Origin of the sequence: Stenotrophomonas sp. ZAC14A_NAIMI4_1, from assembly GCF_003086915.1 — a bacterium.
Taxonomy (GTDB): domain Bacteria; phylum Pseudomonadota; class Gammaproteobacteria; order Xanthomonadales; family Xanthomonadaceae; genus Stenotrophomonas.
Genome location: NZ_CP026002.1, coordinates 1,719,309 through 1,813,650, shown reverse-complemented (window position 1 = coordinate 1,813,650; position 94,342 = coordinate 1,719,309). Strand labels below are relative to the sequence as shown.

At 68.0% G+C, this 94,342-nt stretch carries 91 protein-coding genes, 4 tRNA genes and 1 pseudogene (1 of these 96 running past the window's edge); 52 read left to right on the top strand and 44 right to left on the bottom strand.

What is annotated here, in order from left to right:
• Window positions 1-625: 625 nt before the first annotated feature.
• From C1926_RS08370 to C1926_RS08350, 5 genes are all read right to left on the bottom strand, one after another.
• A complete protein-coding gene (locus C1926_RS08370; protein ID WP_108758864.1) occupies window positions 626-1,078 on the bottom strand; it encodes a transposase in 453 nt (150 codons plus the stop codon).
• Between the two features lie 176 nt (window positions 1,079-1,254).
• Window positions 1,255-1,677 carry a low affinity iron permease family protein gene (locus C1926_RS08365; RefSeq protein WP_108758863.1) on the bottom strand — a complete coding sequence of 141 codons (423 nt, stop codon included), beginning with the start codon at window positions 1,675-1,677 and terminating at the stop codon, window positions 1,255-1,257.
• Window positions 1,678-1,750: 73 nt separating this feature from the next.
• A complete protein-coding gene (locus C1926_RS08360; protein WP_108758862.1) occupies window positions 1,751-2,077 on the bottom strand; it encodes a hypothetical protein in 327 nt (108 codons plus the stop codon).
• A 75-nt stretch (window positions 2,078-2,152) separates the two neighbouring features.
• Window positions 2,153-2,410: a hypothetical protein gene (locus C1926_RS08355; protein WP_108758861.1), complete on the bottom strand. Its 258-nt coding sequence runs from the start codon at window positions 2,408-2,410 to the stop codon at window positions 2,153-2,155.
• Window positions 2,411-2,608: 198 nt separating this feature from the next.
• A complete protein-coding gene (locus C1926_RS08350) occupies window positions 2,609-3,061 on the bottom strand; it encodes a nucleoside deaminase (protein ID WP_094002387.1) in 453 nt (150 codons plus the stop codon).
• Between the two features lie 80 nt (window positions 3,062-3,141).
• On the opposite strand from C1926_RS08350, the gene ubiE reads away from it, so the two are divergent.
• From ubiE to C1926_RS08330, 4 genes are all read left to right on the top strand, one after another.
• Entirely contained in the window at window positions 3,142-3,903 is a 762-nt protein-coding gene (ubiE, locus tag C1926_RS08345; RefSeq protein ID WP_079223406.1) for a bifunctional demethylmenaquinone methyltransferase/2-methoxy-6-polyprenyl-1,4-benzoquinol methylase UbiE, read from the top strand.
• Window positions 3,904-4,110: 207 nt separating this feature from the next.
• A complete protein-coding gene (locus C1926_RS08340; protein WP_108758860.1) occupies window positions 4,111-6,039 on the top strand; it encodes a M1 family metallopeptidase in 1,929 nt (642 codons plus the stop codon).
• Between the two features lie 122 nt (window positions 6,040-6,161).
• The gene (locus C1926_RS08335; protein WP_079223404.1) at window positions 6,162-6,893 is read left to right on the top strand and encodes a hypothetical protein; all 732 of its coding nucleotides are present in this window, start codon (window positions 6,162-6,164) and stop codon (window positions 6,891-6,893) included.
• Window positions 6,890-7,513, top strand: coding sequence for an HAD family hydrolase (locus C1926_RS08330; protein WP_301554041.1), 624 nt, complete (start codon window positions 6,890-6,892; stop codon window positions 7,511-7,513). Before C1926_RS08335 ends, C1926_RS08330 begins: the two co-directional genes overlap by 4 nt.
• Before the next feature lie 158 nt (window positions 7,514-7,671).
• On the opposite strand, the gene C1926_RS08325 is transcribed toward C1926_RS08330, so the two are convergent.
• Window positions 7,672-8,610 carry a carbohydrate kinase family protein gene (locus C1926_RS08325; RefSeq protein WP_079223403.1) on the bottom strand — a complete coding sequence of 313 codons (939 nt, stop codon included), beginning with the start codon at window positions 8,608-8,610 and terminating at the stop codon, window positions 7,672-7,674.
• A gap of 282 nt (window positions 8,611-8,892) precedes the next feature.
• On the opposite strand from C1926_RS08325, the gene C1926_RS08320 reads away from it, so the two are divergent.
• From C1926_RS08320 to C1926_RS08275, 10 genes are all read left to right on the top strand, one after another.
• Window positions 8,893-9,939, top strand: coding sequence for a rod shape-determining protein (locus tag C1926_RS08320; RefSeq protein WP_079223402.1), 1,047 nt, complete (start codon window positions 8,893-8,895; stop codon window positions 9,937-9,939).
• 118 nt (window positions 9,940-10,057) lie between these two features.
• Window positions 10,058-11,080 carry a rod shape-determining protein MreC gene (gene mreC / locus C1926_RS08315; RefSeq protein ID WP_108758859.1) on the top strand — a complete coding sequence of 341 codons (1,023 nt, stop codon included), beginning with the start codon at window positions 10,058-10,060 and terminating at the stop codon, window positions 11,078-11,080.
• Window positions 11,077-11,562: a rod shape-determining protein MreD gene (mreD, locus tag C1926_RS08310; RefSeq protein WP_079223400.1), complete on the top strand. Its 486-nt coding sequence runs from the start codon at window positions 11,077-11,079 to the stop codon at window positions 11,560-11,562. Before mreC ends, mreD begins: the two co-directional genes overlap by 4 nt.
• A 3-nt stretch (window positions 11,563-11,565) precedes the next feature.
• The gene (gene mrdA, locus C1926_RS08305; protein WP_108758858.1) at window positions 11,566-13,647 is read left to right on the top strand and encodes a penicillin-binding protein 2; all 2,082 of its coding nucleotides are present in this window, start codon (window positions 11,566-11,568) and stop codon (window positions 13,645-13,647) included.
• A complete protein-coding gene (gene rodA / locus C1926_RS08300; RefSeq protein WP_079223398.1) occupies window positions 13,644-14,756 on the top strand; it encodes a rod shape-determining protein RodA in 1,113 nt (370 codons plus the stop codon). Before mrdA ends, rodA (C1926_RS08300) begins: the two co-directional genes overlap by 4 nt.
• A 110-nt stretch (window positions 14,757-14,866) precedes the next feature.
• On the top strand, window positions 14,867-15,967 hold the full coding sequence (rodA, locus tag C1926_RS08295) for a rod shape-determining protein RodA (protein WP_108758857.1): 1,101 nt from the start codon (window positions 14,867-14,869) through the stop codon (window positions 15,965-15,967).
• Window positions 15,968-16,446: 479 nt separating this feature from the next.
• On the top strand, window positions 16,447-17,595 hold the full coding sequence (gene mltB / locus C1926_RS08290; RefSeq protein ID WP_108758856.1) for a lytic murein transglycosylase B: 1,149 nt from the start codon (window positions 16,447-16,449) through the stop codon (window positions 17,593-17,595).
• A complete protein-coding gene (locus tag C1926_RS08285; RefSeq protein WP_108758855.1) occupies window positions 17,592-18,872 on the top strand; it encodes a septal ring lytic transglycosylase RlpA family protein in 1,281 nt (426 codons plus the stop codon). The genes mltB and C1926_RS08285 overlap by 4 nt, the downstream gene beginning before the upstream one ends.
• Before the next feature lie 98 nt (window positions 18,873-18,970).
• The gene (locus C1926_RS08280; RefSeq protein ID WP_079223392.1) at window positions 18,971-20,188 is read left to right on the top strand and encodes a D-alanyl-D-alanine carboxypeptidase family protein; all 1,218 of its coding nucleotides are present in this window, start codon (window positions 18,971-18,973) and stop codon (window positions 20,186-20,188) included.
• A 112-nt stretch (window positions 20,189-20,300) separates the two neighbouring features.
• Window positions 20,301-21,535, top strand: a protein-coding gene (locus C1926_RS08275) for an IS3 family transposase (RefSeq protein ID WP_254057384.1) whose coding sequence is annotated in 2 segments (ribosomal slippage) — window positions 20,301-20,652 and window positions 20,652-21,535 — 1,236 coding nt in all. Because the reading frame shifts where the segments join, the coding sequence is not laid out codon by codon here.
• 6 nt (window positions 21,536-21,541) lie between these two features.
• Here C1926_RS08275 and tuf read toward each other — a convergent pair.
• The 6 genes and pseudogenes from tuf to C1926_RS08245 form a co-directional block, all read right to left on the bottom strand.
• Window positions 21,542-22,693 (bottom strand): annotated as a pseudogene (gene tuf, locus C1926_RS08270) (elongation factor Tu); the annotation flags it as partial.
• 39 nt (window positions 22,694-22,732) lie between these two features.
• Window positions 22,733-22,808: transfer RNA gene (locus C1926_RS08265), tRNA-Thr, on the bottom strand.
• Window positions 22,809-22,856: 48 nt separating this feature from the next.
• Window positions 22,857-22,930, bottom strand: a tRNA-Gly gene (locus C1926_RS08260).
• Window positions 22,931-22,956: 26 nt separating this feature from the next.
• Window positions 22,957-23,042, bottom strand: a tRNA-Tyr gene (locus C1926_RS08255).
• A 137-nt stretch (window positions 23,043-23,179) separates the two neighbouring features.
• On the bottom strand, window positions 23,180-24,196 hold the full coding sequence (locus tag C1926_RS08250) for an isoaspartyl peptidase/L-asparaginase (RefSeq protein ID WP_108758854.1): 1,017 nt from the start codon (window positions 24,194-24,196) through the stop codon (window positions 23,180-23,182).
• A 90-nt stretch (window positions 24,197-24,286) separates the two neighbouring features.
• A complete protein-coding gene (locus C1926_RS08245) occupies window positions 24,287-25,267 on the bottom strand; it encodes a cyanophycinase (protein ID WP_254057409.1) in 981 nt (326 codons plus the stop codon).
• 216 nt (window positions 25,268-25,483) lie between these two features.
• Between C1926_RS08245 and C1926_RS08240 the strand changes: the two genes are divergently transcribed.
• The gene (locus C1926_RS08240) at window positions 25,484-28,222 is read left to right on the top strand and encodes a TonB-dependent receptor (protein WP_108758852.1); all 2,739 of its coding nucleotides are present in this window, start codon (window positions 25,484-25,486) and stop codon (window positions 28,220-28,222) included.
• Between the two features lie 630 nt (window positions 28,223-28,852).
• Here C1926_RS08240 and ychF read toward each other — a convergent pair.
• The 8 genes from ychF to C1926_RS08200 all read right to left on the bottom strand — a co-directional run bounded on the left by ychF (window position 28,853) and on the right by C1926_RS08200 (window position 35,786).
• A complete protein-coding gene (gene ychF, locus C1926_RS08235; RefSeq protein WP_079220741.1) occupies window positions 28,853-29,944 on the bottom strand; it encodes a redox-regulated ATPase YchF in 1,092 nt (363 codons plus the stop codon).
• Window positions 29,945-30,043: 99 nt separating this feature from the next.
• Window positions 30,044-30,622, bottom strand: coding sequence for an aminoacyl-tRNA hydrolase (pth, locus tag C1926_RS08230; protein ID WP_079220740.1), 579 nt, complete (start codon window positions 30,620-30,622; stop codon window positions 30,044-30,046).
• 48 nt (window positions 30,623-30,670) lie between these two features.
• Window positions 30,671-31,288, bottom strand: coding sequence for a 50S ribosomal protein L25/general stress protein Ctc (locus tag C1926_RS08225; RefSeq protein WP_079220739.1), 618 nt, complete (start codon window positions 31,286-31,288; stop codon window positions 30,671-30,673).
• 108 nt (window positions 31,289-31,396) lie between these two features.
• Window positions 31,397-32,356 (bottom strand): ribose-phosphate diphosphokinase, encoded by a 960-nt coding sequence (locus tag C1926_RS08220; RefSeq protein WP_025879147.1) that lies wholly within the window; start codon window positions 32,354-32,356, stop codon window positions 31,397-31,399.
• A 137-nt stretch (window positions 32,357-32,493) separates the two neighbouring features.
• Window positions 32,494-32,570: transfer RNA gene (locus tag C1926_RS08215), tRNA-Gln, on the bottom strand.
• A gap of 11 nt (window positions 32,571-32,581) precedes the next feature.
• A complete protein-coding gene (gene ispE, locus C1926_RS08210) occupies window positions 32,582-33,451 on the bottom strand; it encodes a 4-(cytidine 5'-diphospho)-2-C-methyl-D-erythritol kinase (protein WP_108758851.1) in 870 nt (289 codons plus the stop codon).
• The gene (lolB, locus tag C1926_RS08205) at window positions 33,448-34,104 is read right to left on the bottom strand and encodes a lipoprotein insertase outer membrane protein LolB (RefSeq protein ID WP_079220737.1); all 657 of its coding nucleotides are present in this window, start codon (window positions 34,102-34,104) and stop codon (window positions 33,448-33,450) included. Before lolB ends, ispE begins: the two co-directional genes overlap by 4 nt.
• Window positions 34,101-35,786 (bottom strand): tetratricopeptide repeat protein, encoded by a 1,686-nt coding sequence (locus tag C1926_RS08200; RefSeq protein WP_174214086.1) that lies wholly within the window; start codon window positions 35,784-35,786, stop codon window positions 34,101-34,103. Before C1926_RS08200 ends, lolB begins: the two co-directional genes overlap by 4 nt.
• A 63-nt stretch (window positions 35,787-35,849) precedes the next feature.
• On the opposite strand from C1926_RS08200, the gene hemA reads away from it, so the two are divergent.
• The 4 genes from hemA (at window position 35,850) to ppk2 (ending at window position 40,855) form a co-directional block, all read left to right on the top strand.
• The gene (gene hemA / locus C1926_RS08195; RefSeq protein ID WP_108746014.1) at window positions 35,850-37,133 is read left to right on the top strand and encodes a glutamyl-tRNA reductase; all 1,284 of its coding nucleotides are present in this window, start codon (window positions 35,850-35,852) and stop codon (window positions 37,131-37,133) included.
• Entirely contained in the window at window positions 37,111-38,193 is a 1,083-nt protein-coding gene (prfA, locus tag C1926_RS08190; RefSeq protein ID WP_108758849.1) for a peptide chain release factor 1, read from the top strand. The genes hemA and prfA overlap by 23 nt, the downstream gene beginning before the upstream one ends.
• A gap of 4 nt (window positions 38,194-38,197) precedes the next feature.
• Window positions 38,198-39,901 (top strand): tetratricopeptide repeat protein, encoded by a 1,704-nt coding sequence (locus tag C1926_RS08185; RefSeq protein WP_108758848.1) that lies wholly within the window; start codon window positions 38,198-38,200, stop codon window positions 39,899-39,901.
• A 171-nt stretch (window positions 39,902-40,072) separates the two neighbouring features.
• The gene (ppk2, locus tag C1926_RS08180) at window positions 40,073-40,855 is read left to right on the top strand and encodes a polyphosphate kinase 2 (protein WP_108758847.1); all 783 of its coding nucleotides are present in this window, start codon (window positions 40,073-40,075) and stop codon (window positions 40,853-40,855) included.
• A gap of 559 nt (window positions 40,856-41,414) precedes the next feature.
• Here ppk2 and C1926_RS08175 read toward each other — a convergent pair.
• Both C1926_RS08175 and C1926_RS08170 read right to left on the bottom strand, forming a co-directional pair.
• Window positions 41,415-41,996: a TlpA disulfide reductase family protein gene (locus tag C1926_RS08175; RefSeq protein WP_108758846.1), complete on the bottom strand. Its 582-nt coding sequence runs from the start codon at window positions 41,994-41,996 to the stop codon at window positions 41,415-41,417.
• A complete protein-coding gene (locus tag C1926_RS08170; protein WP_079220729.1) occupies window positions 41,993-43,267 on the bottom strand; it encodes a YihY family inner membrane protein in 1,275 nt (424 codons plus the stop codon). The genes C1926_RS08175 and C1926_RS08170 overlap by 4 nt, the downstream gene beginning before the upstream one ends.
• A 77-nt stretch (window positions 43,268-43,344) precedes the next feature.
• Here C1926_RS08170 and wrbA point away from each other — a divergent pair, with 77 nt between their 5' ends.
• The 3 genes from wrbA (at window position 43,345) to C1926_RS08155 (ending at window position 44,835) form a co-directional block, all read left to right on the top strand.
• On the top strand, window positions 43,345-43,938 hold the full coding sequence (gene wrbA, locus C1926_RS08165) for an NAD(P)H:quinone oxidoreductase (RefSeq protein WP_079220728.1): 594 nt from the start codon (window positions 43,345-43,347) through the stop codon (window positions 43,936-43,938).
• On the top strand, window positions 43,935-44,270 hold the full coding sequence (locus C1926_RS08160; protein ID WP_079220727.1) for a DUF2069 domain-containing protein: 336 nt from the start codon (window positions 43,935-43,937) through the stop codon (window positions 44,268-44,270). Before wrbA ends, C1926_RS08160 begins: the two co-directional genes overlap by 4 nt.
• 79 nt (window positions 44,271-44,349) lie before the next feature.
• The gene (locus C1926_RS08155; protein ID WP_079220726.1) at window positions 44,350-44,835 is read left to right on the top strand and encodes an asparaginase domain-containing protein; all 486 of its coding nucleotides are present in this window, start codon (window positions 44,350-44,352) and stop codon (window positions 44,833-44,835) included.
• A 116-nt stretch (window positions 44,836-44,951) separates the two neighbouring features.
• Here the strand turns inward: C1926_RS08155 and C1926_RS08150 are convergent, their stop codons facing one another.
• The 3 genes from C1926_RS08150 to sufT form a co-directional block, all read right to left on the bottom strand.
• Window positions 44,952-46,700 (bottom strand): S8 family peptidase, encoded by a 1,749-nt coding sequence (locus C1926_RS08150; protein WP_108746009.1) that lies wholly within the window; start codon window positions 46,698-46,700, stop codon window positions 44,952-44,954.
• Window positions 46,701-47,151: 451 nt separating this feature from the next.
• Window positions 47,152-48,246, bottom strand: coding sequence for a branched-chain amino acid aminotransferase (locus C1926_RS08145; protein ID WP_108758845.1), 1,095 nt, complete (start codon window positions 48,244-48,246; stop codon window positions 47,152-47,154).
• A 59-nt stretch (window positions 48,247-48,305) separates the two neighbouring features.
• Window positions 48,306-48,857 carry a putative Fe-S cluster assembly protein SufT gene (gene sufT, locus C1926_RS08140; protein ID WP_079220723.1) on the bottom strand — a complete coding sequence of 184 codons (552 nt, stop codon included), beginning with the start codon at window positions 48,855-48,857 and terminating at the stop codon, window positions 48,306-48,308.
• 122 nt (window positions 48,858-48,979) lie between these two features.
• On the opposite strand from sufT, the gene C1926_RS08135 reads away from it, so the two are divergent.
• A complete protein-coding gene (locus C1926_RS08135) occupies window positions 48,980-49,399 on the top strand; it encodes a hypothetical protein (protein WP_079220722.1) in 420 nt (139 codons plus the stop codon).
• A gap of 103 nt (window positions 49,400-49,502) precedes the next feature.
• On the opposite strand, the gene C1926_RS08130 is transcribed toward C1926_RS08135, so the two are convergent.
• Window positions 49,503-50,963, bottom strand: coding sequence for an NAD(P)(+) transhydrogenase (Re/Si-specific) subunit beta (locus C1926_RS08130; protein ID WP_108758844.1), 1,461 nt, complete (start codon window positions 50,961-50,963; stop codon window positions 49,503-49,505).
• A complete protein-coding gene (locus tag C1926_RS08125; RefSeq protein WP_005408173.1) occupies window positions 50,960-51,280 on the bottom strand; it encodes an NAD(P) transhydrogenase subunit alpha in 321 nt (106 codons plus the stop codon). The genes C1926_RS08130 and C1926_RS08125 overlap by 4 nt, the downstream gene beginning before the upstream one ends.
• A 98-nt stretch (window positions 51,281-51,378) precedes the next feature.
• Here C1926_RS08125 and C1926_RS08120 point away from each other — a divergent pair, with 98 nt between their 5' ends.
• From C1926_RS08120 to C1926_RS08110, 3 genes are read left to right on the top strand one after another with little or no spacing between them, the layout of a single operon-like run.
• A complete protein-coding gene (locus tag C1926_RS08120) occupies window positions 51,379-51,963 on the top strand; it encodes an RNA polymerase sigma factor (RefSeq protein ID WP_079220720.1) in 585 nt (194 codons plus the stop codon).
• Window positions 51,960-52,286, top strand: a complete 327-nt coding sequence (locus C1926_RS08115; protein ID WP_108758843.1) for a hypothetical protein — start codon at window positions 51,960-51,962, stop codon at window positions 52,284-52,286. The genes C1926_RS08120 and C1926_RS08115 overlap by 4 nt, the downstream gene beginning before the upstream one ends.
• 5 nt (window positions 52,287-52,291) lie before the next feature.
• On the top strand, window positions 52,292-52,741 hold the full coding sequence (locus C1926_RS08110; protein WP_108758842.1) for a DUF3106 domain-containing protein: 450 nt from the start codon (window positions 52,292-52,294) through the stop codon (window positions 52,739-52,741).
• A 116-nt stretch (window positions 52,742-52,857) separates the two neighbouring features.
• On the opposite strand, the gene C1926_RS08105 is transcribed toward C1926_RS08110, so the two are convergent.
• Complete coding sequence (locus C1926_RS08105; RefSeq protein ID WP_108758841.1) at window positions 52,858-53,937, bottom strand: NAD(P) transhydrogenase subunit alpha; 1,080 nt, start codon at window positions 53,935-53,937, stop codon at window positions 52,858-52,860.
• Window positions 53,938-53,989: 52 nt separating this feature from the next.
• Window positions 53,990-56,332 carry a DUF1631 domain-containing protein gene (locus C1926_RS08100; protein ID WP_108758840.1) on the bottom strand — a complete coding sequence of 781 codons (2,343 nt, stop codon included), beginning with the start codon at window positions 56,330-56,332 and terminating at the stop codon, window positions 53,990-53,992.
• 331 nt (window positions 56,333-56,663) lie between these two features.
• Between C1926_RS08100 and C1926_RS08095 the strand changes: the two genes are divergently transcribed.
• From C1926_RS08095 to C1926_RS08080, 4 genes are read left to right on the top strand one after another with little or no spacing between them, the layout of a single operon-like run.
• Window positions 56,664-57,242: a nitroreductase gene (locus tag C1926_RS08095; RefSeq protein ID WP_108760653.1), complete on the top strand. Its 579-nt coding sequence runs from the start codon at window positions 56,664-56,666 to the stop codon at window positions 57,240-57,242.
• Entirely contained in the window at window positions 57,227-58,216 is a 990-nt protein-coding gene (locus C1926_RS08090; RefSeq protein ID WP_174214122.1) for a 5'-3' exonuclease H3TH domain-containing protein, read from the top strand. Before C1926_RS08095 ends, C1926_RS08090 begins: the two co-directional genes overlap by 16 nt.
• Window positions 58,213-58,767: an NUDIX hydrolase gene (locus C1926_RS08085; RefSeq protein ID WP_079220713.1), complete on the top strand. Its 555-nt coding sequence runs from the start codon at window positions 58,213-58,215 to the stop codon at window positions 58,765-58,767. The genes C1926_RS08090 and C1926_RS08085 overlap by 4 nt, the downstream gene beginning before the upstream one ends.
• Window positions 58,760-59,557, top strand: coding sequence for an N-formylglutamate amidohydrolase (locus tag C1926_RS08080; protein ID WP_108760651.1), 798 nt, complete (start codon window positions 58,760-58,762; stop codon window positions 59,555-59,557). The genes C1926_RS08085 and C1926_RS08080 overlap by 8 nt, the downstream gene beginning before the upstream one ends.
• A gap of 83 nt (window positions 59,558-59,640) precedes the next feature.
• On the opposite strand, the gene C1926_RS08075 is transcribed toward C1926_RS08080, so the two are convergent.
• Both C1926_RS08075 and C1926_RS08070 read right to left on the bottom strand, forming a co-directional pair.
• Complete coding sequence (locus tag C1926_RS08075; RefSeq protein ID WP_108758839.1) at window positions 59,641-60,312, bottom strand: hypothetical protein; 672 nt, start codon at window positions 60,310-60,312, stop codon at window positions 59,641-59,643.
• Complete coding sequence (locus C1926_RS08070) at window positions 60,309-61,721, bottom strand: MFS transporter (RefSeq protein WP_108758838.1); 1,413 nt, start codon at window positions 61,719-61,721, stop codon at window positions 60,309-60,311. Before C1926_RS08070 ends, C1926_RS08075 begins: the two co-directional genes overlap by 4 nt.
• 91 nt (window positions 61,722-61,812) lie before the next feature.
• On the opposite strand from C1926_RS08070, the gene C1926_RS08065 reads away from it, so the two are divergent.
• The gene (locus C1926_RS08065) at window positions 61,813-62,712 is read left to right on the top strand and encodes a LysR family transcriptional regulator (protein ID WP_254057383.1); all 900 of its coding nucleotides are present in this window, start codon (window positions 61,813-61,815) and stop codon (window positions 62,710-62,712) included.
• 563 nt (window positions 62,713-63,275) lie between these two features.
• Here the strand turns inward: C1926_RS08065 and pip are convergent.
• Together pip and prmC are read right to left on the bottom strand one after the other, a co-directional pair.
• Window positions 63,276-64,217, bottom strand: a complete 942-nt coding sequence (pip, locus tag C1926_RS08060; protein WP_108758836.1) for a prolyl aminopeptidase — start codon at window positions 64,215-64,217, stop codon at window positions 63,276-63,278.
• Between the two features lie 48 nt (window positions 64,218-64,265).
• A complete protein-coding gene (gene prmC, locus C1926_RS08055) occupies window positions 64,266-65,123 on the bottom strand; it encodes a peptide chain release factor N(5)-glutamine methyltransferase (RefSeq protein WP_108758835.1) in 858 nt (285 codons plus the stop codon).
• Window positions 65,124-65,445: 322 nt separating this feature from the next.
• Here prmC and ahpC point away from each other — a divergent pair, with 322 nt between their 5' ends.
• From ahpC to C1926_RS08030, 5 genes are all read left to right on the top strand, one after another.
• The gene (gene ahpC, locus C1926_RS08050) at window positions 65,446-66,009 is read left to right on the top strand and encodes an alkyl hydroperoxide reductase subunit C (protein WP_079220707.1); all 564 of its coding nucleotides are present in this window, start codon (window positions 65,446-65,448) and stop codon (window positions 66,007-66,009) included.
• A 217-nt stretch (window positions 66,010-66,226) separates the two neighbouring features.
• Window positions 66,227-67,819 (top strand): alkyl hydroperoxide reductase subunit F, encoded by a 1,593-nt coding sequence (gene ahpF, locus C1926_RS08045; RefSeq protein ID WP_108758834.1) that lies wholly within the window; start codon window positions 66,227-66,229, stop codon window positions 67,817-67,819.
• A gap of 73 nt (window positions 67,820-67,892) precedes the next feature.
• Window positions 67,893-68,858 (top strand): LysR substrate-binding domain-containing protein, encoded by a 966-nt coding sequence (locus C1926_RS08040; RefSeq protein WP_079220705.1) that lies wholly within the window; start codon window positions 67,893-67,895, stop codon window positions 68,856-68,858.
• Window positions 68,859-68,981: 123 nt separating this feature from the next.
• Complete coding sequence (gene rnk / locus C1926_RS08035; protein ID WP_079220704.1) at window positions 68,982-69,386, top strand: nucleoside diphosphate kinase regulator; 405 nt, start codon at window positions 68,982-68,984, stop codon at window positions 69,384-69,386.
• Between the two features lie 50 nt (window positions 69,387-69,436).
• On the top strand, window positions 69,437-70,393 hold the full coding sequence (locus C1926_RS08030) for a transaldolase (protein ID WP_108758833.1): 957 nt from the start codon (window positions 69,437-69,439) through the stop codon (window positions 70,391-70,393).
• A gap of 584 nt (window positions 70,394-70,977) precedes the next feature.
• On the opposite strand, the gene msrA is transcribed toward C1926_RS08030, so the two are convergent.
• The gene (gene msrA, locus C1926_RS08025) at window positions 70,978-71,643 is read right to left on the bottom strand and encodes a peptide-methionine (S)-S-oxide reductase MsrA (RefSeq protein WP_108747765.1); all 666 of its coding nucleotides are present in this window, start codon (window positions 71,641-71,643) and stop codon (window positions 70,978-70,980) included.
• Between the two features lie 30 nt (window positions 71,644-71,673).
• Complete coding sequence (locus C1926_RS08020) at window positions 71,674-71,937, bottom strand: DUF2007 domain-containing protein (protein WP_079220701.1); 264 nt, start codon at window positions 71,935-71,937, stop codon at window positions 71,674-71,676.
• Window positions 71,938-72,118: 181 nt separating this feature from the next.
• On the opposite strand from C1926_RS08020, the gene C1926_RS08015 reads away from it, so the two are divergent.
• From C1926_RS08015 to C1926_RS07990, 6 genes are all read left to right on the top strand, one after another.
• Window positions 72,119-73,867 carry a glutamine--tRNA ligase/YqeY domain fusion protein gene (locus C1926_RS08015; protein ID WP_108758832.1) on the top strand — a complete coding sequence of 583 codons (1,749 nt, stop codon included), beginning with the start codon at window positions 72,119-72,121 and terminating at the stop codon, window positions 73,865-73,867.
• Between the two features lie 43 nt (window positions 73,868-73,910).
• The gene (locus C1926_RS08010; protein ID WP_108758831.1) at window positions 73,911-74,558 is read left to right on the top strand and encodes a hypothetical protein; all 648 of its coding nucleotides are present in this window, start codon (window positions 73,911-73,913) and stop codon (window positions 74,556-74,558) included.
• Window positions 74,559-74,608: 50 nt separating this feature from the next.
• Window positions 74,609-75,334, top strand: a complete 726-nt coding sequence (locus tag C1926_RS08005) for a DUF6348 family protein (protein WP_108758830.1) — start codon at window positions 74,609-74,611, stop codon at window positions 75,332-75,334.
• Between the two features lie 93 nt (window positions 75,335-75,427).
• Window positions 75,428-75,988, top strand: a complete 561-nt coding sequence (locus C1926_RS08000) for a nucleoside deaminase (protein WP_108758829.1) — start codon at window positions 75,428-75,430, stop codon at window positions 75,986-75,988.
• A complete protein-coding gene (rlmM, locus tag C1926_RS07995) occupies window positions 75,972-77,039 on the top strand; it encodes a 23S rRNA (cytidine(2498)-2'-O)-methyltransferase RlmM (RefSeq protein WP_079220696.1) in 1,068 nt (355 codons plus the stop codon). The genes C1926_RS08000 and rlmM overlap by 17 nt, the downstream gene beginning before the upstream one ends.
• Window positions 77,040-77,088: 49 nt before the next feature.
• On the top strand, window positions 77,089-77,481 hold the full coding sequence (locus C1926_RS07990; protein WP_108760650.1) for a hypothetical protein: 393 nt from the start codon (window positions 77,089-77,091) through the stop codon (window positions 77,479-77,481).
• Between the two features lie 153 nt (window positions 77,482-77,634).
• On the opposite strand, the gene C1926_RS07985 is transcribed toward C1926_RS07990, so the two are convergent.
• Window positions 77,635-78,816, bottom strand: a complete 1,182-nt coding sequence (locus tag C1926_RS07985; protein WP_079220694.1) for a UbiH/UbiF family hydroxylase — start codon at window positions 78,814-78,816, stop codon at window positions 77,635-77,637.
• Window positions 78,813-80,021: a 2-octaprenyl-6-methoxyphenyl hydroxylase gene (gene ubiH, locus C1926_RS07980; protein WP_108758828.1), complete on the bottom strand. Its 1,209-nt coding sequence runs from the start codon at window positions 80,019-80,021 to the stop codon at window positions 78,813-78,815. The genes C1926_RS07985 and ubiH overlap by 4 nt, the downstream gene beginning before the upstream one ends.
• 89 nt (window positions 80,022-80,110) lie before the next feature.
• On the opposite strand from ubiH, the gene C1926_RS07975 reads away from it, so the two are divergent.
• The 10 genes from C1926_RS07975 (at window position 80,111) to C1926_RS07930 (ending at window position 89,982) form a co-directional block, all read left to right on the top strand.
• Window positions 80,111-80,695, top strand: a complete 585-nt coding sequence (locus tag C1926_RS07975) for a hypothetical protein (RefSeq protein ID WP_108758827.1) — start codon at window positions 80,111-80,113, stop codon at window positions 80,693-80,695.
• A gap of 8 nt (window positions 80,696-80,703) precedes the next feature.
• Complete coding sequence (locus C1926_RS07970; RefSeq protein WP_108758826.1) at window positions 80,704-81,258, top strand: cob(I)yrinic acid a,c-diamide adenosyltransferase; 555 nt, start codon at window positions 80,704-80,706, stop codon at window positions 81,256-81,258.
• Between the two features lie 6 nt (window positions 81,259-81,264).
• Window positions 81,265-82,203 carry a histone deacetylase family protein gene (locus C1926_RS07965; RefSeq protein WP_108758825.1) on the top strand — a complete coding sequence of 313 codons (939 nt, stop codon included), beginning with the start codon at window positions 81,265-81,267 and terminating at the stop codon, window positions 82,201-82,203.
• 89 nt (window positions 82,204-82,292) lie between these two features.
• On the top strand, window positions 82,293-84,773 hold the full coding sequence (gene lptD, locus C1926_RS07960; protein ID WP_108758824.1) for an LPS-assembly protein LptD: 2,481 nt from the start codon (window positions 82,293-82,295) through the stop codon (window positions 84,771-84,773).
• Window positions 84,770-86,113: a peptidylprolyl isomerase gene (locus tag C1926_RS07955; RefSeq protein ID WP_108745994.1), complete on the top strand. Its 1,344-nt coding sequence runs from the start codon at window positions 84,770-84,772 to the stop codon at window positions 86,111-86,113. The genes lptD and C1926_RS07955 overlap by 4 nt, the downstream gene beginning before the upstream one ends.
• Window positions 86,114-86,116: 3 nt before the next feature.
• A complete protein-coding gene (pdxA, locus tag C1926_RS07950; protein WP_108758823.1) occupies window positions 86,117-87,097 on the top strand; it encodes a 4-hydroxythreonine-4-phosphate dehydrogenase PdxA in 981 nt (326 codons plus the stop codon).
• Complete coding sequence (gene rsmA / locus C1926_RS07945) at window positions 87,094-87,897, top strand: 16S rRNA (adenine(1518)-N(6)/adenine(1519)-N(6))-dimethyltransferase RsmA (protein WP_079220686.1); 804 nt, start codon at window positions 87,094-87,096, stop codon at window positions 87,895-87,897. The genes pdxA and rsmA overlap by 4 nt, the downstream gene beginning before the upstream one ends.
• A gap of 13 nt (window positions 87,898-87,910) precedes the next feature.
• On the top strand, window positions 87,911-88,294 hold the full coding sequence (apaG, locus tag C1926_RS07940; protein WP_079220685.1) for a Co2+/Mg2+ efflux protein ApaG: 384 nt from the start codon (window positions 87,911-87,913) through the stop codon (window positions 88,292-88,294).
• Between the two features lie 15 nt (window positions 88,295-88,309).
• Window positions 88,310-89,329: a symmetrical bis(5'-nucleosyl)-tetraphosphatase gene (locus C1926_RS07935; RefSeq protein WP_108758822.1), complete on the top strand. Its 1,020-nt coding sequence runs from the start codon at window positions 88,310-88,312 to the stop codon at window positions 89,327-89,329.
• On the top strand, window positions 89,326-89,982 hold the full coding sequence (locus C1926_RS07930) for a DUF1287 domain-containing protein (RefSeq protein WP_108758821.1): 657 nt from the start codon (window positions 89,326-89,328) through the stop codon (window positions 89,980-89,982). Before C1926_RS07935 ends, C1926_RS07930 begins: the two co-directional genes overlap by 4 nt.
• A gap of 71 nt (window positions 89,983-90,053) precedes the next feature.
• Here C1926_RS07930 and C1926_RS07925 read toward each other — a convergent pair whose 3' ends face one another.
• The 7 genes in view from C1926_RS07925 to C1926_RS07895 are tightly spaced (at most 36 nt apart) and all read right to left on the bottom strand, a layout consistent with a single transcriptional unit that may run on beyond the window.
• The gene (locus C1926_RS07925; RefSeq protein WP_108758820.1) at window positions 90,054-90,545 is read right to left on the bottom strand and encodes a dihydrofolate reductase; all 492 of its coding nucleotides are present in this window, start codon (window positions 90,543-90,545) and stop codon (window positions 90,054-90,056) included.
• Between the two features lie 14 nt (window positions 90,546-90,559).
• Window positions 90,560-91,126, bottom strand: coding sequence for a hypothetical protein (locus C1926_RS07920; protein WP_254057382.1), 567 nt, complete (start codon window positions 91,124-91,126; stop codon window positions 90,560-90,562).
• Complete coding sequence (locus C1926_RS07915) at window positions 91,123-91,917, bottom strand: thymidylate synthase (protein WP_108758819.1); 795 nt, start codon at window positions 91,915-91,917, stop codon at window positions 91,123-91,125. Before C1926_RS07915 ends, C1926_RS07920 begins: the two co-directional genes overlap by 4 nt.
• On the bottom strand, window positions 91,914-92,801 hold the full coding sequence (lgt, locus tag C1926_RS07910) for a prolipoprotein diacylglyceryl transferase (protein WP_108758818.1): 888 nt from the start codon (window positions 92,799-92,801) through the stop codon (window positions 91,914-91,916). Before lgt ends, C1926_RS07915 begins: the two co-directional genes overlap by 4 nt.
• A 36-nt stretch (window positions 92,802-92,837) precedes the next feature.
• On the bottom strand, window positions 92,838-93,332 hold the full coding sequence (locus C1926_RS07905) for a TPM domain-containing protein (protein WP_108758817.1): 495 nt from the start codon (window positions 93,330-93,332) through the stop codon (window positions 92,838-92,840).
• Window positions 93,332-94,222, bottom strand: coding sequence for a TPM domain-containing protein (locus C1926_RS07900; RefSeq protein ID WP_108758816.1), 891 nt, complete (start codon window positions 94,220-94,222; stop codon window positions 93,332-93,334). The genes C1926_RS07905 and C1926_RS07900 overlap by 1 nt, the downstream gene beginning before the upstream one ends.
• A 3-nt stretch (window positions 94,223-94,225) precedes the next feature.
• On the bottom strand, window positions 94,226-94,342 hold the end of the coding sequence (locus tag C1926_RS07895) for a LemA family protein (protein WP_079220675.1). The gene runs 501 nt beyond the window's last position; only the last 117 of its 618 coding nucleotides appear in the window; its start codon lies off the right edge, out of view; the stop codon is at window positions 94,226-94,228.

The following is a 94,342-nucleotide window of genomic DNA, read 5'->3' as shown; positions in this document are numbered from 1 at the left end:
AGGCGGGGTGATCCCGGTAGCGCCGGGCCGTGCCCGGCGGCTTTGCTTTTGGCGTTCATTGCATCGCATGCGGGACCGCGCTTCGCACTCGCCGGGCATGGCCCGGCGCTACCAGGCGGGGTGATCCCGGTAGCGCCGGGCCGTGCCCGGCGGCTTTGCTTTTGGCATTCATTGCATCGCATGCGGGACCGCGCTTCGCGCTCGCCGGGCATGGCCCGGCGCTACCAGGCGGGGTGGTCCCGGTAGCGCCGGGCCGTGCCCGGCGGCTTTGCTTTTGGCGTTCATTGCATCGCATGCGGGACCGCGCTTCGCGCTCGCCGGGCATGGCCCGGCGCTACCAGGCGGGGTGGTCCCGGTAGCGCCGGGCCACACCCGGCGGCTTTGCTTTTGGCGCTCATTGCATCGCATGCGGGACCGCGCTTCGCACTCGCCGGGCATGGCCCGGCGCTACCAGGCGGGGTGGTCCCGGTAGCGCCGGGCCGTGCCCGGCGGCTTTGCTTTTGGCATTCATTGCATCGCATGCGGGACCGCGCTTCGCGCTCGCCGGGCATGGCCCGGCGCTACCAGGCGGGGTGGTCCCGGTAGCGCCGGGCCGTGCCCGGCGGCTTCTTGTGCATGCCGCGTGCTACCGCATGGGCCACCGACACCAGGCAAACGGGTATTCATCCAATTCGGCAGCGAGTCCGGCGCGTATCGGATTTCCCAGAATGTAGAGCGCATGACGCCTCAAAGCATCTTCATTGCGAACGGCGTGGTCGAAGTAGCTCGGTTGCCACAGGGGCGTTTCCACACCGAACTGCTGCCCCAGTAGGCGGCTGCTGCGTGATTTCAGCGTTCCCATCAATCGGGCGAGTGTGCCGGCGCGCAACTGCATCAACCAATGAACATGGTCGGGCATGACGACCCAGGCGAATGATCGACTGAACCCCTCGCGCTCCACGAAGCGCAGCGTATCCACCAGGCATTCCGCGCAGCGAGGGTCTGCAAATACCGGACGTCGCTTCAGCACCACCGTGGTGAGCACGTAGTATCCATCGATGCGGGAATCGCGACCACGCTGTAGATGACGACTGGACATTGGACCAGTCTCGGGGTGCGGTCTCGATGCACCTATCAGCAAGTCCCATGGCTGCTTGTGAGGTTCTACCGCGCCTCATGCTCGCCGGGCATGGCCCGGCGCTACCAGATGCTCGCCGGGCATGGCCCGGCGCTACCAGATGCTCGCCGGGCATGGCCCGGCGCTACCGGATCTGATCAAACCGCTTCGTCATCGCGCGGGGGCGCGCGGCAGGAGCGTACCCGGGCCAGCGCGTCGCCGGCCTCGCGGGCCATGCGCTCGTACTCGGCGCGGATCTCCTCCAGCCGTTCTTCGTCCATTTCCTCAAGGTCCAGCAGCTCGTTGTTGGCGTCGGCCGTGGCGCGGATCAGCTCGTCCAGCTTGATCTGCATCGCCGCGGTGTCCGAGTTCTGCGTGTGCTGGATCAGGAACACCATCAGGAAGGTGATGATGGTGGTGCCGGTGTTGATCACCAGCTGCCAGGTATCGTTGAAGCCGAACACGGGGCCGCTGATGCCCCACACCACCACGATCGCCACCGCTGCCAGGAAGGTCCACGGCGAGCCGGTGGCGGCCGCGGCCTTCTTGGCGATCGTATTGAACAGGTTTCTTGCTTTCATCGTCGTCGTTCCACCCAGGTGACGAGGATGATCGGCAGCGGCCCGTGCATGGGCCGTGCAGCCGCGATGGGACTCAGGCGCGCAGGCGCGGGGCCTCCTGCAGGCGCACGCGGCTGGTCTGGTAGACGTGCTGCCAGCAGCGGTCGACGAACTCGCGGGCCTGCGCCTCGCTCAGGCGCGGCATGATCTGCAGGGCGTACTGGGTCTGGAACGTCTCGTCGCGCTCGGCGTTGCTGGCGCGCGGCTGGGTGATCAGCGAATCGCAGGCGAACTTGATCCACGGCACGTAGGAGCCGAACGAGTTGTGCGGCAGGGCACCGTCGGCATGCTGCCGGCGCCAGTGATCGAGTTCAGCATCAACGTCGATGACCGGTGGGATGGCGGGGACTTCAGCGTGCATGGCATTCCAATTCGGTTGGGGTGGCAGGGAGTGGGGGTTCATCGCAGTGTGGCGCAGGTGCCGGTGCATGCAGTGTCAGCGCGGCGTGCAGCCGGTGTTGCCATCGATCAGCTGCGCGTGTTCGACGGCACCGAGGTCTTCGGCCATGTCGGCCATCGCATTGCACAGGCGCACGCGGTCGCGCGGATGATCGCGGGTGATTTCCTGCTGCATGTCCTGGAATGCGGCCCAGAACGGCGCACCACGCCGATGCAGCGCGAACTGATGCGTCAATCGGTCGCGGATGCCGGTGAGGGCGGGATCGGGCAAGGGGCGTACGGCGTGCGCGCTCATGGGCTTGCTCCCCGGGACAGGAAGGCCCCGGTGATTCCACCGTAGGCGCGCCATGCGAAGGCGGTGTTAGCAGCGCGTGTGGGGTTTACCCAGCTGACTGTGCGCCAGCGCACATCGGCCTGTGCAGAGGCAGCCGGCACAAGGCTGTGCCGGCTCTGAAGCGTTCATGTAGCTGTGCGTGGAACGGAAATGCGGCGCTTATTCGCCGATGTCTTCGTTCCAGATTTCCGGATACTGCGCAATGAAGCCGCCCAGCAGGTCGACGCATTCCTGGCTGTCCAGGTCGATCACGTTGACGCCGTTTTCGCGCAGCCAGTCGATGCCGCCCTGGAAGGTCCGCGATTCACCCACCACCACGGTGCCGATGTTGAACTGGCGTACCAGGCCCGAGCAGTACCAGCACGGGGCCAGGGTGGTGACCATGATGGTGTCCTGGTAACGGCGCTGGCGGCCGGCCTTGCGGAAGGCATCGGTTTCGCCGTGCACGGACGGATCGCCTTCCTGCACGCGGCGGTTGTGGCCGCAGCCGAGCAGGCGGCCATCGTTGTGGTACAGCGCCGCGCCGATCGGCACGCCGCCCTCGGCCAGGCCCTGTCGGGCTTCGGCGATGGCGGTCTGCAGCAGGGCCTGGTAGTCGGGCGTGGTGATCATGCGGGGCTCCGGTGGGTCATGGGCCGCCATGATAAGGCCCGGTTACCCCGCAGCGGCCCCGGCGGTGCGATAATCAGCGCATGAGCGAATCCCCCTACAAATCCGGTACCACCCATTTCGGGTTCCGCGACGTGGCCGCCAAGGACAAGCAGAAGCTTGTCGGCGAGGTGTTCACCTCGGTCGCGCGCAGCTACGACCTGATGAACGACCTGATGAGCCTCGGCGTGCACCGGGCCTGGAAGCGCTATTACGTGGCCACCGCACAGGTGAAGCCGGGTGACCGCGTGCTCGACCTGGCCGGCGGCACCGGCGATATCGCCGCCCTGCTGAAGGAGCGCGTGGGCGCCGAGGGGTCGGTGGTGCTGGGCGACATCAATGCCGGCATGCTGTCGGTCGGCCGTGACCGCCTGACCAACCGCGGCCTGGTGCTCGGCCTGGACTACGTGCAGTGCAATGCCGAAGCCCTGCCGTTCCCGGACAACAGTTTCGACCTGGTGACCATCGCTTTCGGCCTGCGCAACGTGACCGACAAGGACGCCGGCCTGCGCGAGATGTACCGCGTGCTGAAGGTGGGCGGCCAGGCCCGCGTGCTGGAGTTCTCCGAAGTCACCGCCGACTGGTTCAAGCCGATCTACGACTTCCACTCGTTCAGGATCCTGCCGAAGCTGGGCAAGCTGTTCGCCAACGATTCGGACAGCTACCAGTACCTGGCCGAGAGCATCCGCAAGCACCCGCCGCAGGAAGAACTGAAGGCGATGATGGGGCAGGCCGGTTTCGAGCGCTGCCACTACAAGAACCTGACCGGCGGCATCGTCTCGATCCACTCCGGCTACAAGCTGTAATTCCTGCTTTGGTAGGTGCCAACCTTGGTTGGCACGCGCCCTCACCGGGCGCTGACACATCCGTGCCAACCAAGGTTGGCACCTACCAGAAACCGGGCGCCCCAGGCGCAGGGCCGGCCCCCGGCCGGCCTTACCCCGCATCGCGCAACGCGTCCGGGGCGGGGGCGAGGTACCATTGGGGTTTGATCCCCGTAACGGTCCCGATTCATGCGTAATCCGCTGATGCTCCTTCCGCTGGCCGTGGCCCTGGCCGTCGGCTGCTCCCAGGAGGCGGCCGCGCCCGCCGCCGCCCCGACTGCCGAAAAGGCTCCCGCCGCCCCCGTGAACGCCGAGAACCGCAGCCACGACGAAAGCTCGTACGCCGAGCCGGACAAGGTCGTCATCAAGGACATCGCGCTGGATCTGAAGCTGGACTTCGACCAGAAGCAGATCGGCGGCACCGCCACCTACACCCTGGAATGGAAGCAGAAGGACGCCCAGCAGCTGGTGCTCGACACCCGCGAGCTGAACGTGTCCAAGGTCGAGGCCATCGCCGCCGACGGCGCGCGCAGCCCGCTGAAGTTCGAACTGGCGCCGGTCGACAAGGTCTTCGGCAGCAAGCTGACCATCGAAGCGCCGGAACAGCCGGCCAAGGTGGAAGTGAGCTACCACACCGCACCGACCGCCTCGGGCCTGCAGTGGCTGGAGCCGTCGATGACCGAGGGCAAGAAGCTGCCCTTCATGTTCAGCCAGTCGCAGGCCATCCACGCCCGTTCGTGGGTGCCGCTGCAGGACACCCCGAGCGTGCGCTTCACCTACAGCGCGCACGTGACCTCGCGCCCGGACGTGATGGTGCTGATGAGCGCCGACAACGACCCGAAGGCCGCGCGTGATGGTGATTACACCTTCAAGATGCCGCAGCCGATCCCGTCCTACCTGCTGGCCATCGCCGCCGGTGACCTGGTGTTCGAGCCGATTTCCGGCCGCTCCGGCGTCTGGGCCGAGCCGACCATGGTCAACAAGGCCGCCAAGGAATTCGAAGACACCGAGAAGATGATCGGTGCCGCCGAGAAGCTGTACGGCGAATACCGCTGGGGCCGCTACGACATGCTGGTGCTGCCGCCGTCGTTCCCGTTCGGTGGCATGGAAAACCCGCGCCTGACCTTCGCCACCCCGACCGTGATCGTCGGCGACAAGTCGCTGGTCTCGCTGGTCGCCCACGAACTGGCGCACAGCTGGTCGGGCAACCTGGTGACCAACGCCAGCTGGAAGGACATCTGGCTCAATGAAGGCTTCACCACCTACGTCCAGGGCCGCATCACCGAAGCCCTGTACGGCAAGGAGATGGCCGAGATGGAGAAGCAGATCGACCAGACCGACCTGCTGGCCGAAGTGAAGGACATGAGCCCGGCCGACCAGGCCCTGGCCCTGCCGCCGCTGAACGAGCGTGACCCCGACGAAGCCCTGAGCCAGGTCGCCTACGTCAAGGGTTCGTGGTTCCTGGAGTTCCTGGAGCAGCGCTTCGGTCGCGAAACGTTCGACCCGTTCCTGCGTGGCTGGTTCGATGACCATGCCTTCCAGAGCGCCAACACCGACCAGTTCGTCGAGTACCTGAAGAAGAACCTGCTGCCGAAGAACCCCTCGGCGGTCAGCGAGGCCGAGCTGAAGGCATGGCTGGACGAGCCGGGCATCCCCTCGTTCGCCACCAAGGCACAGTCGCGCAACTTCAGCAGCGTCGATGCCGCGCGCATCGCGTTCTCCGGCGCCGGCAGCCTGCCGGGCAGCCAGGTCACCGCCGAGTGGGGCACCCAGGAATGGGTCCGCTTCATCGACGGCCTGGGCGCCACCCTGCCGCTGGACAAGCTGGCCACGCTGGACAAGGCCTACCACTTCACCGGCACCGCCAATGGCGAAATCGCCATGCGCTGGTACCCGCTGGCGATCCGCAGCGGCTACGAGCAGGCCAATGACGCCGCTGCGGCGTTCATCGAGCGCGTCGGCCGCCGCAAGCTGATCATGCCGATCTACGCCGAACTGGTGAAGACCCCGAAGGGTCTGGAGCTGGCCAAGCAGGCCTTCGAGAAGGCCAAGCCGGGCTACCACCCGATCACCACCGCCTCGGTCCAGGATCTGCTGGCCAAGGCTGAAGCCAAGTAAGAAAAAACGCCGGGCATCCCCCGGCGTTTTTTTTGTAGAGTCGAGCCATGCTCGACTGGCGTTTCAACAGCAGTCGAGCAGGGCTCGACTCTACAGAAAGCGTTTATACGAAGGACTTCCGCATGAAACGACTGATCCTGATCACCGCCTGTGCCCTGGCCCTGGCCGCCTGCAGCAACCCCGAGGAGGAGCGCAAGGCGCAGGAAGCCGCCGCTGCCGCCGCCCAGGCGCAGAAGGAAGCCAAGGCCGAGGACGTGGCCAAGCAGTACGACACGGCCGTGGCCGCGCAGGACTGGGAGCGTGCGCGCATCCACGGCGGCTCGCTGTTGGACCAGTACAAGGACACCGACGCGGCCGAGCGCATCGCCGCCGGCTTCGACGAAGTGAAGGCAAAGGCTGATGCCGCGCGCGACCTGCGCCGGCTGCAGGCGCTGTGGCAGTACAACGAGATTCCGGTCGGCACGAAGGGCAAGCAGGTCTCGGCCACCATCTACAGCAAGGAACGGGTGGACGTGGATGGCAGCGGCGCCAAGCCGGTGCAGCTGGTGTTCCGCGACCATCCCGAGTGGAAGCGGCATGCCTACCTGGTGCTGCAGGCCGGTGATTTCCGCTGCCCGCAGTGCACGGTGAAAGTGACCGTGGACGATGGCAAGCCGATCTCGATGGCCGCCTGGCGGCCGAAGACCGACGAGGCCATCGCCATGTTCATCACCGACCAGAAGGCGCTGTGGAAGCTGGCCCAGAAGGGCAAGTCGATCAGCATCGAGTTCCCGGTGAAGGCCGGCGGTACCCGCACTGCGGTGTTCGAGACCGGCGGCGTGGATACCAGCCGCATGCCGCAGTGGTGGAAGTGACGGCCACGGCGGTGGTAGCGCCGGCACTGTCGGCCGTGCGCCACTGGGTGTTCGACATGGATGGCACGCTGACCGTGGCCATGCATGATTTCGAGCGCATCAAGCGCGAACTGGGCATTCCGCCCAGTGCGGACATCCTCGTGCATCTGGCGGGCCTGCCGGGTGCGGAGGCGGCGCAGAAGCACGCCTGGCTGCTGGCCCACGAGCGTGGGCTGGCCGAGGACGCGCTGCCGGCCCCGGGCGCGGTCGAGCTGCTGCGCGCGCTGGCCGCAGCCGGTTGCCAGCTGGGCATCCTGACCCGCAACGATCATGCGCTGGCCAAGCTCACGCTGGAGGCGATCGGGGTAGGGGATCTGTTTGACGATGGCGGCATCATCGGCCGCGATGAGGCTGTGCCCAAGCCGTCGCCCGACGGCGTGCAGCAGCACCTGCGGCGCTGGGGTATCGGCGCCGACGCAGCGGTGATGGTGGGCGACCACGCCTACGACCTGGACTGCGGCCGCGCCGCCGGTGCGCGGACCGTGCTGGTCAACCTGCCTGAAAACCCCTGGCCGGGCCTCGCGGACTGGCATTTCGCCGATTGCCGCGCGCTATTGGCGGCCTGGCAACAGAAGGGGTAGTGCCGGCCGCTGGCCGGCAACGTCGGCCGGAGGTTCCGGTAGCGCCGGGCCATGCCCGGCGGTGTGGGTAGTGCCGGCCGTTGGCCGGCAGTGTCGACCAAGGTCGACACCTACCAGAGCAGTTCCCGATCGCGCATCGAGATGCGCGGGCAATTTGGTTACGCGCCCAGCGCGTACCCGAACTGCTGCTTGAACTGGTCGTGGAACTCTTCAAACGTGAAGCGCTGGTTCTGCGTGCCCGGGTGCTCGACCTTCAGCGCGCCCATCAGGTTGGCCATGCGGCCGATGGTCAGCCAGTCGTAGCCCTTCTCGATGCCGTAGATCAGGCCGGCGCGGAAGGCGTCGCCACAGCCGGTCGGGTCGACCACGCGGCGCTCGTGCGCCGGCGGGATGTCGTAGCTCTTTTCCGGGGTGTGGATGACCGCGCCCTTCGGGCCACGGGTGGTGATGTAGGCCTTCACCCGGCTCACGATCTGCTTCTCGTCCCAGCCGGTGCGTTCCTGCAGCAGGTTGGACTCGTAGTCGTTGACCACCACGTAATCGGCCTGCTCGATGAAATCGCGCAGCTCCGGGCCGTTGAACAGCGGCAGCGCCTGGCCCGGGTCGAAGATGAAGGGGATGCCGCATTCCAGGAACTCGGCCGCATTCTGGATCATGCCGTCACGGCCGTCCGGCGCAACGATGCCGAAAGTGACGCCCGGCACGTCCTTCACGTGGTTCTCGTGCGAACGCATCATCGCGCCCGGATGGAACGCGGTGATCTGGTTGTTGTCGTGGTCGGTGGTGATGAAGCACTGCGGGGTGAACATGTCTTCCAGCACGCGGACCTGGCTCAGGTCGATGTCCATGCGCTCGAAGTGCTCGCGGTACGGTGCGAAATCCTGGCCGACGGTGCCCATCGGGATCGGGCTGCCGCCCAGCAGCTTCAGGTTGTAGGCGATGTTGCCGGCGCAGCCGCCCAGTTCGCGGCGCATGCGCGGGACCAGGAAGGACACGTTCAGGATGTGCACCTTGTCCGGCAGGATGTGATTCTTGAACTGGTCCGGGAACACCATGATGGTGTCGAAGGCAAGAGAACCACAGATCAGAGCGGACATCGATGTAAGCCTATGCGGTGAATTTGGGGGTGGCCAGCCGGCATCGGCCAGCAAGCAAATGGCGCCCTTGGGCGCCCGACGGCGCAAAGGTTACCTGCTGGTGCCGCTCAGGGCCAGAACCGGGTGATGCCCAATTGGGCGCAAACCCAGCCAAGTCGCGGGTTCAGCTAGTTTTTTCCTTGCTCGCCGGGAAGCGGGTTGCTAGGCTTGTCGGCCTCGAATTCTGCCCATTTTTTCGCCATCCCGCGGCGGGCACGACACCCCTCAGGACTCCTTCCTCAGATGTTCAAGAAACTCCGTGGCATGTTCTCCAACGACCTGTCCATCGACCTGGGCACGGCCAACACCCTTATTTACGTGCGTGGGCAGGGGATCGTGCTGAACGAGCCGTCGGTCGTGGCCGTGCGCCAGGACCGTGCCATCGGTGGCACCCGCTCGGTGGCAGCCGTAGGCGCCGAAGCCAAGCAGATGCTGGGCCGTACCCCGGGCCACATCACCACCATCCGCCCGATGAAGGACGGCGTCATCGCCGACTTCACCTACACCGAGGCGATGCTCAAGCACTTCATCAAGAAGGTGCACAAGTCCCGCGTGCTGCGCCCGAGCCCGCGCGTGCTGGTCTGCGTGCCGGCCGGTTCGACCCAGGTCGAGCGCCGCGCCATCCGTGAATCGGCCGAGGAAGCCGGTGCCCGCGACGTGTTCCTGATCGAAGAGCCCATGGCCGCCGCGATCGGCGCCGGCATGCCGGTCACCGAGGCGCGCGGTTCGATGGTCATCGACATCGGCGGCGGCACCACCGAAGTGGCGGTGATCTCGCTGAACGGCATCGTCTATTCGGCATCGGTGCGCATCGGTGGCGACCGCTTCGACGAGTCGATCACCAACTACGTCCGCCGCAACCACGGCATGCTGATCGGTGAAGCCACCGCCGAGCGCATCAAGGTCGAGCTGGGCTGCGCCTACCCGCAGGCCGAGGTCATCGAGATGGAAATCTCCGGCCGCAACCTCGCCGAGGGCGTGCCGAAGATGATCAAGATCAGCTCCAACGAAGTGCTCGAGGCCCTGCACGAGCCGCTGTCGGGCATCGTCAGCGCGGTCAAGCTGGCCCTGGAACAGACCCCGCCGGAACTGTGCGCCGACGTCGCCGAGCGCGGCATCGTGCTGACCGGTGGTGGCGCCCTGCTGCGCGACCTGGACCGCCTGATCTCCGAGGAAACCGGCCTGCACGTGCAGGTGGCCGACGACCCGCTCACCTGCGTGGCCCGCGGTGGCGGTCGTGCGCTGGAACTGGTCGACATGCACGGCAACGAGTTCTTTGCGCCGGACTGAGGCCTGCCGCTTGGTCTTCCCTGCAGCGCCCTTCCGGGGTGTGGCCCGCTGCTGCGGGCCGGCACCGGCGGGGCGCCGCCGTGTTTCCCCTTCGCCCTCAGCTGATTGAACTGTTGCCGTGCCGCCTTACGCCGGTCCTCCCGTAGCCTCCCGATCCGGTGACGCCGCCAGTCCGTTGCGACTGCTCGCCTACCTGGCCATGGCCATCATCCTGATCGTGCTGGACGACCAGGCCGGTTGGCTGGCGCGCGTGCGCGCCCAGGCCGATGCGCTGGTGCAGCCGGTGTGGGCGCTGGCCGGCCTGCCCGGCAAGCTCAGCAACCAGGTGCGCGACAACGCGGCCAGCCATGGCCAGCTGGTGGCCGAGACCCGTGAACTGCGCAACCAGCTGCTGCTGGCCAACGCGCGCCTGACCCGCCTGCAGACCGCCGCGCTGGACAACGCCCAGCTGCGCGAACTGCTGAACGTGGCCGAGCGCAGTGGCCTGGACGTGCAGCTGGCGCCGATCCTCGATATCGACCTGGACCCGGTGAAGCAGCGCCTGGTGCTCGATGCGGGCAGCCGCGACGGCGTGCACGTGGGGCAGGCAGTGATCGACGCCGGCGGCCTGATGGGGCAGGTGATCAGCACCACCGGTGGCACGTCCACCGTACTGCTGTTGACCGACCCGGACCATGCCGTGCCGGTGACCGTGGCCCGCAACGGCGTGCGCCTGATCGTCTACGGGCGCGGCGACACCCTGCAGCTGCGCGACATTCCGCTGAGCGCGGGCGTGGAAGTGGGCGATGAGATCGTCACCTCCGGCCTGGGCGGGCGCTTCCCGCCGGGCTTCCCGGTCGGCACGATCACCGCGCTGCGCCCCGATGACACCCATGCCTTCCTGGTGGGCGAACTGAAGCCTGCGGCCCAGCTGGACCGCGGCCGCGACGTGCTGCTGCTGCGCCCGGGCGCAGCCATCCGGATCCCGCCGGAGCTGCGCCAGAGCCTCGAAGCCAGTGCAGCCGGTGGCCCCGCCGAGGGTGATGCGCTGCCCGCCGGCACCGCGCCGGCCACCCCAGCCGCCTCCCCGGTAGTGCCGGCCGCTGGCCGGCAACCGCAACCGCAACCCACCCAGCCCACGCCGCAGGAGCCCGCACGATGAGCCGCCTGCGCGACAACCCCTGGGTGCTGCCGGCCAGCCTGGTCGTGGCCCTGCTGCTGGGCCTGCTGCCGCTGCCCGCGCTGCTGCAGCCGCTGCGCCCGTACTGGCTGGCCCTGGTGCTGGCTTACTGGGTCATCGAGGCGCCTGAGCGCGTCGGCCTGGGCATCGCCTTCACCAGCGGCGTCATCGCCGATCTGCTGTATGGCGGCGTGCTCGGCGAGCAGGCCATGCGGCTGGTGATGCTGGCCTTCATCCTGCAGCGCTTCCGCGCCCGCATCCGCTTCTTCCCGATGTCGCAGCAGATGCTGGCCATCGGTGGCCTGCTGTTCAACGACCGCATCGTCAGCGCGCTGGTGCACATCCTGGTGGGCGAACCGACCCTGCCTTGGTCGTACTGGTGGGCGCCGCTGCTGGGCATGGGCCTGTGGCCGCTGGTGTTCGTGCTGCTCGATGCAGTGCGCTTCGGCAAGCGCGGGCGCTGAGCCATGATCCCGCGTCGCCAGGTCAAGAACCCGCACGCCGAAGCCGAACAGTTCCGCCGCCGCGCGACGCTGGGCTTCCTCGGCGTGCTGGTCTGCCTACTGGGCCTGGGCGGCTGGTACTTCAAGCTGCAGGTGCTGGACCACGACATCTACGCCACGCGCTCGGAAGCCAACCGCATCAAGCCGCGGCCGGTGGTGCCGGGGCGCGGCATGATCTACGACCGCAACGGCCGCCTGCTGGCCGAGAACGTGCCGGCCTTCCGCCTGGACGTGACCCCGGACAAGGTCACGGACATGGACGCCACCCTGGAAGGGCTGGCCAAGATCATCAGCATCAGCCCCGAAGAGCTGGAAGCGTTCAACAAGTCGCGCAAGGCGCGCCGCAAATTCCTGCCGGTCACCCTCAAGCTGCGCATGACCGATGAGGAAATGGCGCGCTTCGCGGTGGACCGCTGGCGCTTCCCGGGCGTGGAGCTGGAACCCTACCTGACCCGCCGCTACCCCTATGGCGACCTGTTCGCGCACATCATCGGCTACGTCGGGCGCGTGGACGACAAGGATCTGGAGATCCTCGGTGAAGGCAACGCGGCACTGACCCACATCGGCAAGTCCGGCCTGGAGCGCTATTACGAGCAGCAGCTGCGCGGCAAGGTCGGCTACGAGCAGGTCGAGACCAACGTGCAGGGCCGCGCCATCCGCACCGTCGGCCGGGTGGCCGCGCAGTCCGGCGCCGACCTGCGCCTGTCCATCGATGCCGACCTGCAGCGCGCGCTGGTGGCTGCCTTCGGTGAGCAGGAAGGTTCGGCCGTGGCGATGGACCCGCGCACCGGCGAAGTGCTGGCGATGGTCAGCCTGCCGTCGTACGACCCCAACCTGTTCGTCAACGGCATCTCGCATGCCGATTTCAAGGCACTGAACGACAACCCGTCGCGCCCGCAGTTCAACCGCCTGGTGCTGGGCGGCGTCGCCCCCGGTTCCACGCTGAAGCCGCTGATCGGCCTGGCCGGCCTGGATTCGGGCGTGCGCCGCCCGGAAGACAAGGTGCTGTCCACGGGCATGTTCTACCTGCCGGGCACCTCGCGCGGCTGGGGCGATTCGCACCGTGGCGGCCATGGCTGGACCGACCTGCGCAAATCCATCGCCCAGTCGGTCAACACCTATTACTACCGGCTGGCGCTGGACCTGGGCATCGAGCGTTTCGACCATTACATGGAGTACTACGGCTTCGGCCAGCCGACCGGCATCGACCTGACCGGCGAGATCGGCGGCATCCTGCCGTCGCCGGCGTACAAGCGCAAAAGCCGCAAGGAAGCCTGGTACCCCGGCGACACCGTCAACATCAGCATCGGCCAGGGCGACTGGAAGGTCACGCCGCTGCAGCTGGCACGCGGCGTCAGCGCGCTGGCCGATGGCCAGCTGCGCACGCCGCACCTGGTCATCCAGCAGCGCGAGGGGTTCGACAGCGACTGGGTGGCCTCTGCACCGGGCCCCAGCAAGCCGGTCAGCCCCAACCCGAACAACCTGCAGGCCGTGCGCGAAGGCATGATGGCCACCATGCTGCCCGGCGGCAGCGCCGCGCGCATGGCCGTGGGCGCGCCGTACACCATGGCCGGCAAGACCGGTACCGCGCAGGTGGTCAGCCGCAAGGGCACCGCCGCGGTGAACCCGAAGAGCCTGCCGATGCACCTGCGCCACCGCGCGCTGTTCGTGGGTTTCGCGCCGGTTGAACAGCCGGTCATTGCCCTGGCCATCGCCGTGGAAGGCGGTGGCTACGGTGGTTCGGCCGCCGCGCCCATCGCGCGCAAGGTGTTCGATGCCTACCTGCTGGGCAAGATGCCCGAAGGCATGCAGCCGCTGGATGCCGAGCGCGGCACCACCGTCATCGGCGTGACTGCGTTCGACAACGAAGACGCCAGCGCGCGCCCGGCCGGTGATGCGGCCGCCGCGCAGCTGGGCGAGCATCCGGTCGCGGTGGGAGTGCCCGCGCCCGCACCGGCGCCTGCCCCGGCACCCGGTGCGCCGCCGGCAGCGGCCGCCGCCTTGCCCGCCAGCCCCCGTTCGCCCCCTGCGGAGCCCGCACGATGAGTGACTTCCTGCGCTGGGCCGGCGATATGCTGCGGCGCTTCTTCAGCTCCCTGGACTGGGTGCTGTGCCTGGCCCTGGGCATGCTGATGGTGATCGGCCTGGCCACGCTGAAGAGCGCGGGCGGCGACAGCCTGGTGATGGCCCAGGGCGCGCGTTTCATTGTCGGCCTGGCGGCGCTGTGGGCCATCTCACGCGTGCCGATCCTGCGCATCCGCTCGGCGACCCCGCTCATCTACGCGATCTCGATGATCCCGCTGCTGGCCGTGTTCGTGCTGGGCACCGGCAAGTACGGCCGGCAGTGGCTGGACCTGAAGTTCTTCTACCTGCAGCCGGCCGAACTGCTGAAAGTCAGCCTGCCGATGATGGTGGCCTGGTACCTGCACCGCATGCCGCTGCCGCCGCGCTTCAACACAGTGCTGGTGGCGATGGTCATCATCGGTGTGCCGACCGGCCTGGTGATGCTGCAGCCGGACTTCGGTACCGGCGTGCTGATCGCCGCCAGTGGCGTGTTCGTGCTGCTGCTGGCCGGCCTGCCGTGGTGGTGGGTGGGGCTGGGCGTGGGCGGCGTGGCCGCGGTCGCGCCGGTGGCCTGGTTCTGGCTGCTGCGGCCGTACCAGAAGGACCGCATCATGATGTTCCTCGACCCGGAGATGGACGCGCTGGGTGCCGGTTGGAACATCATCCAGTCGAAGATCGCGATCGGGTCCGGTGGCTTCGATGGCAAGGGCTGGGGCGAAGGCTCGCAGTCGCACCTGAACTTCATTCCCGAGCAGACCACCGACTTCGCGTTCTCGGTGCTGAGCGAGGAGTTCGGCTGGATGGGCGTGGCCCTGGTGCTGACCCTGTACCTGGTGGTGATCGGGCGCTGCCTCTGGATCGCCAGCCAGTCGCGCGATTCGTATTCCCGGTTGCTGGCAGGCGCCACGGGCCTGGCGTTCTTCGTCTACGTGCTGGTGAACGGCGGGATGATTTCCGGCCTGCTGCCGGTGGTGGGCGTGCCGATGCCGCTGATCAGTTACGGCGGTACCTCGGCGGTGTCCCTGCTGGCCGGCTTCGGCCTGGTGATGGCCGTGCGCAGCCACAACCCGGTGCACGGCGGCTACGGCTGAAACCGGCATCGGGGTCGGACCCCTCCTCGCAGAGGAGGGCTCTGACCCCAACGGCCATCCCCGGCGGCAGCGGAAAGCTTCACGCAAGCGCCGCCCGCTACCGTGCCTGCGTGGAATGGAAACGTGTGTTTGGCATCTGCCGCGAGGCGGTGCGTACGATCGATCTGCCATTGCTGCTTGCGTTGCTGCTGCTGATGGCGGCCGGATTGGCCGTGCTGCACAGCGTCTCGGGCCCGGTGGCCGGGCAGGCCGCGCGGTTTGCCGGTGGCCTGGGAGCCATGTGGCTGCTGTCGCGGGTATCGCTGCTGCGCCTGCGCGCGTGGACCCCGGCGTTGTACGCGTTGTCGATGCTGCCCTTGATGGCGGTCTATGTGGTCGGCACCGGCAAGTACGGCCAGCGCTGGCTCAACCTGGGCGTGTTCTACCTGCAGCCCTCCGAGCTGCTCAAGCTCAGCCTGCCGCTGATGATGGCCTGGTACCTGCATCGCCAGCCGCTGCCACCATCGCCGCGCACGGTGCTGACCGCCGCAGCGCTGATCGGCGTGCCTGCGGTGCTCATCCTGCTGCAGCCCAACCTGGGCACGGCCACTCTGGTAACCGCCAGCGGCGTGTTCGCGCTGCTGCTGGCCGGCCTGCACTGGGGCTGGGTGGTGGCCGGCCTGGCCAGCGTTTCGATGGCCGCGCCGCTGGCCTGGTTCGGCCTGCTGCGGCAGTACCAGAAGGACCGCGTGCTGACCTTCCTCGACCCGGCAGCCGATCCGCTGGGTACCGGCTGGAACATCCTGCAGTCGCGCATCGCCATCGGTTCGGGCGGTTGGGAAGGCCGTGGCTGGGGGCAGGGCACGCAGGCCACGCTGGATTTCCTGCCCGAGTACACCACTGACTTCGCGTTCTCGGTGCTGGGCGAAGAATTCGGCTGGATCGGCGTGGCGACGATGTTCGCGCTGTACCTGTTCGTGGTGGGGCGCTGCCTGTGGATCGCCGTGCAGGCGCGCGACACGCATGCGCGGTTGCTGGCGGGCAGCCTGGGGCTGGCGTTCTTCGTGTACGTGCTGGTGAACGGCGGGATGATTTCCGGCCTGCTGCCGGTGGTGGGCATCCCGATGCCGCTGGTCAGCTATGGCGGCACCTCGGCGGTATCGCTGCTGGCAGGCATCGGGCTGGTGATGGCGGTGCGCAACCACAATCCGGTGCACGGCGGCTACGGCTGACCACGGAATCGGGGTCGGATCCCTCCTCGCAGAGGAGGGCTCTGACCCCATTGCTCGACATCACCGACACAGCTTCCCCGCCGACGAAGTTCCATAAAAAGTGCGGACCAATTCACACTTTGACGTAGCGTTGATCCGGATCAATGGACTTGTCGTAATCGGCCTGCACAATGGCGGCCCGTTCGGCACGGCGCGCCGTCTGTAGATGCAGCGCGAGGGGGCGCCGGGCGGGAAAGCAGTACTGGTCCAACGGATACAGGGAGCGCGGGGCACTGTCACTGGGGAGCGACAGCCGCGCAGGTATCGACAGGATCCGGTCGCCGGTTGCGCCTGCGGGGATGGGGGCGCAACCGGCAACCTCTGCCTGAATGGGGCGGGGTGATCACGGCGCCTTCACATTTCCCGCTGAACGCGCGCAAATCGTTGTGATTCATGGTGTTAGGGGTTTTAATTCATCCATGACCTGCTAACCTGCGACGATGATTCGACGCTCCCTGGCCTGCTTGCTCACCCTCGGTCTGGTCGCCTGCGCGACCCAGCCGACGTCCCCGCCGACTTCACCCCAGGCCAGCAGCACGCCGCGCCACCCGGCCGGCAAGCCCGCGCAGGGCCCGGCCGAAGCCGCCCCGGAAGCCACCGCCGCCACTGCGCCGCCGGTCGACCTCACCCCGGTGCCGTTCGAAACCGCCCGCGCCAATTTCATTGCCGATACCGCCAAGCGCTATGGCCTGGCACCGGCCGAGATCGCCCGCGTGCTCGACCAGGCGCAGGTGCGCCAGCCGATCATCGCCGCCATGTCGCGGCCCGCCGAGCGGGTCAAGCCGTGGAATGAATATCGTCCGATGTTCATCAGCAAGGCACGCATCGATGGCGGCCGCGCGTTCCTGGCCGAGCACCGCGCCGAGCTGGACCGCGTGCAGCAGCGCACCGGCGTGCCGGCCGAAGTGATCGTGGCCATCATCGGCGTGGAAACCAGCTACGGAAAGAACGCCGGCAGCCACCGCGTGCTCGATGCGCTGTACACGCTGGCCTTCTATTACCCGCGCAGCGGCGACCCGGCCAAGCTGGAACGCGAAGTGCGCCGCGAACTGTTCTTCCGCGACGAGCTGGCCAAGCTGTTTGAGCTGGGCCGCGAAGAGAAGCTGGACATCACCACGCTCAAGGGCAGTTATGCCGGTGCGATGGGCATGGGCCAGTTCATGCCGTCCAGCTACCTGGATTACGCCGTGGATGGCAACGGCGATGGCCGCCGCGACCTGTTCACCAGCTACGACGACGTGTTCTCGTCCATCGCCAACTACTTCGTGAAGAAGGGCGGCTGGGTGCGCGGCGGCCAGGTGGCGGTGCCGGCCACGCTGGCCCCGGGCCGCGAGGAATTCAACCCGACCGAGTGGATGCCCACCTGGACCCTGGCCGACCTGGCCCAGCGCGGCTACCAGCCCAGCGCGCCGGTACAGCCGGGTGCCACCGCCACCCCGATCACCCTGGAAGCCAGCAACGGCAAGCAGTACTGGCTGGGCTTCCAGAACTACTACGCGATCACCCGCTACAACCTCTCGAAGATGTACGCGATGGCCGTGTTCCAGTTGTCGCAGGCCATTGCCGGACAGGAGCTGCCCCCGGCATGAACATCAGATGGCTGGTCCCCGGAATGGTCGTGCTGGCGCTGGCGGCCTGCAGCAGCGCACCGGACAAATCCAGTGCCGGCCATGGCGGCAAGGTGCCCAGCACGGTGGTGCAGGGCAAGGGCAAGGGCGGGCGCCCGCCGCACTGCCCGGACGGTTCGCCGTACGCGGCCGCCACCGAGGATCTCAGCACCCGCGGCAACTACACCGCCGGCGGCCTGTACAAGCCGGGGGTGAAGGACACCACGCCCAGCTACGTGCCCAACGTGGCCTGCATTCCCGAGCCGGAAGTGACCGCCATCGAGCGCTCGGTGATCGGCAACAAATCGCCGTACGTGGTGCTGGGCAAGTCGTACAAGGTGCTTGATGACACCCATGACTACGTCGAGCGCGGCACCGCGTCGTATTACGGCGCCAAGTTCCACGGCCGCCTGACCTCCAACCGCGAGGTCTATGACATGTACCAGTTCACCGCCGCCCACAAGACGCTGCCGCTGCCCAGCTTCGCCCGCGTGACCAACCTGGACAACGGTGAATCGGTGATCGTGCGCGTCAACGATCGTGGCCCGTTCCATGATGGCCGCGTGGTCGACCTCAGCTACGCCGCCGCCGTGCGCCTGGGCATCACCCAGCGCGGCACCGGCAACGTGGAAGTGCGCGCGCTGCAGCCGGGCGAAAGCAACCTGCTGGCTCAGAAACCCTCGCGCCGCGAGCGCCGTGCGGCCGAAGCCGCGGCGGCTGCCACGACCGTCGCCGCCGCACGCCCGGCACCCGCCCCGCGTGCCGCCGCGCCCAGCGACATCGACCGCCTGGTGCAGCGCCTGCCCGCCGATGGCGCGCCGGCCCGTGGCCAGCCGGCCACCACCCAGGCCGCCAACAGTGCCCTGCCTGAGGTTGCGGTGAGCAGCCTGCCGCCGGCCGCGCCGCCGGTGCGCAGCGTCGCCGCCGCACCCGTGGCCGTCGCCGCCGCCACCCCGCGTGCCAGCACGACGCCGGTGCGCAGCGCGCCGCCCGCCGCCCCGGCCCCGACGCTGTCGCAGCAGGTGGTAGGCGCGGTGATGGTGCAGGTCGCCAGCTTCTCCAGCCGCGACAACGCGACCCGCGCGATGGGCCAGCTCAACGCCGCCGGCATTGTCGGCGCGACCATCAGCGACATCGCCGCTGGCGGCCGTACCCTGTTCCGCCTGCGCGTACCCGCCAGCGACCATGCCAGTGCCGCGGAACTTGTCGGCCGCATCGCAGGTCTTGGCCTGGGTTCGCCGCAGATCGTCAAGGATTGATCCGCCCGGGCCGGTGCTGCCGGCCCCTGCCACACCGGCCTTACAATGGCCCTTCGTACCATCCTCCATTCTGGCCGTCCCCTGGAGCCTGCAGTCCAATGAATTTCCGTTCCGCCGCCACCGCCCTGGCCGCCACCCTGGTGGTTGGCCTGGCTTCCGCCCAGACGCCGCTGCCGACCCCGGCCACCCCGGCGCCCGCTGCTGCTGCCGCCCCGGCGGTCGTCGCCACCCCGCCGGCCCCGGTGCCCAGCACGTCCAAGGCCTGGATCCTGATGGACTACGCCACCGGCCAGATGCTGGCGGGCGAGAACGTGCATGAACAGCTGGCCCCGGCCAGCATCACCAAGGTGATGACCTCGTATGTCGTGGCCGCCGAAGTCAAGAACGGCAAGGTCCGCGCCGACGACCAGGTGATGATGAGCGAGCGCGCCTGGCGCGAAGGCGGCGCCGGCACCGACGGCAGCTACAGCGGCTTCCCGGTCAACCAGACCGCGCGCCTGGAAGACATGGAAAAGGGCATGGCGATCCAGTCCGGCAACGACGCCGCGATCGCCCTGGCCGAGCACGTGGCCGGCAGCGAGGAAGCCTTTGCTTCGCTGATGAACAGCTACGCCGCCAAGATCGGCATGAAGGATTCGCACTTCGTCAACGCCCACGGCCTGAGCGCCGAAGGCCACCACAGCACCGCCTACGACCTGGCGCTGCTGGGCCGCGCGATGGTGCGTGACTACCCGGAAACCTACGCCTACAACAAGGTGAAGGAATTCCAGGTGGGCAACATCAAGCAGCCCAACCGCAACCTGCTGCTGTGGCGCGATGGCAGCGTGGACGGCATCAAGACCGGCCACACTTCCGAAGCCGGCTACTGCCTGATGAGCTCGGCCCAGCGCGGCGACCAGCGCCTGATCGCCGTGGTGCTGGGTGGTTCGTCGGAAAAGCAGCGCGCCGATGACAGCCTGGCCCTGCTCAACTGGGGCTTCCGCTTCTTCGAAACCCACCGCCTGTATGAGCCGGGCAAGGCCGTGGCCGAGCACAAGGTGTGGAAGGGTGCCACCGACAAGGTGCAGCTGGGCGTGGCCCAGCCGATGCTGGTGAGCGTGCCGCGCGGTCGCTACAACGACCTGAAGCCGAGCATCGACGTGCCCAAGACCCTGGAAGCCCCGTTCACCGCCGGCCAGCAGATCGGCACCGTCAAGGTGACCCTGGATGGCAAGGTCGTGGCCGAAGCCCCGCTGGTGGCCGTGGCCGCCGTCGAACAGGCCGGCTTCTTCAAGCGCCTGTGGGACAGCTTCTGGATGTGGTGGGAATCGGAATGATCCACGCCCTGGCGTGGTGAATGAAAAGGCCGGCGAAAGCCGGCCTTTTCTGTTCTGTATGACCCGTCCTGAATTGGGTTGACACCTTTTCCCTCTGGAAAAGGAATGTTCAATGAAATCAACAATCAGGCGCAGCCAGCGGGATTACTCGCTGGCCTTCAAGTTGTCGGTGGTCGACCAGGTCGAGCGCGGGGAACTGACCTACAAAAAAGCCCAGGAGCGCTACGGGATTCAGGGACGCAGCACGGTCCTTTCCTGGCTTCGGCGGCATGGTCGGCAAGATTGGTCAGGTGGGGCATCATTCCCTTCCATGAGCACTGTCCCCAAAGCCGGAGCGGCCAAGCCGCTTACGCCGGAACAACAGATCAAGGCCCTGCAGGTCCAGTTGCGGGAGGCAAACGAGAAGGCGCAGCTCTTCGAGGCCATCGTGGATGTTCTCAAAGAGGATTACGGGGTAAAAATCGTAAAAAAGCCTTCCGGCAAGTCCTCACGCAAAGGCGCCTCAAAGGCGTAAGCGTTGCAAGGGCTTGCCGCCACTTTGGCATCAGTCGGCAGGCGTTCTATCAGGCTGGGCACCGTCATCAGCGGCGAGGCGCTGCCAATGCCACGGCACTGGCGCTTGTGAACGATTGCCGCGCGCGCCAGCCTCGAATAGGCACGCGCAAGCTGCACCATCTGATTGAACCGAAACTGCAGGCGGCGGGGATCGATCTGGGGCGTGACCGTCTATTTGACGTGCTGCGAGAGGCACGGCTGCTGGTGCCGCAACGTCGCGCGTATCACAAGACCACCGATAGCCATCATCGCTTCCGCAAACATCCCAACCTGCTCAAACCCGGGGAAAATTGCGTAGTTCCCAATGGTTGCGAACAGGTGTGGGTGGCTGACATCACCTATCTGCCCACGGATGGAAAATTCGTTTATCTGAGCCTGGTTACCGATGCCTGGTCACGCAAGATTGTGGGCTGGAGCGTGAATGAGACGCTGCAGACCGAACATACCGCGCAAGCACTGGAAATGGCCCTGAAAGCCCGGAAAACGAGGCAGCGACTGATCCACCATTCGGATCGAGGCATTCAATACTGCTCGGACAACTACCAGCATATCCACGCCAAGCATGGCTTGGTCTGCTCGATGACCGACGGCTATGACTGCTATCAGAATGCTCTGGCAGAACGAGTCAACGGGATCCTGAAATGCGAGTTTCTGCTCCATCGCCCGCGGGACCTTGGGCAGGCCCGCCAGATGGTGGCTGAGGCAGTAGAAATCTACAACGCCGAGCGACCCCACCTGTCCCTTAAAATGCAGACGCCCGATGCGATGCATCGGGCGTCCTTGGCCGCCTGAAGGCGGCCGGCCACCTTCGCGGATTGCGAAGCGCAGGCCGGCGTCCATGGCGACCGGGTTGATCAGGGTGACAACCATCTTGATGTTGTCGCCCGGCATCACCATCTCGACGCCTTCCGGCAGCTCAACCGCACCGGTGATGTCGGTGGTACGGAAGTAGAACTGCGGACGGTAGCCCTTGAAGAACGGGGTGTGGCGGCCGCCCTCGTCCTTCGACAGCACGTAGACTTCGGCGTCGAACTTGGTGTGCGGCTTGATCGAACCCGGCTTGGCCAGAACCTGGCCACGCTCGACGTCGTCACGCTTGGTGCCGCGCAGCAGCAGACCGGCGTTGTCGCCTGCCTGGCCCTGGTCCAGCAGCTTGCGGAACATTTCGACGCCGGTCACGGTGGTCTTCTGCACCGGACGGATGCCGACGATTTCGATTTCTTCGCCGACCTTGATCACGCCGCGCTCGATACGACCGGTCACCACGGTGCCGCGGCCCGAGATCGAGAACACGTCTTCCACCGGCATCAGGAACGGCTTGTCGACGTCACGCTCCGGGGTCGGGATCCAGCTGTCGAGAGCTTCGACCAGCTTGATCACGGCCGGCACGCCGATGTCGCTCTGGTCGCCTTCCAGCGCCAGGCGGGCCGAACCCGAGATGATCGGGGTGTCGTCGCCCGGGAAGTCGTACTTGCTCAGCAGCTCGCGGACTTCCATTTCGACCAGTTCCAGCAGCTCGGCATCGTCAACCATGTCGGCCTTGTTCAGGAACACGACGATGTACGGCACGCCGACCTGACGCGACAGCAGGATGTGCTCGCGGGTCTGCGGCATCGGGCCGTCAGCGGCCGAGCACACCAGGATCGCGCCGTCCATCTGGGCGGCACCGGTGATCATGTTCTTGACGTAGTCAGCATGGCCCGGGCAATCCACGTGCGCGTAGTGGCGCTCGGTGGATTCGTATTCGACGTGTGCGGTCGAGATCGTGATACCACGAGCCTTCTCTTCCGGAGCGGCGTCAATGGCCGAGTAGTCCTTGAACTCGCCGCCGAAACGCTCGGCACCGATCTTGGTCAGTGCGGCGGTCAGCGTGGTCTTGCCGTGGTCGACGTGACCGATGGTGCCGACGTTGACGTGCGGCTTGGTGCGCTCGAACTTACCCTTGGCCATGGCTGCTTATCTCGAATTCGTCTGGTGTGGTGCTTAAGATGGTGCTCACAAAAGGAATCGAACCTTCGACCTCTTCCTTACCAAGGAAGTGCTCTACCGACTGAGCTATGTGAGCGAGTTTTGCATTATGGCATGAACTCGATAATATTCAAAGTTCATTCAATGGAGCGGGAGACGGGAATCGAACCCGCACCATCAGCTTGGAAGGCTGAGGTTCTACCATTGAACTACTCCCGCACCGGGAATGTGCCACAACGTGAATCTGGTGGAGGGAGGTGGATTCGAACCACCGAAGGCGTAAGCCAGCAGATTTACAGTCTGCCCCCGTTGGCCGCTTGGGTATCCCTCCTTACCACCCCATCCCGTTGCCGCCGAAGCGTTGCGGTGTGTGGTGGTGAGCCGCTTATTCTGCTGATGGGACGGGGGGCTGTCAACGCTTTTTTCCATTTTTTTCACACGCTGTCGCAAACCCATTGATACGCAACGTTATTGCCCTGGCAGCACCAGGGTCTCGTTGGCGAAAATCGCGACATGGGGTACGCCGTCGGCGCCGATCCAGCCCCGATACATGCCCTGGGTGTTGAACGGCGTGGCTGCTTTTCCATCGGCCGACAGCACGATCGCCCCACCGTCGCCCCCCATCTTCGGGATGGTGTCGTTGATGACGCCCTTGCCGGCCTGCTCCGGCGTCTGTCCCTGGTAGCGCATGCGCGCGCAGATCTCGTGCGCGGCCGCGGTGCGGATGTAGTACTCGCCCCAACCGGTGCCCGACACCGCGCAACGCGCATCGGCCCAGGTACCGGCACCAATGATCGGCGAATCACCCACGCGCCCGTAGCGCTTGTTGGTCATGCCGCCGGTGGACGTGCCCGCCGCAAGATGGCCCTGCGGATCCAGTGCGACCGCACCGACGGTACCGAAGTGCTTTGCTGTCTCCAGATCGGCATGGGACTGGCCGCTGGCCTCTTCCTTGAGCGCGCGCTGCAGCTGCTGCCAGCGCTTGTCGGTGCGGAAGTACGAGGGATCGACCAGGCTGACGCCCTGCTCCACCGCGAATGCCTCGGCGCCCTGCCCGACCATCATCACGTGCGCCGATTTCTGCATGACCAGCTGCGCCAGCTGGATCGGGTTGCGCACGCGCTGCACGCCGGCCACCGCGCCGGCCGCCTGGGTGGCGCCATCCATCAGCGCGGCATCCAGTTCGTTGCGGCCGTCATGGGTGAATACCGCACCCTTGCCGGCATTGAAGGTCGGATCGTCCTCGAGCACGCTGATCGCGGCGGTCACTGCGGCCAGCGCGGGACGCCCGGCAGCCAGCTCAGCGTGGCCCTTCAACAGTGCAGCCTGAAGCGCGGCGCGCGCAGCCTTCTCTTCGGCCGGCGACAGATCCTTGCGCTCGACCCCTGCCCCGCCATGGATGACCAGCAGCGGTGAAGTGGACGGCGCTGCCTGCGCGAGCAGGGGCAGGGACAGCAGGGCGGACAGCGCCAGGCGCAGTTTCATCAGGTACGTCTCCAGGGAAATGGTTCGGTAGCGCCGGGCCATGCCCGGCGGAAGGTGCTGCGCGGCAAGGCCGCCGGCCCGCGGCCGGCACTACCGGCGGATGACTTCGATCTCGCCGTCGGTGATGTCGGCCATGGCCTGGAAGTCGACGTCGGCCTGGAAGTCATCCAGGCGCAGGCGGCCACCACTGGCAACCACGGTTACCGGCACCGCGTGGAACTGCAGGGGCTCGCCCTCCACCAGGCGGTCGGCGTCGCGGCCGGGACTGACCACCCAGACCTTGCCTTCGCCATCTGCGCTGTAGACCTGCGCCTGGCCGTCGGGCTCCACGCAGAGGGCCGTGTCCTCGTCCACGCCGATGCCGACCATGTCCGGATCACCACTCTCGCGGGCGGCGCGGGCAACGAACACGATCAGGCGGCCGAGGCGGTCGCGCTTGTCGAAGTGGGTGTCGGTGACCACGCGCTGCAGATAGGGCATGTGCAGGAAACCGCTGTCGAGGGTCACCGCACTGCCCATCGGGTCGGCCAGCGCGCCGGCCGAGGTGATGCTGCCGCCGTCCAGCGCGCCATAGGCATAGCCGCCGAGGATCGCCAGCCCGGCACTGGTGCCGGCAATCGGCTTGCCGGCCCGCACGTGTGCATTGAGGGCGCGATTGAGCGCGGTGCCCTTCCAGAAGCGGATGTAGCGCGACTGGTCGCCGCCGGCGATGAAGATGGCATCGGCGGCGGCCACCACGCGCAGCACCGCCGGATCGTCGGCACCGCGGCGGTTGTCGAACACCAGGGTCTGCACGGCGGTGGTACCGCCGATGTCGCGGTACAGGCGCTCCTGCAGTTCGTCGCGGCCCGATGCGCGCAGGATCAGCACGCGGCCGTTGCCGGCCTGGCGCAGCCACCACTGGAAGGCTTCGGGTACCCACTCGCCGCCCCCCATCAGCATCATCGCCGGCGCGCGCGGGCCGGGCCGGGGTGCATCCAGGTCGCCAATCTCGTAATAATCGAAGCCGGGGGACTGCAGGTCGCGGGGGTCCTGCGCTGATGCCAGCGGGGCCATCAGGGCCAGCACCATCCCCAGCAAGAGGCTTGAGCAGACGCGGCGGACAAGGGCGCTCATGGTTGATCTCCCTGAACAGAATCGGCTTGCAATCGTTTTCACTCTTTGCCAGATGAAAGACCTGTAGTCAAGAGCGTAAAAAAGGCGTTAAATGCGCGCGCCCATTCCGGATTGTGAATGGGGGACAGGGCCCCTCCTCTGCGGGCCGGCTTCATTCCCGAGATATTTCTCATGCGTAGACAGGCGATGGCGTGGTCGATCCAGCTGGCGTTGATGGGTGTTGCTGCCTCGGCAGCGGCCCAGAGCCCCGGCTCCTCTTCGGTGCAGCAACTTGATGCAGTCCAGGTAACCGGTTCGCGCATCCCGCGCGCGCAGGTGGAAGGCCCGGCACCGATCACGGTGATCAATGCCGAGGAGATCCGCTCCAGCGGCTTCACCACGGTGCCTGACGTGCTGCGTGCGATGACCCAGAACGGCGGCGAGACCCAGAGCCAGCAGTCCTCCAGCGGCGCCGACTTCTCGCCGGGCGCACAGCAGGTCGACCTGCGCGGGCTGGGCCCGAACCACACCCTGGTGCTGGTCAACGGCCGCCGCATCGCCGATTTCCCGATGCCCTTCCAGGGCCGCAGCAACTTCACCGACGTGTCCAACATCCCGCTGGGCATGATCGACCGCATCGAAGTGCTGACCGGCAGCGCGTCGGCCATCTACGGCTCGGACGCGATCGCCGGCGTGGTCAACTTCATCCTGAAAAAGAAGGCCGACGGCACCACGGTCGACGTGCGCATGGGCACCACCAGCGAGGGCGGCGGCGAGTCGTTCGACATGAGCCTGTCCAGCGGCTTCAGCAAGGGCAACTTCAATGCGGTCTACAGCGTGGAGCTGCATTCGCAGACGCCGCTGTGGGCCTATGAGCGCGACATCCAGGATTCGACCCAGGACGGGCCGACCGAAGGCTCGCGCATCGCGCGCCGCGCCTACCTGCGCACCGACTACAACGATGACTACCTGGACCCCGGCGCGGCCACCTGCGAAGCACTGGCCGGGCAGAACCAGGGCAGCACCTACCATGCCTTCCGCCCGCGCTATGGCTACTACTGCGGCAGTGATGCGTCGATCGGCTACGGCACCATCCTCAGCAAGCGCCGCGGTGCCAACGGCTATGCCGCGCTGAGCTATGACTTCGACAACGGCCAGCAGTGGTTTGCCGACGTGCAGATGGGCTATCACACGCTGGCGCTGATGCGCGACGTCACTTCGTGGGGACGCATGGCGGCCGACGGCGACGAGTCGGGCTACTTCAACAACGAGGCCACCGGCGAGATCGAATTCTGGCAGCGCCAGTTCTCGCCCGAGGAAATGGGTGGCCTGCGCAACGCCATGGTGCGCAGCACGCAGAAGACCTTCAGCGTGACCACCGGCTTCAAGGGCAACCTGGCGGGCAACTGGGACTACGAAGCGGCGCTGAGCCATTCGCAGTACCAGTCGCGGATCAGCTGGCCGCAGATCATTGCCGCCAAGGCCAACGACCTGTTCCTGGGCCCGCAGCTGGGCGAGGACGATGATGGCTTCCCGATCTACAACGCCGACCCGTCGCGCCTGTACCGGCCGCTGACCCGCGCCGAATACGAATCGATCGCCGCGCGCACGACCTACACGCCGAAGTCGCGCACCGAGACGGCGGCGCTCACCCTGACCAATGGCTCGCTGTTCGCGCTGCCCGGCGGCGACGCCGGTTTCGCCGCGACGGTGGAAGTGGGCCAGCAGGCCTATGCACTGAATCCCGACCCGCTGGCGACTGAGTATTACTACTACAGCTGGAAGGATTCGGACGGCAAGGGTTCGCGCAACCGCTGGGCGACCGCCGCCGAGCTGCGCCTGCCGCTGCACGACACGCTGAACCTGAGCGTGGCCGGCCGCTACGACCAGTACCGCTACTCGGGCCACACCATCGGCAAGGCGACCTGGAGCGGCGGCCTGGAATGGCGCCCCGTGGACAGCCTGCTGGTGCGCGGTTCCTACGGCACCGCCTTCCGCGCGCCGGACCTGCACTACGTGTTCGCCGGCCCGGGCAACGACGAGACCACGGCGGAAGACCTGTACAGCTGCCGTGCCGACGACGCCGATGACTGCTCCGACTACGAGCGCAACGTGATCCGCAGTCGCAGCGGCAACCGCGAACTCGACCCGGAGACCAGTACCTCGTGGAGCGCAGGCTTTGTCTGGTCGCCGGCCGCCGGCCTGGACCTGTCGGTGGACTGGTTCGACATCGACATGCGCAAGCAGGTGCAGGACATGGACGTGCGCACGATCCTGGCCAGCGAAGCGAACTGCCGCCTGGGCGACGCCGACATCACCTCGCCCACCTGCGTGGACGCACTGGCGCGGGTGACCCGCACCGCCGACGGCCGCCTGTACGGCGTGTACGTGAACCCGATCAACGTGGCACGCGAGTCAACCTCGGGCATCGACGTGGGCCTGCGTTACCGCCTGCAGACCGGCGCCGGCGACTTCATCTTCAACGGCACCCATACCTGGGTGAAGAAGCATGATTTCCAGCGCTACCCGGGTGATCCCATCGAAGACCAGTTCGCGGTGAACAGCGCCTTCGACATCCCGCGCACCAAGACCAGCGTCAGCGTGACCTGGGAGAAGGACGCGTGGTCGGCGACCGTGTACGGCTCGCGCCTGGGCAAGCTGCCGAACTCGGACAGCTACGACCAGGTGTTCGACGAGGACAGCGGCGACAGCCCGTACATCAAGGCCACCTACCGCTACAACGCCTCGGTGCAGTACCGCTTCGACGACCACTCGCGCCTGTCGCTGTCGGTGGTCAACGTGTTCAACAAGATGCCGCCGAAGGACGCCACGTATACGGCCTACCCGTACTACGACGTGTCCTGGTTCGACAGCGTGGGCCGTACGATCAACCTGCAGTACACCCACAAGTTCGGCGGCAGCGCGCTGTAAGCGCAGGCGGTTCCGCAGGACGTGGACGACAGGGCCCGCCATTGGCGGGCCTTGTTGTTTGGGAACCTGGCTTTGGTGGATGCCCACCTTGGTGGGCACTGCTTTGCCGCGCGCCCACCAAGGTGGGCGACTACCAGAGCATAAGAAGCGATGGGAACCTGGCTCTGCGCGCCCGCCGGGTTTTCCACACGACGCGTGGAAAGCGATGGGAACTTGGTGTGGACAAGTGGCCGCGAGCATTGCACCGCAGGCGTTTCCAGGCGTGGTGATTTTTTATCCACGCCTCCGGTTGTTTTCCACACCGTGCGTGGAAAGCGATGGGAACTTGATGTGGACAAGTGGGTGCGAGCGTTATGCCGCAGGCGTTTCCCAGCGTGGTGAAATTTTGTCCACGGCCCGACTGCACTGATCGGGGGTCGGAGCCCTTTCCCGTGGAAAGGGATCCGACCCCTCGGTTTTCCACACCACGCGTGGAAAGCGGTGGGGGTTTGGTGTGGACAAGTACGTGCGAACGTTGCACCGCAGGCGTTTCGAAGCGTGGTCATTTTTTGTCCAGCGCAGAAACCGATGCCGGAAACGCGAACGCCCCGCTCGAGGCGGGGCGTCCGGGGTCGATCCGTTGCCGCTGGATCAGACGTTGAAGCGGAAGTGCAGCACGTCGCCTTCCTGCACGCGGTATTCCTTGCCTTCCAGGCGCAGGCGACCGGCTTCCTTGGCACCCGCTTCGCCCTTGTACTTGATGAAGTCGTCATACGCGATGGTTTCGGCGCGGATGAAGCCCTTCTCGAAGTCGGTGTGGATGACCGCGGCGGCCTGCGGGGCGGTGGCGCCCTTGCGCACGGTCCACGCGCGGACTTCCTTCACGCCAGCGGTGAAGTAGGTCTGCAGGCCCAGCAGGCTGTAGGCCGCATTGATCACGCGGTTCAGGCCCGGCTCGCTCAGGCCCAGGTCGGCCAGGAAGGTGTCGCGGTCTTCGTCGTCAAGCTGGGACAGCTCTTCTTCGATCGCGGCCGACACCGGCACCACCTGCGCGCCTTCGGCGGCGGCGTGGGCGCGCACGGCGTCCAGGTGCGGGTTGTTCTCGAAGCCGTCTTCCAGCACGTTGGCGATGTACATCACCGGCTTCAGGGTCAGCAGGAACAGGTCACGGACCAGGGCCTTTTCTTCCTCGTCCAGGCCAACCGAACGACCGGACTTGCCGTCGGCCAGGGCAGCCTGCAGCTTGGCCAGCACCGGCTTGCGCGCGGCCGCTTCCTTGTCGCCACCCTTGGCGGCGCGCTCGGCGCGGTTCAGGGCCTTCTCGACGCTGTCCAGGTCGGCCAGGGCCAGCTCGGTATCGATGGTTTCGATGTCCGAGATCGGGTCGACCTTGTTGTTGACGTGGATGACGTCGGCGTTCTCGAAGCAGCGCACCACGTGGGTGATCGCATCGACTTCGCGGATGTGCGCCAGGAACTTGTTGCCCAGGCCTTCGCCGCTGGCTGCACCGGCCACCAGGCCGGCGATGTCGACGAACTCCACCGCGGTCGGGATGACCTTCTGCGGGTTGATGATCGCCGCCAGCTCACCCAGGCGCGGGTCCGGCACCGGCACGATGCCGACGTTCGGTTCGATGGTGCAGAACGGGAAGTTCGCCGCGGCGATGCCCGCCTTGGTCAGCGCGTTGAACAGGGTCGACTTGCCGACGTTGGGCAGGCCGACGATGCCGCATTTGATACCCATGGTGACAGCTCTCTGGGGTGAAAGTGATTGGGGAAACAGCGGCGTGGTCGCCGTTTTTCCAATCATTCTCCGTACCGACCAACGGTCGGTACCTACCGGTTATTTCGGGGTGTGCAGCCGCTTCATTGCTTCGTTGAAATCGCCCTGCACCGCCAGCGGCAGCACGTCGATGGCATCGTCGATGGCGCGTGCGATGAGCACGTCATCGTCCTTGGAGGGACGACCGAGCACCCAGCCCACTACGCGGTCCTTGTGGCCGGGATGGCCGATGCCCACGCGCAGGCGATGGAACTTGCCGTGCCCCAGCAGGCGCATGGTGTCGCGCAGGCCATTCTGGCCGCCATGGCCACCGTCGAACTTCAGCCGTACCGCACCGGGCGGCAGGTCCAGTTCGTCGTGTGCCAGCAGCGTTTCCTCCGGCTCGATCTTCCAGAACCGCTGCGCGGCGGTGACCGACTTGCCACTGAGGTTCATGAAGGTGGCCGGCTTCAGCAGCCAGACGGTCTGCCCGGCGATCTCGACCTTGGCGGTCTCGCCGAACAGCTTGCTGTCCACGTTCCAGCGTGCACCGGCTTTTTCAGCCAGGGCCTCAACGAAATGAAACCCGGCATTGTGCCGGGTCCGGGCGTGTTCCGATCCGGGATTGCCCAGACCGACGATCAGTCGCAGTCCTGCCATGGTTCCTTCCAGAACGGTGCCTGCCCGGAGGCAGGCACCGCCACTGTATTACTCGGCAGCCGGTGCTTCAGCGTCGGCAGCGTCTTCCTTGCCGTGCTTGGCGGTGACGATGGCGTCGTCGTGGTCCTTGCCCAGCGCCAGGGCCGGGATTTCCACGCCCTTCGGCAGCTTGATGTTGGACAGGTACACCACGTCGCCAGCGTTCAGGCCGCCCAGGTCGACTTCGATCGACTCCGGCAGGTCCTTCGGCAGGCAGCTGATGGTGACTTCCTTCAGTTCGTGGGTGACCACGACGTCGGCAGCCTTGCCAGCCGGCGAGGTGTCTTCGTTGATGAAGTGCAGCGGGACCGAAGCGGTCAGGGCTTCGTTCTCGTTCACGCGCAGGAAGTCCAGGTGCATGATCAGCTGCTTGAACGGGTGGCGCTGCATGTCACGCAGCAGCACGCGCTCGACCTTGCCATCCAGGTTCAGGTCCAGGATGGAGGCGTAGAACCACTCGTTCTGCTGGGCCAGCCAGATTTCGTTGTGGTCCAGGCTGATGGCGACCGGCTCGGCGGTGCCGCCGTACACGATGGCCGGGATCACACCAGCGTGACGCAGGCGGCGGCTCGCACCCTTACGCTGCAGTTCACGCTTGGTGACCTTGATTTCATGGGTCTTCGACATTTTCGACTACTCAGGTTGTTGCCTTGCCTTGCGGCGTGGCGATTGAAGATGCTTCCGCGACCAGAAGCACCCGGGGTGTGTCCCCACCGTTGCCGGCGGGGACGAAAATCAATCGACGTACAGCGAGCTGACCGACTCGCCGAAGGCGATGCGGCGCATCGTTTCGGCCAGCATTTCCGCCACGCTCAGCTGGCGGATCTTGCTGCACACCCGCGCTGCGTCCTTCAGCGGGATGGTATCGGTCACCACCAGTTCGTCGAGCTGGGAATTGGTGATGTTGTCCACCGCCGGGCCCGACAGCACCGCGTGGGTGCAGTAGGCGGCGACCTTGAGCGCACCGCGCGCCTTGAGGGCAGCGGCAGCGGCGCACAGGGTGCCGGCGGTATCGACGATGTCATCGACCATGACGCAGGTCTTGCCTTCGACGTCACCGATGATGTTCATCACGGTGGAGACGTTGGCGCGCGGGCGGCGCTTGTCGATGATCGCCAGGTCGGCGTCGTCCAGGCGCTTGGCCACCGCACGGGCGCGGACCACGCCGCCCACGTCCGGCGAAACGACGATCAGGTTCTCGGTGCCGTAGGCACGCCAGATGTCGGCCAGCAGCAGCGGGGACGCATACACGTTGTCCACCGGGATATCGAAGAAGCCCTGGATCTGGTCGGCGTGCAGGTCGACGGTCAGCACGCGATCAGCGCCAGCGGTGCTGAACATCTTGGCCGCCAGCTTGGCGGTGATCGGCACGCGCGAGGAACGCATGCGGCGATCCTGGCGCGAGTAGCCGAAGTACGGCACCACGGCGGTCACGCTGGCCACCGATGCGCGCTTGAGCGCGTCGATCAGCACCAGCAGTTCCATCAGGTTCTCCGCGCTCGGCGCCGAGGTCGGCTGGATCACGAAGACGTCCTGCTTGCGGACGTTCTCTTCGATCTCGACCTGCACTTCACCGTCGGAGAAGTGCGAGACCAGCGCCTTGCCCGGGCGGACTCCCAGTTCCTTGCAGATGTTCTGCGCCAGACGTTTGTTGGCGTTGCCGGAAAAGACCAGCAGGTTCGGGGACTCTTGCATCATGATTGTCTCGGGCGGGGACGAGTGGCGGGGATCCGGTAGCGGCAAGGACCGCTGCGGCCCCTGCTGCTTACAACACCGCGACTGTTTCCACGTCCCGCGCAGTGATGCGCTGGATGGCGCGGACGCAGCCGCATTGGCAGGGGCGGGAGGATTCGAACCTCCGAATGCCAGGATCAAAACCTGGTGCCTTGGGCCTCTTGGCGACGCCCCTGCATTGATGAATCAGTGTTGCTCGAGTGCATCCAGCAGTGGCGAACGTGCAACGCCCGCGGCCACCCTTGCCCGCAACTCCTTCGGCAATTCCGCTCGCCCCTGCTCTGCGGCAGCCTGCGAATCGAACTCGACGAAACAACCACTTCCGGACCCGGTCAAACGTGCCTGGCCTATGCTGCTCAACGCGGCAAGCACCGCCTCTACGGCAGGCTCGCGACGGCGCAGCACCGGCTCGAACACGTTTCCGACCAGAGCGCCGGAAGCGAAGTCGCCTATTTTCGCCTTTGGGCAGTCGCGCGTCAAATCCGGGTCAGCGAACAGGGCCGGGGTCGGCACATGAACGCCCGGCTCGACGATGACGTACCAGGCCGGCGCCAGCGTGACCGGCTGCAGCCGCTCGCCCACGCCCTCGGCCCAGGCGTTGTGGCCGCGCACGAAGACCGGCACATCGGCGCCCAGGCGCAGGCCCAGCGCCGCCAGCGCGTCCTCGTCCAGGCCGGCCTGCCAGAGCCGGTTCAGGGCCACCAGCACGGTGGCAGCGTCGGACGAGCCGCCACCGAAGCCGCCGCCCGCCGGAACGCGTTTTTCAACGATGATGTCGGCACCTTGGCCGACATTGGTAACGCTTTTAAGAAGCGCAGCCGCACGCACGGCGAGGTCGTCGGCTTCGGCAACGCCGGCCAGGCCGTCGCCCTGCCGCCGCACCTGGCCATCGGCGCGCAGGCGCAGGCCGATCCGGTCGCCCCAGTCCAGCAGGCGGAACACGGTCTGCAGCTCGTGGTAGCCATCGGCGCGACGGCCGGTGATGTGCAGGAACAGGTTCAGCTTGGCCGGGGCCGGCCACCAGGACCAGCCATCGGCGTCAATCTGCGCGGTCATGGCGCGTCGGTGCCCCACTGGTCGACCAGCAGGCGCACCTTGGCGTCCTCGCGGCTGGCCTCGATCCGCCGCGGCAGCGCCGGGCTTCCTTCCTGGGCCGGGTACCAGTCCAGGTACTGGATCAGCCAGCCGGCCTGCTGCATGCGCCGCGGACGGCCCTCGGCATCCCGCTCCACGCTGCTTTCGCCGGACCCGCGCAGCACCAGGCCACGGGTCCAGTCGGACAGTTCATTGACCGGGATATCCCAGCCGGTGGCATCGAGCAGCAGCTGGCGCGCGTCATCGCCGGCGCGGGGGCCATCGCCCAGCCCGTCCAGGCGCGCCCCGCCCTGCACCGAATCACCCTGCAGGGTCCAGCTCTGCCGGGTGACCGGCGCACTCAGCTGGATGCGGTACTCGCTGCCCTGCTGGACCCAGTCGATGCGGCCGCTACCCCCGTTCTTCCCTTTGCTGACCGCGACGCGGCCCTGGAAGCTGTAATCGGGCTGGGCACGCAGGGCCTGCACGCGGGCTTCCTCGGCGCGCTCGGCAGCCGGCGACACGGTGTAGACCACGTCCGGGGCCGGCGTCTTCTGCGTGCCCACGCTGGTACAGGCGCTCACCGCCAGGGTCACGGCCACCAGCAGCAGCGGCCGGATCATGGAAACACTCATGGATTGAATTTCTCGCGGGCGCGCAGCAGCGCGCGGTTTTCAGGGTCGAGCTTGGCCGCCTCCTCGAAGAAGTGGCGGGCCTCGTCGTGCTTGCCGAGCACCCACAGCACCTCGCCCACGTGGGCGGCGATCTCCGGGTCGCGGGACAGGGTCCAGGCCCGGCGCAGCTGCACCAGGGCTTCCTCGTTGCGGCCCAGGCGATACAGCACCCAGCCGTAGCTGTCGACGATGGCCGGGTTGTCCGGCTCGGCCACCCGCGCGCGGTCGATCAGTTCCAGGGCTTCCTGGTAGCGCTTGGTGCGGTCGGCCAGGGTGTAGCCCAGGGCGTTCAGCGCCGGCACGTTCTCCGGGTCGGTCACCAGCACCTTGCGCAGGTCGGCCTCGGCGCGGGCGATGTCGTCCCGGCGTTCCCAGGCCAGTGCACGGGCGTACAGCAGGGCGTTCTCGTCCGGGTAGGCGGCCAGGCCCCGGGCCAGCGCGTCCAGTTCGCCGGGCAGGTCATTGGCACGCTGGCGCAGCTCGGCTTCCAGCAGGTAGGCGTCGCGGCGCACGTCGTCATCCACGCTGGCATCGGACTGGATGGCGTGCACCTCGTCCAGCGCCAGCGACTGGCGGCCGGCCAGGCCCTGCGCATTGGCCGCGCGCAGGCGCGCCTCGCTCAGTTCGTCGCCGCCGGGCACGCTGTGGTACCAGTTGACCGCCTCGGGGTAGCGCTTGAGGTACTCGGCGATCTTGCCCAGCAGCAGGCGCTGCGCCGGATCAGGCTTGGCGGCCTGGCGCGACAGCTCGTTGTAGAGGCCCGACAGCGCTGCCGTGTCACCCTGCTTGGCCAGCAGCGAGGCACGCATGCCCCAGGTCTGCACGTTCTGCGGGCCCACGGCCAGCACCCGCTCGGCGGCGGCCGGCTGGCCCAGGCTGTCATAGGCGATGGCCACGGCGTTGCGCAGCTCGGGGTCCTGCCGGGTCTTCGGCTCAACCCCCTGCAACAGGGCCAGCGCCTGCGCGGTCTGCCCAGCCTGCTGCAACTGGCTGGCGCGCAGCAGGGCCACCCGCGGCTCGTCCGGGAAGCGCTTGACCACTTCATCGATCATGCGCCGGGCCAGCTCGGGCTTTTCCATGCGCAGGGCCAGCCGGCCGAATTCCTGCCAGGCCTCGATCTTCGGCGGAATGGCGTTGGCATCGACCAGTTCGCCCAGCACCTGCGCCGGCACGGCAGGGTCGCGGCCACCGCCGATCAGGGCGGCCAGCGCGAACTTCCAGGCCGTTTCGTCGGGGTCGGCCAGCAGCGCCTGCAGTTCGGTACGCGCGGCCTTCACGTTGCCCTGGCGCATCGCCAGTGCACCGGCAGCGCTGCGCATGGACAGCGTGCTGGGGGCACGCTTCTCCCACAGGGCCAGGCCCTTGGCGGCGCTGGCGTCATCGTTGGCCAGCATGGAGATGCGGGTGGCCCGTTCGGCCAGCCCGGCATCGCCGGCGGTCTGCTCGGCCGCCTGCAGGTACCAGTGCGCGGCATCGGCCAGCTTGCCGGCCTGCAGGGCGAATTCACCGGCCATCACCGGTTCCAGGGCCAGTTCTTCGCTGGCCGGGACCCGCGCGGGGGCCTTGGCCGGCGCCGCCGCCAGCACCTGGCTGCAGGCCAGGGACAGCAGCAGAACACTGGGGATGCGAATCAATGCGGGCATCGTCGGCATCGGGGCCTTAAAATGTCGTCCAATGGCCAGCAGCTTATCGCAAGCAACTGAACAATGACCCTGTGGGTGCTCGGACTGAATCACCAGACCGCACCGGTGGAGCTGCGCGAACGCGCGGCCTTCGCCGGTGACGCGCTGCCGCGCGCGCTCGGTTCGCTGCGCGATACCCCGCAGATCGCCGAGGCGGTCCTGCTTTCCACCTGCAACCGCACCGAGCTGTACGCGGTGGCCGATTCGCCGCAGGCGCTGGACCAGTGGCTGCACAGCCAGGCCGGCGACCTGCAGGGCTACCTGTACAAGCATGCCGATGCCGATGCGGTGCGCCACCTGTTCCGGGTCGCCACCGGGCTCGATTCGATGGTGCTGGGCGAGCCGCAGATCCTGGGCCAGGTGAAGGACGCCTGGTCCACCGCGCGCGATCATGGCCTGCTCGGCCAGCGCCTGGACCGGCTGTTCCAGCAGACCTTCTCGGTGGCCAAGCGCGCACGCACCGATACCCAGGTGGGCGCCAACCCGGTGTCGGTGGCCTCTGCGGCCGTGCGCCTGGCGCAGAACGCGTTCGCCCGCCTGGATGATTCGACGGTGCTGCTGGTCGGCGCCGGCGAGACCATCGAGCTGGCTGCACGGCACCTGAGCGAAGGCAAGGTGCGCCGCCTGCTGATCGCCAACCGCACCCTGGCCCATGCGCAGGAACTGGCCACCCGCCATGGCGGCGTCGCCCTGCCGCTGACCGAACTGGAACGCCACCTGGCCGAAGCCGACGTGGTGTTCTCGGCCACTGCCGCACGCGAACCGGTCATCCACCGCGAGATGGTGGCCAAGGCCCTGCGCGCGCGCCGGCACAAGCCGATGCTGCTGTTCGACCTGGCCGTGCCGCGCGACATCGAGGCCGAGGTCGGCACGCTCAACGATGCGTTCCTGTACACCGTGGACGACCTTGAGCGCGCAGTGGAAGACAACCGCCGCGGCCGCCGCGAAGCTGCCGCCGAGGCCGAAGCGATCATCGACCTGCAGGTGTCGCGCTTCGTCGAAACCCTGCAGGCCAGCGCCCACCAGGCCCCGCTGCGGCAGCTGCGCGCCTTCGGCGAGGCCACCCGCGCCGAACTGCTGGAACGTGCGCGGCAGCAGCTGGCCAATGGCAAGCCAGCCGACGAAGTGCTGGAACTGCTGGCCCATGGCCTGACCAACCGCCTGCTGCACCCGCCGACCGCCGCCCTGCGCGCGGCCGCGCTCAGTGGCGATGCCGACCTGACCCGCGCCGCCGAGCGCCTGTTCCCGGCCACGCCGGGCTACCGCCACCCACCCGTGAGACCCGATGACGCCGACCCTGCGCCGTAAGCTGGAAGCGCTGGCCGAGCGCCGCGAAGAACTGGAACGCCTGCTCGCCGAACCTGACGTGGTCGCCGACAACACCCGTTTCCGCGATCTTTCGCGCGAATTCGCCCAACTTGAACCGGTCGCCACCGCACTGGCCGACGAAGCCCGCGCCAAGGCCGACCTGGCCGCCGCCGAAGGCATGCGTGCCGACCCCGACCTGCGCGAGCTGGCCGACGAGGAAATCGCCGCTGCCCAGGCCCGGCTGCAGGAACTGGAAGAGGAGCTGGCCCTGCTGCTGGTGCCGCGCGACCCGCGCGACGAGGGCAACCTGTTCCTGGAAGTGCGCGCCGGCACCGGCGGCGACGAAGCCGCGATCTTCGCCGGCGACCTGTTCCGCATGTACGCCCGCTATGCCGAGCGCCAGGGCTGGAAGGTGGAGATCGAATCGGACAACCCCGGCGAACATGGCGGCTACAAGGAAGTGGTGGCACGCGTGGTCGGCCGCGGCGCGTTCTCGCGCCTGAAGTTCGAATCGGGCACGCACCGCGTGCAGCGCGTGCCGGCCACCGAATCGCAGGGCCGCATCCACACCTCGGCCGCTACCGTGGCGATCATTCCCGAGGCCGACGAGGTGGATGACATCGTCATCAATCCGGCCGACCTGCGTGTGGATACGTTCCGTTCGTCCGGCGCCGGCGGCCAGCACGTCAACAAGACCGAATCGGCCATCCGCATCACCCACGTGCCGACCGGCGTGGTGGTGGAATGCCAGACCGAGCGCAGCCAGCACGCCAACCGCGACAAGGCGATGAAGCGCCTGAAGGCGCAGCTGCTGGATGCCGAGCGCCAGCGCCAGGACGCGGCGCAGGCCGAATCGCGGCGCCTGCAGGTGGGCAGCGGCGACCGCAGCCAGCGCATCCGCACCTACAACTTCCCGCAGGGACGGATCACCGACCACCGCGTGGAAGGCCTGACCCTGTACGACCTTCCCAACATCCTGTCCGGCGATCTCGACGCCCTGCTGCAGCGCCTGAGCCACGAGCACCAGGTGGATGCGCTGGCGCAGCTGTCGGCGGGCTGAGCCGATGTCGGCCTGGCAGCAACGGCAGCAACTGCAGGAGGCGCTGGCACGCCAGCCCGGTGACTTCATCGCCTGGGTGATGCTGGCCGACCTGGAACTGGAAGCCGGCGACATCGGCGCCGGCGAACGCGCCGCGCGCCGCGCCCTGCAGCTGCGGCCGAACCATCCCGAGGCACTGGCCCGGCTGGGCCGGGTGGCCTGGATGGCCGGTGCCCACGCCGACGCGGCGACGCTGCTCGGCCAGGCCTCCGCGCTGGCACCGGAGCATCCGGGCATCGCCCTGTGGCTGGGCCATGCACTGGAAGATGCCGACGACGCCGAGGGCGCAGCGGCCGCCTACCGCCGCGCGCACGCGCTGCTGCCGGGCGAGCCGTACATCGCCGCGCAGCGCCTCGCCTGGCAGCGCCGCCTGTGTGACTGGCAGGACGTGGACGCGCTGGCCGCACAGGTACGCGCCGCGGTTGCCAGCGGCCAGGGCGTGGTCGAGCCCTTCGCTTTCCTCAGCGAGGATGCCAGCGCCGCCGAGCAGCTGGCCTGCGCGCGTGCGCGTGCCGCAGCGGTGGCCGCCGCCGTGCGCCCGCTGCCGGCCGTGCCCGTGCGTGCGCGGGGTCCGCTGCGCATCGGCTTCCTCTCCAATGGATTCGGCGCGCACCCCACCGGCCTGCTGACCGTGGCACTGCTGGAACACCTGCAGGCGGACCCGGCGCTGCAGCTGCACCTGTTCGCGCTGAACCGCAATGACGGCAGCCGCATCCGCCAGCGGCTGCAGTCCGCGGCGCGGCTGCACGAGGTGGCCGGCCAGCGCCATGCCGAGACCGCTGCGCAGATCCGTGCGCAGGGCATCGACGTCCTGTTCGACCTGCGTGGCTGGGGCGGTGGCGGCACGCCGGAAGTGCTGGCCATGCGCCCTGCCCCGCTGCAGTTGAACTGGCTGGCCTACCCCGGCACGTCCGGCGCGCCGTGGCTGGATGCGGTGGTCGGCGATGCCTTTGCCCTGCCGCCGGCGCTGGAACCGCACTACAGCGAGCGCGTGCTGCGCCTGCCGCGCGCGTTCCAGCCGTCGGACAACACCCGCGTGCCGCAGCCGGCGCCGACCCGGGCCGAGTGCGGCCTGCCCGAGCAGGGCGTGGTGTTCTGCTGCTTCAACAACAGCTACAAGTTGAACCCGCGCAGCGCCGGTCGTGCCTTCGCGGTGCTGCATGCGGTGCCCGGGAGCGTGCTGTGGCTGCTGTCCGGCCCGGGCCAGGCCGATGCGCGCCTGCGTGCGGCCGCGCAGGCCGCCGGCGTGGATCCGGCACGGCTGGTGTTCATGGCGAAGCTGCCCCACCCGCAGTACCTGGCCCGCTACGCGCTGGCCGACCTGTTCCTGGACACGCATCCGTACAACGCCCACACCACCGCGTCGGATGCGCTGTGGGCCGGCTGCCCGGTACTGACCTGCCCCGGCGACACCTTCGCCGCACGCGTGGCCGGCAGCCTCAACCATCATCTCGGCCTGGCGCACATGAACGTGGCCGATGATGCCGCCTTCATCGCCACCGCCAGCGCGCTGGGCAACGACCCGGCCGCGTTGACCGCGCTGCGCGCCGAGCTGGCGCAGGCACGCGGGCGCAGCGGCGTGTTCGACATGGACGGCTTCGCCGCGGACCTGTCGGCGCTGCTGCAGGCGTTGGCGCGCGAGCACGGCTGGGTAGACGCGGCCGGGTAGAGTCGACCGTTGGTCGACTGCTCCGGGCGGGCCGCGAAAACCCACGCTGCGCGCGATGGTCGACCAACGGTCGACCCTACCCCTGTCGCGTCCATTGCCGTTCTCCGGGCATCGACACCGCCTCGGCAACCACTGCGCTACGCTCGGGCTTCCTTCCAGCGTGGTGCAACGATGGGCAAGCTCAAGCGCAAGGAGTACGACGAACTGCTGCAGCCGCTGCAGCTGGAACTGACCGCGATGGCGCGCTGGGTGCAGCACAGCGGGCAACGCCTGCTGGTGCTGTTCGAGGGCCGCGATACCGCCGGCAAAGGCGGCGCGATCCAGGCGATCAGCCAACACCTCAACCCGCGCCAATGCCGGGTGGTGGCGCTGCCGAAGCCGACCGACCGCGAATCGACGCAGTGGTATTTCCAGCGCTACGCCAGCCACCTGCCGGCGGCGGGCGAGATCGTGCTGATGGACCGCAGCTGGTACAACCGCGCTGGCGTGGAACGGGTGATGGGCTACTGCAGCGAGGCCGAGTACCAGCAGTTCCTGCACCAGGCGCCGGTGTTCGAGCAGTTGCTGGTGGACGACGGCATCCTGCTGTTCAAGTACTGGCTGTGCGTGGACCAGGCGCAGCAGGAAAAGCGTTTCGCAGAACGCCACTGCGATCCGCTGAAGGGCTGGAAACTGTCGCCGGTGGACCTGAAATCACGCAGCAAGTACAGCGCCTACACCGAAGCCCGCGAGGCGATGCTGCGGGCAACGCATCGCGACGCGGCGCCATGGACGCTGGTGGATTTCAACGACCAGCGGCTGGGGCGGTTGTCGCTGGTGCGCAACCTGTTGGACCGGTTGCCGGATACGCGGGTGGATGAGCCGGTGCTGGATCTGCCGAAGTTGAAAGGCAAGCTGCATGTGGAGCACTACGACGTGCTGCGGCCGATCGAGGATTTCCCGGTCAAGGATTAAGGGTGGTTCGGCAGGGCTGCGCCCTGCACCTGCAGAAGCATTCAAGCCAAAGCTGAAGCAAGAACAAGAGCTGCATTCCGTGGGATGGCGGGGCGGTGTGGGTGGTCAGGACACGCCGTAAACCCGTCCATGGGGGCTCGATGGCGCCATCCATGGCGCCAACGGTCCTGCCCACCCACACCGCCCCACCTCTGACAGATCCCTGCGATCTGTTGGTGGGTGCCGACCGTTGGTCGGCACATCTGTCAGATAACGAATTCCAGATTGGGGGTCAGAGCCCGTTGCGCAGCAACGGGATCCGACCCCGTGCCGACCAACGGTCGGCACCCACCAAAGCAGAACGCCGTTCCGACAGCTCGCGGAGAACTGTCGAAGGCGGGGTGGGTCCGGTTGAGGGGGTGTGAGCGGCATGGATGCCGCGACCAAGCCCCCATGGATGGGTTTACGGCGTCCCCCTCAACCGGACCCACCCCGCCATCCCACGGAATGCAGGCCTTTGACGTTGACGTTGACGTTGATTCTGCAGGTGCAGGGCTGCAAGCCCTGCAAACAAAAAAACCTACTTCGCAGCAGCGATCTGCTGTTCGATGTCAGCAGCGGTCACCGGCCCCAGGAACGTGTGCGCGACCTTGCCCTTCGGGTCGATCAGGTGGGTCAACGGCAGGCCGCGCGGGATCGCGAAGTCGGCCGGCGGGTCGAACGGGTCGACCACCACGATCGGATAGGTCACCGGATGCTTGGCCAGGAACGCCTGCATCTCCGGCGTCTCGATGTCCTCGTAGGCCAGGCCCACCACCTCGACGTTGCTGCGCATCGCGTGCAACGCCGACAGCTCCGGCATCTCCTTGCGGCACGGTGCACACCACGTCGCCCAGAAATTCACCACCACCCACTTGCCCCGGTGCGCGGCCAGGTCGTACTCGCTGCCGTCGATGGCCTTCATCTTCAACGCCGGGAACTCGGCCGTGGTGCGTTCGGCCGGGTTCTCATCGCTGCCTTCCGCAGCCGCCGGGGGCGCGGGCGCCGGCGCCTGGGCCGGCGGCGTGCTGCTGGCCGGGGTCGGTTCCTGCGCGGGCTTGCAGGCAGCCAGGGCCAGCAGCAGGGCAAGCGGCAGGGCCTTCAACAAGGGCGTGCGGATCATGGTGTGTCTCCGGAATCAGGGTAGATGTCGCTGACACGGCGCTTGAGGCGCTCGCGCAGCGGCAGGCGAAGTTCGTCCAGGGCGGCCAGCGCAGCCTGGCCCAGGCTGTCATCGCGGTACGGCAGGTGCTGCTCGGACACCGGGATGCGCAGCTGGGTGCATTCATAGAGGTCGGCCAGGCTGACCTGGTCCAGGTCGCGCGCCAGCAACCACTCGCCACGCTCGTCGCGGCGCAGCAGGCCGATGTCCTGCAGGTTGCAGGCCAGGTCCTGCAGCAGCGAATCGGTCAACATCGGCTCCAGCCGCAGGATCTCATCGTCGGCCAGGCCGCGCCCCTTGCCGCGCGCGTAGTGGAAGCGCCCGAGCAGGCGCAGCAGGCCGTAGAACTCGAAGCCCTGCGGCAGGCGCAGCTCCACCGGCTGGTAGCGGAAGGCGGCCATCGACGAGGCCAGCGACGCGCCCAGCAGCACCGCCACCCAGCACAGGTAGATCCACAGCAGCAGGATCGGCACGAAGGCAACCGTGCCGTAGAGCTTCTGGTAGGACTGGAAGCTGCCCAGGTAGGCACCGATGCCCCACTTGATCAGCTCCAGCAACACCGCCGCCAGCACCGCGCCGGGAATCGCATGCCGCCACTTCACCGTGTGGTGCGGTACCACGCGGAACATCAGCATGATGCAGACGAACTCGATCAGCACCGGCGCCAGCCGCAGCGACAGGTCGGCCAGCCAGCGCCCTTCCTGGGTGCCGAACAGCGGCATCGCGAACACCCGCGCCGACACTGCCAGCGAAGCGGCCGCGAGCATGGCGCCCAGGGTCAGCACGGTCCAGTAGACCAGGAAGCGGGTCAGCTTGGGCCGCGTGCTGCCCACCCGCCAGATCTGGTTGAAGGTTTCCTCGACGCTGTTGAGGGTGATCAGCAGCGAAACCACCAGGGCGATGAAGCCGGCGGCGGTGAGCTGGCCGGCACTGGCCGAGAACTGCCGCAGGTAGCCCTCCGCCGCGCGCGCGGCGCTGGGCACGAAGTTGGAGAACACGTAGTCGCTGAGCTGGTCGCTCCAGCGGTCGAACACCGGGAATGCCGACAGCACCCCGAAGACCACGATCGCCAGCGGCACCAGCGCGAACACGGTGGTGTACGCCAGCGCCGCGGCCGCCTGGAACAGGCGGTCGTCGAGGAAGCGGCGCCAGAGGAAGCGACCGAAGCTGGCGGCCCGTGCGCGATCCCGCGCGCGCTCCATCCACAGGTTGAGCGTATCCAGAGGTTCCATCGGCGAAAGGGTACCCGATGCGGAATCGATGCAGGATAGCCATACTGGCATCCACACGATGAGGAGACCTGGGCGCGATGGGCGAGATTCTGGTGCTTTACTACAGCCGGGGCGGTTCGGTGGCACGGCTGGCGCGCCAGATCGCGCGGGGCATCGGCGAAGTGCCGGGCATGACCGCGCGCCTGCGCACGGTGCCGCCGGTGGCCGCAGTGACCCAGACCGCGCAGCCGCCGGTACCCGATGACGGCGCGCCCTACGTGAGCGTGCAGGACCTGGCCGACTGCCAGGGCGTGCTGCTCGGCAGCCCGACGCGCTTCGGCAACATGGCCGCACCGGTCAAGCATTTCCTCGATGGCCTGGGCGCGGAGTGGGTCAACGGCACCCTGGCCGGCAAGCCTGCCGGTGTGTTCACCTCCACCGCCTCGATGCACGGCGGCCAGGAATCGACCCTGCTGTCGATGCAGGTGCCGCTGCTGCACCACGGCTGCCTGATCGTCGGCATTCCCTTCACCGAACCGGCGCTGAGCCATACCACCAGTGGCGGTACGCCTTATGGCGCCAGCCATGTGGCCGGTGCAGCGGACGACCCGCAGCCGACCGACGACGAGGCCGTCCTGGCCCGCGCGCTGGGCCGCCGGGTGGCCGACATCGCACAGCGGCTGGCCCGATGAATACCGCGCCGCGCACGGTCCTGCTGCTGGCCCTGCTGGGCCTGGCGGCGCTGTACGTGGGCTGGTTCATCAATGACAAGCACTGGCTGGCCACCCAGCTGGTGTTTACCGCACCGCCACTGGCGCTGGCCATCGCCCTGCGCCTGGGCTGGCGCAAGGCCGGTTTCTGGGCCTCGGTGCTGGCCCTGGGCTGGTTCAGCCATGGCGTGATGAGTGCCTGGAGCCACCCGGAGACCCGCTGGCTGGCGCTGATCGAGACGGCCCTGGCCCTGCTGGTCATCTTCGCCGCCAGCCTGCCGGGGTTGCGCGCCCGCTTCAGCAAGCGACGCTGACGCTGCGGCCGCCGGGCCTTATCATCTGTGTTCCCGGCCCCGCGCCGCTGTACCTGTCCTGGTTTCGCGCATGCACATGATGGAAGAGCTCCTGGTCGTCACCACCGGTGGCACGATCGACAAGATCTACTTCGACGACAAGTCGGACTACCAGATCGGTGATCCGCAGATCGGCATGATCCTGCGGGAGCTCGGGGTGACCTTCCGCTTCAACGTGATTCCGATCCTGCGCAAGGATTCGCTGCACATCAACGACGACGACCGCGAGCTGATCCGCGCGACCATCGCCGCGCAGGCGACCCGGCACGTGCTGGTCACCCATGGCACTGATTCGATGGTGCAGACCGGCCAGGTGCTGGCGACGATTCCGGACAAGACCATCGTGATGACCGGTGCGCTGAGCCCGGCACGCTTCCGTGGCTCGGATGCGGAGTTCAACATCGGCTGCGCGATCGGTGCGGTGCAGTCGCTGCCGACCGGCGTGTACATCGCGATGAACGGCCGCATCTTCGATCCGCAGCATGTGCGGAAGAACGTGGCGGCGAACCGGTTCGAGTCGGTCTGACGAACCTGTAGTGCCGAGCCCATGCTCGGCAGCTCCCTGACAGCCGAGCGTGGGTTCGGCCCCAAAAAAAACACCCCGGCCGAAGCCGGGGCGTGCCCTTGGAGAGGGACTTGGGCTCAGTACTGGGCGTTGAGGCTGACGCCCGAGAAGGTGCTGTAACCCTTCACCCGGACATGCCAGGTGCCGGCGGCGGGGCTGTTGATGGTGCAGGTTTCGTTGTTGCCGCTCAGGTACGGGCGGCAGGTGTAGGTCGTGTCGGTCGGGGCGCTGCCCTGGCGCACGTACAGGTCGGCATCACCGCTGCCGCCGCTGATCGCCACGCGCAGCTGCGAGCGGCCGGCCGGCACCTGCACCGTGTAGCTGAGCGAAGCACCGCTGGAGGCCCCCAGGCCGGTCACCGGCACGTTGTTCTGCAGCACGCTGCCGCCCGGGTTCGGGTTGCCGCCGCCGGTACCGTTGATGGCCGCGGTGACCGCTGCATCGGCATCGATGATGCCTGCGCCGCAGCCGCCCGAGCAGGCGCCCGGCAAGGGACGTGCGGTGCTCTTGATGATGCTTTCCACCTGCGCCGGGCTCAGCGGCGAGGGTGCCACCGACTGCATCAGCGCGACCACGCCGGCCACGTGCGGCGCCGCCATCGAGGTGCCGTTGTAGGAGGCGTAGGTTGCGCTGGCCGGTACCGTGGTGCCGGTGTTGAGGGTGGAGAGGATGTTCGCGCCCGGTGCGGAGATGTCGATGCCGGTGCCGTAGTTGGAGAAGCTGGCCTTGGCGCCGGTCGAGGTGGTCGCAGCGACAGCCACGACGTTGGCGCAGTTGGCCGGTACCGAGGTGGAGACGTTGGCCGACTCGTTGCCGGCGGCCACCACCACGGTGGTGCCACGGCCGACCGCGCCGTTGATGGCGTTCTGGTAGGTGGTCGAGCAGCTGCCGCCGCCACCCAGCGACATGTTGATGACCTCCGCCGGGTTGGCGTTGGCCGGCACGCCGCTGACCGTGCCACCGGAGGCCCAGGTGATGGCGTCGACGATGTCCGAGGTGTAGCCGCCGCACTTGCCGAGCACGCGCACCGGCACGACCTTGGCGTTGTAGGCGGTACCGGCCACGCCGGTGCTGTTGTTGGTCACCGCGGCGATGGTGCCGGCCACATGGGTGCCGTGCCAGCTGGAGCTGGAGGCCGGATAGCCGGCGCCGCACTCGTTGGCGGCGTACCAGTCACCCTCGTCGTTCGGGTTGTTGTCGCGGCCGCCACCATCGCGCGCCATCGCGGCATCGCTGATGAAGTCGTAGCCGGGCAGGATGTTGGCGTTCAGATCCGGGTGGCTGGTGATGCCGGTATCGATGACGGCCACGACCACGCCGGTGCCGGTGGCCTTGTCCCAGGCCGGGCGCACGTTGATCGAGGCGTTGGACGTGCCGAAGCCCCACTGCTCGCTCAGGCGGGCATCGTTCGGGGTCAGCGTGGCACGCATGATCTGGTCGACTTCCACGTACTCGACGTTCGGGTCGGCGGCGAGCTTGCGCATCAGCAGCTCGGATTCGGCCTGGTCCAGCGCGCGGTCGGAGCGCACCACGCTCGGACCGGTGGCCAGGCGGCGGATCTGCTGCAGGCCGAGGGCGCGCCCCTGGGCGCTGGGCAGGCCGGCGGCGGCCGTCTTCAGCGAGGAGGCCAGTGCGGTGGTGTTGGCCACCAGCTGGCTGCCGTCCTTGTACTTGACGATGAATTGCTGGTGCACCGGCGCGGACTTCAACCCGCTGAGCTGGACATCGCCAGCGAAGGCCGGGGCGGCCAGCAGCAGGGAGGTGACGACGGACGCACTGAGAACCACCCACGACCTGCGCAGACGCAGTTGCGAAACCTGGGACATCGGAATTTCCCTTTCTAGTGGTGTGAATGCCGGAATCGGCAGAAGCACCGGCCCGAGCGCGCGATGGAGGTGTGCACGCATGGCTCGAAGTCCGGTCAGTCAGCGGATTCCCCTGCGACCCGCCGTGCTGTTGACGCTAATGGCCCGAAACGGACTCCACAAGATTTTCAGCGTCTTTTCAGGAACATGAAATGTCTGATCTGAGACGTGATGGGTGTAGGGTTTGTGAAGGTGAAGGAACTTTCACCCGCCCTATACGGACATGAACGGGACTTTGGCTGTCCCGCCATGTCTTTGCCGACATCGGCAGGCTGGCTGCCGGGGATGGTTCCTGAAACGCAGAAAGCCCGTCGCGGGGACGGGCTTTCCGGTAAAGCAGTCGAGCATGGCTCGACGCTACAGGGAGCGTAGCCGAGCGTGGGTTCGGCTCTACAGACCTAGTGCGGGCGGATCAGCCCAGCTTGACCAGCCAGTTGTGGCGGTCCGGCTGGCGGCCGTACTGGATGTCGGTCAGTTCCTTGCGCAGCGACATGGTCACTTCGCCGGCCGGAGCGTTGATGTCGCCCACCGAGAAGCCCTCGCCCTTGAGCTGGCCGATCGGGGTAACCACCGCGGCGGTACCGCAGGCGAACACTTCAGCGATGTCGCCCGAGGCCACGCCGTTCTTCCACTCGTCGATGGTGATCTTGCGCTCTTCGACCTTCATGCCGCGGTCGCGGGCCAGCTGCAGGATGCTCTCGCGGGTGATGCCCTCGAGGATGCTGCCGGACAGTTCCGGGGTGACCAGGGTGCCGTCCTTGTAGACCAGGAAGACGTTCATGCCGCCCAGTTCTTCCAGGTACTTGCCTTCGACCGGATCGAGGAACAGCACCTGCGAGCAGCCCTGTGCCTGTGCCTTCTGCTGCGGCAGCAGCGAGGCGGCGTAGTTGCCACCGCACTTGGCCGCGCCGGTGCCGCCCTTGGCCGCACGCGCGTATTCGGTGGACAGCCAGATCGACACCGGGGCGACGCCCTTGGCGAAGTACGGGCCGGCCGGGCTGGCGATGACGTAGTAGCCGGCCTTGTGCGCACCGCGCACGCCGAGGAAGGCTTCGTCGCCGATCATGAACGGACGGAAGTACAGGCTGGATTCGTCGGCCGACGGCACCCAGGCGCTGTCCAGCGCGATGAGCTGCTTCAGCGATTCGACGAAGATCTCCACCGGCAGTTCCGGCAGCGCCAGGCGCTGCGCCGAACGCTGCAGGCGGCGGCCATTGGCATCGGGGCGGAAGGTCCAGATCGAACCGTCGGCGTGGCGGTAGGCCTTGATGCCTTCGAAGATTTCCTGGCCGTAATGCAGGACGGCGGCGGCCGGGTCCAGCTGCAGCGGACCGTAGGCACGCACGTTGGCGTTGTGCCAGCCGGTGTCCTTGTCCCAGCGCACTTCCACCATGTGATCGGTGAAGTGCAGGCCGAAGCCCGGCTTCTCCAGGATCTGGGCGCGCTCTTCAGCGCTGCGCGGGTGGTCCGAACGGGTGACGGCGAAGCTGGGAATGGACTGGGACACCGGAGGATTCCTGTTCTGGTTGCGGGTAGTGCCGGGCCCGCCGGACAGCGGGCCGTGGGTCAAAGCATGCCGGTTTCGAGCCGGGCGGCCTCGGACATCATGTGCTGGTTCCACGGCGGGTCGAACACCAGGTCGACGTCGGCCTGGGCCACGGTGGGGATCATCTCGAGCTTGCTGCGCACGTCGTCGACGAGGATGTCGCCCATGCCGCAGCCGGGTGCGGTCAGGGTCATCTTCACATCGATCTCGCGCTGGCCTTCGTCCAGGTGCTTGATCTCGACTTCGTAGACCAGGCCCAGTTCGACGATGTTGACCGGAATTTCCGGGTCGAAGCAGGTGCGCAGCTGCTGCCATACCAGCTGTTCCACCTGTTCATCGGTGGCATCGGCGGGCAGCTCCAGCGGGGCCGGCGCCTCCTTGCCGATGGCGTCGCCGTCCTTGCCGGCGATGCGGAACAGGTTGCCTTCGACGAACACCGAATAGCTGCCGCCCAGTGCCTGGGTGATATAGCCATAGCTGCCGGCGGGCAGGGTCACGGTGTCGCCCTGCGGGACCATCACGGCCTCGCAATCGCGTTCGAAGTGGACAGGTTCGCTGCTACGGGAATACATGGGGACCGATATGGGGCCGCGGCCGAAGCCACGCAAGACGGCATTCTAGCCCAGCCGCCCTGCCCCCGCCGGTGCACTGCGGCAAACCACAGTATCCTGTGGGTGTCCTTCAGGGAGCTTCGATGTCCTCCAATGCCGCGCGTGCCAGGACCGTCACCTGGCTTTGGCCCTTCATGTTGCTGCTGGGCCTGGTTGTCGCCCCGATGGTCTGGGTGCTGGTGGCCCTGATGACCGGCCGCCAGGTCGGCTGGATGGCGGTGGTGACCGCCCTGGAACTCACGTTCATGCTGCGCCTGGGCACGCTGGGCCCGGGCCGGCTGCGCGTCGCGCTGGTGGTGCTGGGCACGGCGCTGGTGAGCGCGGTGGCCTACTGGTGCATCGCCAGCGTCTGGATGGGTGGCTCGATGGGGCTGAACCCGATGGATGCCGTGTTGCGGATGGGCCCGCACCTGGCCTGGACCCTGACCAGCCTGGCCAACGGCGCCATGGAATGGATCTGGCTGGCGGTGGGCGTGGTCGTCGGCGCCTGGCTGGCGCGCTGATCACCTACATGGGTCGGATCCCTTTCCGCAGGAAAGGGCTCTGACCCCACATCCCGAACGGGGTGCAGAGCCCTTTCCTGCGGAAAGGGATCCGACCCCCGCCTCAATGCCCGCCGTCGAGCGCCTTCAGTTCGCTCACCAGCGAGGCCGCGGCTTCGGCACCATCGCCGTACAGCATGCGCGTGTTGTCTGCGTAGAACAGCGCATTCTCGATGCCGGCAAAGCCGGTGCCCTTGCCGCGCTTGATCACCACCACGTTGCGGGCGTTGACCACGTCCAGCACCGGCATGCCGTAGATCGGGCTGGCCGGATCGGTGCGCGCCACCGGGTTGACCACATCATTGGCGCCGATCACCAGCACCACGTCGGTGTTGGCGAACTCGGGGTTGATGTCGTCCATGTCGGCGATCAGGTCGTAGGGCACGCCGGCTTCGGCCAGCAGCACGTTCATGTGCCCGGGCATGCGCCCGGCCACCGGGTGGATGGCGAACTTCACCTTCACCCCGCGCTGGCCCAGCCGCTGCGCCAGTTCCCAGATCTTGTGCTGTGCCTGGGCGACGGCCATGCCGTAGCCGGGCACGATCACCACGCGCTCGGCGAAGGCCATCATCGCCGCCACGTCGGCTGCTTCGATCGGCTTCTGCGAACCGGTGATCGCCTGCGCTTCACCGCCGGCGCCGCCGCCGAAGTTGGAGAACAGCACGTTGCTGATCGGCCGGTTCATCGCCTTGGCCATCAGCCGGGTCAGCAGGATGCCGGCCGCGCCGACCATCATGCCGGCGATGATCAGTGCCTCGTTGCCCAGCACGTAGCCTTCGAAGGACACCGCCAGGCCGGTGAACGCGTTGTACAGCGAGATCACCACCGGCATGTCGGCACCGCCGATGGGCAGGGTCATCAGCACGCCCAGGGCCAGCGCCAGCACGAAGAAGGCGACGATGGACCAGGTGCTGAGCGTGCTGGCGGCGATGATCGCCAGGACCACCACGGCCAGCCCCACCAGCAGGTTCAGCGCCTGCTGGCCGGGCCAGGTCACGCGCTTGTCCAGGCGCCCGTCCAGCTTGGCCCAGGCGATGACCGAGCCGGACAGCGACACCGCACCGATGGCCGCGCCGACCACCGCCAGCAGCAGCACGGTGGCCGAAGGCTGGCGCGCGGCCAGGTCGGCCAGCGCCTGCGCACTCCAGTGGCTGGTATCGCGGTTGGCCAGGAAGGCATAACGCAGCAGCTCCACTGCGCCGATGGCCGCAGCCGAGCCACCGCCCATGCCGTTGTAGAGGGCCACCATCTGCGGCATGTCGGTGATGGCGACCTTGCCGGCCGACCACCAGGCCAGGCCGGCACCGAGCAGCAGCGCCACCAGGATCAGCGGCACGTTGTGCAGTTCGGGCAGGAAGAAGGTGGCCACCGTGGCCAGCAGCATGCCCAGCCCGGCCCAGCGGATGCCGCTGCGCGCGGTCAGCGGCGAGGCCATGCGCTGCAGGCCAAGCAGGAACAGGGTGGCGGCCACCAGGTAGCTGGCCTTGACCAGCCAATCGAGCAGTTCGACGGTGCTGATGTTCAAGCCTGCGGCTCCTTCGGTTCGTCCTTGCCGCCCTTGGGCGCGCTCGGCTTGAACATTTCCAGCATGCGCGCGGTGACCACGTAGCCACCGGCGGCGTTGCCGGCACCCAGCACCACGGCCAGGAACCCCAGCGCCTTCTCCAGCGGTGTCTGTGCGTGGCCCAGCACCACCATGGCGCCGATCAGCACGATGCCGTGGATGAAGTTGGAACCCGACATCAGCGGGGTATGCAGGATGACCGGCACCCGCGAAATGATCACGTGACCGGCGATTGCGGCCAGCATGAAGATGTACAGCGCCACGAACCCGTCACTCATCGGCAACGCCTCCCGCTCTGTCTTCGTCGCCCCATCATAACCACGGGCTGAACCCCGCGCGCACTCCGGTCAACCAAAGCCGCGCTCACGCGTTGTCGATGGTGACCCCGAGCGAGGAACCGTACCCTGTGCTGGTGAGCAGCCCCCTCCCCCAGACCGCCGATGCCGATGCCCTGCCGGCGTCGCTGGAAGCGTTCCTGGCCAGCGTCGGCCCGCGCGCCTTCCGTTTTGCCGAGGCCGGCCTGCGCCAGCGCGAGGATGCCCTGGACGCGGTGCAGGACGCCCTGCTGCGCATGCTGGACTACGCCGACAAGCCGGCCGCCGAATGGGCGCCGCTGTTCTGGAGCATCCTGCGCCGGCGGGTGATCGACCTGCAGCGCCGGCGCCGCTTCCGCCTGCCGTTCTGGCGCGACAACCACGATGCCGACGGCGCCGACATCGATTGGGCCGACCCCGGCCCGGACCCGGCGCAGGCACACGAGCAGCACCAGCAGTACCAGCAACTGGTGCAGGCGCTGCGCACGCTGCCCGCCCGCCAGCGCGAAGCCTTCACCCTGCGCGTGCTGCAGGACCTGGACGGGGCCACCACCGCCCGCGCCATGGGCTGCAGCGAAGGCGCGGTAAAGACCCATCTGGCACGCGCCCGACAGGCGCTGCAGGATTACCTGGAGAACCATCCGTGAACCGCTCCCTGCCTTCCGATGACGCCCTGCGCAGCCTGCATGCGCAGTCGCTGCAGTCGCTGTCGCCGGCCACCCTGGCGCGGCTGCGCCAGGCCCGCCATGGCGCCCATGCGGCGCACCGGGGCCGCTGGCGCTGGTGGCTGGCCAGCGCGTGTTCGCTGGTGATGGCGCTGGGCATCGGCGTGCAGTTCACCGGCCCGGGCACGCACACAGGCCCGGCACCGGCACCGACGCTTGCCGCGGTGGAAGACAACAGCGCGCTGTACGACGAGAATCCCGACATGTACCTGTGGCTGGGCGACACCGACCTGGCGATGGAGTGAGAACCATGCTGCGACGCCCCACCCTGCCCCTGCTGTTCGCCCTGGTCCTGCTGCCGGCTGCGCCGCTGCTGGCACAGACCACTGCGCCCGCCGCCGCACCGGGCCCCGTGCTGCCCAACTGGGAACAGTTGAGCCCGGCCCAGCGCGAGGCGCTGCTGGCGCCACTGCGCGACCGCTGGAACGGCGCCGATGCCGGACAACGCCAGCGCATGCTGTCGCACGGCCAGCGCTGGCAGTCGATGAGCCCGGAAGAACGCGACAAGGCCCGCCGTGGCCTGCGCCGTTTCGAGCACATGAGCCCGGAACAGCGCGAGCAGGCGCGCGCGCTGTTCGGCCAGATGCGCACGCTGAGCCCGGCCCAGCGCGATGCACTGCGCGAGCGCTGGTCGCAGATGACGCCGGAAGAACGCAAGGACTGGGTGCGCGAGAATCCGCCGCCGGCAAAGCCGCGGTAAACCTTCCCGATATCGGGGTCAGAGCCCTTTGCTGGCGCAAAGGGATCCGCCCCCTGGCTGCCGGGATCGGGGTCAGATCCCTTTGCCGCAGCAAAGGGCTCTGACCCCCACGCGGTTCACGCCTGCCAGCGGGTCTTTGCCAGCAGTTCGTCTTCCCAATCAAACCCGAGCTGGCCACCCTGCACGAACAGGGTGACGAAGTTGAGCAGGTTGCGCGCGTACATCTCGCTGGCCTGGGTGGCACCGCGGCTGGCCAGATTCAAAGGGCCATCAATGGCCACGCCCTGGTGTTCGATGCACTGGCCCGGCTGGGTCAGGGCGCAGTTGCCGCCGCTCTCGGCGGCCAGGTCGACGATCACACTGCCCACCGCCATGCCCTCGACCATTGCCGCGGTGACGATGGTGGGCGCCGGCCGGCCCGGCACCGCCGCGGTGCAGATCACCACGTCCACGCTGCGCAGGTGGTCGGCCAGGCGGCGCTGCTGCTCGGCGCGTTCCTCGTCGGTCAATGCACGCGCATAGCCGCCCTCGCCCGCCGCGCTGACCCCCAGGTCGAGGAAGCGCGCGCCCAGCGACTGGATCTGTTCGCGGGTTTCAGGCCGCACGTCGAAGCCTTCCACCTGCGCGCCCAGGCGGCGCACGGTGGCGATGGCCTGCAGGCCGGCCACGCCGGCGCCGATCACCAGCACCTTGGCCGGGCGCACGGTACCGGCCGCCGTCGTCAGCATCGGGAAGAAGCGCGGCGCACGCTCGGCGGCGATCAGCGCGGCCTTGTAGCCGGCCATGCCGGCCTGCGAACTGAGCACGTCCATGGCCTGCGCACGCGTGGTACGCGGCAGCTGCTGCAACGGGAACAACAGCAGGCGGTCATCGCCGGCCAGCGCCGCCAGCGACGGGTCGCTGGCCGGAGTGAGCAGGCCGACCACGCTGGCACCGGGCTTGAGCTGGGCCAGCACCGCAGCCGGTGGCGCCTGCACGCACAGCAGGATGTCGATCTCGTTCCAGCGCCCGGCGTCGAAGGCACGCGCGCCCGCATCGTCGTAGGCGGCATCGGGGAAGCCTGCGGCCCGTCCGGCGCCGGCTTCGTACCAGACGGTGATGCCCAAGGCCCCGAGCTTGCGCGCCGTTTCCGGCGTCAGTGCCACGCGCCGTTCGCCCGGCGCGGTCTCCTTCATCCCCAGCAACGCCACGGCCATGCAGGTCCCCGCTGATCGGTGAGTTTTCCCGATCCTAGCAGGCAGCCACCCCTCAGTGCAGGGTGGCGTTACCCGGGTCCAGGCGGTCGATCACGCCCTGCATGGCGCTGTCGAAGGCGCCATCGTCGACGTGGGCGCGCAGGCGGCCCAGCCGCACCATCACCGCCAGTTCTTCCGGCGACGCCACGCAGAAGCGCACGCCACGACGGTTGACGAACAGCAGACGCGAGGAGATCGGGCTGATCCAGGACAGCTTGCCGGCCTGGACCTTGCCGTCCTTGTCGACGAAGTCCAGCCAGTTGCCGATTTCCATGCGGCGGAAACGGTCGGCGTCGGCATTGTCGAAATCATCGGTCTCGACCTGCCCGGCCAGTTCCACCGCGCTGGCTTCGGGCACCGGTGCGGTCGGCAGCGCGACCTGCGGCAGTTCCGGCAGCGCGCGCTGCAGTTCCGGGCGCGATTCGGCGATGCCCTGCAGGGTGCCGTGCAGCGCATCGATGGCGGCCGAGGCCGCATCACCGTGCACGCCGACACTGGCAAACACCTTGGCCAGCACCGGCTGCCAGGCCTGCAGCCACGGCTTGCCGACGATGTGCCGGCGCGCCTCGGCCACTTCCTCCAGCAGGCCGTCGCCCAGGCTCAGCGCCTCGGCCACGGATGCCCCGTCCTCGCCCTCGCGCAGCAGCGCCAGGGTCAGGTGGTGCTGCCACGGCTGCCGCAGGAACTCGGCGATGGCCGGCGGCAGGGTGGCATCGCCGATGCGGCGGTCCAGTTCGGCGCCGGCACGGTTGCGGGCCATTTCCAGTTTTTCCTGGCCGCGCTGCGTTTCGGCGGCGCGGCGCTCGGCGATTTCCACGCGGCGGCGATGCTGCAGCAGGAAATCGCGGAATTCTTCTTCCAGGGTCAGGAAGATCGCCAGGTTCTCGTTGAACTCGGCGACCAGGCGCTCGATGATCTCCTCGACCTTGGCCATCAGCATGCGCTCGGCCTGGCTTTCGCCGGTATTGCCTTCGCAGGCCTCGGCCAACGAATTGAGCAGCTTGCGGGCCGGATGGGTCTTCTGCACGAACATGCGGCGGTCGAGCATGGCGACCTTGACGAAGGGCACCACCAGGCGGCCGATCAGCTCGCGCGAGCGGCCTTCCAGTTCGCGTTCGTCCAGCATCACGTCGAACAGCATGCCGACCAGGTCGATCGCATCCTCGTCCTGCGGGTCCAGCCGGGTCTGGCCGGGGTCCACGCCGAGGCGGGTGGCGTTGGACAGCACTTCGCTCTTCAGCCGCTGCGCCAGCGATTCACCGTCCTCGCCGATGGCCGCGCGCAGGGTCGCGCTGGGCGTGGCCTGCAGCAGCGACAGCACCGACATCATCTCGCGCTGGCTGAGCGGGCGGTGCTGGCCCACGGCCACCTGCGCGGCCGACGTCGCATCCTCGCGGACATGCCGGGTCTGCTGCAGCAGTTCGTGCAGTGCTTCCAGCAGCATGCCCTGCTGGCCGGAATAGGCTTCGCCGGAACCGCCGGGCGCACCGCCAGGCATTCCGTCTTCGCCGGCCAGGTGCTGCTGCATGTGGCCACGGCGCTCGGACCAGCGCGCGGCGAACCGCTGCGCCCAGGCCGGTGCGGCCTGCTCCTCATCGCTGAAATCGGTGTCGAAGCCCGGCGCCTGGCGCTGTTCGACCAGATCGTCCATCCCGTGCGGGGCCTGCTGCGCCGGGGCCGCCGACAGCGGCCGCCGCGGGGCGCCCATCTGCGGCATCACACCGGCTGCGGCCAACTGCTCGTCCAGCTTCTCGTAGATGCGACCCACCGGCGCGCGCATGTCGCGCTCGCACAGCTTGATCAGCACCAGGTGTACTTCCGGCGCCAGCTCGCACCCGGCGAACGCCTGGTGGATGGCCACGCCCAGATGCTCGGGGCTGACCGGATCGAGATCGGCGTCCAGCTCGATGCCGCCGGCCAGCCAGCCCAGGCGGCGCTCCAGGCGGGCCAGCACCGGCTTGAAATCGCGCAGCAGCACGGTGGCGAAGTTGCGCACCGCCAGCCGCGACTCCAGCACATGTTCAGGAATCAGGCTCAGGCTTTCCTCGGCCGGGCCGGACAGGGTGGCTTCGGCGGACAGCGGATCGCCGGCGGCCAACGCGGCCCAGGCCTGGTCCAGGTGGGCGGCAAAGGCCGCCGTGATCTCGTCCCGGCGCCGACGCAGTTCACGCATGGCGTCCAGGAACAGCAACTGCGACGCGCCGGCATTGCCGGCACGGTCGAACAGGGCGTCGTCAAACCGCGCCAGCGCCGCGCCGAAGGCCTGGCACAGTGCGGGCAGGACAGCGTCCCGCGCAAGCTGGAGCTGGGCCGGGTCACGACCCGGCGATCCCATCCGAGTGGGCGCGCTCATCATTCGGGAAGGCTCCCCACCTTCTCTGGTACGACAGACATCATGGACATCGCGACGGCCGGTACACCCCATGTACCGGTACGTCGATGGTAGGCCGGCCAGCCCGTCACGGACAGTGAAACAGTCCTCACTTCAAACCTCACGACCGGCGGCCCGGCAAGACGGATATCCTAAGCCGTGCGGGGCCTGCGAGGCGAGGGGAAGCGCTCGCCGGTTGCCCGGCAGTGGCATGACGTTCATCACAGTTTGATATTCAGAGGGCAAACACGACGCAGACAGCGTCACCAACCGCCCCGACTATAATCTTCAACCCGTGATGACCGGTTCAGACTCCATGCCCGACCCCGCAGCCCTGCTCGCCCTCGACGCCCGCCGTTCGGTGCCCTCGCGGCAGCTGGGCGAGCCCGGCCCGGACCCGGCCACCCTGCTGCGCATGCTGCAGTCGGCCGTCCGCGTGCCCGACCACGGCAAACGCGTCCCGTTCCGCTTCCTGAAGATCGCCGGCGATGCCCGCCACGCGCTGGGTGACTTCCTGGTCGAACGCAGCCGCCAGCGCGATCCGCAGGCCGGTGAGGCGGTGTTCGAGAAGGATCGCCAGCGCTTCAGCCACGCCCCCGTGGTGATCGTGGTCGTGGCCAGCCCGCGCCCGGACGCCAAGGTGCCCGAGCAGGAGCAGCTGATGACCGCCGGCTGCGTCTGCTTCGCACTGCTGCAGGCCGCCCAGGCGCTGGGCTTCGGCGCGCAGTGGCTGACCGCGTGGATGGCCTTCGACCCCGCCGTGCATGCCCACCTGGGCCTGGCCGAGGGTGAAGGCATCGCCGGCTTCATCCATATCGGTACGCCGAAGGCCGAGGTACCCGAGCGCGAGCGCCCCGATGCCGCGGCCCTGCTGCAGGACTGGACCGGCCAGTGAGCGCCGTGAATGCCGTACCGCTGCCGCCGCCGCTGTACCTGGTGGATGCCAGCATCTATGTGTTCCGCGCCTGGCATTCGCTGCCGGACGAGTTCCAGGACAGCCAGGGCTGGCCGACCAATGCCGTGCACGGGTTCGCCCGCTTCCTGCTCGACCTGCTCGAGCGCGAGCGCCCCCGGCACATCGCCATCGCCTTCGACGAGGCGCTGGACAGCGGTTTCCGCCACCGCCTGTACACGGCCTACAAGGCCAACCGCGACCCGGCGCCGGAGGCGCTGAAGCGCCAGTTCGTGCACTGCAAGGCGCTGTGCGCGGCGCTGGGCCTGGTGGTGCTGGCGCACCATGACTACGAGGCCGACGACCTGATCGGCAGTGCCCTGCACCAGCACCGGCACAGCCATCGCGGGCTGATCATTTCCGCCGACAAGGACCTGTCGCAGCTGCTGCTGGACCACGACGAACAGTGGGACTACGCACGCAACCAGCGCTGGGACGTGGCCGGGGTGAAGGCGCGGCACGGCGTGCATGCGCACCAGATCGCCGATTACCTGGCGCTGTGTGGCGATGCGGTGGACAACATTCCCGGCGTCAGCGGCGTCGGCGCCAAATCGGCCGCGGTACTGCTGGCCCATTTCGGCAGCATGGACGCGCTGTACGAACGCCTGGACGAAGTGCCCTTCCTGCGCCTGCGCGGAGCCGCACAGATGGCCGTGCGCCTGCGCGAGCAGCGCGATCACGCCCAGCTCTGGCGGCAGCTGACCACCATTGCGCTGGATGCGCCGCTGGAAGGCAGCCAGCCCGGCCTGCTGCGCCAGCCGGCCGATCCCGAACTGCTGGGCGGCCTGTGCCAGGCGCTGCGTTTCGGCCCGCTGACCCGCCGCCGCCTGTTCAGCGCCGCCGGCGTGAACGATCCCGGTTCGGCCACTGCGGCCGGCCCAGACAATCCCCTTCCCTCCTCCAGCGAGCCCGCATGAGCCAGAGAAACACCGAAGCCCCGCGCGTCGTCTACGAAGGCAAGTACCAGCGCATGGTCGTGCGCGGCAGCTGGGAATACAGCGAACGCACCCATGCCGGCGGCCTGGCGGCGATCATCATCGCCGTCACCCCCGAGGACAACGTGCTGTTCGTCGAGCAGTTCCGCGTGCCGCTGCAGTCGGCGACCATCGAGATGCCGGCCGGCCTGGTCGGTGACATCAACGCGGGCGAGTCCATCGAGGTCTCGGCCGTGCGCGAGCTGGAAGAAGAAACCGGCTGGACCGCCGAGCACGCCGAAGTGCTGATGATCGGCCCGACATCTTCCGGCGCCAGCAGCGAGCAGATCGCCTTCGTCCGCGCCACCGGCCTGCGCCGCATCGGCGAAGGCGGCGGCGATGACAGCGAAGACATCACCGTGCATGAGATTCCGCGTGCACAGGCTGCCGCCTGGCTGGTGCAGAAGATGGGCGAAGGCTACGCACTGGACGCCAAGCTCTGGGCCGGCCTGTGGATGATCGAGCACCACCTGGATGGACGCCCGCGTGGCTGACGCCGGCCTGCATGCAGTGCCGGCCCTGCTGGGCGCCGACGATCCTGCGATCTACACGATCCACCGCGCGCAGGGCGCATCACCGTTCCTGCTGCTGGCCGACCATGCCGGCCAGCAGGTGCCGCGCGCATTGAACGGCCTGGGCCTGCCGCAGGCGGAACTGGACCGCCACATCGGCTGGGACATCGGCATCGCCGGCACCACCCGCGCGCTGGCTGGGCTGCTGGATGCCTGGGCGATCGAACAGACCTATTCGCGGCTGCTGATCGACTGCAACCGGCCGCTGGCCTCGCCCACGCTGATCCCGGAAGTGAGTGACCACACCGTGGTGCCGGGCAACGCCGGACTGTCGGCGGCACAGCGGCAGCAGCGCATCGACGCCATCCATGCGCCCTACCACGCGCGCATCGATGCCGAACTGGACGCGCGCCGCGATGGCGGCCGCCCCACCCTGCTGGTGATGATGCACAGTTTCACCCCGGCGATGAACGGCACGCCGCGGCCGTGGCACGCCGGCGTGCTGTACCACCAGGACACCCGCTTCGCCCAGGCGCTGCTGCAGGCGCTGCGCGATGAGGGCGATCTGGTGGTGGGCGACAACGAGCCGTATTCGGTCAGCAGCACCAGCGACTACGCGGTGCCGGTGCATGGCGAAGGCCGTGGCCTGGTGCATGTGGAACTGGAGATCCGCCAGGACCTGATTGCCGATGTGGCCGGGCAGCAGGCCTGGGCGGAACGTCTGGCGCGGATTTTCAGCGCGTTGCAGCCGGGGTTGCTGGCGGCCGGGTGACCTGCACAGGTTTGGTAGTGCCGGCCGCTGGCCGGCAACGGCACTGATCCAACGAACCTGGGGTTGCCGGCCAGCGGCCGGCACTACCGCAAAACGGGTGCGTCCATCCACGCGAACGCCTTGAAGCCCTGCACCTGCACGGTCGCGCCGATGGCTTCGAATTCACCCTTGATGGCCTGCGCACGGTTGCGATCCAGGGCCTGCCCCAGCAGCAGGGGCAACGCACGGCAGCGTGCCAGCGCTTCACCCACCGGTACCTCGTGCAGGTGGGCCACACGCTGTGCGGTCGCCTTCAACTGATCGTCCGCGCAGGCCAGCAGCTGTAGATCGAACGAAGCAAAGATGCCTGCGCCAACACCGGCATCACGCGCCGCCGCCCGATCTGCGGCAGTCGCCTCGCCCAGCGCCTCGTCGATGCCTTCGACTTCCTGGAACGCGTCGTACTCGTGGTAGTGCACCAGTGCCTGCGCGTACTCGGCCAGGGTGGACAGGGGACGCTGCCGCTTCTGCACCTCGAGCACGTCGGCGAAGGTCGCCGGTTCGAGGTAGGTAGACAGCCCCAGCGCGCGCGCATCGGCCGGCACGTCACTGTCATCGTCGAAGGCGGTTTCCTCGTCGGGTGGCAACCAGAAGCGTGCTTGCAGCAGGTCACCGTCGGTGGCATGCACCCAGCCGAAGGATTGATACACCGCATCGTCGTCGTTGCAGGCAGCGAACGCGTGCAGGGTCTGTTGCAGGTCGAGCAGTTCGATCATGCGTTGTTGGCCTGTCCATCGAGGGAACTGCAGTCTACCGGTGCCGGGCGCAGGCCCAGCGCGATGACCACGCCGAACAGGGCGAACAGCGCGGCGCCGTACTCGGCACGCACCAGCCCGGCCAGCGCGCTGGGCGAACCTGCAACGCCAGCGCCGGCATTGGCCACCATCACCAATACCGCCAGGCCCAGCGCACCCCCGATCTGCTGCGCGGTGGCGGCCATGCCCGAGGCCACGCCCTGCTGCGCGGCCGGCACGCCCTGCCCGGCCACGATCCACATCGACGTCCAGGTCATGCCCTGGCCGATGCTCAGCACCACGACGCCCGGCAACAGCGGCCAGAAGTTCGAGGCGTACGGCAGGGTTGCCGCCACCCAGGCGATGCCGACGGCACCGGCCAGCTGGCCGAGCACCAGCACCTTGCGTGCGCTCCAGCGCTTCAGCGCCCACTCGGCCAGCTGGATGCCCACGGTGCACACCGCGGTGGCCGGCAGGAACGCCAGGCCGGCCTGCAGCGGGCTCCAGCCGTAGCCGTCCTGGAAATACAGCGCCATGAAGTAGTACTGCACGCCATAGCTGCTCATGAAGGCGAAGGTGAGGCCCAGCGCGGCACGCAGGCCGGGCAGGCGCAGCAGCGCGAACTGCATCAGCGGGTCGCGGCTGCGCTGCTCGATCTGCACGAAAGCAACGAGCAGCAGCGCCGAGAGCAGCAGGCACCCCAGCGTGGCCGGCGCGGTCCAGCCCCACTCCGGTCCCTGCACGAGGGTAGTCACCAGCAGGCTGCCGCCGAGGGTGACGGTGATGCAGCCGGCCAGGTCGAACGAGCGACCCTGCGCGCGCGGGCCATCGGCAGGCAGCCATGCACCGGCGGCAACGGCGCAGGCGGTGGCCAGCGGCACGATCACCGCCAGCACGGCCGGCCAGCCGAACGCCTGGGTCAGCACGCCACCGAGCAGGGTGCCCAGCGCCAGGCCGACCGCGCTGGCCATGCTCCAGATCGCCAGCGCGCGGTTGCGTACGGGGCCTTCGGCATACAGCGTGTTGATCAGCGCCAGCGTGGCCGGGAACAGCAGCGCGGCACCGATGCCCTGCGCCGCGCGCGCGATGATCAGCAGGGTGGCGTTCGGCGCCAGCGCGCCCAGCAGCGAGGCCAGTGCGAACAGCAGCATGCCCAGCCGGTAGAAGCGGCGGCGCCCGATCAGGTCGGCGGCGCGGCCGCCCAGCAGCAGGCTGCCGCCGAAGGCCACGGTGTAGGCGCTGACCACCCACTGCAGCTGCTGCGCATTGATCTGCAGCGCGCGGCCCATGTCATGCAGGGCGACGAAGATGATGGTGGCGTCCAGGGCGATGATCAGCTGGGCGGTGGCCAGCAGGGTCAGCGCCCAGCGCGGGTACTTGAGTGGGGGCATGGGCGGCGGTGGATCGTTGGGGGAGCGCAGTCTCATTGATGCGGCGCCATCAATAAACCCCCACGCACCTATATCTGTCATGATTTTCGGCATGAATGGATCGTCATTGGACCTCAATGCCGTGCGCATGCTGGTGCAGGTGGCCGAGGCACGCAGCTTCACCGTGGCCGCCGGGCAGCTGGGGCTGAGCCAGTCCGGGCTGTCGCGCGCGATCAGCCGGCTGGAAGCCACACTGGGGGTGAAGCTGCTGCAGCGGAACACCCGCAACGTGGCGCTGACCCCGGATGGGCGCCAGTTCGTCGACCAGGTGGCGCCGCTGCTGTGCGGCTTCGAGGATGCCGAGCGCCAGCTGGCCGATCGCCCGTGCACGCCTTCGGGCACGCTGAAGATCAGTGCGCCGTCGATGTTCGGGCGCAAGGTGCTGGTGCCGCTGCTGGGGCCGTTGCTGCAGCAGCACCCGCAGCTGCAGGTGGAGGCCGTGCTCAGTGACCGCCTGGTCGACCTGGTCGAGGAAGGCTTCGATGCAGCGCTGCGCACCGGCGTCATCGCCGACCAGCGCATCGTGGCGCGGCCGCTGCGGCCGCTGCGCTGGGTGACCGTGGCCAGCCCGGCCTATCTGGCCCGCTGTGGCACGCCGGCCGACATCGCCGCGCTGCATGACCATGCCTGCCTGGCGGTGCGCAACCTGCGCAGTGGGCGCGTGGTTGACTGGCAGTTCCTGCAGGAAGGCCACCTGCGGGATTTCACGCCGATCACCCGGATGGTGTTCGACAGCGGCGACCCGCTGGTGGAAGCGGCCATCGCCGGCATCGGCATCGTGCAGGTGATGGATTTCGCCGTGGCCGATGCGTTGGCCGACGGCCGCCTGCAGCACGTGCTGCAGCCGTATGAGGGCCGCAGCCGCGCCTTGTCGCTGATCTATCCGCCGTCGCGGCAGCATTCGCCGAAGCTGCAGGTGCTGGCCGACGCGCTGCTGGCCGGAGACTGGTAGATCCACGCCATGCGTGGATGGGGTTCGGATACGCGGTCGGACCGGGGTCAGAGCCCTTTCCGCGGGAAAGGGATCCGACCCCTTGCCGGCCAGCGGCCGGCACTACCAGGCTGCAGTAGATCCACGCCGTGCGTGGATGGGGTTCGGATACGCGGTCGGACCGGGGTCAGAGCCCTTTCCGTGGGAAAGGGATCCGACCCCTTGCCGGCCAGCGGCCGGCACTACCAGGCTGCAGTAGATCCACGCCATGCGTGGATGGGATTCCGGACCGGGGTCAGAGCCCTTTCCGCGGGAAAGGGATCCGAACCCTTGCCGGCCAGCGGCCGTCACTACCAGGCTGCAGTAGATCCACGCCATGCGTGGATGGGGTTCGGATACGCGGTCGGACCGGGGTCAGAGCCCTTTCCGCGGGAAAGGGATCCGACCCCTTGCCGGCCAGCGGCCGGCACTACCAGGCTGCAGTAGATCCACGCCATGCGTGGATGGGGTTCCGGACCGGGGTCAGAGCCCTTTCCGTGGGAAAGGGATCCGACCCCTTGCCGGCCAGCGGCCGGCACTACCGATCAGGCAAAACCATCGGTGGCGCGCACCAGCGCGTCCACGTTCTCCGCTTCAAACGCCGAGTGGCCCGAGGCCGGGGTGATTTCCAGCTTCGCCTTCGGCCAGGCCTTGGTCAGGTCCCAGGCGTTGGCCAGCGGGCAGACCACGTCGTAGCGGCCATGCACGATCACGCCGGGGATGTCGGCAATGCGGTGCGCGTCGCGCAGCAGCTGGTCTTCCACTTCGAAGAAGCCACCGTTGACGAAGTAGTGGTTCTCGATGCGGGCGAAGGCCAGCGCGAAGTGCGGGTCTTCGTGGCTGTTGATGAAGTCGTCATCCACGTGCAGGAAGCTGGTCGCGCCTTCCCACACCGCCCACGCCTTGGCCGCGTCCAGGCGGGTGGTTTCGTCCTCGCTGGTCAGGCGGCGGTGGAAGGCCGAGATCAGGTCGTGGCGCTCCACGGCCGGGATCGGCTTCAGGTAATGCTCCCACGCATCCGGGAACAGGCGGTTGGCGCCTTCCTGGTAGAACCATTCCAGTTCCCAGCGGCGCAGCATGAAGATGCCGCGCAGGACCAGCTCGGTCACGCGCTGCGGATGCGTTTCGGCATAGGCCAGGGCCAGGGTCGAACCCCAGCTGCCACCGAACACCTGCCAGCGGTCCACCTTCAGGTGCTCGCGCAGCTTCTCGATATCGGCAACGAGATCCCAGGTGGTGTTGTCCACCAGGTCGGCGTGCGGGGTGGAACGGCCCGCGCCGCGCTGGTCGAACAGGATGATGCGGTACTTGGACGGGTCGTGGAACTGGCGCATCTTGTCGCTGCAGCCGCCGCCCGGGCCACCGTGCAGCATCACCACCGGCTTGCCGTCCGGGTTGCCGCACTGTTCGAAGTACAGCGTGTGGCGGTCGTCCACCTGCAGGGTGCCGACGTCGTAGGGGGTGATGGCGGGATACAGCGTACGCATGCTTGCAGCTCCAGGGTGATGCCCTGCCGAGGCAGGAGAACCTCCATTCTAGGCCGGGCGCTGGCCCAGGGTGATGCGGTCGCGCTGCTCCAGGTCCCGTGCGGTCTGCACCTGCACGTAGCCGGCCTGTTCGAACAGCGCGCGGATCGCTTCGCCCTGGTCCCAGCCGTGCTCGATCAGCAACCAGCCACTGGGCAACAGGTGGGCCTGCCCCCCGGCGACGATGCGGCGGATGTCATCCAGCCCATCGGCGCCCGAAGCCAGCGCGGTGGCCGGCTCGAAGCGCAGGTCGCCCTGCTGCAGGTGCGGGTCATCGCTGGCGATGTACGGCGGATTGCTGGCAATCAGGTCGAAGCGCTGGCCGTGCAGCGGCGCGTACCAGTCGTGCCCGCCCTCGGCGAAGCGGACGTTGCGCAGTTCATGGCGGTCGGCATTGCGCGCGGCCATTGCCAAGGCGCCCGCACTGGCATCGGTGGCCAAGACCTGGGCCTGCGGGCGTTCGCTGGCCAGGGCCAGGGCGATCGCGCCGCTGCCGGTGCCGAGATCGGCCACCTGCAGGTCACGCTCCCGCGGCAGGCGCTCCAGCGCCAGTTCCACCAGCAGCTCGGTTTCCGGGCGTGGAATCAGGGTGGAGGGGTCGACGTCCAGGTCCAGCGTCCAGAAGCCGCGGCGGCCGGTCAGGTAGGCCACCGGTTCGCCGGCCACGCGGCGCGCCAGCAGGGTTTCGAAGGCAGCCAGATCGCTGGCGGGCAGCGGATCGGTGGCGTGCGCGAACAGCCAGCTGCGCGGTCGCTGCAGCACGTGCAGCAGCAGCAGTTCGGCCTCGTGACGGGCGTCGAGGCCGCCCAGGCGGGCGCTGGCCCCGGCCACGGCCTGGCGCAGGGAGGGTTCGGGTTGAATGGACATCCGGCAATTGTAGAGCCGAGCCCATGCCCGGCTGTTCCAGAGGCAGTCGAGCATGGCTCGACTCTACAAAAGCGGGAATCCGTTCAGCTTCGGTGGGGCGGGATAAGAAGGGGCTATCGACCCACCTTCACGGCCCGCAGCGATTTTTCTTGTCATACAACGACTTGCAGGATGGGGGCGGCCAGATTCATGGCAGGCTCATTGCGCTTCAATAGACTCCATCTATCGAATAGATGAAATCAATGCATTGTTCTTATCGACAATGAATCGGTAACCTAGCTCCTGTCGATTCACCCACTCCCCTTCACCCAGAGGAAAAACGATGTCCCTCATCAATACCCAGATCCAGCCGTTCGAAGCCAACGCCTACCACAACGGCGAGTTCATCAAGGTTTCCGATGCCAGCCTGAAGGGCCAGTGGTCCGTCCTGATCTTCATGCCGGCCGCCTTCACCTTCAACTGCCCGACCGAGATCGAAGACGCCGCCGAGCACTACGCCGAGTTCAAGAAGGCCGGTGCCGAGGTCTACATCGTCACCACCGACACGCACTTCTCGCACAAGGTGTGGCACGAAACCTCGCCGGCCGTCGGCAAGGCCCAGTTCCCGCTGGTCGGCGACCCGACCCACAAGCTGACCCGCGCCTTCGGCGTGCACATTGAAGAAGAAGGCCTGGCCCTGCGCGGCACCTTCATCATCAACCCGGAAGGCGTGATCAAGACCCTGGAGATCCACTCCAACGAGATCGCCCGTGACGTGTCCGAGACCCTGCGCAAGCTGAAGGCTGCCCAGTTCACCGCCGCCAACCCGAACCAGGTCTGCCCGGCCAAGTGGAAGGAAGGCGAGAAGACCCTGACCCCGTCGCTGGACCTGGTCGGCAAGATCTAAAGCGGTACCGGCCTGCCGCGGCCCCACGCCGCGGCGCGCCCCTCATCCCCGTGCCGGTCCCCCCGCCGGCGTGGGGGTGAACCCAAGACGGCTGCGCCCGCATCGCCCCTTCCACAGGTCCGCGCTGCCCTCTTGGGTTCACCCCTACCCCCTCGCTGGTCCGCTACCTTTTGCAGCGGTGCCACGCCCCGTGTTTGCCTGAAGCCAGGAGAAGACCATGTTGGACGCCAACCTGCAGTCGCAGCTGAAGACCTATCTGGAGCGCGTGACCCGCCCGATCCAGATCACCGCGCACGCCGATGACGGTGCCAAGTCGCAGGAAATGCTGGAACTGCTGCAGACCCTGGAAAGCCTGTCGGACAAGATCTCGCTGCAGGTCCTGCGCGACGGCCAGGGCCGCGTGCCGTCCTTCGACCTGGGCACCCCGGGCCAGGACATCCACCTGACCTTCGCCGGCCTGCCGATGGGCCACGAATTCACCTCGCTGGTGCTGGCCCTGCTGCAGGTGGGCGGCCACCCCTCCAAGGCCACCGCCGAGCTGATCGAGCAGGTGCAGAACCTGGAAGGCGACTACCGCTTCGAAACCTACTTCTCGCTGTCGTGCCAGAACTGCCCGGACGTGGTGCAGGCGCTGAACCTGGCCGCCGTGCTCAACCCGCGCATCCAGCACGTGGCCATCGACGGCGCGCTGTTCCAGGACGAAGTGGAGAAGCGCGAGATCATGTCCGTGCCCACCGTGTACCTCAACGGTGAAGTGTTCGACCAGGGCCGCATGACCCTCGAGCAGATCGTGGCCAAGCTGGACACCAACGCCGGCAAGCGCGAAGCGGAGAAGATCGCCGCCAAGGACACCTTCGACGTGCTGGTGGTCGGCGGTGGCCCGGCCGGCGCTGCGGCGGCAATCTACGCCGCGCGCAAGGGCATCCGCACCGGCATCGCCGCCGAGCGTTTCGGTGGCCAGGTGCTGGACACCATGGCCATCGAGAACTTCATCTCGGTGAAGGAAACCGAGGGCCCGAAGCTGGCCACCGCGCTGGAGCAGCACGTGCGCGAGTACGAGGTGGACATCATGGACCTGCAGCGCGCCAGCGCACTGGTGCCGGCCGGCGAAGACGGGCTGGTGCAGGTGCAGCTGGAAAACGGTGCGGTGCTGAAGTCGCGCTCGGTCATCCTGTCCACCGGCGCACGCTGGCGGCAGATGAACGTGCCGGGCGAAGACCAGTACCGCAACAAGGGCGTGGCCTACTGCCCGCACTGCGATGGCCCGCTGTTCAAGGGCAAGCGCGTGGCGGTGATCGGCGGCGGCAACTCCGGCGTGGAAGCGGCCATCGACCTTGCCGGCATCGTGTCGCATGTCACCTTGCTGGAGTTCGATTCCAGCCTGCGCGCCGATGAAGTGCTGCAGAAGAAGCTGCGCAGCCTGGGCAACGTGACCGTGCTGACCAGCGCGCAGACCACCGAAGTGCTCGGCGATGGCAGCCGCGTCACCGGCCTGGTCTACAAGGATCGCGTCGGTGGCGACGCGCACCGGGTGGAACTGGAAGGCATCTTCGTGCAGATCGGCCTGCTGCCCAACACCGAGTGGCTGAAGGACACCGTGGCACTGTCGCCGCGTGGCGAGATCGTCATTGATGACCGCGGGCAGACCAACCTGCCGGGCGTGTTCGCCGCAGGCGATTGCACCACGGTACCCTACAAGCAGATCATCATCGCCATGGGCGCCGGCTCCACCGCGGCACTGAGCGCCTTCGACCACCTGATCCGTTCGTCCGTGACCAAGGGCAGCGGCGCAGTGGCCGAGGCGGCCTGATCACGCGTTCCCAGGTCATCGGGGGCACCATTGCCTGCTGGGTAAGCCGGTCCGTTACCCCTGGGGTCTGAGGATGAACCTTCGCGATCTGAAATACCTGGTGGCCCTGGCCGATCACAAGCACTTCGGCCGGGCCGCCGCATCCTGTTTCGTCAGCCAGCCCACGCTGTCCACCCAGATCCGCAAGCTGGAAGAAGAGCTGGGCGTGCCGCTGGTGGAACGCGCACCACGCAAGGTGATGCTGACCCCCGCCGGGCAGGAAGCGGCGATGCGTGCACGGGTGATCGTGTCCGAAGTGGAACAACTGAAGGAAGCGGCGCGACGCAGCCGCGATCCGGAAGCCGGCACGGTGCGCCTGGGGATCTTCCCGACCCTGGGCCCGTACCTGCTGCCGCATGTGATCCCGCGCATCCGCGACCGCTTCCCCGAGCTGGAGCTGCTGCTGGTCGAGGAAAAGAGCGACGTGCTGCTGGAACGCCTGCGCGAGGGCAAGCTGGACGCCGCGCTGCTGGCGTTGCCGGTCATCGACGATCAGCTGCATGCCGAGTTCCTGTTCGAGGAACCCTTCCTGCTGGCCGTCTCCGGCCGCCACCCGCTGGCCCGCCGCGACCACCTGGACGTGCAGGAGCTGGCCACGCAGAAGCTGCTGCTGCTGGAAGACGGCCACTGCCTGCGTGACCAGGCGCTGGAAGTGTGCCGCCTGTTCGGTGCCAACGAGAAATCCGAATTCCGCGCCACCAGCCTGGAAACGCTGCGGCAGATGGTCGCTGCCGACGTGGGCATCACCCTGCTGCCGAGCCTGTCAGTGCAGCCACCGGTGCCGCGCTCGAACAACATCCGCCTGCTCGACTTCACCGGCGAAGGACGCCCAAGCCGGCGCATCGCCATGGTCTGGCGGCGCAGTTCGGCCATGCATGGCTTCCTGCTGGAGCTGGCCGACCAGTTCAAGCGCCTGCCGCAGGCCCTGTTCACCCTGGATGCCGAGGGCGTGCCCGCCGGCGAAGCGCCGAACGTGTCCGGCCCGCTGCTGAACGGCTGAGCCGGGAGAACCGGCCCGCCGCGGCGGCGGGAGTCGATTCCGGCCGCATTTGTCCCCACAATACAGTCAGGCGGCGCCAGGTGGTGCCGCCTTTTGCATGGCTTTCAATCAAGGAGCACCACCATGAACACCGCCAGCGGCCTGCCGCCGTCCATCACTGTGTCGACCTTCGACATGGACCGCCTCGAGGCCATGCTTGATTCGCCTGCGCTGAGCCAGACGCCTGCCGCGCTCGCGCTTGCCGAAGAACTCAACCGGGCCACCGTGCTGGCGCCGGACCAGATTCCCGAAGGCATCGTCATGATGCATTCGCGCGTGGAGTGCGAAGATGAAGTGTCGGGCGAGACGCATGTCCTGACCCTGGTCTTCCCCCGCGAAGCCAACGTCGATGAAGGCAAGGTGTCCGTGCTGGCCCCGGTCGGCAGCGCCCTGCTTGGCCTGGCCATCGGCCAGAGCATCGACTGGAACGCGCCCGGCGGCCGCAAGCTGCGCCTGCGCGTGACTGCGGTCCACAACGACCGTCCCTGATTACCGCTGCGCATCGCGCGCGATTCGATTTCCCTGCACCAGGAGCCGTAATGAGTACCCCGTCCAAACTGTCCCAGCTGCGCGAACTGTCGGTGGTTGTCGCCGATACCGGTGACTACGACGCGATCAAGCGCCTGCAGCCGGTGGATTGCACCACCAACCCGACCCTGGTGAAGAAGGCCCTGGACCTGCCGGTCTATGCCGAGCTGATCGAACGCGAACTGGCCTGGGGCCGCCAGCAGGGCGGTGACCGCGAGGCGGTGGTGCACGCCGTGGCCGACCGCCTGACCATCGGCGTCGGCGCGCTGCTGAGCACCCTGGTGCCGGGCCGCGTGTCCACCGAAGTGGATGCCGACCAGGCCCACGACACCGCCGCCACCGTGGCCAAGGCCCGCCAGTTCATCCAGATGTACGCCGATGCCGGCGTGCCGCGCGAGAAGATCCTGATCAAGATCGCCGCGACCTGGGAAGGCGTGGAAGCCGCGCGCATCCTGCAGGCCGAAGGCATCGACTGCAACCTGACCCTGATTTTCAACCCGACCCAGGCCCTGGCCTGCAGCGAAGCCGGCGCGTTCCTGATCTCGCCGTTCGTCGGCCGCATCCTGGACTGGTACGTGGCCAACGGCCAGACCCCGGCCAACATCGACGAAGACCCGGGCGTGAAGTTCGTGCGCGGCGTGTATGCCGAATTCAAGCGCCGCGGTTCGCCGACGGTGGTGATGGGCGCCTCGTTCCGTTCGACGGCGCAGATCGAAGCGCTGGCCGGCTGCGACCGCCTGACGATTTCGCCGGACCTGCTGGAGAAGCTGGACGCCGACCACGGCGAGCTGCCGCGCAAGCTGGTGGCCGGTGCGGCCGACGGCGTGGCCGTGGCCCCGATCGACGCGGCGAAGTTCGCAGCCGACCTGGCGGCGGACCCGATGGCGACCGAGAAGCTGGCGACGGGTATCGATGCATTCGCCAAGGACCTGCAGGCGCTGCGCGAGCGGATCCGTTCGGAACTGTGATTGCGGCGAACGGCTGAGCCCCTCGTGGCGGGGGGGTGTAGAGTCGAGCTTGCTCGACTGACTGCTGGAGCAACAGCCGCGCTGGGTCGGACGGGTTGGGTTCGCGGGAGACGCCGTGAATCCATCCCTGGAGGCTTGGCCGCCGCATCCATGCGGCGGACACTCCCGCGAACCCAACCCGCCCGCCCGCCCTCTGACAGTTTCCGGTGGCCGCCCGCCACGGAAGAAAGAAAGAAGAGCAACAGCGGGTCGCGCGCTTCGCTTGCTCGCAGCCGAGCATGGCTCGGCTCTGCAACGGCACTGCAGGACCAAAGAAAAAGGACGCGGCGAAAGCCGCGTCCTTTTTCTTTTCCATCAGTTCGTCAGTAACCCAATGCTCTTGCCCACCGTCACCAGGAAACTGTCAGGGGTGGGACGGGGGCGGCTGGCAGGACCGTTGGCGCCATGGATGGCGCCATCGAGCCCCCATGGACGGGTTTACGGCGTGTCCTGCCAGCCGCCCCCGTCCCGCCCAACCATCAGCAACGCAGAGCCGCTTTGGATGTTGATGTTGACGTTGCCCGCCGCAGGCGGACCACCGCGCGTCAGCGCGGCGCCTCCACATCCAGTCCGATCGGGCAGCTCACGCCGGTGCCGCCGATACCGCAGTAGCCGTTCGGGTTCTTCGCCAAGTACTGCTGGTGGTAGTCCTCGGCGTAGTAGTACTCCGGTGCCGGGTACACGATCTCGGTGGTGATCGGCCCGTAACCGGCCGCGTCCAGCTGCGCCTGGTAGGCCTCGCGGCTGGCCAGCGCGGCGGCATACTGCGCCTCGTCGGTGGCGTGGATCGCCGAACGGTACTGGGTGCCGGTGTCGTTGCCCTGGCGCATGCCCTGGGTCGGGTCGTGGCTTTCCCAGAACAGCTGCAGCAGCCGCTCCAGGCCCACCACCGCCGGGTCGAACACCACCTGCACCACCTCGGTGTGGCCGGTCAGGCCCGAGCAGACCTCTTCGTAGGTCGGGTTCGGGGTAACGCCGCCGGCATAGCCGACCGACGTGCTGTACACGCCCGGCTCGTTCCAGAACTTGCGCTCGGCGCCCCAGAAGCAGCCCAGCGCGAAGCGGACCTGCTGCAGGCCGGCGAAACGATCCTTCAGCGGGTGGCTGTTCACGAAGTGCTGGTTGCTGTGCAGCGGCAGCGGCTGGTCGCGGCCCGGCAGCGCCTCTTCCGGGCGCGGCAGGCGCTGCTTGAAGGCCCCGATGCCGAGGATCCCCTGGCTGATTCCCAACATGATGCGCTCCTACGCCGGTTGTCCGGCCCAATCGTCTGCGTCTGAAATGGGGTCGGACGGGCCCTGGCCCAAGTCCAGCGCGGCGATGATCTCCTCGGCCTGCGGCCGTGCCACGTCGGGGATGCCGACCCGCAGCACGCCGAACAAGGGCAGCTCACCCATGCCGCCCAGCAGCTGCTCGCCGAACACGAAGGCCGGGATGCCGGCATCTTCCAGGGCGTGCTTGACCAGGTGGGCGTCGAACAGATTGTCGGCCTTGTACACGATGTGCATGGGCGGCTCCTCGGGACAGGGGTCCAGCATACGCCCGCCCCGTCCCGGTAGCGCCGGGCCATGCCCGGCGGGTTGCCGCCGCGCTCGCCGGGCGTGGCCCGGCGCTACCGACCCGGACCCGGCAGCCCCGCCCCTGACGCGCTAAACTGTTGGTCTTTCTGCCTTTCTCTTTCGCCGACTCATGTCCGAGCACACCCCCGCCAGCCCCGAGACCCCCGCCGACAGCCACGAGAAGCGCGATTTCATCCGCCAGATCGTGCGCGAGGACCTGGCCAGCGGTAAGCACCAGGCGATCAAGACCCGCTTCCCGCCCGAGCCGAACGGCTACCTGCACATCGGCCACGCCAAGTCGATCTGCCTGAACTTTGGCCTGGCCGGTGAGTTCAGCGGCGTCTGCAACCTGCGCTTCGATGACACCAACCCGGCCAAGGAAGACCCCGAGTACGTGGCCGCCATCCAGGACGACGTGCGCTGGCTGGGCTTCACCTGGAACGAACTGCGCCACGCCTCGGATTACTTCCAGACCTATTACCTGGCCGCCGAGAAGCTGATCGAGCAGGGCAAGGCCTACGTCTGCGACCTGTCGGCCGAGGAAGTGCGCGCCTACCGCGGCACCCTCACCGAGCCGGGCCGTCCGTCGCCGTGGCGCGACCGCAGCGTCGAGGAAAACCTGGACCTGTTCCGCCGCATGCGCGCCGGTGAATTCCCCGATGGCGCGCGCACCGTGCGTGCGAAGATCGACATGGCCAGCGGCAACATCAACCTGCGCGATCCGGCCCTGTACCGCATCAAGCACGTCGAGCACCAGAACACCGGCAACGCCTGGCCGATCTACCCGATGTACGACTTCGCCCATGCGCTGGGCGATTCGATCGAGGGCATCACCCACTCGCTGTGCACGCTGGAATTCGAAGACCACCGCCCGCTGTACGACTGGTGCGTGGACAACGTCGATTTCGCCCATGACGATGCGCTGACCCAGCCGCTGGTCGACGCCGGCCTGCCGCGCGAAGCGGCCAAGCCGCGCCAGATCGAGTTCTCGCGCCTGAACATCAACTACACGGTGATGAGCAAGCGCAAGCTGATGGCGCTGGTCACCGAGCAGCTGGTGGACGGCTGGGAAGACCCGCGCATGCCGACCCTGCAGGGCCTTCGCCGTCGTGGCTACACCCCGGCCGCGATGCGCCTGTTCGCCGAACGCGTGGGCATCAGCAAGCAGAATTCGCTGATCGACTTCAGCGTGCTGGAAGGCGCGCTGCGCGAAGACCTGGACAGCGCCGCCGCGCGCCGCATGGCCGTCATCGATCCGGTGAAGCTGGTGCTGACCAACCTGGATGAAGGCCACGAAGAACAGCTGACCTTCAGCAACCACCCCAAGGACGAGGCCTTCGGCAGCCGCCAGGTGCCGTTCGCCCGCGAGGTGTGGATCGACCGCGAGGACTTCGCCGAAGTGCCGCCCAAGGGCTGGAAGCGCCTGGTGCCGGGTGGCGAAGTGCGCCTGCGTGGTGCCGGCATCATCCGCTGCGATGAAGTGGTCAAGGATGCCGATGGCACCATCACCGAGCTGCGCGGCTGGCTGGATCCGGAATCGCGCCCGGGCATGGAAGGCGCCAACCGCAAGGTCAAGGGCACCATCCACTGGGTCAGCGCCGTGCACGCAGTGCCGGCCGAGATCCGCCTGTACGACCGCCTGTTCTCGGTGCCCAACCCGGACGACGAGTCGGAAGGCAAGACCTACCGCGACTACCTCAACCCGGAATCGCGCCGCACCGTCACCGGCTATGTCGAGCCGGCCGCGGCCAGCGCCATCCCGGAGCAGTCGTTCCAGTTCGAGCGCACCGGCTACTTCGTCGCCGACCGCCGCGACCACACCGAGGCCAAGCCGGTGTTCAACCGCAGCGTGACCCTGCGCGACACCTGGTCGGCCTGAGGACCTGCGCGGGCGCCGGGAAGGCGCCCGCACACTGCCGACAATGACCACCGCCCTCTCCGCCCTGCTCTGGTTCATCTCGCAGCATCCGCTGCTGACGTTCTTCGCAGCGATGGTGCTGGCCGTACTGGTCTCGTGGTGGCGGCGCTCATTCGGCTACGCCATCGTGGTGTTCCCGCTGGCGATGCTCAATGTCTTCCTCGGCAGCTTCCTCAACGCCACCTTCCTCAATGCGGTGGGCGAGCGCGGTGAAGCGGTGATCGTCCAGGCCGAGGAAACCAACTCCACGCTCAACGAGCAGTACATCTGGCGCTATGAAGCGGTGCTGCACACCGCCGAGGGCCGCGATGTGGAGGTGGTGTTCCATACCAACACCGCCTCGCTGTGGCCGCTGGAAAACACCATCCGCATCCCGGCGCGCGACCAGCCGTTCGTGGTGAAGTACACGCCGGGTTTCCCGCGCAACTTCGTCATCCTCACCGACGAATCACCGCACGGCATCGCCCAGGCCCGCGCGCGTGCGCGCGAACGGGTGGACGTGGCGGCACGCAAGCTGCATTTCAGCCCGGGCAATGCCGATTTCCGCGCGGACTATCGCCGCGAGCTGGAAACCTGGCTGCGCGACCATGGCAACGATCCGCAGCAGCAATCCGACGCACGGCGATATCGCGCCGAACTCGACGCGCTGTAACGCCAGCCCTGCCCGGCGGCTGCGCCCCACCCTGCAAACCAGATGCCCCGATGACCACGACCGCGTCTCCCCTCCTGCCGCTGCTGCACCAGGTCCTGCTGGGCCGTGACATCGCCTGTACCGTCGATGGCCACGAACTGGTGCTGGGCAGCGGCCTGCGCCTGAGCCCGCACGCGATAGGTGCCGATCCGCGCGACAACGGCGGCTGGCAGATCTCCTCGGTGATCGAGGCGCGCCATCCGGAGCTGTTCGCCGATGGCCTGTTCGAGTACCAGCACGCCGCCGGCGACAGCCAGGAGGAAGCCACGCTGTCCGGCTTCGAGAACTGGGTGCGGGTGGACCTGGCCACCCTGCAGGCCGCCATCGGCGCCGACGACGCGCCGGAACTGCAGATGCTGACCCTGCGCTACGGCGCCGAGGAAACCGGAACGCCGCTGGCGCGCGCGGTGGTGCTGGGCCCGCTGGCGCACTACCGCAGCGAACCGGCCAACGACGCCGCTGCCTGCGGCGAGGACGACCACGGCTCCTGCCCCTGCTGCCTGTTCACCCAGAGCGTGGACGCCTTCAATGAACTGCTGAAGACCCGCCAGTTCCTCGGCATCCGCCTGTTCGCCTCGCGCGATGCGGACGGCCAGTGCGAGGCCGATTGCCGGGTGAACGGCCATGACTTCCCCGCCGCCCTGCCCCTGCTGCGTGCCTACGCCGCGCGCTGGCCGCAGGCCGGGCTGGAGTTCCGCAAGCAGTACGTGGTGGTCCGCACCGACCTGGACGACTGAGCAGACACCCGCGGTGCACCCGGCTGCCGCTACACTGCGCGCCGGTTACCGAACCCGCTGCACCTCTTCCCTTCCACACGAGGCACCCCCGCGATGCTGTACGCGCAAGTCCACCTGACCCTTCCCGCCTGGATCCACGACCAGATCGACCTGGATCGTCGCTATCCCGGCGATGAGGCCAAGGTCGCGCTGGCCATCGAGCTGTCGCGGCTGAACATCGAACACGCCAGTGGTGGCCCGTTCGGCGCGGTGGTGTTCGGGCCGGAAGACAAGGTGATCGCCGCCGGCGTGAACCGGGTGATGCCGCATGCGACCTCGCTGGCGCATGCCGAAAACATGGCCTACATGCTGGCCCAGCAGCGCCTGCAGACCCCGCGTCTGAACGCCGTGCTGTCGCCGATCACCCTGGCCACCAGCTCGCAGCCGTGCTGCCAGTGCTATGGCGCGACCGTGTGGGCCGGCATCGACCGCCTGCTGATCGGCGCCAGTTCGGCCGATGTGGAAGAACTGACCCCATTTGATGAAGGCCCGCTGCCCGCCGACTGGGTGGGTGAGCTCAACAAGCGCGGCATTGAAGTCGTGCAGGGCCTGAACCGTGATGACGCCCGCAGCGTGCTGCGCGCCTATGGAGAGAGTGATGGCGCCCGTTACTGAGGCCGGCATCGGCCTGCTGTGCCTGTGCCGCCAGGGCTTCGAGCCCGAACTGGCCGGCGAACTGCAGTTCCGCGCCGGTGAAGCCGGTTTCGCGGGCTATTCGCGCACCCAGCGCAATGATGGCTACGTGCTGTTCATGTGCGACGAGGCCGCTGCGCTGGCACCGCGCCTGCGCTGGCGCGAACTGATCTTCGCCCGGCAGAAGCTGGTGGTGCTGGCCGAGCTGCCGCAGCTGGATCCGGCCGACCGCATCACCCCGATGCTGGAGGTGCTGGCCGATGCGCCGCGCTTCGGCGACCTGTGGGTGGAGCACCCCGATTCGGATGCCGGCAAGCCGCTGTCGGGGCTGGCCCGCGCCTTCGGCAATGCACTGCGCCCGGCGCTGCGCAAGGCCGGCAAGCTGACCGACAAGCCCAATGCGCGCCTGCCGCGCCTGCACGTGGTGTTCGTCGACGGTACCCATGCCTTCGTGTGCGTGGCCGACCCGGCCGACAGCGCACCGTGGGCGCTGGGCATTCCGCGCCTGAAGCTGCTGCCCGAAGCGCCCTCGCGCTCGGCGCTGAAGCTGGACGAAGCGCTGCTGACCCTGCTGACCCCGGAAGAACGCGAGGCACTGGCAAAGCCCGGCATGCGTGCCGCCGACCTCGGTGCCGCACCGGGTGGCTGGACCTGGGTGCTGACCCGCCAGCACATGCACGTGCTGAGCATCGACAACGGCCCGCTGCGCCAGCACGTGCTGGACACCGGCCTGGTCGAGCACCTGCGTGCCGATGGTTTCCACTGGCACCCGGACCAGCCGTTGGACTGGATGGTCTGCGATATGGTCGAGCAGCCGCGGCGCGTGGCCGAACGCATGGCCACCTGGTTCCGTGAAGGCTGGTGCAGGCACGCGATCTTCAACCTGAAGCTGCCGATGAAGAAGCGCTGGGACGAAACCCGCCTGTGCCTGGACCTGTTCCAGGAGCAGGCCGGCAAGCCGCTGGTGGTGCGTGCCAAGCAGCTCTACCACGACCGCGAAGAGATCACCGTACTGGCCTCGCCGCTGCGCTGAGACACGACGTCCGCCGGGCATGGCCCGGCGCTACCGGGAACACGACTGCATGCACTTTCGACTGATTCCACTCCTGATGGCCCTGCTGCCGGCCGTTGCATCGGCGCAGGTGGCCCTGCCTGCGCCGGCACAGAGTGCGCCGCTGCGCGACGACAGCGGCGTGGTGCGCCAGCAGTCGCTGGCCAGTGGCCGGGTCACCGGCAGCGTCGACATCGCCGTGCCGCTGGGCGAAACGCCGGTGACCGTGCGCTCGGTCAGCCCGGCCAGCGTGGTCGGCCAGTACCGCATCCACTTCGCCGCACTGGACGTGGACGGCGATGGCTTCATCAGCCGCGAAGAAGCACAGGCCAACCCCGCGCTGGCCGATGAATTCAATTCGCTGGACGTGAAACACCGCGGCAAACTGGACCGCACCGATCTGGCCGGTTGGCTGATCGACTGATCCGATTCACACGCGCCAACCAAGGTTGGCGACTACCGGGGCATCCCACGGCATGACCCGCCGTAGGTAGCTGCCAACCTTGGTTGGCATAAGGCGAAGGCCTTCCTGTGAACCGCGCGGCGCGCTCGCCGGGCATGGCCCGGCGCTACCCGCTTACACGCCGGCGGCGCGCTTCCAGAATGCCTGCACCAGCGGCGGCCACTTGCCGACGCAGCCCAGCGCGCGGCCTCGGGCCAGGGTCAGGTGCATCTCGTCGTTGGAGAACAGGCGGTTGATCGCATCGAAGCTGTAGGCAGCGATGTGATTGTCACTGCGACGCTCGCGTGCCCAGCGCTGCAGGCGCTGCGGCGACAGGCGCGGCTGGCCACGGCGTTCGGCCGACGGCGCCAGCCACTGCTGAAGGGCCGCGACGTCGCGCAGCCCCAGGTTCACGCCCTGCCCGGCCAGCGGATGCACCACGTGGGCAGCATCGCCCAGCGCCAGCACGCGGCCGGCCACGTAGTGGCGGGCCAGCTGACGTCGCAGCGGGAACGCTGCACGCGGCGAGGCCAGGCGCAGCTCACCCAGGCGCGCGGCGAAGGCGCGGGTCAGTTCACGGTTGAAGGCCGCTTCGTCCAGCGCCAGCACGCGCGCAGCCTCGTCCTCGGGCAGGGTCCAGACAATCGAACTGCGGCGCTCGGCCACCGGCAGCAGGGCCAGCGGCCCGCCCGGCAGGAAACGCTGCCAGGCCGTGGCCTGGTTCGGCAGCTCGCTGTCCACATAGGCCACCACGCCACGCTGGTGGTAGTCGTGGCGCTCGACCTCGATCCCGGCCAGCTGGCGCAGGGTCGATTCGGCGCCATCAGCAGCCACGGCCAGTGCGGCATCCAGGCGACGGCCATCGTCCAGGCGCAGGCGCACGCCCTCGTCGTCCTGCTCCAGCGCTTCCACCCGCGCCGGGCAGTGCAGCTGCACGCCGGCCGCCGGCAGCGCCGCCCACAGGCGGTCCTGCAGCAGTCCGTTCTCGACGATGTAACCCAGCTCGCGACGGCCGAAGCGATCGGCATCGAACAGCAGGTCCTCGCCACCGGCCGCATCCCACACCTGCATGCGCCGGTACGGCCAGGCACGGGCCTGGGCGATCGATGGCCACACGCCGAGGCGCTGCAGCAGCTGTACGTTGTCGGCCGCGAAGGCGAACACGCGCAGGTCCGGCTGCGCGGCCTGCCACGGCGGCGGCTCGCGGCCTTCGACCAGGGCGACCGACAGGCCGGCATCGGCCAGCGCCAGCGCACAGGCGGCACCGACCACGCCACCGCCGACGATGGCCACGTCCAGGCGCATGCGGCGGCTCATGCGGCCTCCCCACGGCACAGGCGCGGTACATCACCGCGGAAGCCCATCGCACCGCCGACCAGCATCGACTGCACCGAGGCACGCTGTGCGGCCACCAGGCCCAGGCTGCGCAGCGGCCGCAGCAGCGGCGCCGGGTTGCTGGTCAGCCGCGCCAGGCCACCGGAGAACGCCACCGTCTGCCGGCGGTCCTCCTCGCGGCGGGCCACGTAGGCCTGCAGCAGGGCATCGCTGCCGGCATCGGCGGCGCCGTCTTCCAGCAGCTCGGCCAGGGTCAGCGCATCACGCAGGCCCAGGTTGAAGCCCTGCGCGCCCAGCGGATGGATGGTCTGCGCCGCATTGCCCAGCAGCACCGTGCGCTGTCCGGCCAGCGCGCGCGCCAGTACCTGGATGAGCGGGTAGGCACTGCGCGGGCCGGATTCGAGCAGGCGGCCGGCACGCCAGCCGAGCGCGTTCTGCAGGCGCTGCAGCCAGGCCGCATCGTCCAGCGCCATCACCGCCTCGGCCTGGTCGCGGGCCACGCCGTGCACGCAGCCGAAATGACGGTCGCCGCGTGGCAGCAGGGCCGTCGGCCCGGTATCGGTGAAGCGCTCCCAGGCACTGCCATCGGGCGCGCGCTGGCTGCGCACGCGTGCGACGAACAGGGTCTGCTGGAAGTCATGGCGGTCGACCTCGATGCCCAGCGCGCCGCGCACGCCACTGGCGGTGCCATCGGCGCCGACCACCAACCGTGCCTGCAGCAGGCGCTCGCCGTTCTCGTCGGCCACGCGCACCTGGCGATGGCCGTCGACCACCTCGCCCAGGCCAAGGAAGCGCATCGGCCGGTAACGGTGCAGGCGCGGCAGTTCCTGCAGGCGCGCTTCCAGCGCCTGGCCGAAATCGCGCGCCACCACCACCTGGCCGAACCAGGGCCGGTCGTAATCGGCCGCATCGAGCTGCACGCGGCCGAAATCGCCGGCCCGGCTGACATGGATGCGCCGGATCGGGCCGGGCGCCATCGCCAGCTTCTGCATCACCCCCAGCGCGGTCAACGCATTGACGGTGGCGGCGGCGAAACTGAGGTTTCGCTGGTCGAACACCGCCGGCAGTTCGCCGGCCGGGCTGGCCTCGATCAGGCCCACGTCCAGGCCCAGCCGGTCCAGGGCGATGGCCAGGCTGGCTCCCACCAGGCCGCCACCGACGATCAGCACGTCATGTCGTTCACTCATGAGCCAATGATACGCGCTCGCTGCCGAACCCTGCGCCGACCCGCGCGGCGGGCTAGAATGAAAGCTGAATCCGCTCCGGGCCCGCTGCCATGTCCGACACCGCCAACCGCGCCTTCGTCCTTTCCGTGCTTGTGCTGTTGCTGGCGGCGACCCGGGTCAACCACTTCGCGGCCATCCCCGATGCGTCGTGGGCAGTGTTCTTCATCGGTGGTTTCTACCTGGCGCGCTGGACGCGCTGGGCGTTCCCGCTGCTGATGGTCTTCGCCGTACTGGTGGACTGGATCGTGATCCGCAGCAGCGGGCTGGATTTCTGGCAGCACTACTGCGTGTCGCCCGGTTACTGGCTGCTGCTGCCGGCGTACTTCTCGCTGTGGGCCGGTGGCCTGCTGCTGGGCCGCAACTACCATGGCGCGCACTGGTCGACCCTGGCCAAGGGCGTGCTGCTGCTGGTGGCCTCGGTGGCGCTGTGCCACCTGCTGGCGCAGGGAGGCTTCTACTGGACCACCCGCAACGTGGCCGAGCCGACCGTGGCCGGCTGGGCGCAGAACTACGCACAGTGGTTCGGCCCCTATCTGCGCACCACCGCCCTCTACGTGGCACTGGCCGCCGCCCTGCAACTGGCCGTGGAGCAGGTGCTGAAGCTGCAGCAGGCCCGCCGCGACATCCACCACTGAGCGATCGCATGGGCCACCGTCTTTCGCGCATCTATACCCGCACCGGCGATGACGGCAGCACCGGCCTCGGCGATGGCAGCCGGGTCGGCAAGGACGACCTGCGCGTGGCCTCGTACGGCACGGTGGACGAAGCCAATGCTGCCCTCGGCCTGCTGCTGGCCGCCGCGCTCCCCGACGACGTGCGCGCGCTGGTGGTCCACCTGCAGCACCAGTTGTTCGACCTGGGCGCCGAGCTCTGCGTGCCCGGCCACGCCGCCATCCATGCCGCCGACATCTCGGCGCTGGAACAGCAGCTGGACCACTACAACGCCGACCTGCCGATGCTGAAGGAATTCATCCTGCCGGCCGGCGGCGAAGCGGCCGCGCGCTGCCACCTGGCGCGCACCATCGTGCGCCGTGCCGAGCGTGAGACCGTCGCCCTGGCGCGGGTGGAAAGCGTGCGCAGCGAGGCGCTGCAATACCTCAACCGGCTGTCGGACCTGCTGTTCGTGCTGTCGCGGGTGCTGGCCCGCGCCGACGGCCACGGCGAGGCCCTGTGGCAGCCGCAGCACCGGCAGCGCTGATCCCCGATGCTGGTCTATACCCACCCCTCCTGCCTGCTGCACGATCCCGGCCCCGGCCATCCCGAATGCCCGCAGCGGCTGCAGGTGGTGCTCGATGCCCTGCACCAGGCCTTCCCCGGCCAGCTGGAATGGCGGCAGGCACCGCCCGCCAAGTTCGGTGAACTGAGCCGGGTACACGACAGCGCCCTGCTCGACTTCGTGCTGCAGCCGCAGACCACGCCGCTGCGCCAGCTGGACATGGACACCTGGACCTCGCCCGGCTCGGCCAGTGCCGCCGTGCACGCCGCCGGCGCCGGCGTTGCCGCGGTCGATGCGGTGATGCTGGGCGATGACCCCTTGGCCTTCTGCGCGGTGCGCCCGCCCGGCCACCACGCCACCAGCAGTACGGCGATGGGCTTCTGCCTGCTCAACAACATCGCCGTGGCCGCCGCCTACGCCCGCGACCGGCACGGGCTGGAACGCATCGCGGTGGTGGACTTCGACGTCCACCACGGCAACGGCACCCAGGACATCTTCCAGCACGACGCCCGGGTGTCGTACTACAGCACCCACCAGGCCGGGCTGTTCCCCAATTCGGGCCTGCGCCGCGACCGTGGCGCCGGCAACCTGATGAACATCCTGCTGCCGCCGGGCAGTGGCGGTTTCCGCTTCCGCAACGTCTGGGCCGACGAGATGCTGCCGGCCATCGACGATTTCCGCCCGCAGCTGCTGCTGGTCTCGGCCGGCTTCGACGCGCACCTGCGCGACCCGCAGGCCGACCTGATGCTGGAAACCGACGATTTCGCCTGGGTCACCGCCGAACTGCATGCGCTGGCCCGCCGCCATGCAGCCGGCCGGGTGGTGTCCATGCTCGAGGGCGGCTACGACCTGCAGGCCCTGTCCGAATGCACCGTGGCCCATGTCCAGGCCCTGCTGGACGGGGCCGCCGGACCACGGGCTGGATGAACCCGAACCGCCAGCAGGGGGGCACCTTCATTGCCCCTATGCAGCGGATGGGGCAATCTACCGTCCGTTTTCGCCCGAATCCGAACCGCGTGCGCCGAGCCCTCCGCCTGCTTCCCCTGCCCCTGAGCATCGCCGTCTGCCTTCCCGCGATGGCCGATGACAAGCCGCTCAACTGGGGCCTGTGCCCGGCAACCGAGGTCATTCCCGCCTTCACCGATGCCCCCACCCCGGTGCCCGGGCAGGACAAGGCCGCCGCCAGCGCCGAGCGCGAGCAGCAGCCCACCGACATCGAGGGTGACCAGCTGCTGGGCACCACCACCGTGCCGCAGTACCAGGGCAACGTGGCGCTGCGCCGTGGCGACCAGTTCGTCGGTACCGACAAGCTCAGCTTCGACACCGAGAGCGGCAACTACATCGCCGACGGCAATGTCCGCTACCAGGACGCGTCGATCCGCATGATCGCCAAGCGTGCCGAAGGCAACCAGGAAAGCGACACCCACAAGATCACCGACATCCAGTACCAGCTGGTGTCGCGCCGTGGCAACGGCGATGCCGAATCGGTCGACCTGCAGGGCGCCGTCGGCCAGATGCACCGTTCGACCTACACCACCTGCGATCCCTCGCAGCCGGTGTGGAAGCTGTCGGCGCCGGAAATCGAAGTGGACAACGACGAAGGCTTCGGCACCGCGCGCAATGCCGTGCTGCGCATCGGCAAGGTGCCGGTGCTGTGGGCGCCGTACTTCAAGTTCCCGATCGATGACCGCCGCAAGACCGGCCTGCTGTTCCCGCAGCTGGGCATGTCCGGCCGCAACGGCTTCGACTACGCCCAGCCGATCTACCTGAACCTGGCGCCGAACTACGACGACACGCTGACACCGCGCTACATGAGCCGGCGCGGCCTGATGCTCGACAACGAGTTCCGCTACCTCTACAACGGCGGCCGCGGCGAGCTGCTGACCGCCTACATGCCCAACGACGAGCTGCGCGATCGCGACCGCGGCCGGGTGATGTTCAACGGTTACCACAACGTGGACAGCCACTGGCAGGCGCGCGCCAACCTGGCCTGGGTCAGCGACGAGCGCTATGTCGAGGACTTCGCCAACCGCCTGGTCGGCGTGACCGCGTCCAACCTGCAGAGCACCATCGGCCTGTACGGCACCGGCAAGGACTGGACCGCCGGCATCATGGCCGACCGCTGGCAGCTGACCGACTACACCCTCAACGAGAGCGCGCTGGCCTACAACCGCCAGCCGCGGCTGTACTTCAACTGGGACAAGTCGCTGCTGCCGTGGCTGGAGACCGGCGTCTATACCGAAGCCGTGCGCTTCACCCACGACGACATCAACTTCAAGTACGACGCCAGCGCCGGCGAAGACCTGCAGTACACCCGCAACGGCCTGACCCAGCGGGTCTACGGCGGTTCGCGCCTGGACGTCAAGCCGTACGTGTCGTTCCCGATCAGCGGCGCGGCCTGGTACGTCACCCCGACGCTGGCCTACCGCTATACCGCCTACCAGCTTGACCGCGGCCTGGCCGACAGCATCCGCAGCAACGTGCTGGCCTCGCAGAACGTCGATACGAGCACGCTGAGCGCCGATCAGCTGCGCGGCAACGCCTCGCCGACCCGCGCCCTGCCGATCGCCAGCCTCGACGCCGGCCTGTTCTTCGACCGTGACACCACGATCGGCGGCAAGTCCTTCCTGCAGACCCTGGAGCCGCGCCTGTTCTACCTGCGCACGCCCTACCGCAACCAGGACGACCTGCCGATCTTCGATACCCGTGACTTCACCTTCAGCTGGGGCCAGCTGTTCCGCGACTCGCGCTATACCGGCGCCGACCGCCAGAACGATGCCAACCAGCTGACCGTGGCGCTGAGCACCCGCTTCATCGACCAGACCACGGGCAGGGAACGCTTCTCGGCCTCGATCGGCCAGATCCAGTACTTCGACGAGTCGCGGGTGACCGTGACCCCGGGCGGCGCCCCGGTGGAAAAGGGCAAGTCGGCCTGGATCGCCGATTCGAACTACATGATCAACGACCGCTGGACCCTGGGCGCCACCTACCAGTGGGACCCCAAGTACAAGCGCGAGGATCTGGCCAGCGTCCGTGCCCGCTACCTGATGCCCAACGACGGCGTGGTCAACCTGAGCTACCGCTACCGCATCAACGCCGGTGCGGCGGCCAACGCCACCAAGGAACAGCGCACCCTGCTGGAACAGGCCGACCTGTCGTTCCTGTACCCGCTGAACGAGCGCTGGAGCCTGGTGGGCCGCTATTACTACTCCATCCAGGACAGCAAGCCGCTGGAAATCATCGGTGGCGTGCAGTGGGACAGCTGCTGCCTGGCGGTCCGCGCCGTGGCCCGCCGCTACGTGCGCAACCGCGAAGGTGAACTGAACAATTCCATCCAGCTCGAGTTCGTGCTCAAGGGCCTGAGCTCGCTGGGCCAGGACACGGACCGCACTCTGCGCCGTGCTATCCTCGGCTACAACCGCGACGACCTCTATCTCGTGCCGCCCAGCAACACCGGGGCGACCCGGGACGACTACGATCCAAACCAGATCCCATGACCAAGAGCTTCCCCGTCCTACTCGCTTCGCTGCTGGCCGTGTCCAGCGTGTCCGCCCCCCTCCAGGTCATTGCCCAGGAGGCCCAGCCGCTGGACCGCATTGCAGCCATCGTCGATGAGGACGTGGTCCTGCAGAGCGAACTGCAGCGCGCGATCATCAACATCAAGGCCCAGTACGCCGGCCGCGAGAACCAGCTGCCGCCCGATGACGTGCTCAGCCGCCAGGTCCTCGAGCGCCTGGTGCTGGTCAAGCTGCAGGTCGCCCGCGCCCAGAGCAGTGGCATCCGCATCAGCGACCAGGAACTGAACCAGGCGATGAACTCGATCGCCCAGCAGAACGGTTCCAACCTGGACGCCCTGCGCCAGCGCCTGGCCAGCGACGGCATTGATTTCGCCGATTTCCGCTCTTCGGTGCGTGACGAGATCACCGTGCAGCGCCTGCGCCAGAGCTTCGCGCAGAGCCGCATCAGCGTCAGCGAGGGCGAGGTCGATGCTGCCCTGAAGCAGCAGGCCACCGCCGGCAACCAGTACCACCTGGCGCACATCCTGGTGGCCCTGCCCGACGGCGCCACCGCCGAGCAGATCGCCACCGGCCAGAAGAAGGCCGACGGCGTGAAGGCGCTGCTGGACAAGGGCGAGCTGGACTTCAACGCTGCCGCCGTGCGCTATTCCGACAGCCCCAACGCGCTGGAAGGCGGCGACCTGGGCTGGCGTACCCTGGATGAAATCCCGGCTGCGTTCGCCCAGATGATGGAGCAGATGAAGCCCGGCGACGTGGTCGGCCCGATCCGCGGCCCGAGCGGCTTCCAGCTGCTGAAGGTGGTGGAAGTGCGTGACGCCAACGCCGCCGCCGGCAACCACACCGTGACCGAGTACCACGGCCGCCACATCCTGGTGCGCGTGGACGACAACCAGACCGACGCGGCCGCCAAGGCCAAGATCGATACCCTGCGTGCCCGCATTGCCGGTGGTGCCGATTTCCAGGCCGTTGCCAAGGAATCCTCGGAAGACACCAACAGCAAGGGCCAGGGCGGCGATCTGGGCTGGTTCCCGGCCGATGCCTTCGGTCCGGCGTTCGGCCAGCAGGTCGAGGGCATCCAGGATGGCGGCGTCAGCCAGCCGTTCCGTACTGATGCCGGCTGGCATATCGTGCAGCGCGTTGCCACGCGCCAGACCGACGTGACCAGCGACAACCAGCGTGCCCAGGTCCGCGAGACCATCGGCCGCCGCAAGCTGGAAGACGAGTACAACCGTTTCCTGCAGGAACTGCGTGGCGAAGCCTACGTCAGCTTCCGCAGTGGCGACCGCGCGGAAAACACCGCCACGCCGCAGCAGCCCTGACAGATGCGCCCCGAGCTCGCTCTGGTACCGGGCGAGCCGGCGGGGATCGGCCCGGAGCTGTGCGTCCGCCTTGTCCAGCAGCCGCGTGATGATTGCCGGCTGCTGGCCTTCGCCGACCCGGATACCCTGCGCGCGGCTGCGGCCGCGCTGAAGCTGCCCCTGCAGCTGCTGCCCGAGGATGCCGAGGCCCGCCTGCCGGGCGATCTGCGCCTGCGTCCGCTGGCCAATGCCACCCCCAGCCATTTCGGCCAGACCGACCCCGCCAATGCGGGTGCGGTGATCGGCGCGTTGCTGGCCGCCGGCCAGGCCTGCCTCTCCGGCGAGCTGCATGGCGTGGTCACCGGCCCGGTGCACAAGGCGGTCATCAACCAGGGCGGTATTGCCTACAGTGGCACCACCGAACTGCTGGCCGACCAGGCCGGGGTGAAGGTGGTGATGATGCTGGCCAACGACATCGTGCGCGTGGCCCTGGCCACCACCCACCTGCCGTTGCGCGAGGTGGCCGATGCCATCACCGCGCCCAGCCTGGAACACACCCTGCGCACCGTGCATGCCGCGCTGCGCCGCGAGTTCGGCCTGCCCGCGCCCCGCATCGCCGTGCTCGGCCTGAACCCGCATGCCGGCGAAGACGGCCACCTCGGCCGCGAGGAACTGGACCTGGTCATTCCCCTGCTGCAGCGCCTGCGCGCGGAGGGCATGGACCTGGTCGGGCCGCTGCCGGCCGATACCGCCTTCCTGCCGGCCAAGCTGGCCGGTTTCGACACCGTGCTGGCCATGTACCACGACCAGGGCCTGCCGGTGCTGAAGTATTCCGGCTTCGAACAGGCCGTGAACCTGACCCTGGGCCTGCCCTACCCGCGCGTGGCCGTCGACCACGGCACGGCGCTGGAGCTGGCCGGACGTGGCATCGCCGACCCCTCCAGCCTGCAGGCCGCAACGGCGCTGTGTGCGCGGCTGGCCCGGCAACGTACACTGAGCGCATGAATTCCCCGCATTCCCCCTCCGGCCCGGTGTTCACCGCCCCGGCCAAGAAGCAGCTTGGCCAGCATTTCCTGGCCGACCGCCATTACATCGACAAGATCGTGATGGCGGTCAATCCCAAGGACGGTGACCGCCTGGTCGAGATCGGCCCCGGCCAGGGCGCGATCACCCTGCCCCTGCTGCGCGTTCATCCGAAGCTGACGGTGATCGAGTTCGACCGCGACCTGATCGCGCCGCTGACCGCCGCCGCCGAACCGCTGGGCGATCTGACCATCGTCCAGGGCGACGTGCTGCGCGTGGATTTCACCGCGCTGGCCGCCGGCGAGCCGATCCGCCTGGTCGGCAACCTGCCCTACAACATCTCCTCGCCCATCCTGTTCCACGCGCTGGAGCACGCCGCGGTCGTCCGCGACATGCACTTCATGCTGCAGAAGGAAGTGGTGGACCGCATGGCCGCCGGCCCGGGCAGCAAGGTCTATGGCCGCCTCAGCGTGATGCTGCAGGCCTACTGCCAGGTCACCTCGCTGTTCGTGGTGCCGCCGGGCGCGTTCCGGCCGCCGCCGAAGGTCGATTCGGCCGTGGTGCGGCTGGTGCCGCGCGATCCGGCCAGCATCACCATCGCCGACCACAAGCGCTTTGCCGAGGTGGTCAAGGCCGCCTTCGGTCAACGCCGCAAGACCCTGCGCAATGCACTCAACAACGTCGTGACGGCCGAGCAGTTCGTGGCCGCCGGCGTGCGCCCCGATGCCCGTGCCGAACAGCTGGATGTGGCTGAATTCATCGCTTTGGCCAATGCCACCTGATTACACTGCCGGTATGGAAGACGCTGACGTTTACGCCATTACTGTCGAGGTTGCTCCGCGCTTCCTCGATGATCAATCCGCGCCGGAAGACGGCCGGTATGCGTTCGCCTACACGATCCGCATCCACAACCAGGGGCGCGTTGCCGCACGCCTGGTCGCCCGCCACTGGCGCATCACCGATGCCAACGGTCGCGTCGAGCATGTCGATGGCGATGGGGTGATCGGCGAACAGCCGCGCCTGCGCCCGGGTGAAGACTTCCGTTACACCTCCGGTGTCATGCTCGGGACCGACCACGGGACCATGCAGGGTCACTACGACATGGTTGCCGATGACGGCACCGAATTCGCCGCGCCGGTCGCACCTTTCGTGCTGGCCGTGCCGCGTACCCTGCACTGACACGGAGGCCGGACGATGAGTGTATGGGCGATCGGCGACCTGCAGGGCTGCTACGACGTTACCCAGCGACTGCTGGAAAAGATCCGCTTCGACCCGGCACAGGACACCCTGTGGTTCTGTGGCGACCTGGTCAACCGCGGCGGGCAGTCGCTGGAAACCCTGCGCCTGGTGCATTCGCTGCGCGAGCACAGCGTGGTGGTGCTGGGCAACCATGATCTTTCGCTGCTGGCTGTCGGTGCACGCACCGAAGAAGAGCAGCGCAAGGTCAACCCGGACCTGCTGCGCATCGTGCAGGCCGAAGACCGCGACGAGCTGCTGGACTGGCTGCGCCTGCAGAAGCTGGTGCACGTGGACCGCGAGCTGGGCTGGATGATGGTGCATGCCGGCCTGGCGCCGAAGTGGACCACGCAGATGGCAGAGAAGCACGCCGCCGAGGTGGAAGTGCAGCTGCATGGCGCCGGCTACCGCAAGCTGTTCCGCAACATGTATGGCGACAAGCCGAGCTGGGCACCGAACCTGTCCGGCTACGACCGCTCGCGCGCGATCATCAACGTGCTCACCCGCATGCGCTACTGCACCCCGCGCGGGCGCATCGGCATCGAGGACAAGGGCACGCCGGGCACCCAGGAACAGGGGCTGTACCCGTGGTTCGAAGTGCCGGGCCGGGTCGAGCGCGACCTGAAGGTGGTCTGCGGCCACTGGTCGGCGCTGGGCCTGACCATCACCCAGGGCGTGCACGCCATCGACACCGGTGCGGTGTGGGGCGGCAAGCTCACCGCCATCCAGCTCGATACCGATGAACTGCGCGTGGTGCAGGTGCCCGGCCGTGATGTGCCAGCACCGGTGGCCAATGCACGCCCGCCGGCACGACCGGCGCATGAGCGGCCGGCCGCAGCTGCGCCGGGCAAGGAAAAAGAACCGGCTGCAGCACCCGCCAGCCGGGGCCGTCGTCGCCGCCGTCGCGGTGGCGGTGGCGGTAACGGTGGTGGCAGCGGCGGCGCCGGCCCTGGCAATGGAGCCCCGCCAACGGCATGAGCCAAGGACGATGCGCACCATGGACGGTGCTGCTGCTCGCACTGGCCTGTACCAGTGGTTGCCAGCCCGCGTCCCCGCCCCCGCCGCACGCCGATGCCCACGCACCGGCCTTGGCTCCCCCAGCGCCGCAGGCACCATCGCAGCCGCTCGTCGCCGCTGCACGCGCGCAGGTTGGCGTCACTACGCGCTATGACCCCGCTTACCAGGTGCTGGCCTATCCCGGCGGTGACGTGCCGGCCGATCGTGGCGTCTGCACCGATGTAGTGGTGCGCGCCCTGCGCAGCCAAGGCCTGGACCTGCAGGCGCGCGTGCATGAAGACATGCGCAGCGACTTCAGCGCGTACCCGGCGATCTGGGGCCTGGCACGGCCCGACAGCAACATCGACCACCGCCGCGTGCCCAACCTGATGCGCTGGTTCGAGCGGCAGGGCTGGCAGCAGCCGATCAGCGCCCTGCCCGCCCACTACCACGCTGGCGACATCGTGGCCTGGAAGCTCACGGGCAATGGCCTGCTGCACGTCGGCATCGTGTCCGACCGCCGCCTGGCCGACGGCACCCCGTTGATCCTGCACAACATCGCCCGCGGCACCCGCGAGGAAGACCTGCTCTTCCAGCACGACATCATCGGCCACTACCGGATGCCCGGGACGTAGCGTCGAGGCGGTTCCTGTAGAGCCGAGCCCATGCTCGGCTGCGGCATTGATGAGTCGAGCATGGCTCGACTCTACATACGCGTGTAGTGCACGAAGCGGAACGCGTAGGCGTGGCGCGCATCGGCCGGATGCGGCTCGCTGCTGGTTTCCTGCCAGATGCCCGGATCCACCTCGGGGAAATGGGTGTCGGCGGGCACCTCGGCATCCACCCAGGTGAGGTACAGATCGCTGGCCTGGTCCAGCAGCTGGCGGAAGATCTCGCCACCGCCGATGATGCACAGCTCGCTGGCACCCTCGCCCGCCGCGATGGTCTTTGCTTCATCCAGCGAGGCCACCGCGCGCATGCCCTCGAACGGCACCTGGCCGCTGCGGGTCAGCACCAGGTTGGTCCGCCCCGGCAGCACGCGGCCGATCGACTCGGCGGTCCGGCGTCCCATCAGGATCGGTTTGCCCAGGGTGAGCGCCTTGAAGTGCTTGAAGTCGTCCGGCAGATGCCAGGGCATGGCGTTGCCCTGGCCGATGCCACGATTGCGGTCCAGTGCCACGATCATCGAGAGTTTCATTGCCTGCAGCCTCCTCAGCCTGCTTCTGCCTGCGCGCGTTCGCAGGCGTCCCTGGCGGCGCTGGTCGCACGCAGGCCATCCTGCAGCGCCGGGTCGGTCGCGGACTCCGGATCCAGCCCATCCAGCAGCTTCTGCTGCTGCGCTTCCTGCATCGCTCTCAGGCCAGGGCCTGCCAGCACCTGCCGGGACAGGACCGCGGTGTCGATGTCGGCGTCGGCACTGCTGGCCAGGAACGCTTCCAGCTGCTCGCGGGAATAGACCTCGGCCAGGCGTTGTTCCAGCGCCCGCTGGTACGCCGGTGCTTCAACGCCGGCCTGCAGGTGCGCGACCATCGCCGCATACATGCCGGTCACCGCCTCCTGCATCTGCGCACGGCAGGCGGCAGGCACGTCGTCCGCCAGGCGGGTGTGCTCGTCGAAGGTCCGGGCGAAGAAATCCACTTCCTCGCGCGCCTGCTTGTGCACGATCTGTGCGTTGACCTGGCGCGCCAGCGCCAGCGTATCGGCCGGTGCCGCGTGGGCGCCAGCGCACAGCACGCCGGCCAGCACCAGCAGCGAGGAAGCGCAGGTACGCAGCCTCACACCGCCACCGGGGCCTTGATGGCCGGGTGCGGGTCATAGCCGTCGATGCGGATGTCGTCGAACTGGAAGCCGAACAGATCGGTCACCTCCGGGTTCAGCCACAGCTTGGGCAGCGCGCGCGGTTCACGCGACAACTGCTCGCGCGCCTGCTCGTAGTGGTTCGAATACAGGTGCGCATCGCCCAGGGTGTGCACGAAGTCGCCCACGCCCAGGCCGGTGGCCTGCGCCACCATGTGGGTCAGCAGCGCGTAGCTGGCGATGTTGAACGGCACGCCCAGGAAGATGTCACCGCTGCGCTGGTACAGCTGGCAGCTGAGCTTGCCGTCCACCACGTAGAACTGGAACAGGTTGTGGCACGGCATCAGCGCCATCTGCGAAAGCTCGCCCACGTTCCAGGCGCTGACCACCAGCCGGCGCGAATCGGGGTTGCGCTTGATCTCGTCCACCAGCCACTGCATCTGGTCGATCTCGCGGCCATCGGCGGTGGCCCAGCTGCGCCACTGCTTGCCGTAGACCGGGCCGAGGTCGCCGTTCTCGTCGGCCCACTCGTCCCAGATGCGCACCTGGTTGTCCTTCAGGTAGCCGATGTTGGTATCGCCCTTCAGGAACCACAGCAGCTCGTGGATGATCGAGCGCAGGTGCAGCTTCTTGGTGGTGACCAGCGGGAAGCCTTCGTTGAGGTCGAAGCGCATCTGCCAGCCGAACACGCTGCGGGTACCGGTACCGGTGCGGTCACTCTTCTCCGCACCGTGTTCAAGCACATGCGAGAGCAGGTCGAGGTAGGCCTTCATGCCTTGCCCTCCGCGGCCACCAGCGGCTGCGGCTGCAGCACCGGCGCGCGGCGCGACAACGCCAGCAGCACCAGGCCGAAGGCGATGAGCGGCACGCACAGGATCTGGCCCTTGGTCAGCCAGCCGAAGGCCATGTAGATGCCGTTGTCGGGCATGCGCACGAACTCCACCGCGAAGCGGAAGATGCCGTACAGCAGCGCGAACAGGCCACCGATCAGGTAGCGGTGGCGCGGCTTGACCGATACCACCCACAGCACCACGAACATCACCAGGCCTTCCAGGAACGCTTCATACAGCTGCGACGGATGGCGGGCGTACGGGTTCAGTGCGCCGCTGGCGAACTGCGCCTGCAGGGTGGCGGTGTCGAGCTGGTTCAGCGGGGCCGGCAGGCCGGACGGGAAGACCACGCCCCAGCTGCCATCGGTGTACTTGCCCCACAGCTCGGCGCCGATGAAGTTGCCGATGCGGCCGAAGCCCAGGCCCAGCGGCACCAGCGGGGCCATGAAATCCATGGTGTCGAAGAAGTGCAGCGCGTGCTTGCGCGACCACCACCAGCAGGCCGCGATGACGCCCAGCAGGCCGCCGTGGAAGCTCATGCCGCCATCCCACACCTTGAACAGCAGCAGCGGGTTGTGCAGGAAATCGCCCAGCGCATAGAACAGCATGTAGCCGATGCGCCCGCCCAGGACCACGCCGAGCATCGCGTAGAACAGCAGGTCGGAGAACCCGTTGGCATCGACGCCCGGCAGGCGGCCTTCGGCGATGCGCTTGCGGCCCAGCAGCCAGGCTGCAGTGAAGCCCAGCAGGTACATGATGCCGTACCAGTGCACCTTGATCGGCCCCAGCGAAAGGGCGATGGGGTCGATGTCGTGGAAATAGATCATGGAAGCTGCCTTGCGGGAGTACGGGTATTTTACGGCTCAACCCAGGATCTGCGGGGTGTCGGGCAGGCCGTCATCATCGGACCGCGTGGCGGCCGGAAAGTGCCCTTCCACCAGCGCGGAGACCTCGTCGATGGCGCTGCGCAGCGCCTCGACCGGGTTGGCCCCGCGCAGGCCCTCGCGCAGGTGGGTGCAGATCCGCTGCCACTGCGCCGGGCTGACCCGGCCGTGCAGGCCGCGGTCGGCCACGATCTCGATGGCGTGGTCGGCCAGCAGCAGGTAGATCAGTACGCCGTTGTTGTGGTGGGTGTCCCAGGTGCGCAGCTGGGCGAAGGCCTGCTCGGCCGCCTGCCGCGGGGTCATGCCCCGCCACAGCGCCTGCAGCGGCAGGTCCGCCTCGACGGCAAACATCACCTGGCCACCGTGGCGGGCCTCGCCGGTGGCGATGGCCTCGGTGATGGCCTGCAGGGTGGCCGGCGGGAAGGCCCGCCGCACCGAGGGTGCCAGGACATGGCGGCACAGGCGCCGGATCATCACCAGCCCCCCGAGGCACCGCCGCCACCGGAGCGGCCACCACCGCCGCCCCAGCCGCCGCCGCCACCAAAACCGCCACCACCGCCAAAGCCACCGCCCCCACCCCAGCTGCCGCCGCCCCAGCCGCCCCCCCCGGCAAAACGCCCGGGATGGCCGGACAGCATCGCCACCACCAGGCCGACAATGCCGGCCAGGCCGCTGGCCAGTACGGTGGAGGTGAAGATGAAAGCGGCCAGCGCCGCACCACCGCCGCCCAGCAGGCCGCGCAGCGGGCGTGGCACCCGTGAGAACACCCCGCGCAGGATGCTGCCGGCGAACACGCCGATGAACAGCGCCAGGATCCAGGTATCGCCGCCACCACCCGGCTCGCGGCCACGATGGCCACTGACCGGCGCTGGCAGCGGCTCGCCGTCGACCAGCCTGACCAGCATGGCCGTCGCATCGGTGATGCCGCCGGCGTAATCGCCGCTGCGGAAGCGCGGCACCAGGTATTCCTGGATGACCCGGTTGGCGATGGCATCGGGAATGGCGCCTTCCAGGCCGTAGCCCGGTTCGATGCGTACGCGGCGATCGTCCTTGGCCACCACCAGCAGCACACCGTCATCCACGCCCTTGCGGCCGATCTGCCACTGGTCGAAGACGCGGGTGGTGTACTGGGCGATATCCTCCGGCTGCGTGCTGGGCACCACCAGCACCTGCAGCTGGCTGCCCTTGCGCTGCTGCAGCGCCAGCGCCTGCTGCACCAGAGCCTGCTTCTGCGTGGCATCGAGGGTGCCGGTGGTGTCGACCACCGGCGAATCCAGCGCGGGAATCGGCGCCAGCTGCTGCGCCTGCGACGCCAGCGGCAGCCACAGCAGGAGCGCCAGCAGCAGCGCGGTGGCGAGGCGCATGACTCAGTGCGCCGGCTGCGGTGCCGGCTGCTGCGGCGCGTTGCCGAAATCGACCGCCGGCGCGTTGGAGATCTGCGCTTCGTTGTCGACGCTGAAGTTGGGCTTGGGCTGGTAGCCGAA

Bases quoted from the DNA above. Each gene is read 5' to 3' on its own strand.
- C1926_RS08370 (WP_108758864.1), bottom strand. From the start codon at position 1,078: ATGTCCAGTCGTCATCTACAGCGTGGTCGCGATTCCCGCATCGATGGA.
- C1926_RS08365 (WP_108758863.1), bottom strand. From the start codon at position 1,677: ATGAAAGCAAGAAACCTGTTCAATACGATCGCCAAGAAGGCCGCGGCC.
- C1926_RS08360 (WP_108758862.1), bottom strand. From the start codon at position 2,077: ATGCACGCTGAAGTCCCCGCCATCCCACCGGTCATCGACGTTGATGCT.
- C1926_RS08355 (WP_108758861.1), bottom strand. From the start codon at position 2,410: ATGAGCGCGCACGCCGTACGCCCCTTGCCCGATCCCGCCCTCACCGGC.
- C1926_RS08350 (WP_094002387.1), bottom strand. From the start codon at position 3,061: ATGATCACCACGCCCGACTACCAGGCCCTGCTGCAGACCGCCATCGCC.
- ubiE (WP_079223406.1), top strand. From the start codon at position 3,142: ATGAGCGAATCCCCCTACAAATCCGGTACCACCCATTTCGGGTTCCGC.
- C1926_RS08340 (WP_108758860.1), top strand. From the start codon at position 4,111: ATGCGTAATCCGCTGATGCTCCTTCCGCTGGCCGTGGCCCTGGCCGTC.
- C1926_RS08335 (WP_079223404.1), top strand. From the start codon at position 6,162: ATGAAACGACTGATCCTGATCACCGCCTGTGCCCTGGCCCTGGCCGCC.
- C1926_RS08325 (WP_079223403.1), bottom strand. From the start codon at position 8,610: ATGTCCGCTCTGATCTGTGGTTCTCTTGCCTTCGACACCATCATGGTG.
- C1926_RS08320 (WP_079223402.1), top strand. From the start codon at position 8,893: ATGTTCAAGAAACTCCGTGGCATGTTCTCCAACGACCTGTCCATCGAC.
- mreD (WP_079223400.1), top strand. From the start codon at position 11,077: ATGAGCCGCCTGCGCGACAACCCCTGGGTGCTGCCGGCCAGCCTGGTC.
- mrdA (WP_108758858.1), top strand. From the start codon at position 11,566: ATGATCCCGCGTCGCCAGGTCAAGAACCCGCACGCCGAAGCCGAACAG.
- rodA (WP_079223398.1), top strand. From the start codon at position 13,644: ATGAGTGACTTCCTGCGCTGGGCCGGCGATATGCTGCGGCGCTTCTTC.
- mltB (WP_108758856.1), top strand. From the start codon at position 16,447: ATGATTCGACGCTCCCTGGCCTGCTTGCTCACCCTCGGTCTGGTCGCC.
- C1926_RS08285 (WP_108758855.1), top strand. From the start codon at position 17,592: ATGAACATCAGATGGCTGGTCCCCGGAATGGTCGTGCTGGCGCTGGCG.
- C1926_RS08280 (WP_079223392.1), top strand. From the start codon at position 18,971: ATGAATTTCCGTTCCGCCGCCACCGCCCTGGCCGCCACCCTGGTGGTT.
- C1926_RS08250 (WP_108758854.1), bottom strand. From the start codon at position 24,196: ATGAAACTGCGCCTGGCGCTGTCCGCCCTGCTGTCCCTGCCCCTGCTC.
- C1926_RS08245 (WP_254057409.1), bottom strand. From the start codon at position 25,267: ATGGTGCTGGCCCTGATGGCCCCGCTGGCATCAGCGCAGGACCCCCGC.
- C1926_RS08240 (WP_108758852.1), top strand. From the start codon at position 25,484: ATGCGTAGACAGGCGATGGCGTGGTCGATCCAGCTGGCGTTGATGGGT.
- ychF (WP_079220741.1), bottom strand. From the start codon at position 29,944: ATGGGTATCAAATGCGGCATCGTCGGCCTGCCCAACGTCGGCAAGTCG.
- pth (WP_079220740.1), bottom strand. From the start codon at position 30,622: ATGGCAGGACTGCGACTGATCGTCGGTCTGGGCAATCCCGGATCGGAA.
- C1926_RS08225 (WP_079220739.1), bottom strand. From the start codon at position 31,288: ATGTCGAAGACCCATGAAATCAAGGTCACCAAGCGTGAACTGCAGCGT.
- C1926_RS08220 (WP_025879147.1), bottom strand. From the start codon at position 32,356: ATGCAAGAGTCCCCGAACCTGCTGGTCTTTTCCGGCAACGCCAACAAA.
- ispE (WP_108758851.1), bottom strand. From the start codon at position 33,451: ATGACCGCGCAGATTGACGCCGATGGCTGGTCCTGGTGGCCGGCCCCG.
- lolB (WP_079220737.1), bottom strand. From the start codon at position 34,104: ATGAGTGTTTCCATGATCCGGCCGCTGCTGCTGGTGGCCGTGACCCTG.
- C1926_RS08200 (WP_174214086.1), bottom strand. From the start codon at position 35,786: ATGCCCGCATTGATTCGCATCCCCAGTGTTCTGCTGCTGTCCCTGGCC.
- hemA (WP_108746014.1), top strand. From the start codon at position 35,850: ATGACCCTGTGGGTGCTCGGACTGAATCACCAGACCGCACCGGTGGAG.
- prfA (WP_108758849.1), top strand. From the start codon at position 37,111: ATGACGCCGACCCTGCGCCGTAAGCTGGAAGCGCTGGCCGAGCGCCGC.
- C1926_RS08185 (WP_108758848.1), top strand. From the start codon at position 38,198: ATGTCGGCCTGGCAGCAACGGCAGCAACTGCAGGAGGCGCTGGCACGC.
- ppk2 (WP_108758847.1), top strand. From the start codon at position 40,073: ATGGGCAAGCTCAAGCGCAAGGAGTACGACGAACTGCTGCAGCCGCTG.
- C1926_RS08175 (WP_108758846.1), bottom strand. From the start codon at position 41,996: ATGATCCGCACGCCCTTGTTGAAGGCCCTGCCGCTTGCCCTGCTGCTG.
- C1926_RS08170 (WP_079220729.1), bottom strand. From the start codon at position 43,267: ATGGAACCTCTGGATACGCTCAACCTGTGGATGGAGCGCGCGCGGGAT.
- wrbA (WP_079220728.1), top strand. From the start codon at position 43,345: ATGGGCGAGATTCTGGTGCTTTACTACAGCCGGGGCGGTTCGGTGGCA.
- C1926_RS08160 (WP_079220727.1), top strand. From the start codon at position 43,935: ATGAATACCGCGCCGCGCACGGTCCTGCTGCTGGCCCTGCTGGGCCTG.
- C1926_RS08155 (WP_079220726.1), top strand. From the start codon at position 44,350: ATGGAAGAGCTCCTGGTCGTCACCACCGGTGGCACGATCGACAAGATC.
- C1926_RS08150 (WP_108746009.1), bottom strand. From the start codon at position 46,700: ATGTCCCAGGTTTCGCAACTGCGTCTGCGCAGGTCGTGGGTGGTTCTC.
- sufT (WP_079220723.1), bottom strand. From the start codon at position 48,857: ATGTATTCCCGTAGCAGCGAACCTGTCCACTTCGAACGCGATTGCGAG.
- C1926_RS08135 (WP_079220722.1), top strand. From the start codon at position 48,980: ATGTCCTCCAATGCCGCGCGTGCCAGGACCGTCACCTGGCTTTGGCCC.
- C1926_RS08125 (WP_005408173.1), bottom strand. From the start codon at position 51,280: ATGAGTGACGGGTTCGTGGCGCTGTACATCTTCATGCTGGCCGCAATC.
- C1926_RS08120 (WP_079220720.1), top strand. From the start codon at position 51,379: ATGGTGACCCCGAGCGAGGAACCGTACCCTGTGCTGGTGAGCAGCCCC.
- C1926_RS08110 (WP_108758842.1), top strand. From the start codon at position 52,292: ATGCTGCGACGCCCCACCCTGCCCCTGCTGTTCGCCCTGGTCCTGCTG.
- C1926_RS08105 (WP_108758841.1), bottom strand. From the start codon at position 53,937: ATGGCCGTGGCGTTGCTGGGGATGAAGGAGACCGCGCCGGGCGAACGG.
- C1926_RS08100 (WP_108758840.1), bottom strand. From the start codon at position 56,332: ATGATGAGCGCGCCCACTCGGATGGGATCGCCGGGTCGTGACCCGGCC.
- C1926_RS08095 (WP_108760653.1), top strand. From the start codon at position 56,664: ATGCCCGACCCCGCAGCCCTGCTCGCCCTCGACGCCCGCCGTTCGGTG.
- C1926_RS08085 (WP_079220713.1), top strand. From the start codon at position 58,213: ATGAGCCAGAGAAACACCGAAGCCCCGCGCGTCGTCTACGAAGGCAAG.
- C1926_RS08075 (WP_108758839.1), bottom strand. From the start codon at position 60,312: ATGATCGAACTGCTCGACCTGCAACAGACCCTGCACGCGTTCGCTGCC.
- C1926_RS08070 (WP_108758838.1), bottom strand. From the start codon at position 61,721: ATGCCCCCACTCAAGTACCCGCGCTGGGCGCTGACCCTGCTGGCCACC.
- C1926_RS08065 (WP_254057383.1), top strand. From the start codon at position 61,813: ATGAATGGATCGTCATTGGACCTCAATGCCGTGCGCATGCTGGTGCAG.
- pip (WP_108758836.1), bottom strand. From the start codon at position 64,217: ATGCGTACGCTGTATCCCGCCATCACCCCCTACGACGTCGGCACCCTG.
- prmC (WP_108758835.1), bottom strand. From the start codon at position 65,123: ATGTCCATTCAACCCGAACCCTCCCTGCGCCAGGCCGTGGCCGGGGCC.
- ahpC (WP_079220707.1), top strand. From the start codon at position 65,446: ATGTCCCTCATCAATACCCAGATCCAGCCGTTCGAAGCCAACGCCTAC.
- ahpF (WP_108758834.1), top strand. From the start codon at position 66,227: ATGTTGGACGCCAACCTGCAGTCGCAGCTGAAGACCTATCTGGAGCGC.
- C1926_RS08040 (WP_079220705.1), top strand. From the start codon at position 67,893: ATGAACCTTCGCGATCTGAAATACCTGGTGGCCCTGGCCGATCACAAG.
- rnk (WP_079220704.1), top strand. From the start codon at position 68,982: ATGAACACCGCCAGCGGCCTGCCGCCGTCCATCACTGTGTCGACCTTC.
- C1926_RS08030 (WP_108758833.1), top strand. From the start codon at position 69,437: ATGAGTACCCCGTCCAAACTGTCCCAGCTGCGCGAACTGTCGGTGGTT.
- C1926_RS08020 (WP_079220701.1), bottom strand. From the start codon at position 71,937: ATGCACATCGTGTACAAGGCCGACAATCTGTTCGACGCCCACCTGGTC.
- C1926_RS08015 (WP_108758832.1), top strand. From the start codon at position 72,119: ATGTCCGAGCACACCCCCGCCAGCCCCGAGACCCCCGCCGACAGCCAC.
- C1926_RS08010 (WP_108758831.1), top strand. From the start codon at position 73,911: ATGACCACCGCCCTCTCCGCCCTGCTCTGGTTCATCTCGCAGCATCCG.
- C1926_RS08005 (WP_108758830.1), top strand. From the start codon at position 74,609: ATGACCACGACCGCGTCTCCCCTCCTGCCGCTGCTGCACCAGGTCCTG.
- C1926_RS08000 (WP_108758829.1), top strand. From the start codon at position 75,428: ATGCTGTACGCGCAAGTCCACCTGACCCTTCCCGCCTGGATCCACGAC.
- rlmM (WP_079220696.1), top strand. From the start codon at position 75,972: ATGGCGCCCGTTACTGAGGCCGGCATCGGCCTGCTGTGCCTGTGCCGC.
- C1926_RS07990 (WP_108760650.1), top strand. From the start codon at position 77,089: ATGCACTTTCGACTGATTCCACTCCTGATGGCCCTGCTGCCGGCCGTT.
- C1926_RS07985 (WP_079220694.1), bottom strand. From the start codon at position 78,816: ATGAGCCGCCGCATGCGCCTGGACGTGGCCATCGTCGGCGGTGGCGTG.
- ubiH (WP_108758828.1), bottom strand. From the start codon at position 80,021: ATGAGTGAACGACATGACGTGCTGATCGTCGGTGGCGGCCTGGTGGGA.
- C1926_RS07975 (WP_108758827.1), top strand. From the start codon at position 80,111: ATGTCCGACACCGCCAACCGCGCCTTCGTCCTTTCCGTGCTTGTGCTG.
- C1926_RS07970 (WP_108758826.1), top strand. From the start codon at position 80,704: ATGGGCCACCGTCTTTCGCGCATCTATACCCGCACCGGCGATGACGGC.
- C1926_RS07965 (WP_108758825.1), top strand. From the start codon at position 81,265: ATGCTGGTCTATACCCACCCCTCCTGCCTGCTGCACGATCCCGGCCCC.
- C1926_RS07955 (WP_108745994.1), top strand. From the start codon at position 84,770: ATGACCAAGAGCTTCCCCGTCCTACTCGCTTCGCTGCTGGCCGTGTCC.
- pdxA (WP_108758823.1), top strand. From the start codon at position 86,117: ATGCGCCCCGAGCTCGCTCTGGTACCGGGCGAGCCGGCGGGGATCGGC.
- rsmA (WP_079220686.1), top strand. From the start codon at position 87,094: ATGAATTCCCCGCATTCCCCCTCCGGCCCGGTGTTCACCGCCCCGGCC.
- apaG (WP_079220685.1), top strand. From the start codon at position 87,911: ATGGAAGACGCTGACGTTTACGCCATTACTGTCGAGGTTGCTCCGCGC.
- C1926_RS07935 (WP_108758822.1), top strand. From the start codon at position 88,310: ATGAGTGTATGGGCGATCGGCGACCTGCAGGGCTGCTACGACGTTACC.
- C1926_RS07930 (WP_108758821.1), top strand. From the start codon at position 89,326: ATGAGCCAAGGACGATGCGCACCATGGACGGTGCTGCTGCTCGCACTG.
- C1926_RS07925 (WP_108758820.1), bottom strand. From the start codon at position 90,545: ATGAAACTCTCGATGATCGTGGCACTGGACCGCAATCGTGGCATCGGC.
- C1926_RS07915 (WP_108758819.1), bottom strand. From the start codon at position 91,917: ATGAAGGCCTACCTCGACCTGCTCTCGCATGTGCTTGAACACGGTGCG.
- lgt (WP_108758818.1), bottom strand. From the start codon at position 92,801: ATGATCTATTTCCACGACATCGACCCCATCGCCCTTTCGCTGGGGCCG.
- C1926_RS07905 (WP_108758817.1), bottom strand. From the start codon at position 93,332: ATGATCCGGCGCCTGTGCCGCCATGTCCTGGCACCCTCGGTGCGGCGG.
- C1926_RS07900 (WP_108758816.1), bottom strand. From the start codon at position 94,222: ATGCGCCTCGCCACCGCGCTGCTGCTGGCGCTCCTGCTGTGGCTGCCG.